Origin of the sequence: Bradyrhizobium roseum (assembly GCF_030413175.1) — a bacterium.
GTDB lineage: Bacteria > Pseudomonadota > Alphaproteobacteria > Rhizobiales > Xanthobacteraceae > Bradyrhizobium > Bradyrhizobium roseum.
In genome coordinates, this window is record NZ_CP129212.1 from 6595001 (window position 1) to 6708319 (window position 113319).

Genomic DNA, 113319 nt, shown 5'->3' on the forward strand with positions numbered 1-113319 from the left:
TGATTGGCCTTTCACCCCTAACCACAAGTCATCGGAGTCTTTTTCAACAGACACCCGTTCGGTCCTCCAGTGAGTGTTACCTCACCTTCAACCTGCTCATGGCTAGATCACTAGGTTTCGGGTCTAATACAACGAACTTGGCGCCCTATTCAGACTCGCTTTCGCTGCGCATACGCCTATCGGCTTAAGCTTGCTCGTTAAATTAAGTCGCTGGCCCATAATACAAAAGGTACGACGTCACCCAGAACGTATCTTGGGCTCCGTCTGTTTGTAGGTGTCCGGTTTCAGGTCTATTTCACTCCCCTCGTCGGGGTGCTTTTCACCTTTCCCTCACGGTACTGGTTCACTATCGGTCGCTGAGGAGTACTTAGGCTTGGAGGGTGGTCCCCCCATGTTCAGACAGGATTACACGTGTCCCGCCTTACTCGTGGATACATCATCGCATTACCCGTACGGGGCTATCACCCTCTAAGGCCCTGCTTTCCTGACAGGTTCCGGTTGTCTTTGATGTATCACTGGCCTGGTCCGCGTTCGCTCGCCACTACTAACGGAGTCTCTGTTGATGTCCTTTCCTCCAGGTACTTAGATGTTTCAGTTCCCTGGGTTCGCTTAAAACCTCCTATTTTATTCGGAAGTCTCATACCTTCACTTGATAACTGGAAATCCAAAACCTCGCGGCTTGGTCTCAAACATTGCTGTTCAAACCCCAAGATACGAGATCTTGGAGTTCCAGCTATCGAAGGTGGGTTTCCCCATTCGGAAATCCGTGGATCAAAGCTTCTTCGCAGCTCCCCACGGCTTATCGCAGCGTAGCACGTCCTTCATCGCCTCTCAGCGCCAAGGCATCCACCGAACACCCTTAAGGCACTTGATTGCTCTCATTATCAATGTCCACACACTCGGCAGAATGTTGTCTGCGCAATTGCCGGTTAAGGCACGCACCCTCGATGAATGCTATGCGCAGCCGGACAATGATTAGAAAGACCAGCTTGCTTCGTAAGATCGGCCCGATAGCGAGGCGGTCAAGCTTCGCTACAAAGATCATTTACAACTCACTCACCTCACTCATCTTGCGATGAGCGGCGATGAACGAGCGCCGAAATGATCTGGAGATTAGGAATGAGATTCCGCAAATTGCTTTGCAGATCCCAAACTCGGATCGATCTCCTCTATACGATGTCAGATATCACGCACGCCACTGTCCATCCGGACAGTGCGTGCGAAGTGATGTTTCGCGGACGATTTGAAAGCGCTTTGTTAGCAGGCCACTTTGCCGATCTTCAATTCCATCTGGTGGAGCCAGACGGGATCGAACCGACGACCTCATGCTTGCAAAGCACGCGCTCTCCCAGCTGAGCTATGGCCCCGTACCAGAAGACGAATGCTTACGTCGGTCATGAGACGTGAGGCGCTCGATCAAAGTGGTGGGCCTGGGAAGACTTGAACTTCCGACCTCACGCTTATCAAGCGCGCGCTCTAACCAACTGAGCTACAAGCCCCTAACACGAGGGGCTGCAATGGCGCGCAACCGGCTCACACCAGATGCATCGCACAAGCGCTAAGCCCCTGGCGCGTGTTCGTCCGCGAAGAAAGAGAAACGTAGACGGCGAAATCCCGCCAATGCAGCTCAACAATCCTGACGATCGTTGGCCACTGATGTTTCTAAAACGGCTCGATAGAAGCGAACTTCTGAAGAACCATCCTTAGAAAGGAGGTGATCCAGCCGCAGGTTCCCCTACGGCTACCTTGTTACGACTTCACCCCAGTCGCTGACCCTACCGTGGCCGGCTGCCTCCCTTGCGGGTTAGCGCACCGTCTTCAGGTAAAACCAACTCCCATGGTGTGACGGGCGGTGTGTACAAGGCCCGGGAACGTATTCACCGTGGCATGCTGATCCACGATTACTAGCGATTCCAACTTCATGGGCTCGAGTTGCAGAGCCCAATCCGAACTGAGACGGCTTTTTGAGATTTGCGAAGGGTTGCCCCTTAGCGTCCCATTGTCACCGCCATTGTAGCACGTGTGTAGCCCAGCCCGTAAGGGCCATGAGGACTTGACGTCATCCCCACCTTCCTCGCGGCTTATCACCGGCAGTCTCCTTAGAGTGCTCAACTAAATGGTAGCAACTAAGGACGGGGGTTGCGCTCGTTGCGGGACTTAACCCAACATCTCACGACACGAGCTGACGACAGCCATGCAGCACCTGTCTCCGGTCCAGCCGAACTGAAGAACTCCATCTCTGGAGTCCGCGACCGGGATGTCAAGGGCTGGTAAGGTTCTGCGCGTTGCGTCGAATTAAACCACATGCTCCACCGCTTGTGCGGGCCCCCGTCAATTCCTTTGAGTTTTAATCTTGCGACCGTACTCCCCAGGCGGAATGCTTAAAGCGTTAGCTGCGCCACTAGTGAGTAAACCCACTAACGGCTGGCATTCATCGTTTACGGCGTGGACTACCAGGGTATCTAATCCTGTTTGCTCCCCACGCTTTCGTGCCTCAGCGTCAGTATCGGGCCAGTGAGCCGCCTTCGCCACTGGTGTTCTTGCGAATATCTACGAATTTCACCTCTACACTCGCAGTTCCACTCACCTCTCCCGAACTCAAGATCTTCAGTATCAAAGGCAGTTCTGGAGTTGAGCTCCAGGATTTCACCCCTGACTTAAAGACCCGCCTACGCACCCTTTACGCCCAGTGATTCCGAGCAACGCTAGCCCCCTTCGTATTACCGCGGCTGCTGGCACGAAGTTAGCCGGGGCTTATTCTTGCGGTACCGTCATTATCTTCCCGCACAAAAGAGCTTTACAACCCTAGGGCCTTCATCACTCACGCGGCATGGCTGGATCAGGCTTGCGCCCATTGTCCAATATTCCCCACTGCTGCCTCCCGTAGGAGTTTGGGCCGTGTCTCAGTCCCAATGTGGCTGATCATCCTCTCAGACCAGCTACTGATCGTCGCCTTGGTGAGCCGTTACCTCACCAACTAGCTAATCAGACGCGGGCCGATCTTTCGGCGATAAATCTTTCCCCGTAAGGGCTTATCCGGTATTAGCACAAGTTTCCCTGTGTTGTTCCGAACCAAAAGGTACGTTCCCACGCGTTACTCACCCGTCTGCCGCTGACGTATTGCTACGCCCGCTCGACTTGCATGTGTTAAGCCTGCCGCCAGCGTTCGCTCTGAGCCAGGATCAAACTCTCAAGTTGGACTTGAAACTTTAAACCGGCTGATCACAACGTTTTGACGAGGTCCCACCATTTATATCGCCGACGATTCACATCGCTGACGACGATGGTGTAACCTATGTAAAACGTGTACCGCCGAAGTCTTTCGTCCGACCCCGAACGTTGAAAACCGAAGCTTTCAAGTATTCGAGATCACGCAAGGACTCCGCCGTCCACGTTTCTCTTTCTTCATCTTCACTTGTCAAACAGCCCGGGATCACTTGGATCCCACCCTTCCACTTCTGGAAGGTTCCCGCAGACCTCATCCGACGACAAATAACAACCGATTGCTACCGGCTGTTAAGTCACTCATCGTAATGAGGAGCTTACGGGGCGCGAAAAGATGCGTTGGCCTCAGGGGCCAATGCATCGCCGCGCTCAGTGGCCGGGTTATAGGCCCGCCCCATCGGAGTTGTCAACGCCCATCGTCAAGAAATTGTCGTATCGCTCGCAAGTTTTTTCAGACGCCAAGAAGTCCCTATGTTTCGGGCCTTTGGCCGCACTTGAGCCACATTCCTGCGACGTTCTGACTATAAGTCTTGCGTGAATCGCCGGTGCCAGGGGGGCTGCCGGCATAGATTTTACGATCCGGGACAGGCGATCTCGATAACCCGTCGCCTTCCCATGCGGCCAGGAAACTTCGATCGATCTGCGCACCATTGACGTTCGAGACTCTGGTCGGCCTTCTTCTGGCCTCTGATCTCCCGAATTCTCATGCGTGCGACAATACCCTCTCCGGGACCGTTCCCAGAAAGGAACGATAACGTGGTGTTTGGGTCGAACGAGGGTCTTGTCGGATGTTGATGGAAGTTGGGGGGACACAGGGTTGAGCCAGAAGGCGCCACGTGGAAACGGCTATGGACGCGAGACCGGGATCATCGATCTCGGTAACGAGCCGCCGCTTTCCGTCGATGGCTCCGAGGCTGCGGTGATCGATCGCCGCCGTGTCTCCGTGCAATGGTTCAGCGGCACCATCCTGACCGGTCTGTGCGGCGCGGCTCTCATCGGCGGCGCCGTTTTTGCGTCACTCGACGGCGAAATGACCTTTGCCAAGGTGCCGGAACGGGTCGAAGGCGCCCTGCGCGGGGCGTTCGGCGCCAACGATCGCACCGCGACCCTGCACAAGAGCGACCGCCTGCCGCCGCCCAGTGAAGCCTCGGGCTCGCGCAACGTGGTGAAGGTCTCGACCGTGACCCGCGTCGGCAACCGTGACGTGATGCGGGTTCGGCCCTTCGTCCGCATTTCCGGCAATCTGTCGATGACGACGAGCGATCTCAGCTCGAAGATCCCTCCCTTCAACGCCCAGCGCATGCTGACCGACGTCGGCACCACGACGCAGGCCGCTTCCGAGGACCCGAACAACCCCGAGGCCGTCGAACCCGACGCCGAGGTTTCATTCGTGACCAAAGACCTCGCGACCGTGCTGCCGAAGGCGAAACTTGCCGCCGTGGTCGCACTCGACGAGGTCCTGATGCGGGTGCGCGACGCCGCCAACTGGCGCGGTTCCGGCGGCGTCCGCTACACCTCGCTTGCCAATGCCGCGGCGGATGCCAGCGGCGTCCAGTCCGACCTCAAGCTCGCCTACGCTGTCGAAGGCAATGTTTCCGATCCCTATGCCGGCTTCGAGACCCGCGTGGTGCCGGAAAACGTCACCCTGCTGCCGAAGACCAAGGATCAGATCACTGGCGGCAACCCGTCCGGCGAACGGGTTCACACCGTGAGGAAAGGTGACACGATTACGTCCATTCTGCGCGACCTCGGCGCGACGCCCGATGAGGCCAGGGCGGTCGCACTGACGCTCGGCCCCCGCGGCCGTGACGGCGGCCTGAAGGAAGGCCAGAAGGTCCGCATCCTGATGGTGATCTCGGGGCCCGGCCCCACCGCCCACCCGCAGCCCTATCGCGTGATCGTCGCCAACGAAACCATCGTTGAAGCCGTGGCCGCGCTGTCCGACGTCGGCAAATATGTCGCCGTCGACGTGCAGAGCATGAACACCGTCGCCGAGACCACCACCGGCAAGGACGACGATGATGACGATGAGGATGACGGCAGCGGCGTCCGGCTCTACCAGAGCATCTACGAGACCGCGATGCGCAACAAGGTGCCGCCGGCGGTGATCGAGGACATGGTCCGGATCTATTCCTACGATGTCGACTTTCAGCGCAAGGTGCAGCCGGGCGACTCCTTCGACGTCTACTTCGCCGGTGAGGACGAAGGCACCGGGAACAACGAAAAGACCGAGGTGCTGTATGCCGCTCTGACGGTCGGCGGCGAGACCAAAAAGTACTATCGCTTCCAGACTCCGGACGATTCCGTCGTCGACTTCTACGATGAGACCGGCAAGAGCGCGAAGAAGTTCCTGGTGCGCAAGCCCGTCAACAGCGCCATCATGCGTTCCGGCTTCGGCGGCCGCCGCCATCCGATCCTGGGTTATGCCAAGATGCACACCGGCGTGGACTGGGCGACCCCCTACGGCACGCCGATTTTCGCCTCCGGCAACGGCGTGGTCGAAAAGGTCGGCTGGGAAGGCGGCTACGGCAAATATGTCCGCCTGAAACACAATAACGGCTACGAGACCGCCTACGGCCATATGTCCGCCTTCGCCAAGGGGATGGAAGTCGGCAAGCGCGTCCGCCAGGGCCAGGTGATCGGTTTCGTCGGCTCGACGGGCATGTCGACCGGGGCCCACGTCCACTATGAAATCCTGGTCAACGGCCGCTTCGTCGACCCGATGCGCGTCAAGCTGCCCCGCGGTCGCTCGCTCGAGGGCGCGATGATGGCGGGTTTTGAAAAAGAGCGGGATCGTCTCGATACCCAGATGAACAACCGCGGCACCGCCCGTGTTTCGGAGGCGACCGGCGCTACGAGCCAGACGCGGCAGGTGAGCCGCTGATAGGCGGGGCGCTGAGTCCTTAACCCATCGACGATATCGGACACGGCGTCTCGCGCCGCATGTCGCACATCAGCCGATCAAAGCCTGCGCGATCCTGAAGCGCTTGACGACCTGACCCGGCTTGTCCCTGGGCCTCTCCACAGAGCGTACGAACACGTCTACTGCCGTATGGAGATCGGCGGCGTTCTTGAAGGAAGGAAACCTGTTGGCTTCCGCGATGATCAGTTGAGTGTTGAAGGCCGGGTCCATCAACCGTTCCACGCTGTGCCTACCTCCGACGCCCACGATGCGGTTAAGCTGGAACAGTCCCACGCTATCCTCGCCGCGTGTGTTGTGCGCCTTGGGATTGAGGTTGGACTCGCCGATGGCATTCGCAAGCGCCGCAATCTGCTGGTTTCGCCCATAGCCGGCGGCAGCGAAAGCTTTCAAAATGAGACCGGCAAACTGCCTGTTTTCGGGCGCGACATTTGGCGGCAACCTGATGCCGTCGATCGCGACGGCTCCAGCTGCGGCAGGCTGATCGAGCCATCGTACCCCTGCGATCTGGCTGGCCGGGAATGGTGTCCGGCCCACCTTCTTGCTCTGGTTGCCGCCAAGCAAAAAAACTTTCTTTTTGTCCGGAGAGAACTCGAGAAAGAAGCCGACATGTCCGGTGCCGCCGGTTGTCCCAGGCATCGGCGAAAGAACGACGACGGCTCCACGCGGGATGGTACCCTGCAATGGAAAATCGGCTCCCCATTTTTTCCAGCTGATCGCCGCCGCCGCTTGCTTCGGAACACTCGCCTGGACGATCGGGTTGTCACACCGCTTCATGCAATGCGCGGCGAAGGCGCCGCACCATGCCGGAGGTGGGTTGGTGTTGGGGTTGCCACCGAAATCCGTGTCCGCGAAATACGTGCTGATTACAGCATTGTGCGTACCTTCCTTGACGCCCTCAGCTTGGGCTTGCTCTGCAATGGCCATCCAAGGCGCGCCGCCGGCAGTCACTTCCGGAACCATTTCCGGCCGGTGCTTTTCAATTCTGGCCAATGCGGCGACAAGGAGCTTTCGAAGCGTATCTTCGGCGATGTCGACAACCGACGTCAGCGTGTTCGGATTGGCCTCTGTGCCGAAGAATACCGTCGGCAAACCGGAGAGCTTCTCCCGCGCCTTGAACAACGCTGACAGTTCGTCAGCTGTCATGACGCTCCTGAGAACTTCCTTGATCGAGGTTTCCGGTGGGGTACCACCGCCTTGCGCGTCGAGGATGGCGAGCGCCGCGGCCGGGCTGTTCGTCAGATGCGCAAAGAACATGTCGAGGAAGCTTGGAACGAATGGGTCCGCCGCCGTAGCCTTTCCCGCGTCGAGGCGAATCTTGCTCATCGCCTTTCCGTGGGCGTGCTGGCGAAAGGCCGCACCCGGGATCTGGAGCAGCGGATGGTTGCGGTCGCTGGCGCGGGCATCGCTCGCAAGCGTACCGCCCTTTTCCGCATAATCCTGCCATTCGGCAACAGTGACCTGGAGCGGGCCGATACCGTCGGAGCCAGGAACATTCTTTCCAAGATTCCGGATATCTGTCTCGTAGAGCGCCCGCGCGATCAGGAAGTCGGCCGAAACCACCCAGGGCTGGATTGACGTCGGGGGCGGCGCGCCCTCTGCGGGTTTCGTCTCATCGTTGAAGAGCAGTTGGACGTTGACGCACTCCTGAACAAAGGCCGCAACGTTGACCGGCGGTCGGTTCGCATCATCGGTCCGGTCCTCACAATCCGACTTGAGGACCCATCCCTTCAGCGCCTCGTCGTCCGGAGCTCCGAGCGCAAAAAACAGAAACGCGTCAGAAGCACGAATGGGATCGCCAAGTTCGCGATTTGCGAAGAGCAAATCCTTGGAAACCGACTCGGCGGTAGGTTCCGACCGCAAATCGGTCATCACCCCATGTTTTACGAAGAAGGCCATTTGGTGCTCCTAGATCTAGCAAGCCGGTATGGCGCCTGGAGGTCCGCCTGGAGCCGCCGGCGTTTCCGAAGCCGCCCGTCGGCGCGCATAAAGCCCGAGCTCCCGCATCAGGTCCGGCGTAACCTGCGTATTCATGCTGTCCGGCAGCTTGCTCAGCTTGCCTACAAAGCAATTACGCCGCACGAGCGCTATTTTGTTTCGCGAATCGCTGAGGGTTGCGGACGCCGGAAGTTCACCATTCAGCGGCGCTTTGTTCAGCAGAGTTACTAGGAGTGCAACATCCGAACCTGTCGCGAAGGTCCTGCGCTCGAAGGCATTTAAGGTCCCGGTTGGGCACGGGGTCAAAGCTGCAATTGCTCTGCGCTCCCTGTCACTGCCGATCTTGCCGTCAAGCTTCGAATTCTGAGTGTCGGTCTGCTCCCAAATGTTCAGGAGAGCCTTGGTGACTCCGGTGATCTGGGTCAATTCGCTCTGTGGCGCGCAGAGGCCGACCAGAATGTTGTCGATGACTTCAGGCGTGTAGGTCAGCTTGTTACCTGGGTATCCTTCAATAATGGTCTCGGCTCCAGGCACGAGCTTTATGTTTTCAGCAGGCGGAGGCTTTCTTTCGACAAATCTATCACGCGGCGTGAACGGCGCGGCAATCGTGGGAAGCACGGGACCGGCGCCGGGTGCGACCCCGGTCTGCTTGAACACGGTCACCGTCGAATTGATGTTCGCCGCAATCGTCATCGGTATGCAGATCGACAGATAGCTGCGCAGCGCGTGAATGACTGCCGGCTTGTTGTCGATCGACGAGGAAAACCCGATCAAGTCTCGGCGAAAGGCATGGCGGTTGCCTACCACAACAGTCTGTACCGTCGTATGATCGACCTGCAGCAGCAGCGAATGGAAGTTTTTCACTGTGTCATTGGCCAAGCCAAAGGCCGCCGATATCGCCGCCAAACCTACCGCGCTGACACCCGAGATGTTTGGATTGGTCAGCGCATCTACTGCGAAACGGACAGCACCAATCTCTGCAAGGACGGCTGCGTTCTCACGCCTTTTCGCGTCAAGCCATGCCAGATACGAATCGCAGCGGGCGTCGATATCGTTCAAGCCTGCTTGAACGATAATCGGCCAGTAATTGGCCGGAACGACTTGCTGCGCACAGCTCGGCACATCAGGACCAACATAAGAGCTCGCTTGGCGGCAAAGGTGATCCAGATAGATATTCTGGAGTTCGACGGCTGAGGCCGTGTCCGCTGTATAGAGTTGAGTACCAACTCCATCACGAAAATAGACCCTATCGTTCGGATCGCACCCGCCCACCAGCAGCGCCAACGCCATACAACCTGTCACGATACCCGCACGCATCGCACGCTCCCCCATCTCCCGCACAAATCCCTTGCAGTTCGCAAGCGAGAGCGTCGCGGAAAATGCAAAGGAAGCTGCGGCGCGGCGCGCGACGGCAATCGGCCCATCGTGACCGGAACGCACGAACTCGCGGCCCCGCGGCGCTCGCGGCAACTGGCTGTTGTTGTTTGGCTGATCGGCTCCGCGCACGCGAAATCCCTCAATGCTCTTGTTTCGACGGTTCAGGCTCCAAACGCTCCTGCACGTCATGATCGCCGGCGGCTGCATTCAAATTGGAAGCGACGATCGCAAAGGCACCCTGCACATCGTCGACCACGTCGCGCCGGCGGGTGTTGATGTTGCGGACCAGGACCCGCCAACGCGCGTGTTCGCTGGCATCGGCGCTTTCACGCCAGAAGCGCAGAATGAAAACCTGATCGAGTAATGGTCGTTGTGAGTCCATGCGACGACGATCGCATGGCCTGAACTCGGGACGATCTTGCGATCGTGCGGGAATTGTCGCCGTTTGCTCACGGCCGGTCCACGATCTGCTACCCGGCGGATCGGCTGCGGATCACGGCAAAGTCACGGCGTGTCCTGGAAAGCCACGGGCATCGCGCTGCCGGGGCCTTGTCGAGGGCGTGAGTGCGGGGTTTGCCGGATAACGCCGTCGTCCGAGGCCGGGACGGATAGATTAGCGCCTAAACTGCAAAAATATGCTTCTCGTCGCGGCCGATCAGGCGCGCGCGCAGATGCTGGGGGTTTTCGGCATTGTGCAGGTCCCGGATCTCATCGATGATCGCCCGTGTCGCCGGAAGCGGCGAAATGCCGAGTTCCTTCCGGATCAGGCCGATCCAATGATCGTAATACCGGATGGCATCGATTCGTCTTTCATCGAGCGCCAGCAGGGTCAGCAGGTGCCGAACCAGCTCTTCACGGTAGGGATCGAAGCGCAGCGCATGACGGGCGAGCCGGATCGCATCGTGGTAGTAGCCACAAAGCCCGAGATGACGAACCATGATCATGGCCGACTGGATGAAAAGGGAGTGCAACCGCTCGCGTTCTTCCAAAATCCATTCGGCATCTTCGCCGTCCAGAAACGGCCCCTCGTACCGGTAGAGAACCGCGAGGACTTCCTTCATTCTCGATGGTTCCAGAGAGGCTTCGGGCCCACTGAGCGCGGTCCGCGCGGCGTGAAGCAACGCCCAGGTGTCGACGTCGAGCCACGGCGTCCTCTGGAGGATGGTCTCCGGGCCAACGGTCCTCAAACTGTGGCCCTCCTGGTATTCGGGAGCGGACGCAAGCAGTTTCCGCAACCGCCAGACCGCGGAGTTCATGGCTCGGCGTCCCCGTTCGGTATCGAGCTCCGGCCAGAACAAGTCGATGAGCCGCTCACGACGATGCGGACGATCCGGAAAGGTGAAGAGGAATCCGGCCAATCGCCGCCCGGCTGGACCGAGATCCGACCATATCTGTTCGCTGTTACTGGTAACGCGACTGGCGCCGAACAAGCTAACGCTCAACACGGCCAACTCCTCCCCGCGTGAACACAACTAAAGAGCACACCTGGAAATGTCGTTCTGGCTTTCAGCCATTCCAGTTCAAAACTGCAGCCTCAAATTGAAAAATAGATTCTCAAGAAGGCGCGCGAGACCGGGGCTCTTCAACAAATATAGCCTAACGTTGGCCCATACCAAGTCACGCGTGGAACGCACTCTTAATTCCGGTCAGTGATTTTGGCGATCAGGGTCGAAGTTGTTCAAGAGGATTCTTACACTCAGGGCGAGATGACGCCATGCGTGCGTCTTTTCAACAACACCCTTCCTCCGTGCTGTGACGTCACACACATTGGGATTCTGGTATCGAGGGATGGCTTCCCTTCGGAGATCAGCGCATTTCCATTCTCACCACTTCCCCTTTTTCGTTGGCTGCGCGGAAGGAATGGGAGCTGACTGTTTAAGTTGAATGGCAAACCCTCGATGGAGGAAATGTCATGGCGAGCCTGTCAGGCTTCGAACGCATGACCCAGAATGGCTCCGTGAAGGCGACCGGCGTCGTCGACTGAGCGGGACGACGACGAGAGCCACCACGTCGGAATTTTCGCCGGGCCTTCCCTGGTACAAAGTGAGATGCCCCGACGCGCGGGTCGGAACATCTCTTTGAGACCGACAGGTCAGTTCAGCTTACGCTTCGGCACCGGCGCTTCGAACTGCGCGATCTCGGCGGTCTGCGGCGCCTGGCCGTTGAAGGTCAGCACGTTGCCTTCGCTCGAGATCACGACGCGGTCGCCGTCGGCGATCTCGCCGGCCAGGATCATCTCGGCCAGCGGGTCCTGCACGCTGCGCTGGATTACCCGTTTCAGGGGGCGTGCGCCGTAGGCCGGATCCCAGCCCTTGGCCGCCAGCCAGTCGCGGGCCGCCGCATCCAGCGTCAGCGTGATCTTGCGATCCTCCAGCAGCTTCTGCAGCCGCAGGAACTGGATCTCGACGATCCGGCCCATCTCGCTCTTCTGCAGGCGGTGGAACAGGATGATCTCGTCGACGCGGTTGAGGAATTCGGGGCGGAAATGCGCCCGCACCATCCCCATCACCTGCTCGCGCACTTCAGACGTATCCTCGCCTTCCGGCTGGTTCACGAGGAATTCCGAACCGAGGTTCGAGGTCATGATGATCAGCGTGTTGCGGAAGTCAACGGTGCGGCCCTGGCCGTCGGTCAGGCGGCCGTCGTCGAGCACCTGCAGCAGCACGTTGAAGACGTCCGGATGCGCCTTCTCGATCTCGTCGAACAGCACGACTTGATAAGGCCGGCGCCGCACCGCTTCGGTGAGCGCCCCGCCCTCGTCATAGCCGACATAGCCGGGAGGCGCGCCGATCAGCCGCGATACCGAGTGCTTCTCCATGTATTCGGACATGTCGAGGCGGACCATCGCGGTCTCGTCGTTGAACAGGTATTCCGCCAGCGCCTTTGTCAGCTCGGTCTTGCCGACACCGGTCGGTCCCAAGAACATGAAGGAGCCCATCGGGCGGTGCGGGTCCTGCAGGCCGGCGCGCGAACGGCGCACCGCGGTCGCCACCGCGCGGACGGCTTCGGCCTGGCCGACCACGCGGCGGCCGAGCTGGTTCTCCATCTTGAGGAGCTTGTCCTTTTCGCCCTCCAGCATCTTGTCGACGGGCACGCCGGTCCAGCGCGACACCACCTGCGCGATGTGGTTGGCGGTCACCGCCTCCTCCATCATCTCGCCGGCGCTTTCGTTGGCCTCGATGGTTTCCAGCCGCTTCTCCAGTTCCGGGATCTGGCCATAGGCCAGTTCGCCCGCGCGCTGGAATTCACCGCGGCGTTGCGCGTTCGCCAGTTCGATGCGCAACGCATCGAGCTCGCTTTTCAGCTTCTGGGCATCGGAGAGCTTGTTCTTCTCCGCACTCCAGCGCGACGTCAGCGCCGCCGACTTTTCCTCGAGGTCGGCCAGTTCCTTTTCCAGCGCCTGCAGGCGGCTCTTGGAACCAATGTCGGTTTCCTTCTTCAGCGCCTCCTGCTCGATCTTCAGGCGGATGATCTCGCGGTCCATCAGATCGAGTTCTTCAGGCTTGGAATCGACCTGCATCTTCAGCCGCGCCGACGCCTCGTCCATCAGGTCGATCGCCTTGTCGGGCAGGAAGCGGTCGGTGATGTAGCGGTTCGACAGCGTGGTCGCGGCGACCAGCGCGGAATCGGTGATGCGCACGCCGTGGTGCTGCTCGTATTTGTCCTTCAGCCCGCGCAGGATCGAGATCGTATCCTCGACCGTCGGCTCGGAGACGAACACCGGCTGGAAGCGCCGCGCCAATGCCGCGTCCTTTTCGACATGCTTGCGGTATTCGTCGAGCGTGGTGGCGCCGATGCAGTGCAGCTCGCCGCGCGCCAATGCGGGCTTCAAGAGGTTGGACGCGTCCATCGCGCCGTCGGCCTTGCCAGCGCCGACCAACGTGTGCATCTCGTCGATGAACAGGATGATCGAGCCTTCGGCCCCGGTGACTTCCTGCAGCACCGCCTTCAGCCGCTCCTCGAACTCGCCACGGTATTTGGCGCCCGCAATCAGCGCGCCCATGTCGAGCGAGAGCAGCTTCTTGTCCTTCAGGCCTTCCGGCACGTCGCCATTGAGGATGCGCAGCGCCAAGCCCTCGACGATGGCGGTCTTGCCGACGCCGGGCTCGCCGATCAGCACCGGATTGTTCTTGGTGCGGCGGGAAAGCACCTGGATGGTGCGGCGGATTTCCTCGTCGCGGCCGATCACGGGATCGAGCTTGCCGTCGCGCGCGGCCTGGGTCAGGTCGCGGGCATATTTCTTCAGCGCATCATAGGCGTTTTCCGCCGTGGCGCTGTCGGCCGTGCGGCCCTTGCGCAGCGCTTCGACCGCCGAATTGAGGTTTTGTGGCGTGACGCCGCCCTTGGCCAGAATGTCGCCGGCCGCACTGTTCTTCTCGAGCGAGAGTCCGAGCAGCAGCCGCTCTACCGTGACAAAGCTGTCGCCGGCCTTTTCGGCGGCCTTTTCCGCGGCGTCGAAGGCGCGCGCCATATCTGGGGCGAGATAAATCTGCCCGGCGCCGCTTCCCGAAACCTTTGGCAGTTTGTTGAGCGCCTCCTCGGTGGCCTTGAGGATGGCGCGGGAGTTGCCGCCGGCGCGGTCGATCAGGCCGCCGGCCAATCCCTCGCTGTCATCCAGCAGAACCTTGAGGACATGCAGCGACGAAAACTGCTGATGCCCGTCGCGCACGGCAAGCGATTGCGCTGACTGGATGAACCCGCGCGCCCGCTCGGTGTATTTTTCAATATTCATATCGTTGCTTCCCTCGGCCTGCCGTCCTCACCCCTGAGGCATGATTACGGCATCTTCATTGGGGTATCCGCGGGCCGCATTGATATTTCTCAATCGGCCGCGGCTCGTCGCCCTGTTTTCAGGCTTGACGCAGATGTGGGCATCACGCGACAAAACGGAAGAGGTCCGCTCACAAATTCGAGAGCGATGGCGCGGGCGGCAGGAATCCCTTAATAAACCGCATGGACACGACCTCCTCCGCCCGGATCGCCGGGATCTACCGCTACCCCGTCAAAGGCCTGACCCCGGAACAGCTCGGCCGCGCCGAGCTCAAACCCGGCCAGACGCTGCTGGCCGACCGCCGTTACGCCATCGAAAACGGCCCTTCGGGCTTCGACCCGGCCCAGCCGAAATGGCTGCCAAAGCCGAACTTCCTGATGCTGATGCGGGACGAGTGGCTGGCCGGCCTGCACACCCGGTTCGACGATGCGACCAACGTCCTTTCGATCAACCACAACGGCCGGGTGGTGGCCGAGGGCAACCTCGCAACCCCCGAGGGCCGGCGGACGATTGAAGAGTTCTTTGCTTCAACCTATCCGGACCTGATCAGGGGTCCGCCACAAGTGCTGGAAAGCCCCGGCCACAGTTTTTCGGATGTCGCCCGCAAGGTCGTCTCCATCATCAATCTCGCCAGCGTCCGCGCCGTCGAGACGATGGTGGGCGCGAGGGTCCATCCGCTGCGCTTTCGCGCCAACCTCTATGTCGAGGGCTGGCCCGCCTGGCACGAATTCGAACTCATCGACCGCATGCTGGCAATCGGCAATGTAAGGCTGAAGGTCGTGAAGCGCATCGTCCGCTGCGCCGCCGTCAATGTCGATCCCGACACCGCCCAGCGCGACCTTGCCATCCCCCAGGCGCTGCAGCGCCGGCTCGGCCACGCCGATTGCGGGATCTACGCCGAGGTGGTCGAAGGCGGCAGCATTGCTACGGACGATACGATCGCGGTGGAGCAGCCGACGTTGCTTTAGTTCGCCTCGCGGCGAAGCACAGTCACTGCCGACGGCACGTGCATCAGCATCACGTCCGAGCATTTTGAGTTGACAACGCGCGTTGGCGCGCCATCATTACGACCGGGTCGATACACCCGCCGCCTGCGCCCTTCGGGGATGGTGAACGTGTCACTCTCGCTCCACGCCCTCGCCATTGGCGAACGGGTCGGCAACGCAGGCACCGATCTTCTCCGTTCGCCGATCAAGAGGTGCTCTCATGCGCGATTTCCGCGATGCGAAAACCATGGCGCATTCCCTGCGCGATGCCCTGAAGGTCAAGGCTATGGAGATCACCCATAGCGAATCCCTTGAACTGATCGCAAAGACGTTCGGCTACGACAACTGGAACATCCTGTCCGTCAAGATCGATACGGCGACCGACCCGGCGCAGCCGCAATCCAGCGTGATGGCCGACCGCGCGGCTCCGGCGCCGCAAGCAGTCCTCCATTGTTCCTTCTGCGGCAAAAGCCAGCATGAAGTGAAGTCGCTGGTGGCCGGCCCGCACGTCTTCATCTGCGACGAATGCATCGATGTGTGCAGCGATATCATCGACGAGCAACTGCTCCGGCTCGTCGAGGGCGATGAAGCGAGCGCCAGGGCCATGTCCAATGAACGGCTGTCGCATTACGTCGAACACGCCATGAAGGGAGCAGAACGCCATCGTCTCGCTTTGCGGGGAATCGAACGTATGCTTGCGCTTCGACGCAGCGGTGCGCCGCTCGACGACGTTCTGGCATCACCCGGCATGACCCAATTGGAGAACAAGACCACCGATGAACTGCTGGCCATGCAAAAATATCCGCAAGACCAACTGAAGCGATACGAGCAGGCATTACGCACGGCAACGTCCGTGCTCAACGAACGGAAACAATAACCCGTCGAGAATCCAGTAATCGAACAGGGCCGGATGCCGCGCTATGTGCCGCATCCGGACCGAATCTCAGATTCCAAGCGTGACAAATCCGACACAGACCTCGATCAGGCCAACGAACGTAAATCATCCCAGCATTTCAGGATGTTTTCGTCGCACGGGAAAAACGGCTTCTTCGGAACGCGCGACATTTGCATGCGCCGGCCGCACGAAACATCTTCACGCTGCCGAGAGCTGTGGACGGGCCTGAGCATGCCGCCCGCCGCACTCAGCGCGATGGCGCGGTTCCGGTTCATCCGCGCCGTGTTCGTGGCGCTTACCCACATGGCGCGCCGTCGCCGATCGAACAGCAGCAACCGGCGCCATTCTTTCACTCGATCTTCTACGGCGGCGACGTGTTCTTCTCCGGCCACAACGGCATACCGTTTCTCGCCACGCTGGCGTTCTGGCATATCCCGCAATGGCGGACGTTCCATCTGGCGCTGACCACTTTTTTCGGTCCGGTCGTGCTACTCGGCCACTATCACTACGCGATCGACGTGCCGGCCGCGCTGTTCATCACCCATGGCGTTTTTCAGGTGTCGTGCTGTCTGTTCGCCCGCGATGACACGCTGTTTCGCTGGTAGTAATTTGAAACCTGCAGGGCCAAGGCAGGCAAACCAAAAGAGGTTGGTGCGCGCGGTGCTGCGCCTCGTCGGGGACGAACCGGCAACAGGCGGCGCATCGAAACCCGACATCAACCATCCCACCGATTAGCGTCTCCGTAGAATCCCTGACTGCCTCGCGATCAAATCGTCCTCTTCGTTAACGGCGGCGAAGAAGCGCAAATCGCGGTTCAGCGTGGATTCGACCGCTCATGGCATGGATAAATTCGTATCGCGGTTCCGTTCAATGCGATCGGACAACGTCGACACGGCGCATCGGCCGTCGACTGCAATCCTGCTTTAGATTTCGTTCATCTTAATCGTTAGAGCACGATTCAAATTTTCCACTCATGCTCGCCGCCGCATGGACGTTCTCACGTCGGTCACATTTCAAACCAGACGCGCGTCAAGTCGGAATCATTGGTATGGCCATCGTTGGCGCGACGCACCGTTCCCGGGATTGTTGTGAAGAAGCAGGCAAGCGGTCGCCTACCGCCGGCCCGCGATCGCCTGTTCCGAGATTTCTGACCGTCTGCGTCATCCTGTGCGCGCTGTCGTTTGCCGGCTGCGCACGCCATCCGGCGCAGCGTGAACTCGGTCCGGCCGTGCACGAAAACAAGGCGCCTCCCGCTCGCGCTACCCCGCGCCCCCGCCGGCTTCCTGAAATCGTACGATACGTCCAACCGACAATCCGGCGGCCGGACCCGGCGCTGCTGGCGCCACAGCCTGCCCCCGATTGCGAGTTCAAGCGATCCGACCTCAAGACCGTCGATCCGGATGAATGGAAGCGATTGAAGGTCGAATACGAACGACAATGTTTTCAGGACGCGGAGAAGGCCGCGCGCGAGCGCCTCATGCTGCTACAGACATCGAGCCTCTGCGAGATCGAGCCGGCTCAACGCAGCAAGTCGGCTCCCTCGCATTCGAAGTAACATAGCAAACCAAGTATTAATTCGAATTCCCGCCCGCGCATTGGCTATTTGCATACGACCACGACGCGCATCTCGGGAACTTCATGTAATACTGGTTGATGGACACCCATCAAGACTTGTGTTTTCTAGATGGAACGGGCCAGCAAAGGCCCTCGATTTAGTCCTTGTTTTGCCATTCTACCACAATTGTATGCATTATAGCTTTTCTTGAGTGTGTTTTACGCGAAAGCGTTCGTTTTGGACTGTTGATCTTATGCGCCAGTGCGGGGGGACTGGCGGGAAGTATCGGTATTGTAGTGGGCTGCCATGAAGACGCTCTACGATCTGCTCGAGGCACTTCCGGACGACGATGCCGACGGCCTGAGGGCCGCGTTCCGCAAGGCAGCCAAGGCGAACCATCCTGATTTCAATCCCGGTAACCCGGAAGCATCGGAACGATTCAGGCGTATCATTCGCGCCAACGCGATCCTGAGCGATCAACAGCAGCGCGCCGAGTATGACCGACTGCTCGAACTCGCGAAGAAACAGCAAGCCTCCCCGCCCCCACCCAAGCGCCGCTCCCTTTTAGGCACGTTCCGCCGGTTGGCCGCAGACGCCACCACAAGCGCAATCGTCTCCGTCGTGCTGATCGGGGGCTACTTCGCCTACCGCTCCGCCGAAAGATTGCCGCTCGCGTCGGCGCAGGCGGTCGAAATCGCCAGAATTGAACCGACGCAGACCGTCGCCGTCGCGCCCGCCGAAGCCGCCGACGCATCCAACCAGACCGAAGAACGCACCAGGCCTCAAAGCGTCGAAGCGAACAACTCTGAGCAGGACGTCAACCAGCAGGTGGCCAGCAAGTCGGCAAAGCCGGAGGCTCCCGCGTTGGTTACCGATGGCGCCGCCTCCGCCAACGCCTTTACGTCCCCGCCCGGCGACAATGGGACCAAAGACATCGCGTTTTATCGCGAACGCGGCATGCGGGCCTATCGCAGCGGGGAACTCTATCTGGCGCTGGCGAATTTCGGCGTCGCGATCGACCTCGACCCCGGCTCGCCGGAGTCCTACATCGATCGCGGTATTGTCTTCCATCGCCTGGGCGACCTGAAGCGCGCGCTGTCCGATATCGCCGAGGCCAAGCGCCTCGATGATCTGAATCGAAAGCAGTACGCCCCGCAGGTCGGCGCACCCTGACGCAGGCCTTGTTACACAAGCCTGCGTAGCGAATACCGGCTACTGACGTACAAGCCATCGATCCGGCCAGGCCTAACCTCTCCCGTCGATGTTCGGACGGGAAGAGGCTCTGTCGAGCCGTCTCAGCTCGTCGGCATGACGTAGGCGTAGATCCTGCCGCGCGACACCGGGGCTTCCCGGACGCGATTGCCGTTGTTGCCGGAGATCATGATCGGATTTCCGGAGGCGTCGATGCCGGTAATGATGCCGACATGGCCGCCGCGCCGGCCGCGCGTCATTACCGCGATGGCGCCGACCTGCGGGCCGGAAACGCGCTGGCCGTATTTGGCAAATGAACTCGCCATGTCCGAGCCGGTGCCGCGATAACCGGATTGCTGCAGGACCATGTTCGCAAACCGCGCGCACCATAGCCTTCCGCGTCCCGTCGGGTTGCCGCCGAGATATTTGCGCGCTTCCGCAACCACATTCGATGAGGAGAAGCCGGAGGCCGTCGCGCCGCCGGACGGCGTCACGGTCGCGTCGGGCCCGACGCTGGCGTTGGCATTGGCGAGGCCGCGCGCCTGCATTTGCGCGACCCCATGCTCCCAGCGAGAGGCTTCCGCACTATGGCGGAGCCGGGCACGGCGACTACGTTCGACGCGCGGCGTCGCGGCAGTGTTGGACGCTACGAACCCGCCGGGCGCCGTCATCCCGGGGCCCTCCACCATGTAGCTCGGGTTGGTCTCGGCGAAACCGCCAGCCTGCATCTGCTGCGCGCCACGCTTCCAACGCGACATCCGCACTGCGTGGCGATGGTCACGATGGGCGTGATGGTGCTTGACGTGATGGCCAGTGTGATAGGCCCGGGCGTACCGCCCTGAGTTATGATGAGGCCGTGCCGAAGCCGGAGAGACAAATACGACGATGGACGCCGAACACAGTGCCAGTGCGATGAAACGAAGCGACCGGCGAAACGCAAACAACTGATGCATTCTTGATCCTCTGTAGCACCCCCGCAATTCCCCTGTGCGTTCGCGTACCAACGAACGCGGGGCGCCGTTTTGCGTCCGGCTGTGACCGGAGCAAGATTTCATGTGGCGACGCGACAGCGATGTCGGGGTGATTCCGCGGCCTTTAAGTGGCGAAAATAAAGCAGGACGGCCGTATTGCGGCCCCGAAAATTAACTGCAAGTTTGTGCCCCGGGCGCGCAAGGATGTTGCGTGAAAACAAGAAAATGGGAAGGAATCGGAAATGCCGCATGCCGTCGCCAGGGATAGCGTTCGACTGCACTATGAGGAGGCGGGCAGCGGCACCCCGATCATCTTCCTGCACGAGTTCGCGGCCGACCACACCAACTGGGAGCCGCAGATGCGCTATTTTTCGCGCGGCCACCGCTGCATCGCCTATTCGGCGCGCGGCTATACGCCGTCCGACGTGCCGCCCGACGCCGGCGTCTACACCTACAAACATTTCTATAGCGACGCGCTCGCCGTGCTCGACCATCTCGGCATTGCCAAGGCGCACTTGGTTGGCCTGTCGATGGGCTCCTATTCGTCGCTCCAGATCGGCCTCAACGCCCCGGAGCGGGCGCTGTCGATGACGCTGGCCGCCGTCGGCTCCGGATCTGACCTGGAAAACCTCGACGCCTTCCGCGCGCAATGCCGCGCCAATGCCGAGCAGTATGAGACGATCGGCTCATTTGAAGTCGCGAAGCTGACGCGCGAGGCGCCAAGCCGCATTCCGTTCCTGCTGAAGGATCCGCGCGGTCATGCCGATTTCTACGCTGCGCTGGCGCGGCATGACGCAAAAGGCTCGGCCAACACCATGCGCGGCTTCCAGGGCGGACGCCCGTCGATCTACACCATGACGGACGCGATACGGAAGGTGCCGACACCGGCACTGATCCTGTGCGGCGACGAGGACGACAATTGCGTCGGGCCGAGCCTGTTCCTGAAGCAGCACCTGCCGGCGGCGGGTCTGTCGTTCTTCCCGAAGTCCGGCCACGTGCTCAACCTGGAAGAGCCGGCGCTGTTCAACGGGATGGTCGAGCGCTTCATCGCGCTGGTCGAGGCCGGACGATGGCCGGTGCGCGATCCGAGGTCGTTGGTGAAGGCGGCGGTCTAAGTATCAGTTGACCGGTGCGCGGAACACAGCCCGGTAGTTCGCCGGGCTGGTGCCGAGCCGCTGCCGGAAATGATGCCGCATGGCGTCGGCAGAGCCGAAACCGGTCTCGGTCGCGACGCGTTCGATCGGAATCCGCGTGGCTTCCAGCAATTCGCGCGCCTTCGCGACGCGCGTCTGCACCACCCATTCACCGGGCGACATTCCCGTGGCATCCTCAAAACGACGGATGAAGGTGCGCCGGCTCATCCGTGCCTTGGCAGCGAGGCTCGCAATCGTCAGGTCGCGGTCGAGATGGCGCTGCGCCCAGTCGAATACGGAGGCGAGCGCGTCGCCTTCGACCGGCGGGACCGGCTGACGGATGTATTGCGCCTGCCCTCCTTCGCGATGCGGCGCAATGACCAGCCGCCGCGCCACCCGGTTGGCGATATCAGTGCCATGATCGCTGCGCACGATATGCAGACAGAGGTCTAGCCCCGCCGCGCGGCCGGCCGCCGTCATGACGTCGCCATCATCGACATAGAGCACGTTGGCATCGACCTCCACCCGCGGATAGCGGCGTGACAACTCAGTGGTAAGCGCCCAGTGCGTGGTGGCGCGCCTTCCGTCGAGCAGGCCGGCGGCGGCGAGGATAAAGGCGCCCGCGCAGATCGAAGCCACGCGCGCGCCGCGCCGGTGCGCCCGCCGCAGCGCGTCGAGCAGCGCGGGCGAGGCTTCGACGATATCGCGCGATCCCGGCACGATGATGGTATCGGCGCCGGCCAATACGCTCAAGCCGCCGTCGGCGATCACCTTGAGGCCGTTGTTGGCCGTCAGCGGACGTCCCGGCCGCTCCGAGCACACCACGACGCGATACCAGTCCGTACCCAACCTCGACAGACCGAACACCTCCAGCGTCAGGCCGAGTTCGAAGGTGCTGACGCCGTCATAGGCCACCACCGCTACGACGCGTGGGCCGTCTTCCCTGCGGGATTTGGAGCGACCTGAGCGGACCGACGGACCCGGCTGCGTCTTGCTTGGCATGATCTTCACGTTATACGGCATTCGTGCCACTGGCAATATCGCGTCGCGCGGTTCACGTTCGTCCCGTTCAAGGAGACGAGCATGACTTTTCTGGTGGCAACCTGCGAATTCCCCGACCGGGCCGATCAGGCCGACGCGATGTGGCAGCGCCTTGCAGCCGAGTTCGGAAGCTCTCCGGTCGATCTGCTGGTCCTGCCCGAACTCGCCGGCGTCGACAGTTTCTGGACCAGCCCCACCTTCGATGAAGCGGTCTGGCGTCAGGCCCTCGCGACACATGCGAAGCTTGAGGAGCACCTGCGGCCTATTCGTGCGAAGCGCATCGTGGGAACGCGCGCCATTGCTGAAGGCGAAAAGCGATGGAACGAGACGTATCTGTGGACGCCGGAGCGCGGTCTGGTCCGCGGCCGGGCCAAGGCGCTGTTGCCGCAGCAGGAGGGCGGCTGGGAAGAAACCTGGTTCGACCGAGGTTTGCGCTATCCAGAAGCCGTGCGCGATGGCGAGTTCTGCTTCAGCGAAATGGTGTGCACCGAACTCATGGTGAGCACCGCCGCACGCGGTCTGGGACAATCGGGCGTACAGGTGATCGCCGCGCCGCGCGCGACCGGGGGCCTCCCGCGCTGGGAAATCGCCTCGCGCATGGCGGCCATCGCGTCAGGCGCGTTCGTGGTGACGGCCAACCGCCATGGCGGAGGACTTGCGGGCGGCAGCTGGATCGTCGGGCCCGACGGCGACATCCTCTCGCGCACCAACGTCGGTACCCCGATCGTCAGTTGCGAGATCGATCTCGCTTTGGTCGCCGCCGCGCGACTCACCTATCCGCGCAATGTGAGGGATTGAGAAGTCCGAGCGGTCGCTTCCGATGGTCGGACGGCGCCGAACGAGGGGGCAGCACGATGAAACTACGGCTGATGCGCAACGCGACTCTGAAGCTGGAGATCCAGGGCCGGATCGTCCTGATCGATCCGTTCTTTGCTCCGAAAGGATCGCGGCCGTCCTTCACCGGGCGCGCGCCCAACCCGCTGGTCGAACTGCCGGCAACCCCGGAAGAAATCCTCGACGGCGTCGAGCTTGTCGTGGTCTCGCATCTGCATGCCGATCATTTCGATCCGGTGGCGCAATCCCTGGTGCCAAAATATCTTCCGCTGATCTGCCGGCCGGGCGACGAGCACCAGATCCGGTCGTACGGGTTCAACGACGTCATGGCACTCGCCAAAGCCATCGATTGGAACGGCATTCGCCTCCAGCGCCGCGAGGGCAGTCATGGGCTGGGACCAGTCGTGCAGAAAATGGGACCGGTGATGGGGTTCAGCATCGCGGCAAAGGGCGAGCCGACGGTCTACTGGGCCGGCGACACCGTGCTCTACCCGCCGGTCGAAACCACCATCAGGGACACCAGGCCCGAGATCATCATCATTCACGCCTGCGGGGCGCGATGGGACGGCGATCTGATCGTGATGGACGCGGCGGAAGCCGTCGCGACCTGCCGGCTGGCGCCTGACGCCACCGTGATCGCGACCCACATGGAATCGCTCGACCATGCCACCGTTTCCCGCGGCGAACTGCGGCGGCATGCGACAGCGCAGGGCATCTCGCCGGAGCAACTTTTGATACCGCAGGACGGAGAGACACTGCAGTTGATATCGCGGCGCGATTGACTGTCATTCCGGGACGCGCGCAGCGCGAACCCGGAATCCAACGGGCGGCAAGTTGAGTGGATAGATGGATTCCGGGTTCGATGCTGCGCATCGCCCCGAAATGACGCCTGCGCGTTACTTTCCCACACCGCCCCGGCTGAGCAGGAATACGCCCTGCTCGCCGAACATATTCCACACCCACCATGGCAGCGTCAGCGGCACCGGACGGCCGTAGAGATCGAGTGCGACCGCACGCTCCATCTTGACGTTGATCTCGTCGCAAAGCTGCACGAAATCCTTGATCGTGCAGAAATGGATGTTTGGCGTGTCGTACCAGGTGGCCGGCAGATTTTCGGTGCGCGGCATGTGCCCGCCGACCAGCAATTGCAACCGCATCTTCCAGAAGCCGAAATTTGGAAACGACACGATGGCGCGCCGGCCGATGCGCAGCAGGTTTTCCAGCACGACCTTCGGCTGCCGCGTCGCCTGGAGCGTCTGCGAGAGGATCACGTAGTCGAAGGCGTCGTCCGGATAGTTGACGAGGTCAGTGTCGGCGTCGCCCTGCACCACCGCCAGCCCCCTGGCGACGCCGCGATTGACGCCTTCGCGCGAGATCTCGATGCCGCGACCGTCGATGCCGCGGCTTTCCAGCAATTGCAGCAGTTCGCCATCGCCGCAGCCGACGTCGAGCACTTTTGAGCCGGCCGGGATCATTTCGGCGACCAGCAGATGATCGGTGCGATACTTGCCCGTGCGGTCGGGCGCGATGCCACCGAGCGGCAAGGCCTGTTCCTGAAACGCCATCTCAACCACCTTTACTGGTATCAAGACCGCGCGCCTTGTCCGCGGATTGCAGGAAGGCGCGGGCGATGTCGAAGAACTCCGGCACGTCGAGCAGGAAGGCGTCGTGGCCGCGATCGGTCTCGATCTCGGCAAAAGATACACGCGCGCTGGAGGCGTTCAGCGCATGCACCAGCGCCCGCGATTCCGACGTCGGAAACAGCCAGTCCGAGGTGAACGACACCACGCAGAAGCGGGTCTTGATGCCGCGGAACGCCTGCGCCAGCACGCCGTCATGATCGGCGGCGATATCGAAATAGTCCATCGCGCGGGTCAGGTAGAGATAGCTGTTGGCATCGAAGCGCTCGACAAAGGATGAGCCCTGATAACGCAGATAGCTTTCGACCTGAAAATCCGCGTCGAACGAGAACGTCGGCAGGTCGCGGTCCTGCATCCGGCGGCCGAACTTGCGATGCAGCGCGGCGTCGGAGAGATAGGTGATATGCCCGGCCATCCGCGCCACCGCCAGGCCGCGATGCGGGTGGGTGTTGAGTTCGAAATAGCGGCCGTGATGCCAGTCCGGGTCGGCCATCACCGCCTGCCGGCCGAGTTCGTGAAACGCGATGTTCTGCGCCGAGTGGCGCGTCGAACAGGCGACCGGCAGCGCCGAGAACACGCGCTCCGGATAGGCGGCGGTCCATTGCAGCACCTGCATGCCGCCCATCGAGCCACCGATCACGCACAGCAATGTCTTGATCTCGAGCCGGTCCAGCAGCATGGCCTGCGCACGAACCATGTCGGGGATGGTAATGACCGGGAAATCCAGCCCCCAGGCCTTGCCGGTGGCGGGATTGGTCGAAGCCGGGCCGGTCGAGCCCATGCAGCCGCCGATCACGTTCGAGCAGACGATAAAATACTTGTCGGTATCGAGCGGCCGGCCCGGGCCAACCATGATTTCCCACCAGCCGGCCTTGCCGGTCAAAGGATGCACGTTGGCAACGTGCTGATCCAGCGTCAACGCGTGGCAGATCAGGATCGCGTTGGAGCGGTCGGCGTTCAGTTCGCCGTAGGTCTGATAGGCGATCTGGAACGGCGCGAGATCGATGCCGCAATCGAGCTTCAGCGGCTGATCGTTGCCAAACTTCGCTACCGTCGAGGTCGGATGATCGGCCTCGTGGGCGCGGTCCTCGCTATGAATCGACGGACTGGATATCGACGTCACGTTGGTCATTTCGGCACCGACCTCCTTGCGGAGGCCCCACGGACAGAATCAGGCCATAAAAAACCCGGCCTGAACAAAGGTTCGGCCGGGATCAACTCTGTCCCCGGCCTGTTTAGCGAGTTGTTTAACGTGGCTGCAAGCCGGCCGGCTCAAATGACCACGGAATGGCTTAAAATTAGCCTCAAGCGGGCTTTTCGTCAAGGCAGGGGCGTGGTTAACCGGCACGGTCGACACCTCATGGCGAGGAGGCGCTTGCACCGTCCCGAGCCATGGGGGAGAGATGTGGATCCCGACCGCCGAGTGCAACATGTCCAACCTCCCCCCGGCCCCGCCTTCCCTGCAGGAACTGCGCAAGGAAATCGATGCGATCGACGAGCAGGTCCATCGCCTGCTGATGGCGCGCGGCGACATCATCGACCGGCTGATCCGGGTGAAGCAGACCCAGGAAGTGGGCTCCGCGTTCCGTCCGGCACGCGAGGCCAGCATGATGCGCGAGCTCGTCAAGCGCCATCGCGGCATCCTGCCGCTCGACACCATCGAGAGCATCTGGCGCGTCATTATCTCGACGTTCACTTACGTGCAGGCGCCGTTCGCGGTGCATGCCGACGTCTCGGTCGGCGAATCCGCGATGCGGGATTCGGCGCGGTTTCACTTTGGCTTCGTCGTGCCGTATGTCGGCCATTTCAGCGCGCAGGCTGCCGTGGAGGCCGCGGCGAAATCGAAGGGCGATCTGGCGCTGGTCTCGGCGATCTCCAGCCGTACACCGTGGTGGCTTGCGCTGGAAGCGGACGGCGCGCCGAAGATCATCGCGCGCCTGCCGTTCCTTGAACGCGCCGATCATCCGGCCGCGCTCCCCGTGTTCGTGATCTCGCGCGTGGCCGACGACGCCATGGTGACGGAAGTGCAGACCTGGAGCGTGCGAGTGTCGGGCTGGAACGCCGACATCGCCCGCGCGGTTGCACCGCTCGCCGAAATCGTCGCGGTCCCCGATACCGCTTTCGACGGCGCGGCGCTGCTGGTGTCGGATGCCGGTACCGGCTTCGAGAAGATCAAGCTGGCTCTGATCCAGGCCGGCGCCTCGGTACGCTCGTCGGCCCTCGTCGGCGGCCACGCAACGCGCTATACGGTGCCCCCGAACGGGTCGGCAAAGTCCTAACGGCCACCCCCGACATTCCGGAGTTGAAGATGAACCGCCCCGTGCCGAATCCCGGCATCCTCGATATTGCGCCCTACACACCCGGCAAGACGCCGGTGCCGGAGCCGGGCCGCAAGGTGTTCAAACTGTCGGCCAACGAGACCCCGTTCGGGCCGTCGCCGAAGGCCAAGGATGTCTACCTGCAGGCGGCGGCGCATCTCGAAGACTATCCGGAAGGAACCTCAAGGGTGCTGCGCGAAGCGATCGGCCGCGCCTATGGGCTCGATCCCAACCGCATCATCTGCGGCGCCGGCTCGGATGAAATCCTCAACCTCTTGGCGCACACCTATCTGAAGCAGGGCGACGAGGCGATCTCCACCGCGCACGGCTTTCTGGTGTACCCGATCGCCACGATGGCGAACGGCGCCAAGAACGTCGTCGCACCCGAAACCAACTTCACCGCCGACATCGACGCCATCCTCGCGCGGGTGACGCCGCGTACCAAACTGGTGTGGCTGGCCAACCCGAACAACCCGACCGGCACCTACGTGCCGTTCGACGAGGTCAAGCGGCTGCGCGCGGGCCTGCCGGCGCATGTCCTGCTGGTGCTCGACGCCGCCTATTCCGATTACGTGTCGCGCAACGATTACGAGCTCGGGCTGGAACTGGTGGCGACCACGGAAAACACCGTGATGACGCACACCTTCTCCAAGATCCACGGGCTGGCGGCGTTGCGCATTGGCTGGATGTTCGGCCCCGCCAATATCGTCGACGCGGTCAACCGGATTCGCGGGCCGTTCAACGTTTCGACGCCGGCGATGCTGGCGGCGGTGGCGGCGATCGAGGACACCGCGCATATCCAGATGTCGAAGGCGTTCACCGAAGAGTGGCGCAACTGGCTGACCGAAGAGATCACCAAACTCGGGCTGAAGGTGACGCCGAGCGTGGCGAACTTCGTGCTGATCCACTTTCCCGAAAAGGGCAAGACCTCCGCGGAAGCGGATGCATTCCTCACCAAACGCGGGCTGGTGCTGCGCGCGCTGAACAATTACGGCCTGCCCCATTCGCTGCGCATGACGATCGGCACCGAGGAGGCCAACCGCCTCGTCGTCGAAGCCTTGCGCGACTTCATGGCGGCCAAATGAGTACGACGCCGATCTTCCGGCGCGTCGCGCTGATCGGCTTCGGCCTGATCGGCGGCTCGATCGCGCGCGCTGCGCGGGCGCAGGGGCTCGCCAGTGAAATCGTCACCACCGCCCGCTCGGAGAAGACCCGTGCGCGTGTCGTCGAACTCGGCATCGTCGACCAGGTGCTTGCGACCAACGCGGAAGCCGTAGAGGACGCCGATCTCGTGATCCTCTGCATCCCGGTCGGCGCCTGCGGGCCGGTCGCGCAGGAGATCGCGCCGCATCTCAAGCGAGACGCGATCGTCTCCGACGTCGGCTCGGTCAAGGGCGCGATCGTCCGCGAGATGGCGCCGCATCTGCCTGATGGCGTTCATTTCGTCCCGGCCCATCCGGTCGCCGGCACCGAGCATTCCGGTCCCGATTCCGGCTTCGCTGAACTCTTCATCGGCCGCTGGTGCATTCTCACGCCGCCCGACGGCACCGATCCGATGGCGATCGAAGCGCTGCGTGCGTTCTGGGCCGGCATGGGCGCCAGGGTCGAGACCATGACGCCCGATCACCACGATTTGGTGCTGGCGATCACCAGCCATCTGCCGCATCTGATCGCCTACACCATCGTCGGCACAGCGGACGAACTGGCGCAGGTGACGTCGTCGGAAGTGATCAAGTTTTCCGCCGGCGGCTTTCGCGACTTCACCCGCATCGCGGCCTCCGATCCCACGATGTGGCGCGACGTGTTCCTCAACAACAAGGAGGCCGTGCTGGAAATGCTCGGCACCTTCAACGAGGATCTCTCAAAACTCACCCGCGCGATCCGCCGCAATGACGGCGAGGCGCTGTTCGAGCACTTCTCCCGCACCCGCGCCATCCGCCGCGGCATCGTCGAGATCGGCCAGGATTCGGCCGCGCCCGATTTCGGCCGGCCGCATCCGCCGCTGGCGAAGAAGTAGCTGCGAGCCAGGTCCGCATCTTCATGCGGTGACGCATCGCCGTGCATGACGCCTCACGGGGCGCGGCGCGTTGCCCGATCAAGCGGCGGCCGCAGCGATCCGATGCCGAGATCGCCGGCCGCAACACAAAACATCGAAAACAACCTCATGCACAGTAGCTAACGCGATGGATTCACTGAGTTTTTCCAGAACCGCAGGATAGGCTCAAAACAGCGGCGGCACCTGCCCCACCTTCACCGGCCCCAAGAACACTGCGCCATCGGCGAAGCGCAGCGGGAAGGCCCGGGCCTTCTTGCCCTCCAGTTCGGCTTCCTTGCCGAGCGCATTGATGCCCGCGGCGGCGGCGGTGCCGGCGTTCTGCTTGACGACCTTGCCGAGCCCGGGGATCGCCCGGTCGAGCGCGCCGAAAAGGTTGTTGAGGTCCTGCGTCTTGACGCCCGGCGCCACGCGATCCAGCGTGGCCTGCGGCACGCCCTCCTCCAGCATCTTCTCGATGCCGAGCGCCGGGATCACCTTCTCAATTCCCGCCACCGTCATCTGCAACTCCCCGTCGATCCGGCCCTGCGCGTTGAGGCTCAGCGTACCCGCGGCCACCGAGATCAGATCGCCCTGCTGAAGACGCGAGCGCACGATCTCGACATGGCCGCCCGCCGCCTGAATTTCCCGAAAGCGTTCCGGCCAAGGCTTTGGCCTGAAATCCTTCAAGCCGGTCAGCCGGGTTTGCACGTCTATGTCAAACGGCGCAGCCAGCAGCGGGTGAAATTCCTGCACGCTGCCGGCCACGATCTGCAGCACGGTTTCGATGACAGGGTTGTCCCGCGCCGAGCCTTCGGCGATGCGGCCGTGCAGTTCGAGATGGCCGGCCTTCGCAAGCGGCGTCGCGACCGGTCCGTTGACGCGGTCGATCGACGGATTGTCGAATACGATGGAAGCGCGCTGGGGAATATCGGGCAGTCCGCTGACGCTGCTGCGGCCCACGGTCCAATTCACCTTCATCGACGGCGGCTGGCCACGATCGGAGATCGTCGCCGGCGCCTTGAATTCGGCGATCAACAATTTCGGCTGGTAGATTTGTGCAATCACCAGGATTTCGCTGAGCCGCGCGGTGAACAGCGCCTTCGCATCCGCCGTCTGCGAGAACAGCGACACACTGGCATCGCTGCAGCTGACTTCGAAGCGGAACGGGAAACCCGCCACCTCGCGCTTGCCGCAGGCATAGACCCGCCCGGCCTTGGCCTCCTGCGCCGCCCAAGCATCGGCGCGGACGCCGACCTCGGACGCGGCATAGAACCAGAACGCGCTCCATGCCACGGCGGCGACGACGACGAGGGCGGGCAGGATGAAGAGGCGCCACAGCGGACGCCGGCGTGGCGCGGGAATCATGTCAGGCATGCGGCGTCCTTTGGCTTTGGATTTTGTCGAATATAAGCATCTGCCCCCGCAACAAAAGGCATTGATTTCACTTCGCTTTCTGGTAGCGCTGCGGGGATGTCCGCGATTACGCTGAATGACAAGGATTTCCCGGCAGGCGACCTCTGGGTGTTCGGCTACGGCTCCCTGATGTGGCGCCCCGGCTTCGACTTCATCGAACGGGTTCCGGCCCGGCTGATTGGCGAACATCGCGCGCTCTGCGTCTATTCCTTTGTCCATCGCGGTACGCCGGAGAAGCCGGGCCTGGTGCTCGGGCTCGACCGCGGCGGCGCCTGCCGCGGCATCGCGTTCCGCGTCGCGGAGAAAAACGCCGCGGCGACCGTCGCGTATTTGCGCGAACGCGAACAGGTCACGTCGGTGTATCGCGAAGTTAAACGATCGGTGTGGCTGGAGAACGATGCACGCCAGCGCGTCAGCGCGCTGGTCTATGTGGTCGACCGCGGCCACGTGCAATATGCCGGCCGGCTCTCGCTCGCCGACCAGCTGCGCCACGTGCTGCAGGGCCACGGCCAGTCCGGCATCAACCGCGACTATGTGCTGGCGACGGTGAAAGCGATCGAGGCAGAAGGCTTTCGCGACCAGCCCTTGCACCGGCTGGCCATGATGCTGCACGACCAGCATCGCCCGGCCCTTCCCGCCGAGAACAGCGACCGTTAAGCTTGGCACAGCGCCGCAAAATATCGATCTGACGGCGCGCGTGAATCGAGGGAGAGCGGCAATGGACCTGAAGGGCGCGGTAGCACTGGTGACGGGCGGCAATGGCGGGCTGGGACAGCGTATCTGCCATGCGCTGGCGCAGGAGGGCGTCCATGTGGCTGTGATGTACGCGCGCAGCCGCGAGCAGGCCGAGGGCGTCGCCGGCGAACTGAAGTCGCGTTATCAAATCAACGCAAAGGCTTTTCCCTGCGACATCGCCGACGGCCCGGCCGTGGACCGGCTGATCGGCGAGGTGACAAAGGCCTTCGGCCGTCTCGATATTCTGGTCAATGACGCCGCCTACAATCAGTCGATCCCGTTCAACGATCTCGACAGTCTGACGCTTGAAGTCTGGGACAAGATCATGGCCGTCAACCTGACGGGACCGATGCGCCTGACCAAGGCGGTAGCCCCGGTCATGAAGGCCCAGGGACAGGGACGCATCGTCAACATCGCTTCGGTCGCAGGGCTCAGCCCGACCGGCTCCTCCATCGCCTATGCCGTGTCGAAGGCGGGGCTGATTCATCTGACGCGCTGCATGGCGGTGGCGCTGGCGCCCGAGACGCTCGTCAACTGCGTGGCGCCGGGCCTGCTGGACGGCACCCGCGCGACGGCCAATCTCAAGTCCGAGCAGATCGAGCGCGCCGCATCGAGCTCGCTCCTGAAGAAACCCGCCGACAAGGACGACTGCGCCGACATGGTGGTCGCGATGTGCCGCACCGAAACCATGACAGGCCAGACCGTCGTGATCGACGCCGGACGCGTCTTCCACTGATGCCCGGGGTCCTTGACAAGTTGTGCGTTGAGGTTTGATGGATGGTCGTCTGGTCTCCTTTCAGGTTCAACTGCGGGCAAGAGATATCAAATCGATTCGTCATCGCACCGCTGACGACCGATGCCTCCCATGAAGACGGAACGGCGGCCGACGACGAACTCGCATTCGTCCGGCGGCGTTCCGCCAGCGGATTCGGCGCCACGATTTCGTCCGCCGCCTACATCGCCCAAGATGGGCGCTCCTGGCAGGGCATCGGCGCAGCCCATGACGGGCACCTGTCCAGCCTGCAACGGCTCGCCGAAGCCATGCGCGCGGCGGGGGGTCTTGCCATTCTCCAGATCTATGACGGCGGCCGCATCGCAAGGCCCGACCTGATCGGCGAACACACCCTGCGTGCGCCGTCCGCCGTGGCATCGTTGCGTCCCGGCGCGAAGACGCCAAGGGCGATGACGGCCGATGAGGTCGAAGGTTTGATTGCGAGTTTTCGACAGGCGGCTTCTCTTGCCCGCAAAGCCGGCTTCGACGGCGTCGAGGTTCACGGCGCCAACCACTACGCGGTTCACCAGTTCTTCTCGCCCAGGGCCAATCACCGCACCGACAAGTGGGGAGGCACGCTTGCAAAGCGCATGAGCTTTCCTCTCGCGGTCGCAGCGGCCGTTCGCGACGCGCTCGGTCCGAAGCTGATCGCGGGGTTCCGCGTCACGCCGTTCGAGGCGGAGCCGGATGGCTATACGCTTGAAGACAGCAAACTGCTTTGCGGTGAGCTTGCGAAACTCAATCTCGACTACATTTCGGTCTCGCTCGACGACTACCGCAACAGCCGGCCCCAGGGAGAGGCGCGCGTCTATCATGGTCCGGTCGCGAAGATCGATGTCCCGACGGAGAACCCGATCACGGCATTCGCCCGCATCGCGGCAGGCCGCAGCGCGGTGCTGGCCAGCGGCGGGATCAAGACGCGCCTCGATGCCGAGGGCGCGATCGAGCTGGGAGCCGATCTGGTTGCGGTGGGACGCGCCGTGGTGGTCGATCCGGAGTGGCTTGCCAAGGTCAGAAGCAAGCACGAAGCATCGATCCTTGCCGGACTTCCGAGGGATGAGCGAGAGATCGCGGGGGCCTTGAGCATTCCGCCGCGCATGGTCGACTATCTGTTGAGCCGGCCGGGCTGGATTCCGCGGCTCTAGATCCGGCAAACGCCAAACATGTTGCTCGATCGAGCGCTGTCAGAGCCAGTCATAGTGCTTGAAGCGCGAGTACAGTACGCCGCAACTGAGGATGATGAGGCCGAGCACCAGATAGTAGCCGTACTGCCATTTTAACTCCGGCATGTGTTCGAAGTTCATGCCGTAAATTCCCGCGATCGCGGTCGGAACGGCCAGTATGGCGGCCCACGCCGCCAGCTTGCGGGTTATCGCAGTCTGCTGCGCCTGGCCCGCCATCATGCTGGCCTCGAAGACGAAAGCCAGGATCTGTCGCAGCGATTCGATATCTTCCTCTGCCCGTTTGGCATGATCCAGAACGTCACGAAAGAGCGGCTTCATCTCCTTGTCCAGCCCGATCAGGTCGGCATGCTCCAGCCGTTTGCAGACGTCGACCACCGGCCCGATTGCGCGGCGCAGGCTCAGCAGATCGCGCCGCAGCCGGTACAGGCGATCGAACTCGCGGGGTACACGCGCTTTCTGCAGCACCTCCTCTTCGAGCGCATCCACTTCGGCCTGGACGCATTCGATGACGGGGCCATAATTGTCGACGATGAAGTCGAGGATGGCATAGAGAATGTAATCTTCGCCCTGAGAGAGCGAGGCCGGACAGGATTCGCAACGGGCCCGCACAGCCTGGTACGAGGTCGACGCGCCGTGCCGGACCGACACGACATAGCCTTTTCCGACAAAAATATGGGTCTCGCCGAACGCAATCTGGTTGCCCACGATCTGCGCCGTGCGCGCGACCACAAACAATGCATCGCCATACTGTTCGACCTTCGGATGCTGATGTGCCTTGGAAGCATCCTCAATGGCGAGAGGATGCAGATCGAGCTGGGCGGCAACACGCTCAAGCAGCGCCTTGCCAGGCTCGTGCAACCCGATCCAGACGACATGTTTTGGTTTCTTGGACCACTCCCCCGCGTCCTCAATCGAAGTGTCCGAGATGCGCCGCCCATGGGCGTATACGCTCGCGGCCACCACACCCGGATCATTCTCGGAAGCGCGTTCGGGCGGTGAAGTATCGTCGAGAGGACGTAGGCGAGCCCGTTGCCGCAAGGCTGTCACTCCCAGAAATCGATGGCCGTCTGGTCAACCTTATACCACGGACCTGGTTCCCGTGTCGCAACCATCATCGCGCGGTCTTTCGTTCGCGCAGACGATCGAGCGCCAGACCGAACAGGCTGGCGACCACGCCGGCGTGCCTGTCCGGCGCCGGCGGCCGCTCATCCGGATCGAACGCAACGCCGATGACAACCCCCTCGCCTTCACAGATACGGACCGGCCAGAAATCGAACCGGGACGCCGGATGGGGATAGACGCCGCCGCGCAGGGTCGCCCCCGTGGCGAGTGACGACTGTGCGGCTTCGAACTCGGCTTCTACAGGCCCGATGCCCGTCGTTTGCGTGAGGCATACCAGTTGGCCTTGCCTGACCGCCAGCACGACGGCCGGCGCGCGAAACAGCGAAGCGAGCGCCCGGGAAGTGATCGAGGCCATCGAAGCTTCGTCTTTTGCCGCGACGACGTCCCGGCTGTAATTCTCGAGGACCGTCGCCTGCTTCTGCAATAACGCCGCGTCTTCTGCCCGGCGGCATGAGGTGAACGATACGCCGCTGACGATGATTCCGACCACGAACAGCAACGCGATGGCCCAGACATTCGAGGCGTCGTCCACGGCCAGCGAGTAGCGCGGCTCCGTGAGAAAGAAATTGAAGGCCAGTGCGCCAAGCACCGCCGAACAGAGCGACGGGCCGAGGCCGGAACTGACACCCGCGACGATCACCGGGATCACGAACACCAGAGACAGGTTGGGGATGTTGATCTTGCTGTCGACGGCAATGGCTGCGACCGTCGCGAGCGCCGTCATCGCGATCACAGCGATGTAGCTCACCCAGCGCGGCGCCAGAGGGTCGGCTCCCGTTACCTCGACGACACCGGGCTGCCGATTCGATTCGACGTTGGTCATATCAAAGCTCCCGCTTGAATTTCACGGGAGAGTTCGGCCTTACTGCATATGAAAGCGATACGGTGCGGCTATCGGAGATATAGGAAATTCATAAAGGCCGATGCCTGATCCCGTTTCGCTGCGTGATTACCGGAACAGCCAGCCGGTGGGGGAAGCCTCGACAGCCGCCGTCAGCCGGCGGCCTTGGCGCCATCGCGAAGATAGCTTTCCTCTGTGAACAGGGGACAACTCTCATATCCGGCGGAGCGCTTCTCGATTTCAAAGCCGCGCCATCCGCCAATTGCGGCAAGCAGGGTTGCCGGCGTGCCGAGCGCAACCAAGCCAAGCAAAATGTATTCGGCAAAAAGCGCGAACGAGCAGATGATAGCGATGCCCAAAAGGTAGCTGCCCGGACGGGTCTTGGCATCAGCCACCAAAGCGCGGAAACCATCTCGGGCAGCACCGACGGTTAATCCGCAATCTCGGAATGCCTTGAAAAGCATTTTGATGCGATTGAGAAACATCAAGGCAATCGCGATCAGCGCGCAAACTGCGGCGAGGACCGTCATGCAAGCTCCGATGACCATGATCGCCGAAAGCATTTTTACCTGGCTCGATACTATCGTTATGAAAACGGCAAATTCGCTGGCCTTGAATTGTGCTCTTTCCCTGTGCATGCCAAGGGGGCGCGGCGCTGAACTTTTCGTTAACACTACTTGACCGGCCGGCTTCAGGTTCGGCCGATCCGTCGAGCGGCCCTTAGCCGATTAGCGCCGATCCCATTTTGATGTCGGTTATGAGCGGTAAGCCCGACATTCGGCGGCGATACGTTCACCGCCGCTTGTGACCCGGAGCCGACCAGATTTCGAGCGGCTCTCAGCCGTCGCAAGAACGGTCTGGGCCGAAACCTTTCTCACCACTGGCGCGAAGCGGCGGGCTCGCTTAAAGCGGGCTCGAAGACCAAATCATCATTGCCGAGGTCGAAGGTGTCAGACATCAAGCAAGCCACTGAACTCGAAGCTATCCGCCGAAAGCTAATTCCATTGACAGCGTACCGTCAGCTTCTCAACGGCCCCGAGCACGTGTCGGATTGGCTGGTGGTCGATCAGTCGATGATCGACACGTTCGCCGATGCCACCTACGATCACCAGTTTATTCACACCGACCGCCAACGAGCCGAGAGCGAAACGCCCTTTGGAGGAACCATTGCACACGGATTTCTCACACTATCGCTCCTATCGGCGCTCGCTTTCGATGCGATGCCAGGCGTCGAGCGGATACGAATGGGTGTCAACTACGGGTTCGAGCGGGTTCGTTTCCTCAGCCCGGTTAAATCCGGAGCGCGGGTCCGAGGTAAATTCCGTCTGATTGGATTGACCGAGCGCGCGGTGTCAATCCAATCAGCGTGGGACACGGTGGTAGAGGTTGAAGGTCTCATCAAGCCAGCTATCGAAGCCCACTGGATCACTTTGGCGCTGATTGATCCAGACGGACCGCCGGCGCAGTCCCTTTGAAAGGTCCGGTTATGGCCTTAAGCAAGCACGGTCGATCCGCCCGAGCGATGTCAACTTACAGGATCAAAGCCGACCTCAGCCCGGACACAGCCCCCGTATTTTTGAATCTCAGTCTCAGTTCGCCTGCGCGGTCGCCGGCCGGCGCGGCGGCGGGGTGGTCGGGTCGGAGGTTTCCGGCATCACCTCGATGCCGATGTCGGCCAGCCGGACGCGGACCTCGACGGCGACATACTTGGCGTATTCCGACAGCAGCAGGCGCAGCGTCGTGCCGCTGGTCCACCATGGCTCCTCACGCCAGCGGTCGCCGACCACCGCAAAAGGGATCAGCGTCACATCCGGCATCGCGTGGGACAGTTCCACGATCGCCCGCGGCATGTGGTAGTTCGACGTGACCACGATCAGCGACCTGAAGCCGCGCTCGCGGGCCCAGCGCCGGGTCTCCGAGGCGTTGCTGCGGGTGTTGACAGCGGAACGATCGAGATCGACGCAGCAGCCGAGCAGCGACTGGTTGTCGGGCAGCGAACGCGAAATGTCGCTGACGGCATTGGTCGGATGCACGCCGGAAATCAGCAGCCGCTTGCCGTAGCCGCCGGCCAGCAATTGCATCGCGTCCGACACCCGCGACGAGCCGCCGGTCAGCACCACGATCCCGTCGGCGTTGCGCGCCGGCTTGATCTCAACGCCGCGCAGTTGCGAGAGAAAGCCGATGAAGCCCACGGCAGCGCAGACGAACAGGATCGCCATGGTGCCGACGACGGCCACGCGCAGCCAACCGCGCGGCCGCGCGGCCCGCGTCTTCGGCGTGCTGTCATCGTGCGGTAGACTCATGTTGGTCCGGCGACCCTCTTTCCGATTTCGAAAACGCTTCGACTCAATTTTAGAAGTTTTTCACGCGAAGTGGAGTCCCACTCCCGTGTGGCGTCCGTGACCTGCTTCACGGCAAGGCACCACCCGTCGCTCAATCGATGTCGTCCAGCGTGGCGAACAGCGTCCGTCGCGAGGCCCAGGCGGTGATGGCGGCGATCGCCACGGCCTGCACGGCGAGCGCCAGATAGCCCGAGGGCGGCAACGAAAACGTTCCCAACAGCGCGGCGAACTGATCGCCGACCGGGGTGCCCGAGAACCAGGCGGCGGTCGATTCGGAGAAGCCGAAAAACAGCATCGCGGCGCCGCCGCCGATCACGCCGCCCTCCAGCCCGAGCCGAAGGAAGTGCCGCAGAAAGTGATTGGCGATGTAGCGGTCGCCGGCGCCGACGAAGTGCAGCACCTCGACGATCGGCCGGTTCGCCGCCATCGCGCCGCGGGTCGCAAACGACACCGAGATGATGGTCGCCGCGATCACCAGGATGAGGATGCCGATGCCGGCGAATACCGTCGCCCCGGTCATCGAGCGCATGCGCTCGATCCAGGCGCGATGATCGTCGACGCTGGCCGACGGCGCCACCTGCGTCACCGCCTTGCGTAAGCCGGCGAGATCGAGCGTCGTGCCGGGCTGCACCCGCGCGACGATGACGCGCGGCACCGGCAGCTGCTCGATCGACAACCCACTGCCCAGCCACGGCTCCAGCAACTTCGCCGATTCATCCTTGCTGAAAGGCTTGACCTGGACGATGCCGGGTTGTGCCCGCATCGCCTCTGCGGCGGCGTTGACGTCGCGATCGAGATCGCGGCCGGCCTGCGGGCGCACCTGCATGGTGATTTCGCTGGCGACTTCCGACTGCCATTCCGCGGCGGAGGCGCTGACCAGCAGCACGGTGCCGGTGGTGATGGAGGCGAGGAACGTCATGATGGCGACGACCGCCACCAGCGCGCGGCCGGAGATCGACGCCCGCGGCACGATCGGCGACATGTTGCGGGCGCGCGCCGGCACCTGCGGCCGCTCGGTCCCGAGGTCCACCAGCGGCCCGTGCTCGTCACCCATCCTACTCATAGATGTGCAGCCGTCCCTGATGCAGCACCATCCGCCGCGCCTCGTACTGGTCCATCAGCGTGATGTCGTGGGTCGCGATGATGACGGCGGTGCCGAGCCGGTTCAGTTCGATGAACAGCCGCAGCAGGCGGCGGCCGAGCGTCGGATCGACGCTGCCGGTCGGCTCGTCCGCCAGCAGCAATTGCGGTCGCGAGATCACCGCGCGCGCGATCGCCGCGCGCTGCTTCTCACCGCCCGACAGGATCGGCGGCAGCGCATCCATGCGCTCGCCGAGGCCGACCCATTTCAACAGGTCGATCACCTCGCGGCGATAGCTGGATTCCTCGCGGCCCATCACACGGAACGGCAGCGCGACGTTCTCATAGGTCGTCATATGGTCGAGCAGGCGAAAATCCTGCAGCACGATGCCGATCTTCTGGCGCATGTTCGCGATCTGGTCCTTGCTGAGCAGCGAGACATCCTGGCCGAAAATATTGACGAGGCCGCGCGTCGGCCTGATCGACAGGAACAGCAGCCGGAGCAGCGAGGTCTTGCCGGCGCCCGACGGGCCGGTGAGGAACTGGAAGGAGTGCGCCGGAATCAGGAAGGTAAGGTCGCGCAGAATCTCCGGGCCGAGCCCGTACCGCAAACCGACATTTTCGAACCGAACCAAGCTCAGCTCCGCTCGACTTGAGCCGCGGCCAAAAACCCCGGACGGGAACCCGAATCCGGGCTTTGGGCGCGTGGCGCGCCGGTTTGGGAACCAGCCGGGCAAAACGGTTTTGCGACGGTTATGGTTTCCGGTTCGTTAACGGTCGGCATTGTAGCATTCCGGCAAAGACACGTTAGAGACGGGCTCCATGCATATCATTTGCCCTCATTGTACAACATCTTACGCCATCAATCCGGCTACCCTGGGCGCCGCCGGACGCACCGTCCGCTGCTCGCGCTGCAAGGAAACCTGGCTGGCGCGGCCCGAAGACGCGATCGAAATGGCGGAAGCCATGCCGGCCGCCCTGCCAGATGCCACGCAAGCGGCCCCGGCCGCAAACGACGCCGCGGACGAATGGGAGGCTTTGGCGCGCGCGGAAGAGGGCCAGGATACCCCTGTGGTCGACAGCCCCTCGATTTCGGCCGGCATGCCGGCGGAAGGCGAAGGCTCGCAAGCCAGCAGCGAGGGCGACTGGCCAACGGCCGCCCGGCAGGATGCGGACCATCAAGAGGAAATCCCGATCGCCGGCCGCCGCCAGCGGCTGTCTGGTCTTCTCCGGCTGCCATCGCTGCCCCGCATCCCCTTCATGCCGTCCGTCGGCCTGCCCACCGCCTGCACCGCAATGGGCGCGCTGATCCTGGCGCTGCTGATCTGGCGCGCAGAAATGGTGCGGCTGCTGCCGCAGACCGCGACGTTCTACAAGATGGTCGGGCTGGAAGTGAACCTGCGCGGGCTGGCGTTCAAGAACATCAAGATCACCAACGAGACCGTCGACGGCAAGCCGGTCCTGGTCATCGAAGGCACCATCGTCGGTGAGAGCCGAAAACCGGTCGAATTGCCGCGGCTGCGTTTTTCCGTGCGCGACGCGCAGGGCGCGGAGATTTACGCCTGGAACGCGGTGCTGGAGCAGCCGGTGCTCAATCCCGGCGAGCGCGCCTATTTCAAGTCGCGGCTGGCTTCGCCGCCGGCTGAAGGTCGTAATATTGACGTACGCTTTTTCAACAAGCGGGATCTGGGCGGCCACGCCTGAACCACAGACCCGTTCCGCCGGGGCAAGAGAGAAGACCGCATGCCGCGCGTGCTGATTGCCGATGACGAGGAATCGATGCGCGTGCTGGTGGCACGCGCCATCGCCATGGACGGTCACGATACCGTCACCGCCGAGGACGGCGCCGAAGCGCTCGACATCCTGACCCGCGAAAAAGGCGCCTTCGACCTGCTGCTGACCGACATCCAGATGCCGGTCATGGACGGCATCGCACTGGCGCTGGCGGCGGCGCGCGATTTCCCCAAGTTGAAGATCCTTCTGATGACGGGCTATGCCGCCCAGCGCGAACGTGCCTCCGGTCTCAATGCGATCGTGCACGACGTGGTAACGAAGCCGTTCTCGGTGCATGATATCCGCACGGCGGTGGCCGATGCGCTGGCGGCGGGGGCGAAGGGGTAAATCCCATCGATGGTCGTCGTCCTCCGCGAAAGCGGGGGACCCAGTACGCCGCGGCTTCTCGATCCGATCGCTGACGTCTCTGGAATACCGGGGAGCCCGGTCAAGCCGGGCGATGACAGCGCGGAGTGCGGGGCGAACCCTCAATAATCCTTCAGCAGCCGCTCGATGTAGTCGAGCTCGATCTGCGGACGGGCCGGATCGGCGAGGCGGCGGCGCAGTTCTTCGAGAATGCGGCGCACCCGCTGCACGTCGATCTCGCCGGGAATCTTCACCGTGTAGTCGTCGGTGAATTCGTTGTTGCGCATCGGCCGTCCGAGCGGGTCGGTGGAATTCTGCGCACCTTGCTGGCGGCCTCTGGGGTTGCCGGGGCCGTCGCCGGGCTGGTCGCCGTCGCCTTGCTGCATGGCTTCGGCGAGGCTCTGCGCACCCTTGCGCAGCGCTTCCAGCGCCCGACCTTGCGAGTCCACCGCGCCATCGGCATTGCCGTCGCCGAGCCGCCCGGTGGCGTCGCCCATGGCGTTATCGGCCTGATCGAGCCCGTCCTCGCCATCGCCGGGGTCGCCGCCCTGACCTTGCTGGCCCTGGCCCTGCTGGCCCCGTTCGCCGCGCTGGCCCTGCTGCCCCTGCTGCCCCTGTTGGCCGCGCTGGCCCGGCCCCATGCCACGCTTGGCAAGCTCTTCCTGCAGTTTCTTCAGCCGGTCGCGCAGGGCCTGCTGGTCCTGCTGCAGGTCGCCCATGTTCTGGTCGCCCGGCTGCTTGCCGCGCTGTCGGTCGCGCCGGGAATCCTGGCCCTGCTTGTAGGTCTTGTCGCGCAACTGCTGCTGCTTGCGGATCATATCGCCGAGTTCGTTCAGCGCCTGCTCCATGTCGTCGCCGCCCTGGCCGGGCTGCGCCATCTGCAGGTTTTCCAGCATCTGCTGCAGCTGTTCCAGCAACTGCTTGGCGGCTTCCTTGTCGCCGGAGCGCGACATCCGCTCCATTCGGTCCAGCATGCTCTTGAGATCCTGCTGGCTCAGCATCTTGGTGTTGGGATCGAGCGGGCGGGAGAGCTGCTGCGGATTGTTTTTCAGCTGCTCGGCGAGCTGGCGCAGAAAATTGTCCAGCGCGGCGCGCAGATTTTCGGTGAGCTTCTTGATCTCCTCGTCGGTGGCGCCGCGTTCCAGCGCCTGCTTGAGCGCTTCCTGCGCCGCGCGCAGCGCCTTGTCGACGTCGGAAATATTGCCGTCCTCGATGGTGACGGCGAGCGCCCACAGGCTGGCGACGACCTCGCGCAGCCCGTCGTCGGAGCTGCTGGCATCGAGTTCGCGCACGACGCTGTACAGGGCTGGCTCGAGCGACCACACGGTGGCGATCAGCACGCGCCTGGCTTCGTCTTTGCGGACTGCCTCGATCTGTCGAGCTATGCTGTGGAGACCAAGATAGTGACCCGTCTCCGGCGTGAACAATTCCGGCGCGATCATCAGCGCATCGAGCGCAGCATAAACCTGCAAAATCTGGTTGGCGTCGAGCGCCAGCACGCGGCGCTGCTCGATCAGGGCGCGCGCCAGCGGCTTGGTGAACAGCCGCTCCGGCAGCCGCATGTTGAAGGGCTCGCTCCTGCCTTCGTTGCCGGCCTCGTCCTTGGCCGTGAGCGTCAGCGTGACGTCGGCGCCGGCATAGGGATCCTCGCTGAGGTCTTTTACGGTCTGGCCAACGCCGTTGCGGGTGCGCGCATTCGGCAGCACCAGCGGAAACTGCGGCGGCTCGAACAGCGGCCGTGCCGCGGCCTTGCCCGCTTCCTGGCTATCCTTGTTGGCGTTCTTCGTTTCCTTGTTCGTCTCGTTGGCCGCATCCGCATTGCGCGCGATGAATTGCGCGCGCGCTTCGGTGACGCCGTAATCGTCCTCGAGCTTGTAGGACATCTGCAGCGAGCCGCGGGCCTGGCGTTCAGGATCCTTGGCGAGCGAGACGGTGGGCGCGCGGTCGGGCGTGGCGGCGAAGCGCCACAGCGGCTGGCCGGCCGGCGCACGGACATGCGCGGTGCCGTCGCTCGCGATCTTGAAATGCCGTTCGTTGGTGCCCTTCGGCGCCTGCTCGCTCGGCGCCACTTCAGTTACGCCGCCGCCGACTGCGACGTCGATGGTGCCGCCGCTGGAGCGCACCAGCAGCGTGCTGCCCGCGGGCACCGACAGCGGCGCGCCGCTGTCGGGCGAAGCCGCATCGCGATTGGCGGACAGGATCACCGGCGGCTTGCCGGTATAGACCGGCGGCGTCACCCAGGCATCGACCCGGACGTTGGCCGGCGCCAGCACGCCGTTCCAGTCGAACGCCGCGGCAATCCGCAGGCTGCGCTCGTCGCCCGCGGCAAAATAGGCCGCCACCAGCATCACCATGACCAGCGCGCGCAGCGCCCAGGGATCGTGGATCGGCAACCGCGGCGACGGCAGGCCGGCGCGGATCCGCTTGATCGAGGCCAGCGTGCGCTCGCGCTGCTCGCGCCACAGCGCCTGCGCGATCGGGTCCTGGGTCGACAGTGTGTCGGTCAGCGCGGTGGCGGGGCGGTGGCGAATGCCGGTGCCGCGGTCGAGCCGGCTCAACGCCTCTTCGCGGGTTGGCCAGCGAAATCGTGCGAATGGATAGAGAGCGGCCATCGCCGCGAGGGCAAACAGGCCGATGCCGATTGCGCGCCCAGAGAACGGCAGTGCCAGCCACAACCCGGCCCACGACGCCACCAGAAACAGCCCGACGACGCTCAAAACCCGCGCCAGGCCGGGCCAGACGCGCTCCCACGCGATCGCATATTGCGCCCGCTGCAGCGCCTGCGTCAGTTGAAGCCGCGCGACAGCATCCGGTCCGCGCGCGGGCTGTGAGGGGTCAGGTGAGGCGCCGCTCAATAAACTCTCCGGGTTGATGAGAGATCAGCCTAGCACAGCGGCGGCAATGAGGCACCCGCTTGAAGCGGGTTCCCACACCCGGAATTACGCATAACACGAAGGCGTGACTGCCGGGCCGCCAGCCCGTAACGTCCGCACCGAACCGTAAATCTACAGGGAACGCGACAGACGTCGCGCAAGGAAACAAAACCATGGAAATCGGATTTATCGGCCTCGGAAAGATGGGCTTCCCGATGGCGCGTCGCCTGATCGAGGCCAAGCATGAACTGACGGTGTTCGATACGCGCAAAGAAGCCGTCGACCAGTTGGTCGCGCTCGGGGCGCAGGCGGCTTCCTCACCAAAGGACATCGCCGACCGTTGCGAGACCGTGCTGGCGAGTCTGCCCTCGCTGCAGGCCTCGCTCGACGTTGCGACGGGTGCGGGCGGCGTGATCGAGGGCAAGAAGGTCAAACGCTTCGTCGACCTCTCCACCGTCGGCTCACAGATGGCGGTGAAGATTCACGGCCTGCTGGCGGCGAAGAACATCGTGCAGATCGACAGCCCGGTGAGCGGCGGCGTCGGCGGCGCCGAGAAGGGCACGCTGGCCGTGATGGTCTCCGGCCCGCGCGCCGAATGCGAAACGGTGAAACCCGCGCTCGACGTGATCGGAAAAGTGTTCTTCATCGGCGAAAAACCAGGTGCCGCGCAGACCATGAAGCTCGCCAACAATTTCCTGTCGGCCACCGCCATGGTGGCGACGTCGGAAGCGGTGGTGATGGGCGTCAAGGCGGGGCTCGATCCGGCCGTGATGATCGACGTCATCAACGCCGGTTCCGGCCTCAACACGGCGAGCCGCGACAAGTTTCCGCGCGCGGTGCTGCCGCGCAGTTTTGATTTCGGCTTTGCCACGGGGTTGATGGTCAAGGACGTGCGGCTGGCGCTGGAAGAGATGAAATCGCTGGGGCTGTCGATGGAAGTCGCCGAGGCGGTCGGGCGGTTGTGGGAAGTCATCATCCGTGACGAGGGCGCCGATTCGGACTTCACCGCAGCGATCAAGCCGATCGAAAAGGCGGCGGGCGTCGTGGTCGGCGGCGTGAAGGGCGGTCACGCGGCAAAGTAGCCGACACGGCCGACGCGGCGCAGTTCCAGGTTGGCAAGTCCGGCCGAACGGCGTTACGTTGCACACGGGCCTGAGGGGCGGTGACCCGATCGTTCAGTTGGAAGTGCATGACGTCGCGTGGCGTGGTTCCCGAGTACCGGCAGAAGCGGCTGCGGGCTGCATCGCTCGCGGTTGCAGCGCTCGCCGCGCTGGTCGCGGCGGGCAGCGATGCCCGCGCCCGGGGCGGCCAGAAAGACCGCCCGATCGAATCCATCCAGTCGCGCAATGCCGGCGAGCCGATCATGGCCGTGGTCTCGCTGCGCAGCCAGCGGATCACCGTCTACGACGCCAAAGGATGGATTTTGCGGGCGCCGGTGTCGAGCGGCTCGAAGGGACGCGAGACGCCCGCCGGCATTTTCAGCGTCATTCAGAAGGTCGAGGAGCACTACTCGAACCTGTATGACGACGCCTTCATGCCGCATATGCAGCGCATCACCTGGTCGGGGATCGCGCTGCATGGCGGTGTGCTGCCCGGGCGCCCGGCGTCCCATGGCTGCATCCGCCTGCCGTTTGATTTCGCCGCGCAATTGTTCGATGTGACCAGGATGGGCATTCGGATCATCGTCGCGCCGGACGATGTGGCGCCGGTGGAGATCACCCATCCGCTGCTGTTCCAGCCGAAGCCCGGCGCCGAGGCGCTTGCCGCCGCCCGCGCGACGGAAGCGCAGGAGGCGACGCGGAAGGCCGCCGAGGCACGAACGGCCGCCGCGGCAGCCCAGCGAGAGGCCACACAGGCCAAGGCGCCGGTTCGCGCGGCGGAAAACCTCAAGCGCCGGGCCGAGGTCAAACTGGCGTCGGTCGAGGGCAAGCTGGACTCCGGCATGTCGACGGAAGAAAAGCAGCAGGCGGAGGACGCCAAGGCGCAGGCGGTCGCCAAAGTCGCCGAGCTGCAGTTGCAACGGGACGCCGCGAATGCGGACCTGCAATTGCGAATCGATGCCGCCGCGTCCGCGCGTGACGCAGCCACCGCGGCGGAAACGGCGCGGCTCGCGGCGGCCGATGCGGCCCGCCAGCTCGCAAGCGAACTGCAGCCGGTGTCGGTGCTGATCAGCCGCAAGACGCAGCAGCTTTACGTCCGCCAGGCCTTCAAGCCTGTCCTCAAAAGCCCGGTAACGATCGCAGACCCCGATCGCCCCATCGGCACGCATGTCTTCACCGCCGCCGAGCGCACCGACGACGCCAAATTGCGCTGGAACGTCGCCTCGCTACGCGGCGGCAGCGGCAACGCATCTCAGGCGCCGAAGGACACGGAGAGCGCCAAGGCCGCGCTCGACCGCATCACCATTCCGCAGGACGTGCTCAACAGCATCGCCGGCACCGTGCCGCGCGCCTCGCTGATCGTCACCGACGAGCCGCCGAGTTCGGAAATCGGCAAGGGAACGGAGTTCGTGGTGATCCTGAGCGGCGAACCGCAGGGCGGCATCAAGAAGCGGCCACGCAGCCATCGTTATCCGCGCACGTTCTGGCATCAGCCGTTCGGAAGTCCGTTCGGCTGGTGAGCTCCGCCCGTCACGCAGCACCGGTCCCGATAAACGGCCGGCTGCGCAGGATGGCTGGATGTGTCACCCCATAGGGCGGGTAGCGATGATAGAACCAGCGCTTCACGCCCTCGGCGATCGCCAGATAACAGACCACCATTGCACAAAGCGCCGCCAAAAACGCCGGCGGCAGCGGGACGAAGCCGAACCAGCGGCCGATCGCGGTATAGGGCAGCGCGATTGCAACGCCCACGACGGCCAAAGAGGTTGCCACGAGCACGGGATTGGGCCGGCTGCGCAAAGGGTTGCCGTTGGTGCGGATCACAAAAATGACGAGCACCTGGGTCGCGAGCGACTCCATGAACCAGCCCGTCTGGAATAATTTTTCCGACGCATTGAACACCCACAACAACAAGCCGAACGTCAGGAAGTCGAAGATCGAGCTCACCGAACCGAGCACGAGCATGAAATTGCGGATGAACCTGATATCCCAATGGCGGGGCTGCGCCAGCAGTTCATCGTCGACCTCATCCATCGGGATCGGAACCTCGGACAGGTCATAGAGAAAGTTATTGAGAAGTACCTGTATCGGCAGCATCGGCAGGAAAGGCAGCATCAGGGAGGCGCCGGCCATCGAGAACATGTTGCCGAAGTTCGAACTGGTGCCCATCATGACATACTTCATGATATTGCCGAAGGTGCGGCGGCCTTCGCGGACGCCGCGTTCGACCACGGCCAGATCATGATCGAGCAGGATGATATCCGCCGCGTCCTTGGCGATGTCGACCGCGCCGTCCACCGACATGCCGACATCGGCCGTGTGCAGCGAGGGCGCGTCGTTGATGCCGTCGCCGAGATACCCTACCACGTGACCGCGACGCTTCAGCGCCAGAATGATCCGGTTCTTTTGCGAGGGCGTGACCCGGCAAAACAGATTGGTGGTCTCGATGCGCGCGCTCAATGCGTCTTCGCTCAGCGAGGACAGCTCCGTCCCCGTAAGCAATCCCTCGATCGGAATTCCAAGCTCACCGCAAACGTACTGGGTGACGCGCTCATTGTCGCCCGTGAGAATCTTGATGCCGATACCGCTGCGCTTCAACGCTGCGATCGCGGCGCCCGCGCCGGGCTTCGGCGGATCCAGAAATGCGGCGTAGCCGGCGAACACAAAATCCTTTTCGTCGCCTACCGCAACATGGCTCTGCGTCGCAGGCTCTTCGCGCCAGGCGATGCCAAGCACGCGAAAGCCTTCTTCGCCCAGCGCCTGGAATTGCGCGGTCGCCCGCGCCATGGCCGCGGCGTCCAACTGGTGAATGTCGCTTTCGCCGGCAAGTTCATGGTGGCTCGACAGTTTCAGGACGTCTTCCGGGGCACCCTTGACCACGAGAATCCTGCGGCCCGCGCGTTCGATCAAGACCGAAACACGGCGACGTTCGAAATCGAACGGGACTTCATCGATCTTGGTCCATTCAGAAGCCGCATGCGGCGCGTGTTCGAGAATGGCAGTGTCGAGCGGGCTGCGCAGGCCACTCTCGAAGTGACTGTTGAGCCAGGCGAGCTCGAGCACGCGCTCGCTTTCAGTGCCCGCCAGAGTGATATGGCGGATGAGCGCGATCCTCGCCTCGGTAAGCGTACCGGTCTTGTCGGTGCACAGCACGTCCATGCTGCCGAGGTCGTGGATCGCGCCAAGGCGCTTCACGATCACTTTTTGCCGGGCCATGCGTAACGCGCCGCGCGCCAGCGTGACCGATACGATCATCGGCAACAATTCGGGCGTCAGGCCGACGGCGAGCGCAATGGCGAAGAGGAAGCTCTCCAGCAGCGGGCGGTGGGACAGCGTGTTCACCAGCAGAACGAACAGGACAAGCAGGATGGTAAGACGCACGATCAGGATGCCGAACTCGTAAACGCCCTTCTCCAGCGCCGCGGGAGGCGATGTATGACGCAGCGTGGTGCTGATTTCGCCGAGTTGCGTCCTGTTTCCGGTCGCGCAAAGCAGAAGCCTGGCGGAGCCGCTGACGACCGAGGTCCCCATAAAGGCGGCGTTGGCAGCCTGCGCGACGTTGACGTCGGCGACACCATCGGGCACGGCGCGCTTCTCGACCGGATAGGACTCGCCGGTCAGCAGACCTTCGTTGACGAAGAAATCGCGGGCCTCAATGACCCTGCCGTCGGCCGGCACCAGGTCTCCGGCGGCAAGCACGACAACGTCGCCGGGGACGAGTTGATCGGCGCGGACGGTGATCTCGCGGCCATCGCGCAGAGCCTGCTCATGCAGCGCCACCGATATCCTGAGCTGATCCGCGGCCTGCTCTGCCCGGTACTCCTGCACGCTGTCGAGCATGACACTGAACAGCACCATGATCGCAATGATGACCAGGCTGGCGATGTCGCCGGTAAAGGCCGAGACGGTGGCCGCAGCGAGCAGTATCAGCACCAGCGGATTGCGGAAGCGACTCAAAATCTTGCGCAGCAATGAGAAGCGGCGCCGGCTCTCCAGCCTGTTGGCGCCATAGCGCTGCAGGCGTGCCGCCGCTTCGACAGAGCTCAACCCGCTGAGACCGACGCCAAGCTGCTGCGTGAGCTCGGCCAGCGGCGCTTGCCAAAAGGTTGCGGCGGGGTCTGGCATTCCGGTCAATCGTTCGCTCCTGCCGGACCAACCATCGTCCGTAGCGTAAGCAACGGAGATGAGCGCCGCGATCCGCTGCCGTCCCCGCCGCCCCCTCTTTCGACATCGCGGCCTCTACTGCTATGATGATCGCCGGAGGGGAGCATGAAGCGCCGCGGGTTGATTCGTATTCTCGGCCGTATCGCTTCGGGATTTTGGTCCCGCCGCGGCATCGTTATCGTCGTTGCGGCCGCGATGGTGTTGATGCCGATCAAAGTCAGCCACGCCGGCTGGCTGTCCGACCTTTTCAAGGGTTCCTCAAAGCAGGGCAAATCGTCCAGACAGGGCAAGCCGGTAAAGCACGCCGCGTCCCGCAAACCGGCCGCGGCGGCGAAACAGACCGTCCCGGCAAGGCGCCAGAACGTGAAACTCGCCGCCCTGGGTCCGATCCATTTGAGCCCTGCCGCCTTACCGGCTGCCACCCGGTGCGACCCCGCCAAATTCCGCATCGTTCTGGATGTCGGACATACCGCCGAATCCGAAGGCGCGATCAGCGCGCGCAACGTCTCCGAATTTTCCTACAATCTTCGTCTCGCGAGGCGGATCGAGGAGAAGCTGAAGGCGGAAGGCTTTGCCGAGACCAAATTGCTCCTGACCGAAGGCAAGGCCAGGCGCAGCCTCGTCAGGCGCGTCGCCGCCGCCAACGATTTGCGCGCGGACCTGCTGCTCTCGATCCATCATGACTCCGTGCCCAACAAATTCCTCGAGGAGTGGGAGTTCGAGGGCAAGAAGAGCCGCTACAGCGACCGCTTCAGCGGCTATTCCGTGTTCGTCTCCCGCAGCAATCCGGATTTCAGGACCAGCCTCTCGTTTGCCGAACTGATCGGCAGGGAAATGAAGGCGCAGGGCCTCGACTATGCCGCGCAATATTCCCAACCGATCATGGGCCGCCATCAGCGCGAGCTCCTGAACAAGGAGACCGGGGTCTACCGCTACGACGAACTCATCGTGCTCAGAAAGACCCGGATGGCGGCCGTGCTGCTGGAAGCGGGCTCGATCATCAATCGGGACGAAGAACTGCAGATGGGTTCGCCCGAGCGGCGGGACATCATCAGCAGCGGCGTAGCTTCGGCTATGAAGACATATTGCGAGCCGCGATGGGCGATGCTCGGTCCGATCTGAGGCCTGCCGACTTCAGCCCTTCCCCTGCTTCCTGACCTCGTCGAATTTGGCGAGCGCGCGTTCGAACTTTTCGTTGAACAGCCACATCGCATCGAGGATTTCGCGGAAGGTCGCGGAGGTTTTGGCCCTGTCGGCCTGTCCGAAGGTGAACATGCTGTTGTTGCGCAGATAGAACATGATCTTGGGGTCGGAAACCCGGTAACCCGCCAGGTCGCGCGAGGCCATCGCCGACCGGGTCGGGCTCGGGACGATCTGAATCAGTTCGAACAGCTTCATCTGGTCGATCGGATCCGGCAGCGTTTTCACGATGGCCGGCACCTGCGGAAAGATATCCGCGTGCGCGTTCATCAGGCCGTTCCGCACGGCAATCCAGTGGTTGTAGCGGCGGTCGATATTGCCGGCCCGCGCCTCTTCCCTGTCGTCGCGGGCGATCAGCGCGGGATCGAAGGCTGCAATGGACTTCCTGATCGCGGCCCATTTCCGTTGTCCGTTCCGGTCTTCTGGCACGCCGGTCTGCAGACTGCCCTTGTACTTGTTGGAGCGCGCATTGCCGATGTTCTGGTTGCCGTTGGTCTCGGCAAAGAACAGCCCGAGGCTGATGCGGCCGGCCGCCTCGGCACTGGCGGCATCGAGGCCCTTGGCACGCGCGATGGCGGTACCGAGATCGACGATGTCCTTGAACGGCGTGTCCGAATTCTGTGCGTTGGCCGGTGGCGCCTGCATCACGTCGAACAGTCGCCGGTACTCGTCGAGCAGCGGCTCGTTGTCGGCACTGAAATAGGCCGGAGGGATGCCGTATTTGTTGGGGCCGCCAATCTTCGACGGAAGCGCGTCGGTGAGGTCCTTGTAGGCGCTGATCATGTTGTTGCGGGCGCGGTACAGCGCCTGCCCCGGCAGGTTGGGCAGACCCTGTTTCGAATCGATCTGCGCCCGTCGCTGGCGCAGCACCTGCTCGAACTGCGCTCGTGCATTGTTGAAGGTGTCGAGCGTGTCGGATTGCTTTCTCGTCAGCGGCTCGGCGGCGGCAGACGAAGCGCACAGGAGCCCAATGGCAAAAGCACGGAGCATGGCAATACGGTTTCTTGCGCGCACGTCAGCGGTCCCCGCATATGGCTTCATCGAAATGCATACCCATGCTAGGCAACGGGCGGCAGTTCCTTGACGAGCACGCGCATATTCTCGCTGTAGTCGATGGGCGCTACGACGAGATGGACGCCGCCCTCGCTGAAGGCGGCCTCCAGCATGGTCGACAGTTCCGAGGCATTGCCGACGCGGGCGCCCCTGGCGCCGTACGACTTCGCATAGGCCACGAAATCGGGATTGCCGAACTCGAGGCCGAAATCCGCAAACGCATCGACTTCCTGCTTCCAGCGGATCATGCCGTAGGCGCGATCCTCGAGCACTAGCACGACGAGATTCAGCTTGAGCCGCACCGCCGTTTCCAGCTCCTGCGAATTCATCATGAAACCGCCGTCGCCGCAGACGGCGAGCACGCGCCGGTCGGGATGGATCAGCGCCGCGGCGATCGCCGACGGCAAACCCGCCCCCATGGTCGCGAGCGCGTTGTCGAGCAGCAGTGTGTTGGCGACGCTGGTGCGGTAGTTGCGCGCGAACCAGATCTTGTACATGCCGTTGTCGAGGGCGACGATGCCGTCGGGCGGGATGACTGCGCGGACGTCGTGCACGATGCGTTGCGGCGTCAGCGGAAACCGGTCCTCCGTCGACCGCTCGGCGAGGCGGGCAAGGATGCCTTCGCGCAAGCCGAGCAATGCCTGACCATGGGAGAGCTTGCCTTCGAGGCGATCGGCGAGCGCGGCAAGGCCTGCCCCGACGTCGCCGACGATTTCGGCTTGCGGGAAGTAGACCTGCTCCACCGTTGCGGGCGTCGCGCCGACATGAATCACCTGCAGCCCGTCATGGCCCATCAGGAATGGCGGCTTCTCGACGGTGTCATGGCCGATCGAAATAATCAGATCAGCCTGATCGATCGCCTCGTGAACCCAATCCCGCTCCGACAGCGCGGCCGTGCCCATATAGAGATTGGAGCCGGCGTTGACCGCGCCCTTCCCCATCTGGGTGTTGAAGAACGGAATTCCGCATCGCCGCACGAACGCCGACAGCGGCTCCGCGAGGCGCGGACGGCTCGCCGCAGCACCCAGCATGACGAGCGGCCGTTGGGCTGCCATGATCATGGCGGCAGCGCGATCGATCGCCGCCGCCGGCGCAACGGGAAGCTCGACGATATGCGGGGGAACCATATCGGCCGCGGCGTCATCGGCTGCGATATCCTCGGGCAGTTCAAGATGGACCGGACCGGGCCGCTCCTGCTGGGCGACCCGGAAGGCGTCGCGCACCTCTGTCGGAATGCTCTGCGCGGCGACGATCTGCGTCGCCATCTTGGTGAGCGGCCGCATCGTCGCGACGATGTCGACGATCTGGAAGCGCGCCTGGCGGCTGCTGCGGATCGCCTTCTGTCCCGTGATCATGACCATCGGCATCGCGCCCAGATGGGCGTAGGCCGCAGCCGTCGTCAGATTGAGCGCGCCCGGACCGAGCGTCGTCAGGCAGACGCCCGCACGCCCGGTGAGCCGCCCGTAGGTGGCGGCCATGAAGCCGGCCGCCTGTTCGTGTCGCGTCAGCACCAGCTTGATCTTCGAGCGCCGCAGCGAGTCCAGCACGTCCAGATTCTCCTCGCCGGGAATGGCGAAGATGTATTCGACGCCCTCGTTCTCGAGGGCGGCTACCAGCAGATCAGAGGCTTTGGTCACGCGGCGCTGCCGCGTGCTGCAACTTTCTCGGCGCGATGCGGCAATACCCAATCCGGACGGATGAAATGGCAGGTATATCCGTCAGGATATTTTTCGAGATAATCCTGATGCTCGGGCTCGGCCTCCCAGAACGGACCGGCGGGCGCCACCTCGGTGACGACCTTGCCCGGCCACAGGCCGGAAGCATCGACATCGGCGATGGTGTCTTCCGCGGTCCGCTTCTGCGCGTCGCTGGTATAGAAGATCGCCGAGCGGTAGCTCGCGCCGCGGTCGTTTCCCTGCCGGTTCAGCGTCGACGGATCGTGGATCTGGAAGAAGAACTCCAGCAGCTTGCGGTAGCTGATCACGTTCGGATCGAAGATGATCTCGATGCCTTCGGCGTGATTGCCGTGGTTGCGATAGGTGGCGTTCGGCACCTCGCCGCCGGTGTAGCCGACCCGGGTCGAAATCACGCCAGGATAGCGGCGCAGCAGATCCTGCACGCCCCAGAAGCAGCCGCCGGCAAGGACTGCGCGTTCCGTCGAAACTGTCATGGCTGTTCTCCCTGGTTTCGCTGCGGACATCGGGTTCCGCGCTCTGTCAGGGGTATAATGTGGGCGAACGATGCAAAAGCGCAATGAACGTCTGGGTTACTGCCGACGGCCGTGACGCATCGACATGCGCCGATCGGTCACAGCCAGGGCGCGGGCTTGTCCATCGCGATCAGGTCCTCGACCTCGATGCGGGGGCGCACCACGGCGTATCGATCGTCCTTGACCAGGACTTCCGGCACCAGCGCACGCGTGTTGTAGAAGCCGGACTGCACCGCGCCGTACGCGCCTGCCGTCATGATCGCGATGAGATCACCGGCCTTGGGCTCGGGCAGGCTGCGGTCGAGCGCGAGATAGTCGCCGGTCTCGCAGACAGGGCCGACCACGTCGGCCGTGATGGTGCGCGTGCCCTTGGCCGGCTCGCGGACGGGCAGGATGTCGTGGTGGGCTTCGTACAGCGTGGGACGGATCAAATCGTTCATCGCAGCGTCGATGATGACGAAGTTCTTGGCCTCGCCGGGTTTCACATAGATGACGCGGGACACCAGGATGCCGGCGTTGCCGACGATCATCCGCCCGGGCTCGAACATCAGCGTGCAACCGAGATTATGCGTCACCCGCTTGACCATCGCGGCATAAGCCGACGGCAACGGCGGCGCTTCGCGGTCGGCGTGATAGGGGATGCCGAGCCCGCCGCCAAAATCGATATGATCGATGGTGTGGCCGTCGGCGCGCAGCGTCTGCACGAAGTCGGACAGGATCCGGAACGCGGTCTCCATCTTGGAGAGGTCGGTGATCTGGCTGCCGATATGCATGTCGGTACCGGTCACCTCGATGCCCGGCAGCTTTGCCGCGCGGGCATAGACCTCGCGCGCCCGCGCGATCGGAATGCCGAACTTGTTCTCGGACTTGCCGGTGGCGATCTTGGCGTGCGTGCCGGCATCGACGTCGGGATTGACCCGCACCGAAATCCGCGCCGTCTTGCCGGCCTCGACCGCGAGCTTCGACAGCAATTCCAGTTCGGGCTCTGACTCGACGTTGATGCAGAGGATGTCCGCCGCCAGCGCCGCGCGCAGCTCGGTTTCGGTCTTGCCGACGCCGGAAAACAGGATCTTGTTGGGTGGAATGCCGGCCGCCAGCGCGCGCTTCAATTCACCACCCGACACCACGTCGGCGCCGGCGCCGAGCTTGGCCAGCGTGCGCAGCACCGACTGGTTCGAGTTCGCCTTCATGGCGTAGCAGACCAGCGTCTTCTCGCCGGCAAAGGCCTCGCTGAAGACGCGGTAGTGGCGCTCCAGCGTCGCCGTCGAATAGCAATAGAACGGCGTGCCGACGGCATCCGCCAGTTCGGACAGGTTGACGGCTTCGGCGTGCAGCACGCCGTCGCGATAGTCGAAATGATTCATGGCGCAGCGCCTATAGCGTTTTCAAGCGAAGTGGGCACCGGTTCGCGTCAAGAAAACGCGTCAAGACAAAAAGCTTCAGTCGAGCAACGGGTCGAGGACGAATTTCTTCTTGCCGCCCTTCGGCGCGACGGGGCTGCCATCGGATCCGTAGGTCGAGTTGAACACGCCCGGCTGCGCCGCGCGCTCGGCCTCGCTATCCGTCGACGTGGCCTGGGCCTGCGGCGCGGCCGCGGTCGGCGGCAGATCGAGCCCGGCCTTGCGTCCGCAGCCTCCGAGCGCGAGCGCGGTCACGCTCAGCAGAATAATGGCCCATCCAGACGATGACGGGCGGTAGTTACTGATCACGACAGATTCCCCAATGCGCGGCGCACCATACAAAGATTGCCCGGGTCTGGCGAGTGCCGAAGGGCAACGCAAACCCACGAAATCGCGGCGAAAATTTCCCTTCAGCCCGATTTTTGCTCTTTTTCGAGCCGTTTCAGCCAGGCTTTGGCCTGCGACAGCACGTTTTTCGGTGCGGTGCCGCCATAGCTGGTCCGGCTCTTGACGGAGGCCTCGACCGACAGGACGCGCAGGGCGTCGGCCGTGATCTTCGGCTCCACCTCCTGCATCGCCGTGAGCGGCAGTTCGTGCAGCGCCACGCCCTGCTTCGAGGCGAGGCCGACGATTCGCCCGGTGACGTGGTGGGCGTCGCGGAACGGCATTTTCAGGGTCCGCACCAGCCAGTCGGCCAGGTCGGTGGCGGTGGCGTAGCCCTCGCCGGCCGCGGCCTTCATCCTGCCCTCGTCGGGGACGAGATCGAGCACCATGCCGGTCATGGCGCGGATCGCCAGCGACAGCGCGGAAAACGCCTCCATCGCGCCCTGCTTATCCTCCTGCATGTCCTTCTGGTAGGCGAGCGGCAGCCCCTTCATCACGATCAGGAGACCATTGAGCGCGCCGATTACCCGGCCGGTCTTGGCGCGCACCAGTTCGGCCGCGTCGGGGTTGCGCTTCTGCGGCATGATCGAGGAGCCGGTGGTGAATTTATCGGAGAGCCGCACCAGGCCCACCAGCGGCGAGGTCCAGATCACGATCTCCTCGGCGAAGCGCGACATGTGGATGGCTGCGATCGACGCCGCCGACAGCGTCTCCAGCACGAAGTCGCGGTCCGATACCGCATCGAGCGAATTGGCCATCGGCCGCTCGAAGCCGAGCGCCTTGGCGGTGGCGTGGCGATCGATCGGGAACGAGGTCCCCGCCAGCGCGGCGGCGCCGAGCGGTGATTCGTTCAGCCGCTTGCGCGCATCGGCAAACCGGCCGCGGTCGCGCGCGGCCATCTCGACATAGGCCAGCAGATGATGCCCGAACGTCACGGGCTGGGCGGTCTGCAGATGGGTGAAGCCCGGCATCACCGTCGCGGCGTGTTCCAGCGCGCGGGACGCCAGCGCGTGCTGGAAGGCGGCCAGCGCCGCGTCGGTCTCGTCGATCGTGTCGCGAACATACAGGCGGAAATCGGTCGCGACCTGGTCGTTGCGGGAGCGCGCGGTGTGCAGCCGGCCGGCGGCGGGGCCGATCAGTTCGGTGAGCCGGCTCTCGACGTTCATATGGATGTCTTCGAGCGCGCGCTTGAAGTCGAAGGCGCCCTTGCCGATTTCTGACAAAATCGTGTCTAGACCCTTGCCGATATTTTTCGCATCAGCGGCGGTGATAATGCCCTGTTCGGCCAGCATGGCCGCGTGGGCCTTGGACGCGGCGATGTCCTGCGCGTAGAGGTGCCGGTCGACGTCGATCGAGACGTTGATTTCCTCCATGATCGCATCGGGACGTTCGGTGAACCGGCCGCCCCACATCTTGTTGCTCATGACTTCTCAGGCCTTAATTCTCAGGTTCTTGCCATCTATATCGTCGAATTCGTACGAAACGTCCTGCCGGTCCCGGACGTAACTCGACCGTAGTCTTGAGCCCTGCATAGCCGTATCTGATACAGGATGACAAACGATATGCCCGAAACGCCCCCTGCCCGCCCGGCCGCACCCCGCCGGATCCCGCTTGCCGTCGGTGCGGTGGTGGCCGCGGGCGTCATCGGAGCGGGCGCGTTCTACGGGGTAGGCGGCTTCAAACGCAGCGCCGGCGGCGATCCCACCTGCGGCAAGGCGGTCGAACTGGCCCGCAAGATCGCGCCGCTGGCGCATGGCGAGGTGGCTGCGCTGACCATGGCGACAGCCCCCCTGCGGCTGCCCGACCTCGCCTTCGAGGATGCCGACGGCAAGCCCCGAAAACTGTCGGACTGGCGCGGCAAGACGGTGCTGGTCAACCTGTGGGCCACTTGGTGCGTCCCCTGTCGCAAGGAGATGCCGGCGCTCGACAATCTGCAGGCCAAGCTCGGCGGCAAGGATTTCGAGGTGGTCGCCGTCAACATCGACACCCGCGACCCCGAAAAGCCGAAAAACTTCCTGAAAGAGGCCAATTTGACCCGGCTCGGCTACTTTGCCGATTCAAAAGCCAAGGTTTTTCAAGATCTTAAGGGCATCGGCAAGGCGCTGGGCATGCCGACCTCGGTGCTGGTCGACGGCCAGGGCTGCGAGATCGCCAATTTGGCCGGTCCGGCCGAATGGGCGAGCGACGACGCGATCAAGCTGATCAAGGCCGCCATGGAGCCGGCAAAGGCGGGCTTTTAGGCCCACGACTGCCAAACCTCAGCCTGAGGAGGCGCAATAGCGCCGTCTCGAAGGATGAATGGCACTGGCCGGGCCGCATGGTTCGAGACGCGCGAAGACGCGCTCCTCACCATGAGGGTCTAATTTGGGGGTGTTTCAGGCCGCGATATTGAGGTTGCCGCCGACGCCGGGGGCGAGATTGGCGGTACCCAAGAGGGTCTGGACGGCGGCCCTTTCGGCCTCCGCGTTCTGCTTGATGAAGGAAGCCTGGATCTGCCCCTGCGCGCCAGACGCCTGCATCGCCAGCATGCTCGAAACAATCGCCATCGTGTCCATACTCAGCACTCCTCACACTTGGAGAACACTCTATCCCGGCAGAGGTTAACGAATGCTGGAGATCGGGATGACGCGAGACAGAAACCCAAGCCGTCATACGCGGGCTTGACCCGCGTATCCATCAAACTTCGTAAAGAGAGCGTCTCTCAACGGGATGAATTGCCGGGTCGAGCCGGCAATGACAGGTATCAGCGCGTCGGGACCGGCTTGTCGCCGCGGTAGTCGTAGAAGCCGCGCTGCGTCTTGCGGCCGAGCCAGCCTGCCTCGACATATTTCACCAGCAGCGGGCACGGCCGGTACTTCGAATCCGCCAGCCCCTCGTGCAGCACCTGCATGATCGAGAGGCAGGTATCGAGCCCGATGAAATCGGCGAGTTCCAGCGGCCCCATCGGGTGATGCGCGCCGAGCTTCATGGCGGCGTCAATCGCCTCGACGTTTCCGACACCCTCATAGAGGGTGTAGATCGCCTCGTTGATCATCGGCAGCAGGATGCGGTTGACGATGAAGGCCGGGAAATCCTCCGACACCGCGATCTGCTTGCCGAGCCTGGCGACGAATTCCTTCGATGTCTCGAAGGTGGAATCGTCGGTGGCGATGCCGCGGATCAGTTCGACCAGCTCCATCGCCGGTACCGGATTCATGAAATGAATGCCGATGAATCGCTCGGGACGATCGGTCGAGGCGGCGAGCCGCGTGATCGAGATTGAGGACGAGTTGGTGGCGACGATCGCCTCCGGCTTCAGCGAGGCGCAGAGTTCGTGAAAAATCTTGCGCTTGACCTCTTCCTTTTCGACAGCGGTCTCGATCACGATGTCGCAATCCGCCAGACCTTCCAGCGTCTCGGTGGAAGATATCCGGGCCAGCGCGTTCTTGCGCACGTCTTCGGAAATGGTCTGCTTGGAAACCTGCCGCGACAGATGGCCGTTGATGGTCGCCATCGCCGATTTCAGCCGCTCGTCGGAGAGATCGTTGAGCACGACGTCGAGACCGGCGAGCGCAGCCACCTGCGCGATGCCGTGGCCCATCTGGCCCGAGCCGATCACGCCGACCTTCTTGATTGTCACCGCCATCTTGTCATCCACCGGAACGGCGCGCACACCGCGCCTGTTCATCTTTCGAACATCAAATACGATACGACCGGAATCGAGGTTTCAGCTTTAATGTATGGCACGTTTTGCCCGCGCCAAGCCGCAAAACCTCGCGGAAACCGTTCTTAACGTAAACACCGGCCGGACGTTCAGCGTCCGGCCGGCGATCAATCTTACTTGCCGAGCTTGGCCAGTGCGTCCGTCAGTTCAGGAACCGCCTGATAGAGGTCCGCCACCAGCCCGTAATCGGCCACCTGGAAGATCGGCGCGTCTTCATCCTTGTTGATCGCAACGATCACCTTGGAATCTTTCATGCCGGCGAGATGCTGGATCGCGCCGGAGATACCGATTGCCACATATAGTTCGGGTGCAACCACCTTGCCGGTCTGGCCGACCTGCCAGTCGTTGGGCGCATAGCCGGCATCGACCGCGGCGCGCGAGGCGCCGACGCCGGCGCCGAGCTTGTCGGCCAGCGGCTCGATGTATTTGGCAAAGTTCTCGCGGCTCTGCATGGCGCGGCCGCCGGAGACGATAATCTTCGCCGACGTCAGTTCCGGACGGTCGCTTTTTGCCACTTCCTCACCGACGAAGCTGGATAGGCCCGGATCGGCCGCAGCGGTGGCGTTCTCCACCGTCGCGCTGCCGCCCTCGCCGGCCGCGGCGAAGGTCGAGGTCCGCACCGTGATGACCTTCTTGGCGTCCTTTGATCTCACCGTCTGGATCGCGTTGCCGGCATAGATCGGCCGCTCGAAGGTGTCGGGCGAAACCACCTTGATGATCTCGGACACCTGCATCACGTCGAGCAGCGCCGCGACGCGCGGCATCACGTTCTTGAAGCGCGAGGTCGCGGGCGCGACGAAGACGTCATAGTTGCCGGCCAGCGAGACGATCAGCGCCGCCAGAGGCTCGGCGAGATCGTGGGCATAGAGGTCGCCCTCGGCGACCAGCACTTTCGTAACCCCGGCGAGTTTCGCAGCAGCTTCGGCTGCGGCCTTGGTGCCCTGCCCGCCACCGGCGACCAGCACATGGATGTCGCCGCCGATCTGCGTTGCGGCCGTCAGGGCCTTGTTGGTCGAGTCCTTGAGGGTCTCGTGCTCGTGTTCGGCAATCAGCAATGTTGTCATCAGAGAACCCCGGCTTCGGTCTTCAGCTTGGAGACGAGTTCAGCGACGTCCTTGACCTTGACGCCACCCTTGCGGCCCGGAGGTTCCGCGGTCTTGAGCACTTCGAGATGCGGCGTCAGATCAACGCTGTAATCCGCCGCGCTCTTGTCGGCGATCGGCTTCTTCTTCGCCTTCATGATGTTCGGCAGCGACGCGTAGCGCGGCTCGTTCAGCCGCAGGTCGGTGGTGACGATCGCCGGTCCCTTCAGTTTCACGGTCTGCAGGCCGCCGTCGACTTCACGCGTCACCTTGAAATCGGAACCCTCGACTTCGAGCTTGGACGCAAAGGTCGCCTGCGACCATCCAAGCAGCGCGGCCAGCATCTGGCCGGTCTGATTGGAATCATCGTCGATCGCCTGCTTGCCGAGAATGACCAGACCCGGCTTCTCCTCGTCGACGATGGCCTTCAGGATCTTGGCGACCGCCAGCGGCTCCACGTTGCCGTCGGCCTTGACGAGGATGCCGCGGTCGGCGCCCATTGCAAGGCCGGTCCGGATCGTCTCCGAGGCCTGCGCCGGGCCGATCGACACCACCACCACCTCGGTCGCCTTGCCGGCTTCCTTCAGACGCAGCGCTTCCTCGACGGCGATTTCGTCGAACGGGTTCATTGACATCTTGACGTTGGCCAGTTCGACGCCGGTTCCGTCGCTCTTGACGCGGACCTTGACGTTGTAATCGACCACCCGCTTTACCGGCACAAGAACCTTCATCGATCCTCTTTCGCTTGAATTCTGGGGTTAATGGCTTGCAATTAGCTAGCTATCGGCTTGGGCGCGGAACCTAATGGCCCCGCTATCGGCGGTCAACGCGCGAAAGCCAAAAAACGGCCTCCCGAACGAGAGTACCTTAACGGTTCTGCCCCGGTACCCACAACACGTCCCCGGCCCCCTTATCGTTGAGGTAGCGGCTGGCGACGAACAGGAAATCTGACAGGCGGTTCATGTATTGAATGGCGGCCCCGCTGACCGGCTCCTCGGGGTTGACGGCGAGTTCCACCATGATCCGTTCCGCCCTGCGGCATATGGTGCGGGCGAGGTGCAGGTATGCGGCGCCGGGAGTGCCGCCGGGCAGGACGAACGAGGTCAGCGGCGCCAGCGGCTCGTTCAGGCTATCGATATCGCGCTCGAGCCGTTCGACCTGGCTTGCCAGCATCCGCAACCGCTCGGCCTTGCCGTCGCGCTGGGGCACCGCGAGGTCGGCGCCGAGATCGAACAGATCGTTCTGGATCCGTGCCAGCATCGCATCGATTTCGCGCGCCCCGGCCAGATGCAGCCGCACCACACCGATGGCTGCGTTAGTCTCGTCGACCGTGCCGTAGGCCGAGATGCGCAGATCGTATTTCGGACGGCGTTCGCCGCTGCCGAGCGACGTCGTGCCGTCGTCGCCGGTCTTGGTGTAGATGCGGTTGAGTACGACCATTGGCGTCCCTTTATCTTGCCCTATTTGCCCATCACCCAGACCGTGAACATCACGATCACGACGACGATGAATTGCAGCAGCACCCGAAGCCGCATCAGGTTCTGCGAGCGGCTCGGCGAACCGCCCCGCATCATGTTGATGAGGCCGAGCAACAGGACGATGGCCACCGCTGCAACACCGATGGGAAGTACGATCGAACTCAGAATGGATGCCATCGGCGCTACATAACACCGGCAAGCGCCAACTTCCACACGTTCAAACCCACTTGCACATCCCGCGCGCAACCAATCGACGATCTGGCCCTTAATCCGGTAATATCCGATTCAGGCCCGGATTCCCGGACCAGCCGCCATACCCGGTCGAGGTGAGATGTGAGGTTCGTTCGCTACGTCTATCTCGTCGCGATGGAGGCGTTCTACACCTTCCTGGCCGATGACGGATGGGCGATCGCCAGCCATATCGCGCTGTCGACGCTGATGGCGCTGTTCCCGTTCCTGATCGTGCTGACGTCGCTGGCCGGCTTTTTCGGCTCCAAGGAACTCGCCGACCAGGCCGCGCAGCTGCTGCTGGAGATCTGGCCACAACAGGTGGCGGACGCGCTGTCCAGCGAAATCCACGACGTGCTGACCACGACACGCGGCGACATCCTGACCGTCGGCGCAGTGCTCGCGGTCTATTTCGCCTCCAACGGCGTCGAGGCGCTGCGGGTCGCGCTCAACCGCGCCTATTCGGTGGTCGAACCGCGGGCGTGGTACTGGCTGCGGCTGGAATCGATCGGCTATACGCTGGTCGCCGCGGTCACCTCGCTGCTGATGTCGTTCCTGATCGTGCTGGGGCCGCTGATCCTGGAGACCGCGCGGAGGCACATTCCATTCTTCGTCGAGAGCAACGAGGGGGTGCTGTTTTTCGCCCGCTACGGCATCACGATCACGGCGATGATCGTGGCGCTGTTCGTGTTGCATGCCTGGCTGCCCTGCGGAAGGCGGAGATTCCTGCAGATCGTTCCGGGCATCGTCTTCACGATGGTGGCCTCGCTGATCTCAGGCATCGTGTTCGGCCAGTATCTGGCGCGCTTCGCCAGCAACTACGTGACGATGTATGCGGGGCTTGCCTCGGTGATTATCGCGCTGGTGTTTCTGTATTTCATCGCCGCGATCTTCGTCTACGGCGGCGAACTGAACGCCGCCATCATGAAGTCGCAGTCGCCGAAGGCGAAGTCGCCTCATGCAGCGCCGTCGCCAAAGCGCGCGGAGACACAGGTTTGACCAGAAAGGTGTCGGCGCCGGCGGCGCGCGATGCCGCCTCGTCCTCGCTGCGGCCGGATATGCCGATGATCGGAATCCGCCCGAGCGGCGGCTGAAGCGCGCGAATTCGGCTGATCGCTTCGATGCCACCGATCCCCGGCAGCACCATGTCCATCAGCACGGCGTCGTATGTGCCATGCGCGAGCCGCGCGGGCGCCGCCTCGCCCTGGCCGATGAACTCGGCCTGGTGACCGAGTTCGGTCAGGATCGCATTGAGCACGACGCGGCCGAACGGGTTGTCTTCGACGCTGAGCAGACGCAATGGCCGCACTGAACCGGGAGATTCGTCGATATCGGTGCCGGGCGGCGCCATCGGCGCGTCCTTTGACGCCGCCATCACCACGTTGAAGGTGAAAGTGGTTCCGCCGCCACGGCGTTGCGACACGGTGACGTCGCCGCCCATGGCGCGGGCCAGTTGCCTGACCGACGACAATCCGAGGCCGGCGCCGCCGAAGCGCGATGCGACGGAGACATTGGCCTGCGAGAACGGCCGGAACAGGCGCTTGACTTCACTGAGCTTGACGCCGATCCCGCTGTCGGAAACCTCGAAGGCCACGGCGACCTTGCCTTTCGGGCTGCGCAGCACCGTGACCTGGAGGGCGACGTCGCCCTGTTCGGTGAATTTCACGGCATTGTCGATCAGGTTCTCCACCGCGGCGCGCAGGCGGACGGGATCGCCGATCGCAAACGCCGGCAGCTTGTCGGAGATGACAACGGAGGATTGCAGGCCCTTGGCGGCTGCCCGGCCGGTCAGCGAATCGCCGGCATTGCGGGCCAGCGTTCGCAGGTCGAAGAAATCCTGCCGCACCGCGAGCCCGGGGCCGCCGCTCCGCGCCGCGTCGACAAACAGCGTCGCAAGGCTGGCCAGATGTTCCGCGCCCGCCTTGATGGTGTCGACCCAGCGTCGTTCGCGCTCGTCGAGATCGGACGTCGCAAGCAGATTGCTGATCGCCAGGATTCCGGTGAGCGGCGTACGGACCTCGTGCGCAAAAACCGCCAACGCAGCCTCGACCATACTGGAGCCGGTGGCCGCGGATTTGCGGACAGCGCGCACGCTTGCGGCGGCGCTGGATATACGCTTTTTCACGCGCCGCTTCTTTGCTGCCCCTGTGGTGCGCCGGGAGCGCCGTTTGGCCGCCATGGTCCCCCTTCCTGTACCATCAATAGCATGACACGCGATGGCAGCCGATGTCACGGAGACGTTTTCAACAACCCCCAGTAGTAGTACGGGAGCCGTCGGGCAATCCGACAAGACGGCGAACCTCGGCAGCCGTGACACCTTGCCGACGCAATTCGCGCAAGGCCGTCGCTTGCGTCGACTTTGAGAGCTTATGCCCTGACGCATCCTCGATCAGCCGGTGATGCCGATAGACCGGTCGTGGGATACCAAGCAACTGCTGCAACAGCCGATGCACGCTGGTCGACCAGAACAGGTCGCGGCCCCGCACCACGTGGGTCACGCTCTGCAAGGCGTCGTCGATCACGACGGACAAATGATAGCTGGTCGGCGTCTCCTTGCGCGCCAGGATAACGTCGCCCCAAGCTTGCGGCGATGCATTCACGAACCCGTGTTCGCCGCCGGGCCCCGCGCCTTCCTCGCGCCAGGCCAAGTCTGTCGTGCGCGCGAGCGCCGCCTCGATGTCGAGCCGCAACGCGTAAGGGGCGCCTTGCGCGATCAACTGTTGCCGCTGCTCGAGCGACAGCGATTTCGCCACGCCCGGATAGAGCGGCGCTCCGTCCGGATCGCGCGGCCATGGCGCGACAGCCTCGCGCTCCGCGACCAGGCGGGTGATTTCCGCGCGGCTTTCAAAGCTCGGATAGATCAGGCCTTGCGCCGACAATCCCTCGACCGCCTCGCGGTAGCGCGCAAAATGTTCCGATTGCCGGCGCACCGGCGTTTCCCAGGAGATTCCGAGCCAGGCGAGGTCTTCGTAGATCGCAGCCTCGAATTCGGGCCGGCATCTCGTGACGTCGATGTCCTCGATCCGCAGCAGGAACCGGCCTCCTTGCTGACTTGCCAGGTCGAAGTTCAGCAACGCCGAATAGGCGTGGCCGAGATGGAGGTAGCCGTTCGGACTCGGCGCGAAGCGAAAAACGGGCGGCGGCATGAGATAGGACCGTCATGCCCGGGCTTGACCCGGGCATCCATCTAACTGACCAAGGGCTCTGTTACGATAGGAGATGAATGCGCGGGTCAAGCCCGCGCATGACAACCTGGTGAGCCGATATTTCCAATGACCATCCACCTCAGCAGCCAGTCCGATCTCGACGACGCCATCCACGCGCTGGTCAAGCAAGACACCCGGCTGAAGCCGATTTTCGAGCGGACGGGCATGCCGGCGCTGCGGCAGCGCGAGCCGGGCTTTGCCGGGCTGGCGGCCATCGTCACCGGACAGCAGCTCTCGACCGCGAGCGCCTCGGCGATCTGGGGGCGCCTCACCGCGGCGTTCGACCCGTTCGATCATGAGGTCATCCGCAAAACCCGCGCGGATCGCCTTGGCCGGCTCGGCCTTTCGGCCGCAAAAATCAAGACGCTGAAAAACATCGCGCGCGAACTGGCCGCCGAGCGGCTGAACCTCGACGTGCTGGCCGAAGAGGACGCCGACGCCGCGCATAACACACTAACGGCGCTGCACGGCATCGGCCCGTGGACGGCCGACGTCTATCTGCTGTTCTGCCTCGGCCATGGCGACGCCTGGCCAGCCGGCGATATCGCGATCCAGGAAGCGATCAAGGTCGGCCTTGGCCTGCCGGCGCGCCCGACGATCAAGCAAATGGCGCCACTCGCCGAGCCGTGGCGACCGCTGCGCGGCGCCGCGGCGCATCTGTGGTGGAGCTATTATCACGTGCTGAAGGGGCGCGCGGGCGTGCTGGCGGATAAGATCAGCCCCGCAGCCGCAGCCGGTCCTCGCGCGCGGAAGCCGTGACGAAATCGATCACCGCGCGCACCGCGGGGAGGTCGACCAGGTCGGGATGCGCCAGCAGCCAGAGGTCGGCCACGCTGGCAAGTTTTTGCGGCGCGACGCGGACGAGATCCGGATAGGCCGTTGCGACAAAGCAGGACAGCGTCGAGATGCCGAGGCCCGCGCGCGCCGCGGCGAGCATGTCGCCCTGCGAGGAGCAGCGCATCACCGTCGCGCCCTGCCGCGTGATCGCATCGCTCCAGCGTGCCAGCCGCTCGTTCGACAGCCGGTCGGCGAAGCCGATCACGCTGTGGCCTTTCCATTCGTCCCGCCGTTCGGGGAGCCTGTGCCGCGCGGCGTAATCCCGCGAGGCGTAGAAGCCGGTGCCGAGCCGGCCGATCTTGCGGCCGATCAGATTCTCCTCGCCGCTGTCCACCGGGCGCAGCACGACATCGGCCTCGCGCCGGCGCACGCTGGCCGGATAGGGATGGGTGATGATCTCGAGCTGGATATGATCGTGCCCGCGCAGGAACGGACCGAGTTTCGGCATCAGCCAGTGCGAGGCGAGCGTCGAGCCGATCGACAGCTTGACGATGCCGCGCGCCTGCGCGCCGGTCGCCGACACCGCCGCCTCCGCCCGCAGCGCCGCCGCAGCCATCGCATCGACGTGTTCGCGAAACTTGCGGCCCTGCGCGGTCAGCGAAAGACCCTCGGTGGAGCGGGCGAACAGGGGAACACCGAGCTGGGTTTCCAGCTCGGCGATCTTGCGGCCGACCGTCGGGTGGCTGGAGCGCAAACGACGCGCCGCGGCGGCGAAGCTGCCGGTCTCGGCGACGGCGACGAAGCTCTTGCACAGGTCCCAGTCCATCCTCACCCTGTTTATTTCTGACAAATCATCTGTTCAATATTGAACGGCCAGGGTGCGCCGTCCACCCCTATAATGGCTACCAACAAGCGCAGGCCAGCGGCTCCGCCGGGCTGAAGCGCCCAAGCCAACATCAATGGATGCGCGCCTGGCCTGACCCGCCTGCGCGATAGAGGAGGAAGACAATGCCGCTGCCCGCTTCGCTTGCCAATTCGCTCGAACTTCCCGTCGTCGGCTCGCCGCTATTCATCGTGTCCGGGCCCGAACTCGTGATCGCCCAGTGCAAGGCCGGCATCGTCGGCTCGTTCCCGGCGCTGAACGCGCGTCCCGTCGAAAAGCTCGACGAATGGCTGAGCAGAATCGAAAACGAGCTCGGCGAGTACAAGGCGCTGCATCCGGAGAAGAAGGTCGCGCCCTATGCGGTCAACCAGATCTGCCACGCTTCCAACGACCGGCTGATGAAGGACATGGAAATCTGCGTCAAGCACAAGGTGCCGGTCATCATCACCTCGCTGCGGCCGCCGGTCGAGGTGGTCGAGGCCGCGCATTCCTATGGCGGCGTGGTGTTTCACGACGTCATCAACGTCAAGCACGCGCGCAAGGCGGCCGAGAACGGCGTCGACGGTCTCATTCTGGTGTGCGCCGGCGCCGGCGGCCATGCCGGCACGCTGTCGCCGTTCGCGCTGCTGCGCGAGGTCAAGCAGTGGTTCAAGGGCACCGTGCTCTTGTCCGGCGCGATCTCCGACGGCTGGGGCATCGCGTCCGCGCTCGCGCTCGGCGCCGACATGGCCTACATGGGCACGCGCTTCATCGCGACCGCGGAAGCCAACGCTGATCCGGCCTACAAGGCGGCGCTGGTCGCGCACGCCGCCAACGATATCGTTTACTCCAACCTGTTCACCGGCGTGCACGGCAACTATCTCGGCCCCTCGATCGCAGCCGCCGGGCTCGATCCCGCCAACCTGCCGGAAAGCGACAAGTCGAAGATGAATTTCGGCTCCGGCGGCAACATGAAGTCGAAGGCATGGCGCGACATCTGGGGCTCCGGCCAGGGCATCGGCCAGATATCGGATGCACCGCCGGTCGCCGAACTGGTCGAGCGGCTGAAGGCCGAGTTTACCGACGCCAGCAGCGATTTTCTAAGGCGGGCGCGCGCCTGACCGGCGCGACCTACATCGACGACAAACAAATATAAAACAGAGGGATAGGAAAATGAGGCTGTCGCGACCCATATTGACGATCGCATGCGCGCTGCTGGGAAGTGCCGCGGCTGTCGCCGACGACACCAAGGAAATCCGCATCGGGCAGACGCTGCCCTACAGCGGCCCGGCTTCCGGCTTCGGCATCATCGGCCGGGCACAGGAAGCCTATTTCGAGAAGATCAACACCGAGGGCGGCATCAACGGCCGCAAGATCAAGTTCATCAGCCTCGACGACGCCTATTCGCCGCCCAAGACCGTCGAGCAGACCCGCAAGCTAGTCGAGCAGGACGAGGTTCTCCTGACGTTCAACTCGCTCGGAACCGCCACCAACAACGCCGTGCATCGCTATCTCAACAGCAAGAAGGTGCCGCAGCTGTTCGTGCTCAGCGGCGCGACCAAATGGGCCGACCCGAAGAATGCGCCGTGGACCATGCCGGGCATGGCGACCTACCAGTCCGAGGGCGTGATCTACGCCAAGCACATCCTGCAGACCAAGCCTGACGCAAAAATCGCCATTCTCGCCCAGAACGACGATTTCGGCCGCGACTATGTCGCCGGCTTCAAGCGCGGGCTTGGCGACAAGGCCGCCAGCATGATCGTGTCGGAAGCCAGCTACGAGACATCAGCGCCGACCATCAGTTCGCAACTCGCGACTCTAAAGGCGTCCGGCGCCAACGTCATGTTCGGCGTCGTGCTCGGCAAGTTCACGTCGCAGATGATCAAGGGCGTCGCGGAGATCAACTGGAAGCCGGACATGCTGTTCGTGCCGACCTCCGCCTCCTCGATCTCGTTCCTCGAGCCGGCCGGCCTCGACAATGCGGTTGGCCTGATCTCGTCCAGCAACCAGAAGGACACGCTGGATGCGCAATGGGCCAACGATGAAGGCGTGAAGGAATACTTTGCGTTCATGAAGCAGCATATGCCCAACGCCGACCTCTCCAATTCGAACTACGCGGCCGGCTTTCAATATGCGACGCTGATGGTGAAGGTGCTGAAGGCCTGCAACGGCGACTTCAGCCGGGCCAACATCATGAAGCAGGCGGCGTCGCTCAAGGAAGTGCCGCTGCCGCTGTTGCTGCCGGGCATCACGGTATCGACCGATTCCGAGGATTACCTGCCGTTCCAGCAGTTGCGGCTGCGCCGCTTCGACGGCAAGAGCTGGGTGGCCTTCGGCGAGATTTTGGACGATCGCTAGGGCTACTCTGAAAGAAGAGAGTCGGGAGGACGAAGTGACATCGATCATCAGCGGCGAGCGCCGGATCAGCTACCCTGAGATCCACGCCCGCATCGCGCGGGCGGCAACGGGGTTCAAGTCGCTCGGCCTCGGCGGCGGCACGCCCGTCGGCATGATGCTGCGCAATGATTTTGCGTTCTTCGAAGTCTCTGCCGGCGCGGCGGCGCTGGGCAGCCCGGTGGTGCCAATCAACTGGCACCTGAAGGCCGAGGAAGTCGCCTACATCCTGGCCGACAGCGGCGCCAAGATCCTGGTCTGCCATGCCGACCTGTTGCCGCAGATCAGCGACGGCCTGCCCGCCGACGTGCGGCTCTTGGTGGTGACGACGCCGCCGGAGATCGCGGCGGCGTTCGGCGTCGCGCCTGCACTGACGGCGGTCCCCGACGGCATGACGAATTGGGACGTCTGGCGCGACACGCATGCGCCGTCGCAGGAAGCACCGATCGGCAGCGCGCCGATGTTCTACACCTCAGGCACCACAGGCCTGCCCAAGGGCGTGCGCCGCAAGCCGATGCGTCCCGAACAGGCCGCGGCTGCGGCGCGGGTCGGCGGCATCGCCTATGGCGTCAAGCCGAACGAGGACCAGGTCATCCTGATGAACGGACCGATGTACCATTCGGCGCCGAACTCCTACGGCATGCTGGCGTTCCGCAGCGGCTGCACCATCGTGCTGGAGCCGCGCTTCGACCCCGAGGACATGCTGCAGCTGATCGAACGCCATCGCATCACCCACCAGCACATGGTGCCGACGATGTTCGTCCGCCTGCTGCGGCTGCCGGATGACGTCAAGCGCCGTTACGATTTGTCGTCGCTGCGCTTCATCGTGCATGGCGCGGCGCCCTGCCCGCCGCAGGTCAAGCGCGCCATGATCGCGTGGTGGGGGCCGGTCATCAACGAATATTTCGGCTCGACCGAAACCGGCATCCCGGTGTGGCATTCCGCCGAGGAGGCGCTGGCGAAACCCGGCACCGTCGGCCGCGCCATCGAGGGCGGCATCGTGAAAATCTTCCGCCCCGACGGGTCGCTGTGCGAGGTCGACGAGCCCGGGGAAATCTTCATGCGGCAGGTTTCCGTTCCGGACTTCGACTATCACGGCAAGGCCGAGGCCCGCGCCGAGGCCGGCCGTGACGGCCTCGTCAGCGTCGGCGACGTCGGCTACCTCGACAAGGACGGCTATCTGTTCCTGTGCGACCGCAAGCGCGACATGGTGATCTCGGGCGGCGTCAACATCTATCCGGCGGAAATCGAGAACGCGCTGATCGGCATGGACGGCGTGCGCGACTGCGCGGTGTTCGGCGTGCCCGACGACGAATTCGGCGAGCGGCTGTTCGCCTGCATCGAACCGGAAGCGGATGCGGCGCTGTCGGCAGGGGCGGTGCAGGACTTTCTGCGCGGCAAGCTGGCCAATTTCAAGGTGCCAAAGGACATCCAGTTCCTGGACGCGATGCCGCGCGAGGCCACCGGCAAGATCTTCAAGCGCAAGCTGCGCGATCTGTATGCGGAAGGGAAGCTGCGGGCGATGGCGTGAGCGACAAAATTCTGCACCCGCCGCGTCATTGCGAGCGAAGCGAAGCAATCCAACTCTCCGCGCGGGGGTAGATGGATTGCTTCGTCGCTACGCTTGCTTGCGCAAACGCTTCGCGTTTGTCGCAGGCAATGACGGCGGGGCGGACGAAGCGCGAACATTCGCGCTAACGGAATAGGCGGCATCCCATTCCCGCCCTTTCGGCGACCTCCCGAATAGGTATAGGCTTTTGCCGAGGAACTGCTGCGAAGACGGCGGTCGAAGGGAAACGCGCATGCTCGACAGGACGGACGACATTTCGGTGGCCGCCGACAATTGGCTTGGCCGGTTCGAAGAGGCGCTGGGGAAGCCGGACGACGGCGCGCTGAAGGATCTATTCCATCCCGACAGCTACTGGCGCGACGTGCTGGCGCTGAGCTGGAACATCCAGACGCTCAACGGCAGAGACGCCATCATAGAGGCGCTGCCGCAGCTGGCGCGCAGCATGGCGCCGAGCGGTTTTGCTGTGGACCCCGACCGGGCCGCGCCGCGCAAGGTGATGCGCGCGGGCACCGATGCGACCGAAGCGATCTTCAAGTTCGAGACCAACGTCGGGCGCGGCAGCGGCATCATCCGGCTGATTCCTGACGAAGCCGATGGCAACGGCCTGAAAGCCTGGACGCTGCTGACCGAACTTGGCGAACTGAAAGGGTTTGAGGAACAGCTCGGCGTCAACCGGCCGCGCGGCAGCGCCTATTCGCGAGATTTCCGCGGGCCGAACTGGCTCGATCTCCGCAACGCTTCCGCAGGCTATGCCGACCGCGATCCGACTGTGCTCGTGATCGGCGGCGGCCAGTCCGGGCTTTCGATCGCCGCGCGGCTGAAACAACTGAACGTCGATACGTTGATCGTCGATCGCGAAAAGCGGATCGGCGACAATTGGCGCAAGCGTTATCACGCGCTGACGCTGCATAACCAGGTGCAGGTCAATCACCTGCCCTACATGCTGTTCCCGCCGAACTGGCCGACCTACATCCCCAAGGACAAGCTCGCCAACTGGTTCGAAGCCTATGTCGAGGCCATGGAGTTGAACTTCTGGACCGAGACCGAGTTCGAGGGCGGCAGCTACGACGAGAAGGAGGGGCGCTGGACGGTGACGCTGCGTCGCGCCGACGGCACGAAACGCACGATGCATCCGCGCCATGTCGTGCTGGCGACCGGCGTCAGCGGCATTCCGAGCGTGCCCGAGATCGCCGGGCTGAAGGATTTTTCTGGCAAGGTGATGCATTCCAGCGCGTATGACGACGGCGAGAACTGGAAGGGCAAGCGCGCCATCGTGATCGGCACCGGCAACAGTGGCCACGACATCGCACAGGATCTGCATTCCAGCGGCGCCGGCGTTACCATGTTCCAGCGCTCGTCCACGCTGGTGGTCAGCATCGAGCCGTCGGCGCAACTGGTCTACGCGCCCTACAACGAGGGCACGCTCGAGGACAACGACCTGATCGCGACCTCGATGCCGCTGCAGCTGGCGCGCAAGAGCCATCGGCTGACCGGCGAGAAATCGAAGGCGCTGGACCAGGAATTGCTCGACGGCCTGGCGCGCGCCGGCTTCAAGCTCGATTACGGCGAGGACAACACCGGCTGGCAGTTCAAATACCTCACCCGCGGCGGCGGTTATTATTTCAACGTCGGCTGCTCCGATCTCATCATCAAGGGCGCGATCGCGCTCCGACAATTCGCCGATCTCGACATGTTCACGGCCGATGGCGCGAAGATGAAGGACGGCGAGGTCATCGCCGCCGACCTCGTCGTGCTCGCAACCGGCTACAAGAAGCAGGAAGAGCTGGTGCGAAAGCTGTTCGGCGAAGCGGTCGAGAAGCGCGTCGGCACCATCTGGGGTTTTGGCGAGGAACAGGAACTGCGCAACATGTACACCCGCACCGGCCAGCCCGGCCTCTGGCTGATCGCCGGCGGCCTCGCGCAATGCCGGATCGGCTCGAAACACCTCGCGCTGCAGATCAAGGCGATCGAGGAAGGATTGCTGGCGCGCAATGTCGGCCCGCAAGCGGCGATGGCCTAATCAACAGTATCATCGGGAGACACACATGCCTGCTATTCTCGGCTCGGGCGAGCACCGTTACCGCGTCGTCGAAAACTGGGCGAAACTGCCCGACGGCTGGAGCCTGACCGACGCCGCTTCCGTCGCGGTCGACAGCAAGGACCGCATCTACGTCTTCAACCGCGGCGACCACCCGATGGTGGTGCTGGATCGCGAGGGCAATTTCCTGAAGAGCTGGGGCGAAGGCCTGTTCAGCCGCGCGCACGGCCTGCACATCGACGCCGACGACAATCTGTACTGCACCGACGATGGCGACCACACCGTGCGCAAGTGCACCACCGACGGCAAGGTGCTGCTGACGATCGGCATCCCGAACAAGCCCGCGCCGTTCATGAGCGGCGAGCCGTTCCACCGCTGCACCCACACCGCGCTGTCGCCGAAGGGCGAGATCTATGTTTCCGACGGCTACGGCAATGCCTGCGTCCACAAATACTCGCCGGACGGCAAGCTCTTGAAAACCTGGGGTGAGCCCGGCACCGATCCCGGCCAGTTCAACATCGTGCACAATATTGCCACCGATGCCGACGGCTGGGTCTATGTCGCCGACCGCGAGAACCACCGCGTGCAGGTATTCGACGGCAACGGCAAATACGAGACGCAGTGGAACAATTTGCACCGGCCCTGCGCGCTGTGCCGCTGCGGCGGCAAGCAGGCGACCTTCATCATCGGCGAACTCGGCCCGGGCCTCGCGGTCAACCGCAAGGTGCCCAATCTCGGCCCGCGGCTCTCGATCGTCGATTCCAAGGGCAACCGCATCGCCCGGCTCGGCGGCGAGAACGGCCCGGGGCTGGAGGCCGGCAAATTCCTTGCACCGCACGGCATCGCGATGGATTCGAAGGGCGACATCTATGTCGGCGAGGTCGGCGTCACCGACTGGAAGACCAGCTTCCCGGACACGCCGATGCCGCAGGAAGTTCGGGTGAGCCGCTGCCTGCAGAAGCTGGAGAAGATCTAGCAGGCGCCAAGCAGCGAATCATCGACCGCAACTACCATCACGACCGATTGAACGTGAAATCCTGCCCTGTAAGGGCCACGGAACCGACCGATTCTCCGGGGCCCACGGGCTGCCGACTTGCGGGATAAGCCCCGGAATGCTCTTCACAATCCCGTCACGCTGCCTGTAGTATGCAGGGTACATGCTGCTTCGCAGCTAACATGGGGGTCAGGAGCGTTACTTGAACGCACATGTCTCGCAGGGCGGTTGGCCGGTGCTGGTGCTGAACGCGGATTTCCGGCCGCTGAGTTATTACCCGCTGTCTCTCTGGTCGTGGCAGGACGCGATCAAGGCGGTGTTCCTCGATCGCGTCAACATCGTCGAGCACTACGACCGCGCGGTGCACAGCCCGAGCTTCGAAATCCAGCTTCCAAGCGTGGTGTCGCTGAAGTCTTTCGTCAAACCGACCACGCACCCCGCCTTCACCCGCTTCAACGTCTTCCTGCGCGACCGCTTCGTCTGCCAATACTGCCACGCGCATGACGACCTCACCTTCGATCACATCATCCCGCGCAGCAAGGGCGGCCAGACCACCTGGGAAAACGTCGTCGCGGCCTGCTCGCCGTGCAACCTGCGCAAGGGCAATCTGACGCCGCAACAGGCCAAGATGTTCCCGCGGCAGGCGCCGTTCGCTCCGACGGTGCACCAGCTGCATCGCAACGGGCGGCTGTTTCCCCCGAACTATCTGCATGACAGCTGGCTGGATTATCTTTATTGGGATACCGAGCTCGATCCGTAGAGCGCTAGAAGGAATGTAGCCCGCATGAGCGTTTGCGACATGCGGGATGCCGCGGGCACCGGTCCCGCATATCGCAAGAGCTCATGCGGGCTACAGAGGCGACGGACCGTAGGACGTTCGTGCGACCTGCTGCGCAGCCGCCACCTCCCTATTTTCCCGCGTTAACGAGCGGCTATGACAGACGCCAGAACCGATGCAAGCGGGCAAGGACCGCCCGCTGAGAATGCACGGCCCCATCCCCCACAGCTGATCCGATCGCTAACGCTGACCCACGCCGTTCTCTACGGACTCGGCGTGACGATCGGCGCCGGAATCTACGTGCTCGTCGGGGCCGCGGCCGGACGCAGCGGCATGCACGCGCCGCTGGCGTTTGTCGCCGCAGCGATCGTGATGGGAATGACCGCGGCGTCGTTTGCCGAACTGGGCACCAGGATGCCGGTCGCAGCCAGCGAAGCCGCCTACATCCAGGCCGCGTTCAATCGGAAATGGCTCAGCGGCGCAGTGGGACTGCTCGTGGTCGGCGCCGCCGCCATTTCCGGAGCGACCATCACCGTGGGGAGTGCGGGATATCTCGGCGTATTTATTCCGCTTCCAGCGCCCTGGATCATCACCGCCGTCGTGCTGACGATGGGCGCCATCGCATGCCTTTCCGCGGTGCAATCCATCAGCTTCGCGGGGCTGATGACGGTGGTCGAAATCGGCGGGCTGCTCCTGATCGTCGCAGCCGCCCTGTTCGACAGTGGCCCCCTGGTCTCGCGACTGCCGGAACTCTGGCCGGCCATCGACGATCGGTCGGCCTGGAGCGGCGTCGCGCAAACCACGCTGCTTGCCGTCTTCGCCTTTATCGGATTCGAGCATCTGGTGAACATTTCCGAGGAGATGAGGAATCCGCGGCACACGCTGCCCTGGGCGCTGTTCATCACGCTTGCGGTCACCGCGCTGCTCTACGCCGTCGTGGCCTGGATCGCGGTAATCGCCGTGCCACCGGCGGAGCTGGCCAGATCGCCGGCCCCGCTTGCGCTGGTGTTTCAGCGGCTGACCGGATTGCCCCTGGAGGTGTTGAGCGCGATCGCCATCGTCGCCACCGTCAACGGCATCATCGTCCATATGATCATGATCGGTCGCGTGGTCTATGGCCTCGCCGGACAGGGAAATCTTCCTGCGTTCCTCGCGACGGTCAATCGCCGGAACGGCGCTCCGGTCATCGCGACCAGCATCGGGATCGCGGCCATCCTGATCCTGGCGCTCGGCGTCCCGCTGACGGGACTGGCCGAATGGACGTCGCGGCTGACGCTCGGCATCTTTGCGTTCGTCAATGTCGCGCTCATCCGCATCAAGGTCATGGAGAAGACACCCGCATCGGGCGCGTTGCTCGTGCCGATGTGGGTTCCCGCAGCGGGATTGGCGACCAGCACCTTGTTGATCCTTGTCGACCTCCACGCCTAGCTCCGCCGGCCCGCGTCATTTTCTGCTCAGTCCGAGTATTCCTGCCGAATGCATCCTGAGATAGTCTAGATCATCAATCGAATTGCCCGATGACGCCCCCCGAGGTCCCCCCAATGTCTTTCCGCAAGGACAATGACGACTTCGAAGCCTGGCTGGCCGAGCACTGCGACGTCGTCGAAGAGGATATCCACTACAAGCACCGTCAGATGAAGGAGAGCGCGTTCATCTTCCTGCGCGCGACGTATTTTCGCTGGGCCCGGAAGATCGGAAAATGGTGCCCCGAGCTGATGGATGCGCCGCAGGTGCTGGCCGTCGGCGACCTGCATGCGGAGAATTTCGGAACGTGGCGCGACGAGGACGGCCGGCTGGTCTGGGGCGTCAACGATTTCGACGAAGCCGCCGTGATGCCCTACATCCTCGACCTGGTTCGCCTCGCCACCAGCATCCGGCTTGCCGACGAACTCGAAGCCGGCCACCAGGCGGTGGCCAGAGACCTGCTGGATGGTTACGACGAAGGCCTTTACACGCCGCAGCCGGCGCTCCTGTTCGAAGGAGAAACCTGGCTGCGTGACTATGCCGAGCCGGACAAGGACGAACCGGAATAATTCTGGCGCAACGTCTCGAACTACGCAGAAGCCACGCCGCCGGCTGAGGCGGCGAAAGGCCTGATCCAGCATCTTCCTGACGACGTCGAGAAAGCGAGCGTCAAGTTCAGCCAATTGTTCAAGAAGGGTATGGGCAGCCTCGGACGGCCTCGTTATGCGGCGGTCGCCTATTGGCGTGGGGGCCGGGTGTTGCGCGAGGCAAAGGCGCTGGTGCCGTCGGCATGGAACTGGGCCCACGGCACCAGGTACGACAGGTCGAACTTCGAAAAGCTGGCCGATGGGCCTTACCGCGCCCCGGATCCGTTTCTGCGCGTGCACGGCAAATATGTCTTCCGCCGCATCGGCGCGGATGCCCAAAAGATCGAACTCGGAAACAGCCCCGGCAAGAAGCTGGGGCGCAAGCTGGTGAGGGCGATGGGGTTCGATCTGGCATCGATCCATGCAGCCGATGCGCGCGGCAAGCGCGCGATCGTGGCCGACCTGAAAAAGCGGCCGGACGGCTGGCTGCACGCGGCCGCCAAAACCGCCGCCGCCGCGGTCGAGCGAGATTTCGAGGAATGGCGGAGCTGATACTCCCTCGACGCCACGCTCATCTTCGGCCAAAACACTTCTGCAAACAACAACGGCATCAAAGCCGGATTGCGGAGGATAGATATGCTCATACCGATCGGCGACGTCCCGCGCTGGTATGCTGAACGCAGACCACCCGATACGATCGCGCTCAGCCACGGCGCCGACACGCTGACCTGGGAGCAGCTCGAACGCAACGCCAACCGCCGCGCCCGCGCGTTCGCCGCCAAAGGCGTCAAGCCCGGCGACTTCGTCGCGATCGGGCTTCCCAACAGCAACCTGTTTTTCGAGACGACGTTCGCGGTGTGGAAATGCGGCGCGACGCCGACGTCGCTGACGTGGCGGCTGCCCCGCGGCGAGGCCGCCGCGGTGCTCGACATCCTCAAGCCGTCGCTGGTGGTCGGCGGCCAGCCGGACTGGAATGCGCCGAATGCGCTGCCGGCCGATTTCGTGCCGGAAGGTTTTTCAGACGAGCCGATCAACAACCCGGTGGCGCGCTACTGGAAGGCGATGACATCGGGCGGCTCGACAGGACGGCCAAAGGTGATCCTCGATCACCGGCCCGCCGTGATCGATACCGCAGGTCCCGCGGCGCTCGGCATGCCGCTCGGCGCTTCCCTGCTCAATCCCGGGCCGCTCTACCACAACGCGCCCTTCATCGTTTCGCACACCGCGCTGTTCCATGGCGGGCGTGTCACCGGCCTCGTCAGATTCGACGCCGAGGAATGCCTGCGCCTGATCGAGGCCAGCCGGGTGCAGTGGGTCAATTTCGTGCCCACCATGATGCACCGGATCTGGGCGCTGCCTGACGCGGTGCGCAACCGCTACGACCTGTCGAGTCTTCAAATCGTGTTTCACATGGCGGCGCCGATGCCGCCCTGGCTGAAGGAAAAATGGATCGAGTGGCTGGGCCCCGAGCGCATCTTTGAACTCTATGGCGGCACCGAAGCGCAGGGCGCCACCATCATATCGGGCGTCGAATGGCTCGAACACCGCGGCTCGGTCGGCAAGATCGGCGATACCTCGCGCCTGCGCATCATCGGCGCAGACGGTAACGAGGTCCCGACCGGCGAGACCGGTGAAATCTATTTCCTGCCCAATGACGGGGCCGGCTCGACCTATCACTATCTCGGCGCGGAGCCGAAACGCCGCGCCGACGGCTGGGAATCGCTCGGCGACATCGGAAGGCTGGATGCGGACGGCTATCTCTATCTCGGCGACCGCCTCGCCGACATGATTTTGCGCGGCGGCGCGAACATCTACCCGGCGGAGGTCGAGGCCGCGGTGACGGAGCATCCAGAAGTGCGCTCCTGCGTCGTCGTCGGTCTGCCCGATCCGGAATTCGGACAGCGCGTGCACGCCATTCTCGAACTCGATCCCAGCACCGACGTGCAAGCCGTCGCCGACGGCATGGCCGCCTTCCTCGCCGATCGGCTCAGCCGCTACAAACATCCGGAAAGTTTCGAGACCGTGAGCGTCGGCCTGCGCGACGATTCCGGAAAAGTCCGCCGCACCCTGCTGCGCGACGAACGCGCCGGCTGGCTGAAAGAAAACCGCGATTTCCGGATTATCCCCTCCCGGTCACGGGCCAGCGCGGAATGACCAAAAAATAGCAGCCGATCCGAAAAGGCCGCGGAACACTTGTGAATCTATCCCGTTATGGGTCGCGCTGCGGCCCATTTTAGGGGACACTTTCAACACGGCCGTTTGCATCATAGATTGTCAGGAAATTCATGAGCGCGCCTGCTCCAGGGCGCGCGGGCTCGCCAGGAGACCCTTCGATGCCGTCTTTGACCGAATGGAAAGTGCCGTCCGCAAACCAGCCGCGTGCGGGCGACTACGCGTTCGACCTCGACAAGGTGCTGTCGTCGGTGGTCGGGCTGCATTCGATCATTCCGGCGGATGCCCACAGCGCCGAGACGCTCGGCACCGAGCGCGCCGGCAATGGCGTCGTGATCGATGACGGGCTGGTGCTGACGATCGGTTATCTCATCACCGAAGCCGAGACCGTCTGGCTGCATCGCGGCGACGGCCGTGTCGTGGAAGGCCACGCGCTCGGCTTCGATTTCGAATCCGGCTTCGGCCTTGTGCAGGCGCTTGGTGACCTCGATCTCGCGGCGTTGCCGCTCGGCTCCTCCGCCGCGGCCCAGGTCGGCGATCGCGTGGTGGTCGGCGGCGCCGGCGGGCGGACGCGCTCGGTCGCCAGCCAGATCGCGGCCAAGCAGGAGTTTGCCGGCTATTGGGAATATCTGCTGGAAGAGGCGATCTTCACGCACCCCGCGCATCCCAATTGGGGTGGCGCAGGACTGATCTCGAACCGCGGCGAACTGATCGGCATCGGCTCGCTGCAGCTCGAACGCGAGCGCGCGGGCAAGGCCGAGCACGTCAACATGATCGTGCCGATCGACCTCTTGAAACCCGTGCTCGACGACATCCGGAAATTCGGCCGCGTCAACAAGCCGGCGCGGCCGTGGCTCGGCATGTACACCACTGAAATCGACAACCGCCTCGTGGTGGTCGGCATCGCCAGCAAGGGACCGGCCGCGCGTGCCGAACTGAAGACCGGCGACGTCATCCTGGCGCTCAACGGCGACAAGGTCACCAGCCAGACTGACTTCTACCGAGGACTATGGTCGCTCGGCACCGCAGGCGTCGACGTGCCGCTCACCGTCCACCACGAGGGCGTCACCTTCGACGTGGTGCTGAGCTCGACCGACCGCGCCAAGCTGTTGAAGGCGCCGCGGCTTCACTGAGCCGCGTCGCCGCTTCGTTGAGCAGGCCCGATTGAAAGTAGAGTACGCCCGATGAGTGAGGCCGTGGTGGACGACATCGTGGCGGTGCTGCCGCCGCTGCTGCAGTCGCTGGAATCGCTCGGCTTCATCGCGCGCTATTTGAACCCGCCGGATTTCGACCGCGTGATGCAGACGGCAGGCACGCCGGACCAGGACTTGCGCGCCATCCTGCCGCGGCTTTCGCAATGGCCGGCGGATTTCGATCACATCCGGACGCCGCTTCAGACCGCTAGCGACGCCGTGCTCGCCGCGTTCGAGGGCTTGCGCGTCGTGCAAAACGGCCGCGGCGATTTCGTCAGCCTGTTTCGCGCGCTGCGCTACGTCCCCCGCGCGCTGGAGGCGCTCTATACGCTGTCGGCAAGATTGCCGCCGGTCAACCAGTTCTTCGTCGATCCTGCCCTTCACGAAGACGCCGATCTCGCCGCGCGGCTGGCAGCGCCAGCCAATGAGAACACCGGCGTATTCCACAATCGCAACGAACCCGGCAGCCGCGGCGGCTTCTCGCTTTATGTGCCGGAATACTACACGCCCGAGCGCGCCTGGCCGCTGGTGATGGCGCTGCACGGCGGCAGCGGCAACGGCCGCGGCTTCCTCTGGAGCTGGCTGCGCGACGCCCGCAGCCGCGGCGCGATCCTGGTGGCGCCGACCGCCACAGGCAGCACCTGGGCCTTGATGGGTGACGACACCGATACGCCGAACCTGATCAATATCCTGGAAGCGGTGCGGGCACGCTGGAATGTCGATCCGGCAAAAATGCTGCTGACTGGCATGAGCGACGGCGGCACCTTCTGCTACGTGACGGGTTTCGACAGCGCGTCGCCGTTTACGCATCTGGCACCAGTCGCGGCGACGTTCCATCCGCTGATGGTGGAAATGGCCGATGCCGACCGCATGCGCGGCCTGCCCGTTCATATCGTCCATGGCCAGCTCGACTGGATGTTCCCGGTGCAGGTGGCGCGACAGACCAGCCATGCGCTGTCGGCGGCCGGCGCCAAGGTGACCTATCGGGAACTCGACGACCTCAGCCACACCTATCCGCGCGAGATGAACGCGGAAATCCTGCAGTGGCTCACGGCGGAACCAAGCGGACCCGCTTGACACAATCCCGTCCGAATTTATCTCTACGCGGTAAGTGACTTAGCAAACAACGTGGGGGCGTTGATCAGAACGGTTCATTGAACCGCGACAGGATACGTCATGCCCTCCAATACCAGCCTTGCCGCTCCGGCGACCACCGCGCGCGCCTCCAATTCGATGCTGCTTTCGAAGGGCATCGCACGCCTGGAAGCCACGCTGAAGCTGACGACTGCGATCCTCGCGCTCGCCGCCGGCGTCTACACCTATCTCGGCGTCCGCGAATTGCTCAACGGCAGCCCGACCACGGTGTTCTTCGCCGCCGTGATCTATTCGGTCGCCGTGACGGTCGGCATCTATGCCTTCTGGGTGTTCCTGATGCAGTTCATGCCGCATGTGGTCGACCGCACCGGGCGCGCGCTGATGTTCGGCTGCATGCTGCTGGGATCGCTGATGATCGTCGCGATGTCGTCATGGCTCAATGCTTCGGCGCTGGCGGGAGCAGCCGCGATCCAGCAGCATCTCGCGATCACCGTGCAGAACTACACCCGCGATCTCGACACCGCCAACAGCAACGCCGTCGCGGCGCAGGCGCTGCTGCCGGATATCCAGCTGGCTTCGTCGCGATTTTCCAGGCTGGCCGACGCCGAGCGCGCCGGTTCCCTCACCGGCACCGCCGGATCCGGCACGGTCGTCCAGCTACTGACGCAAATGTCCGGGCAACTCGACAGCCTCGGTCAGGAGGTGCAGGCATCGGGCAAGCGCGTCTCGGCCTTGTTCGAACAGGGCGGCAAGCATCTGGCAAAGATGCGCGAGCTGATCTCCGACCGTGGGCCGATCTCGACGCGCAGCGACGCCTTTGCTACGGAATCGCTGGCGCTCAGCGGCGTGATCACCAATCTGCAGCAAACCTCGGTGGCTCCCGCCGTCAAGCGTGCCGCGACGTCGTTGTCGTCGGGCTTCATCGCGCCGGCCGCGGGTGGCCGTACCACCGACCTCGCCGACCGGCAAAGCGCTGTTGTCGGTAAGGTCGAGAACTCGATCACGGCGCAGGCCGCTTCGCTTGCCGAAGCCGCCGACAAGATCCTGGCATTGCCGCGCGTCGAGCCCGTTCGATTCCAGGCCATGTCGCCCGCCGAAGCCGTGCTGCGTTACGCCGGCGATTTCATTCCGAGCTGGGCCGGCGCGATCTCGATCGACCTGATGCCGGCCGTGCTGGTGCTGATCCTGTGCGTGGTGCACGCCGCGATCCGGCGCGAGGGATTGCCTGCCTTCAGTGCATCCGACATGACGGCGGGCGAACTCGTTGCCGCCTTGCAGATGGCGCGCGAGGTCGAAGACGCTCGTCGTGTGCCGCCAGCCGAGGCCGTCGAGGGTCCTGCGGACGCGCCGGCGGCCGAAACTGCGAGCGCACCCGATGAGAACGTCACGCCGTTGTCCTCTGCACGGCTCACCAAATAGGTCGCGTCATGCAGCTGTCGGCGGCAATTCAAGATCGCGTTCACGCTTTTCTCGGCGGCAATCCAGATGAGGCCGTTTTGCGCTGGATCTTTCGCAGCGCCGTCATGGTCACCGCCGTCGCGCTGGCGGCCGACCTGGCCGGCATGAACGGATGGATCGGCAGGCCCGATCCGGCGGCCGAGGTCCGGCGTGATACGCCTTCACCCGACCTGCCGAGCCTGCTGCCACAGGTCCCGCTTCCCGCGATCCCGGATGGCGATAAGCGCCTGACGCCGCGGCCGCAGGCGGACGGCTTGATGGCCAAACCGATGACTTTCGAACTGGTGGGCGGCGGCCGACTGATGGCCACCGGCACCATCACGCCGGGAATTTCCGAAGCATTCGCGGCCGAGATCGCCAAGCGCGGCGACTACATCAAGACGGTGGTGCTGAACTCCCCGGGCGGATCGGTGACCGACGCGCTGGCGATGGGGCGACTGATCCGCGACAAGAATTTCGCCACCGAGATCGAGTCCGGAAAGTACTGCGCCTCCTCCTGCCCACTGGTGTTTGCCGGCGGCGTGGAGCGCCGCGTCGGCGACAAGGCGATCCTCGGCGTCCATCAGGTAGCGGCCGTCGGCCATGCGGGCGCCGTGCCCCGCGACGAGATGAATGTCGCGCAAAACATCTCGGCGCGGTGCCAGCGCCATCTCGGCGACATGGGCATCAACCTGCAGGTCTGGGTGCATGCGATGGAGACGCCGCACGACAAGCTGTTCGTGTTCAAGCCGGAAGAGTTGAAATCGCTGAATCTGGTGACGACGGCGGCCGTTCCTCCTGCAGCCGCCCCTCGCCCGGTGCCAGGCAAGGTGCGGTCGTAGGCAGCGGAACCAACGTTCTGACACCGCGTTATCAGGCGCAACGGAGGGATTACCATGCAGACGTTTGTCGGAATGATCTTGGGTGCGCTGCTGCTGGTCGGCGGCGTTTATGTCTATGATTCCATGCAGACGTCGAGCGTCGCGAACGGCCAGGTCGCGCAGGCCAACCGCACGATCGTCAACTGGGACGTCGCGGCCGCCGACTGGAACAAGCTGAAGAACCGCGCCCAGAACGACTGGGTCAAGATTTCGTCGCAGTAATTCGATCGATAGAAGCCGAGAGCTGACGCCGCCGTGTTTCACGGCGGCGTTTTTGCTGCCCGTCAATTGCTCTTTTTCGCCTTGCGCGCGTCGGCGATCGCCATTTCGAATTGCGCCATGGTCAGGATTCCAGGCACGCGGAACTTGCCGACGATGAAGGACGGCGTTCCCTTGAATCCGAACGCCACAGCCTGTTCGTGGTTGCGGGCAAGGATGGCGTCGATTGCCTTGGCGTTGGTGGTGGCGTCGCGGTTCAGCCGATCCATGTCGATGCCCGCGCCGGCCAGCAATTCGCGGACGCGCGGTTCGGTCAGTTTCGAGCTGACGCCGATCATCACATCATGCGCGGCCATGTACTTGTTTTGATACTTCGCCGCCAGCGCCATCCGCGCCCCGAACTTCGAGACGTCGCCGAGAATCGGCCAGTCCTTCAGCACCCGGCGAACCTTGCCGTCGTTCTGCACCACCTGCTGGATCTCGGGTGCGATCTTGCGGCAATACGGGCAATTGTAGTCGAACCATTCGACGATGTCGATATCGCCATCGGGATTGCCGGTCGCGGGCACGTCGGGATCGCGCAGCACCAGCGCTTCGTTGAGCACGTCGTCGCTGCGCTGCGCGAACGCCGGCCGCGATGCCGCGCCGAGCAGCGTGACGCCGCCGAGCAGGCCGAGCGTCTTGCGCCGTGTGTATCCCGGATCAGTTCCGGCCGCGTGGTTCGGTCGCTTCATCTGGATCTCGCGAAAAGACTGCATCCCTGTCTACGCCAGGAACAAGGATATGTTACGCGCCAGCATATAGAGCGCCACCGCAATAATGACCACGGCGAACACGATATTGAGCGCGCCGCGACGCGCCGCCAGGTGCCGCGCCGATAGCGTGCCGGCCAATCCGCCGGCAATACCGCCCGCCACGAACAGTCCCGCCAGCGCCCACGACACCAGCCCGGACCACGCGTAGCTCGCGGCCGTCGTCATGCCGAACGCGGTGACCGCGACCAGCGAAGAAGAGACCGCGTTCATGATCGGCATGCCGGTCGCCAGCATCAGCGCCGGGACGATCAGGAAGCCGCCGCCGATGCCGAAAAAGCCTGATATCGTTCCGGTCGCGAGGCCGAGGCCGACGATCGCCGGCATGTTCGACATCGAGACTTTCACGTCAGGCAGACCGACGTGCGCCCGCGTCTTCAGCATCAGCAGCGCGATGACGATCATGACCAGCGCAAACAGCGCCAGCAGCTTTTGGCCGTCGACCATCTTGCCGAGAATCGAGCCGCCGAAAGCGCCGGCCATGCCGCTGGCGGCAAAGATCAGCGCGCAGGACCAGATCACGGTACCGCCGCGCGCATGGTTGGACAGGTTGATCGCGGCGTTCGCAGCCACCGCGATCGCGCTGGTGCCGATCGCCATATGAGGCTCGGGCACGCCGACGACATAGACCATCAGAGGCACCGCGAGGATCGAGCCGCCACCGCCGACCAGGCCGAGCGAAAACCCGACCAGCGCCCCCGACGCCAGCCCCAGCACGCCTTGCGTGGTCGATATGATCAAGTGGAAAGACTCAGCTGCACGGTGGCAGTATAGAAGAATCTTTCATACTTCGCCACACCGGCAGCATGAATATTCGCCGGATCTGGTTCACGTCGGCATGGATATGCTGCCCTTCATCCCGGACGGCAGAGCCATCAACGTACCGCTCATGGTCGCGATCAGCGTTTCGACGCCGTCATGCACCGCATAGGCGCGGGCCTCGCACACCGTGAGTGTACGGCCGGGTTTTATAACCGTGGCGCGGAAGGCGAACCGCTGGCCGCGCGCGGGCGCCAGCAGGTTGGTCTTGAATTCGACGGTGAGAATTCCGGTCGACGCCGGCATCAGCGTGAACGCAGCGATGCCACAGGCATTGTCGAGGCCCGCGCTGATGATCCCGGCATGGATGAAGCCATGCTGCTGGGTGAATTCGGCGGAATAGTCCATCGCCAGATCGACCTCGCCCGGCTCCATCCGCGCGATCGAAATGCCGAGCATCTTCATCGCCCGCTGCTGCTCGAAGGTGTGAATCGCGATCGCACGGAAATCCGGGTTCTTGGGCTCGAAGCGCGACATGGTTCACGCCATCGCCGGATCGAGTTGCTTTTCAGCCGCGCTACGGATCGCGGGCGCGAACGGCACGGATTTCCGCGTCTGCCGGTCCATGTGGACGCCGACGAATTCGCAGGTCGCGGCGGTCTCGCTGGTTTCGCCGTTGCGCATCTCGTGTACGAAACGGATCGACCTGTCGCGGATTTCCAAGCGCCGGCTCCTGACCTCGACGATGTCCCCGGCCAATAGCTCGCGCTTGTAGGCGATGGTCATGTGCCCGACGTGATCGCACTGCCACGGATAGACCGTGCCGCGATAGGTCGCGTCCGTCCGCATCGTTCGCTCCCGCCTTTTTAATTTTGATACGGTAGCGTATCATACCTTGCCCGGGCTAGCAATACGGTGCCGTATCAATACGCGCCGGGGCCGGACCATGACCGATACCAAGACAGCCGCCAGAGCAGACGCGCGAACCCGCGAGGTGCGCAGCGAGAGCTGGATCGAGGCGGGGCTGGAGGAGATTGCGCGCACCGGCGTCGAAGGCGTGCGGGTGGAGGTGCTGGCGAAAAGCCTCGGCGTCACCAAGGGGGGCTTCTACCGCCGCTTCCGCGACCGTGCGGCGCTGCTGGAGGCCATGCTGAAGACCTGGAGCGAGGGGCGCATTGCCGCGATCCAACGACACGCCAGCCTCGACGGCGCTTCCGCGCGCGAACGGCTGCAGGCACTGATCGCGCTTTATTCCGAACGGATGAATACCGCAGGCATGGCAGTCGAGCTGGCGATCCGGCAGTGGGCGCGCTCCGACGAGCTCGCTGCCAACGCGGTGGCGAGCGTCGACGTCGCACGGCTGAAGAATGTCGGCCTGCTCTACCGGGCCACCGGCCTGCCGGCGGAGGAAGCCGACGCGCAGGCGTTCCTTTTCTACTGCTTCGTGTTCGGCCAGAGCCTGCTGTTCCTCGAGCGCGGCCCGCGCAAACGCGCGCAGCTGGTGGCGAAATCCGCCGAAACATTGCTCCGCGATTTGTAGGCGCGGCCGAATCCTCCGGCCGCGCCCGCTTCGGTTGCAGCTCAGGCCGCGCCCTTCAGCTTCTTGGCGCATTCGCTGTAATAGCCGCCGCCCTTCTGGATCCACTTCATGCCGCCATTGCCGTTGGAGGCCTTGTTGGCGTTGTACTGGTCGAGGCAGGTGTGCATCCGCGCCTTGCCGGCGGTCTCCTTGGAATATTTGGCATCGACGGCGTGCGGATAGACCGCGGGACCTGACGGCGCGGCCGGCGCCGCAGCTTCCTTTGCCGTTTCCTTGCTGGCTTCCTTATTCGAGTCCTTCTTGGCGGCTTCCTTCGCCTCCGTGGCGGGGGCGGCGGTTGCGGCCGTCGCATCGGCGCCGCATTGGGCTTTCCGGAAGTCGTTCCACTTCTGGTCGCCGAGCGTGCCGGCAGTTTTGGCAGCCTGGTATTTGGCGCTGCATTCCTGCGCGGTCAGGGCGTTGGCCGGCGAGGTAATCGCCAGCGCCGCCAATCCTGACAGCGCAATCGCGCCCAGTATTTTTGTTTGAATCGTCATCCCTGGTCTCCATGGAGAAGTCATCTGCGCCTTCCATTCTAGCGCAACCTCAGCTTGCGGCAACGCACCGAGCCACCCGGCCGGTAAAATTTTTATGCTGACGGGATGCGCGATCTGCCTCCACATTCAGCGTCGGTTCAGCCGACGCGGCGTGAGATTTGTGCAGGCATTGTGCAGGTCTCTTCCTTGCATTGCTGCAATCGCGTGGCGCATTTGTCCCTCGCGCACGGATTTGCCATAAGGCGGCGTGAGCCTGATCCCCACTTCGATGTCCGCCGCCATTGCCGACCGTGCCACGATTCTCGGGACGCTCGAGACGCTTGTCATCGGGACTGCCGGCGGCCTGCTGTTTATGTGGCTCAATTTGCCGGGCGGGCTGATTTCCGGTGCGATGGCCACCGTGGGCATCGCCGCACTCTCGGGGCGGCCCGTCACCATGCCGCCGATCCTGACGCAGACCGTGCTGGTACTGCTCGGCATCATGCTGGGATCGCTGGTGTCGCGGCAACTGATCCAGCACATGAGCGCCTATCCCCTGACCATCGGGCTGCTGGCGCTGGCGACATTCTGCTCGACCTTCAGCTCCAGCATCTACCTGCAGCGCGTGCACGGCTGGGACAAGACCTCGGCGCTGCTGGCCGGCAGCCCCGGCGCACTGTCGCAGATCACCATGCTGGCCGCCGAGAAGGGCGCCGATGTCGCCGCAATCGCCGTGGTGCAGACCATGCGGGTGATCATCCTGACCGCGGCGCTGCCGCTTGTGGTGGCGTCGACCGGCATTGCGTCCTCGCCGCCAACGGCGGTGATCAGCCTGATCGCATCGCCGGTCGAGCTCGCCGTGCTGGCGGCTGCGGGGGTTTTCGCTGCGCTGCTGCTTCGGCTGGCCAAATTTCCGGCGAGCTGGATGTTCGGCGCGATGATCGCCTCCGCCGTGCTGCACGGCACCGACGTGATCGAAGGCGGCCTGCCGCCGTGGATGCGCAACGTGGCGCTGGTCGGCATCGGCGCCGTGATCGGCACCCGGTTTGCGCGGATCAGCAGGTCGACGCTGGTCAGCCACCTCAACGCCGGACTGGGCTCGTTCGCGGTCGCCATATCCATCTCGGCCATCTTCGTCACGATCATCGTGCTATCCACCAACGTCCGCTTCGCCGACGTCGTGGTGGCGTTCGCACCGGGCGCGATGGACGCCATGCTGGCGCTGGCACTCACACTGCACATCGATCCGATTTTCGTCGGCGCCCATCATCTGTCGCGCTTCGTATTCGTCTCGATCACGACACCGGGGATCGTGCATCTGTTCGGACGGCCGCAAGAGGATGTCGACGATTGAGGTGATGGACGCGGCCCGCGACCTACGCGCTCCGCTTCGTCGCCACGATGCCCCACAGGACCATCATCGCCATCAGAAGCGAGATCAGCACGTTGTAGCCGGCGAGTGAGAGGCCGAGGAAACGCCACTGCACCTCGTCGCAACGGATCACCTTGACCGTGTCCAGGCGCTGCAGCAGCGTGCCGGCGCTGCCGAGATCGACCACCGGCCCGGAGCAATCGGTCGGCCCCGGCCAGAACTTCCATTCAACGCCGGCGTGATAACCGCCGAGCCAGGCATTGGCGAGCGCGGCCAGCAGCAGCACGGCAAACCCCGCCAGCAGCAGCGGCCTCGGCGCCCCCCGCACGGCGGCAAAGGCCACCGCGAGCGCGAGCGGCACGGCCAGATAATAGGCATAGCGCTGTTCGAGGCAGAGCGGACAGGGCCGAATGTCCAGCACGAGCTGAAAGAACCAGGCGCCCGCGAGCGTGGCGGCGGCGACCACCGCAATAGCCAGCGCCGCAGCGGCCGCGGGATCGGCCGAAAAGCGGGTCGGGGGGGAATGGGCGGCGGCTGACGTCACGGATAGTCTCCGGAGCACAATTCATGCTCAAGCAGGCACCCGCCTCCTATCCCGCCGCCGCGTGCGTGTCGAGCCGCGGAACAATCACATCCGCGCGGGTTGACCCGCGCAGGCCGCCCGCTATATTCCGCCCGCTTCGCCGCACCGGGCACCCGCCCCGCGACCGAAGGCCCCTGTGGCGGAACTGGTAGACGCGCTCGACTCAAAATCGAGTTCCGCAAGGAGTGCTGGTTCGATTCCGGCCAGGGGCACCAACCAGGCTGTTCAAGCCCGTTCGAAATCGTCCGCAACCGTCCGCGTAGTGCTTAGGCGTACCTTGCCGTTCGTCAGCGATCCACCGACCCGTTTGTAAGACCGGTCCGAGTAACCTCAGCTGCGCATCCATGCTGAATGCGGTTGAAAATCTGGACAAGGGCCGTGCCCCCTCGCCCTAAGCGTTGGCGCGGGAATGGGCGTATTGTCCGCGGTATCGGCACCAAGGTCCGGGTGCTGTGCCCTCTTGCCCGCTTCCCGGTTGTTTCTTGAAAAACTACGGCGGAATTCTGAAAGACGCTGGCTCGATACCCGGTGCACAATCCGCGTCATCAACGCTGATAGCGATCCGTCGGATCAAGCGACAGCGCCATGGTCCCAATTCGCAAGCTGGAGAAGACAACGTGCCGGATCTGTTCAGTCCCTTCACGCTCAAAGACATCACGCTGCGCAATCGCATTGTGATGTCGCCGATGACTATGTACAACTCGGTCGACGGCAAGCTCGATGATTATCACGTCAGCTATCTTGGCGCCCGCGCCGCGGGCGGTTTCGCGCTGGTGTTCGGCGAACAGATGGCAATCACCCCTGACGGACGCACCACGACCTCCTGCGCCGGGATCTGGAGCGACGACCAGATCGAGGGCCACGCCCGGGTCTGCGCCATTATCGAGCGCATGGGCGGCATACCGGCGATTCAGCTCGGCCATACCGGCCGCAAGGGCAGCGAACTGCCGCCGCACAAGGGCGTCAATGCAGAAGGCACGTGGAAGCAATTGCCGCCGGATCACCGCGATGGCTGGACCTGCCGGGCGCCCTCGGCGATCCCCTATGGCGGCGGCGGCCATATCTATCCGGTGCATGAACTATCGGTCGCCGAGATCAAGGAGCTGCATCAGGCCTATGCCGACGCCGCCCGCCGCGCGCTTGCAGCCGGCTACAAATGGCTGGAGATGCATTATGCCCATGGCTATCTCGGCGCCAGCTTCTTTTCACCTTTAGCCAACCAGCGCACCGATCAATACGGCGGCAGCGTAGAAAATCGCGCCCGCTTTCACGTCGAAGCGCTCGATGCGGTGCGCGCGGTGTGGCCGGAACACTATCCGCTGACCATGCGGCTCGGCTGCGACGATCTGAACCCCAAAGGCACCCAGTTCGAGGATGCCATCACCGCAGTCAAGATGATGAAAGACCACGGCCTTGATCTCGCCGATCTGTCACTCGGTTTCAACACCGACGAAATGTCCAACCCGCCTTTCAACGATGTCGGCTTCATGGTGTCGCGCGCCAACCGGGTGCGGCGCGAGGTCGGCATCCCCGTTGCGGCGAGCTGGAATCTCGGCGTGCCGCAGAATGCCGACGAGGTGATCCGCCAGGAACTGGTCGACCTCGTGTTCCTCGGCCGCCCGGCGCTGTCCAATCCGCACTGGCCGATCTGGGCGGCGCGCGAACTGGCCCATCCCGACCCGTTCCATCTGGTGCAAGACGACTGGGCCTGGTGGCTGCGCAATTTCCGCGGCCATGGCCCGAGCATCGGCTGGCCGGAAGCCAATGTGGCTCCCGACATGGCGGAACGGCCGATGGCGGCGGAATAGGCGCTGTCGGATTGGAGCGCGGTCTCGGCGGATTGAAGCCCAAGGCGTGATCCGCCATTTACCGGCGAAAAACAGCAGTGGCGGCTTGAGCCTTCGGCTTCAAACCGCCCTGCGAGTTTTCAGTAGATCAGTGTTGTTCCCGTATGAAACGTAAGGAAGAACCAGGCAATCATGGCGCCGCTGGCCGCAATCAGGGAGTGATGAATGCGCGACCATCGGCTGTCGACGCCATTCTGCCAGAACTGCTGACTTGGCCGCAGGCGGACCAGGAAGGGGAGCGACCGACGCTCGCTCAGCGCGACAGCGTGGTAGACAGTTCTGCGGTCGCGGAATGTCAAATCGGGGCGGCTACCCTGTCAGTGCGGTCTGCTCCGCGGATAGTGCCGAAACGACCGGAATGCTCGCGCCGGCGCGCGTACTTCGGCGTGTATCATAAAACTCGAGCACGCGCTTTGCCGTTCGGGTTTCGAGTCGCTCGAAGCTTTCGCGCGCGCGATCCAGGTCCTTGCCGGACATCCTGCGGTCCGCGGCCTCGATCAGCAGAATAAGTTTGGCCGTTGCCCAGGAACAACCGGCGGCTTTTGCGAGAACCAGCGCGACGCCGGGATTCTCATGGAGCACCGCCCGTTCGACCATCTCGATGGGACAGCCTGCAAGAATCGACAACGCCATCACCATCTGCTCGAAGTTTTGCGCGCGAGCCGCCGCGTGGACATTGGTTTCCCTGAGCTGGTGCGACCGTGTGAGCAGCTTGACCTTTCGCCTCGCCTTGGCATGACCAACCGAACGATCACGAACCTGCAGGTTGATATCGTCGACCACACCCGTCACCGCGTCCTGCACGGCATCGGCAAATTGAGGATTTGCCGAGACGATCTTGCTGCATACGGAAGCGGAGGCTGTTTCGAGCAATTTCAGGAACTGATGCCGCGGAATATCATGCCGCACTCCGACGCGGAGCGCGAGCTCGGCGTCCGCGGCAGAGCGCGCGACGAGTTCGCAAAAACTGTCGTCTGAAATTCGGGCGCCGGAATTCCCGGCGACGGCATGGACGACCCTGGGCTCTCCGCGGTGGATCAATATTTCGGTGATGGGTTCGCTGATCGTTTGACGTTGGGCGATCGCGTAAAGATGACCCTGGCTCTGGATTCCGGCGCTGACGGCAAGATCGGCCTCGCTGAGGACCATCGACTGACTGAGAACCGGAGCGGCCACAGCGATGGCTTCGTCGAAAGCAAATGCGCGAACCAGCGCCGCCGGTGCATCCGGACTGGTCGCAAGATGGCGGGCGAGCTTGATTCGGGTCTTCAGTTCAATCACGGCAACGAGCGTTTTGAACACTTCGCCGAATAGTTCGATCTGTTGCTCGGAGTAATGGCTGGACCCGGCCGCGAACAGATCGGAAATGCGCGTCAGCGCCCTTAGCTGCTTCTTGATCGACCCGGAGGTCGTATGGTCCTGAATTTCGTTGATCAACGTGTGAAACGTCGTGACAGCGGCAGTTTCGTCGCGCATTTTCCCGCTCAGCGTGGAAGGTTAAGAGAGTGATAACCGCATGCTACCAGCGACACGTGAAAATACCGGACTCCCGTTGCATCAGAGATAAATCAATATTGCTCCACTTTTTCCAGCATATTTCCTCTGGCAACAAGGCATTCCGCTCCGACCGCCTGACACATGGCCGAACAGCCCGTTAAACTTGTGTTTGCCCTGATGCCGATGCCCTCGCTGCCACCAACATCAGCAACGCCTTCTGCCGCGATACAAAGGGCGACCCATGCGCCCCGCCCTCACGTCTCACGGTACCAGCTCGCAATCTGCCACAGATCGTTGTCCCAGCCCGAGATATGCGCGGTCAGTTTGCCGCCGAGGGCGGCGACGCGGGTGCGGGAGATGATCGGCTGGATGTAATGATCCGACACGACGAGGTCGTTGAGCTTGATGAACAGCGCGGCGCGCTTGACCGCGTCGAGCTCCTGCTCGACCTGTTTGTAGATCTCGTCATATTCCTTGTTTTGCCAGCGCGAGACGTTGCGGCCCTGCCATTTGTTGTCCTTGTTAGCCACCTGCCACGACACATATTGGTTCATGAAGAACTGCGGGTCGGCCTGCGGCATCGTGGTGTTGTACATCTGCGCATCGCAATAGAAATGCGGGTAGGTATCGGGATTGGCGGGGTCGGAGGAAAAGAACACCGAACCCACCACCGACTTCAGTTCGACATCGATGCCCGCCTTCTGGCACGCCTGCTTGACGATCGCCTGGGTCTTCTGCCGGGGCGCGTTGATCGAGGTCTGGAATACGAACTTCAGCGGCTTGCCGTCCTTGGTGCGAATGCCGTCGCCGCCCTTCTTCCAGCCCGCGGCCTCGAGGATCTGGTTCGCTTTCTCGATGTTGAATTCGAATTTGGTGTTCTTCGAGCGGAATTTTTCCGGGTTGTTGAGAAAGTTCGCTGTCGCCAGCGCCGTGCGGCCATAGATGAACTTCTCGATCGACACGCGATCGATGAGTAGATTGATTGCCTGGCGCACCGCCGGATCGCTGAACAGCGGGTGTTTGGTCTTGATGCTGGCGCGCTCTCCGTCGACCTCGACGGCGGGATCGGTCGAGTTGAGCTGCATGAATTCGACATTGCCCGACGGCGTGATGTTGATCCTGCCCTTGCCGAGGGCTTCCATCTTCAGCAGGAGCTCGTCCTCGACCTGCATATTCCAGGCATAATCGTATTCGCCGGACTGCAGCACCGCGCGCGCCGCGGACACCGCGTCGCCGCCGCCCTTGACCTCCACCTCGTCGAAATGCGGCCGGTTGGCCACGTGGTAGTTCGGATTGATCTTGGCGCGGAGCATGTCGCCCGGCTTGAAGTCCACAAACATATAGGGGCCGGTGCCGACCGGCTTCAGATTGGCCGGCGCCTCGCGCGATTTGGCGCCGACATAATCCTTGAACAGGTGTTTTGGGATGATCATGCCGAAATTGCCGACAAAGGCATCGGCCCAGAACGGCGTCGGCTTGGCAAATTTGAGATGCACCGTGAAGTCGTCGATCTTCTCGACCACGATGTCCCGGTAATTGGCGATGGAGACGGCCGCGGTCTCCGGCGTCCTGGCATATTCCCAGTTGAAGACGACATCGTCCGCCGTAAACGGCATGCCGTCGTGCCATTTGACGCCGCGCTTCAGCTTCCAGATCACCGAGCGGCCGTCCTCGGCCAATCCGCCATTTTGCTTGCTCGGAACTTCGGCGGCGAGGATCGGCACCAGATTGCCGTCGCCATCCCATCCCGCCAGCGGCTCGTAAAAGATCCGGGCGCCCTCCTGGTCCTTGGTGCCGACGGCGAAATGCGGATTGAGCAGCGTCACGGCCTGCCAGTACATCAGCTTCAAAACGCCGCCGCCGCCGGCCTTGGTCGGCTTGTAGGTCAGCGCGGGCGCGGCCATCGCGATGCCGGACTGGCTCAGCATCATCCCGGCGATCGGTGCTGACAGGCCTACCGAAATCATTCGTTGAACGAAGTCGCGCCGCGACAGCTGGCCGGTCTTGACGTCTGCAATCAGGTCGCGAAGTTGCTGCTCTTCCATGGCACCGGCTCCACTAACTGTGTCATCGCGCTGGCGTGCTGCAAATGGATCAGGTCAGCACGGACCTGTCAAAGCAGGATCCGGGCCATCCGGTCTTGCCGAACCCGACTGAGGCAAGGTGACGCGGCGTTGGCCCGCGGGATAACGGTGGCAGGGCCTCCGGACTTGCGCGTCACGCCATCGCGGACGTTCTACGCGCCCGACTCAACCGTCCCCGCGACAGGCCTCTCTCCGCCGATCGCGCGGTCCAGCGCATCGATCAGTATCTGGATCTCGATGAACTTGTTGCGGGCCCGTTCGGCCTTGTCGCGGTCAAAGGGCGCGGCCAGCACCTTCGCATGCATATCCCTGTCCTCGAGCATGCGCGCACGGGCTTTATTCAGCGTATCAAGTCGCTCGCTCATTTTGAGGTTCTTTCACCGGAGGAATCAGCGCCACGCTGCCGACGCGAGCGTCATGCGTACAACGATCCGACCGCAGGCGCCATCGATCAATGGCGACCGCGATCACCTGCAATTGAGTGCATGGGCACGGCAGTTCCCGCGGCCGTCGTCTTGACCACAGCCGCCTTTGTTACGACCATTGACGATATCTCCATTGCGGTTCGGGAGCTCTCATGTCTTCGACATCCGGTATGCCGCGTCTCAACAGGAGAGCTTTTGTTGCCGCCGCTGCCGGCGCGGCAGTCTGCGCACCGGCACTGGCCCAGCACTCGGGCCATGGCACGCCCTTGCCCGAAGCAACACCCGCAGCCGACCCGTTCGTCCGGCTTCAGGGCGGCACGCCGCATCACCTGACGGCCGAGCAGATCGAGCAGCGGAAGGTCGACAGCCCGGCGCCCAAGGGCCCGCAGGGACGCTGGGCGCCGAAGGCGGCGCTACCCCTGCCGCGCAGCGAGATGGCATGGGCCACCGCGTGGGCGGGACGCATGCATATCGTCGGCGGCTATGGCGAGGGGCGCGTCGACCGCGCCTATCACCATGTCTACGATCCCAAGGACGACCGCTGGTTCAACGCCGCGCCCTTGCCGCGCGGTGCCAACCATGTCGCAGTCGTGGCCGATGCAGGACGGGTCTATGCGCTCGGCGGCTTCATCGAGCAGAACCGCAATCCGGATCCGAATGCGTACTTCTATGATGTCGCAACCGACAAGTGGACGGTCATTGCGCCGTTGCCGCGCTCGCGCGGCGCGGCCGCGGCCGTCGCGCTGGACGGCAAGATCCATCTGATCGGCGGCGCCGGCGCGCCGACCAACGAACGCGCCAGCGTTGGCTGGCACGAGGTCTACGATCCGCAAACCGACAAATGGGAAATCCGAAAAGCGCTTCCCGCCGCGCGCGACCACGCCGGCGCGGTCGTCCATAACGGCATCATCCATATCATCGGCGGCCGGTTCAATACCTTCGAATACAACACCGATCTTCACCACGTGTACCTGCCCGCATCTGATACGTGGAAAGAGCGCGCGCCGCTGCCGACGCCGCGCTCGGGCCACGGCCTCGTGCTCTACCGCGACCGCTTGTTCGCGATGGGCGGCGAATACGGTGTGGCTGACAAGGGCCAGATCACGCAGGGCGTCGTTTTCGGGCAGATGGAAAGTTACGATCTGCAGACCAACACCTGGCAGTCCCATGCGCCGATGACCACGCCGCGTCACGCGGTGGGCGCGACCACCATCGGCGACGCCATCTACGTCGCCGGCGGCGGCGCTGTGACGGGCGGCTCGGTGCAGTCGTCGGTGCACGAGGCATTCACGCTGGCCACGTGACGCCGCCAAAAGCCGCACTCAAAAAAAGAAGCCCGCGGTGCTCGCGGGCTCCTTCGCTTGATCCGATGGGCTGTTACCAGCCGCGATAGCCGCCGCTACCGAAGCTGAAAGTCACGCCGGGGCCACCACGGTAGTAGCGGGGTCCGCCGTAATAGCCGTGCGAACGCGGCGCATAGCCATAGCTGTTATAGTAGGGCCGATGGTGACGATGGCCCCAGTGGCGATGGTGGTGATGGCCGCGCCAATGGCCATGGCGGTGCCGCGAGCTGATGTCGGTCGGGACCTGCTTGGCAGCCACGGGCGCTTTCGCCTTCACGGAATGATCGGCAGCGTTGGCCGCGGAACTTCCGATCAGCGCCGACGCACCGATCGCCAGGATGATTGCTAGCTTCTTCATGATCGCACTCCAGTTAACGTGTAGATGCTAATCGCCGGGCTGGCGGCACGTTCCGGTGTGCGACATTAAGCTCCGCTTTGCTGCGTTAACGGATGTTCACGAACATGAATGGCGGAGCGTCAAATGAAGGAACGGCGGGGTCGAAAACAAAAACATCGAAAACAACCCCATGCAAAGTAGAAATGGGCCACCGCTCGCGGCCCGCTATTGCACGGGCCCAAACGTGATGGCGACCGTATCGGCCGCCACGGCGCTGAGCTGCAGCACGACCGGGCTCGCATCGAGATCCAGCCGCACGCTCTTGCGCACGCCCGGACAATCGCTGCGGCCGGTGCTGCCGACCGAGCGGGCGTAGCGGCCGTTCTGGATCACATCGATCCAGGCGTCGTCGGACAGGGTGATCTGGTAGATGCCGGGTTTCGCCAACGCCGGCAGACGCACCATGCCGCCGTGCCATTGCTCCGTTCGCGGCTTCCGCTCGGGCGGCATTTCGAACGCGGCCTGCCCACCCGGCTGCAGTCGGATGACCAGCGCGCTTGCAGGCAGCGCCGTCAGCGTCTCGCCCGCGGCCGCCGTCGCCTTGTCGGCCGTCGCAAACGCCGCGCGCTCGCGGGCGAGCGACCAGGCGAATTTCTCGCAGCCATCGTCGGCAGCGGCTGCCGGCCCGGACAGGGCGAACAGCGCAAGGGCGATGAGCGGCGAACGAAGCATCGAACTCTCCTATTGCGGCAGAACGGGCGCGGCAAAACCGTATTTTGCCAGCGTCCGCTGGCCTTCCGCCGAGAGAATGAACATGCCGAATTGATACGCCGCGACCGACGCGTCGTTCATCACGGTCAGGCCGTAATCGGCGCCGACCGCGAGCGCGTCCGGCAGTTGCACGATCTGTTGCGCCGGGTTCTCCCGCTGGGCGGCCAGCGCGCTGGTGCAGTAGGTCAGGAAGATATCGGCGGCACCCTGCGCGATGAGCTCGCCATAGATCGAGCGGCCCTGCGGCGCGGGCGGGCTGGTGGGCCCGCCGGCGAGCTGCAGCGCCTTCTTCTCGAGCGCGGCCGAGCTGCCTGCCCTGAGAGTCTCGGCCTTGCGAAACACCTCCCAGGCGTAATCACCTGATGGGTCGGCTTTCGGCGTCGAGGTGCCGAGCTTCGTTTGGGGGTCGAGCATGCGATCGAGCAATGCGGCCGGCGTGAGCTCGAAACCGGGCCGCGCCAATGCGCACAGCCGGTTGCGCGCGAACAGCACGACAGGGCCGCTGCGCTTGCCTGCGGCCAGCGCCTGCGGATGCTCCATATTGGCGGAGGCAAACACCTCCGCCTTCGCACCGCCGGCGATCTCGTCCTTCAACAGGCCGGATGCGCCGAATTTCGCCTGCACCTTGCCGCCGCCTGCGGCCTCGAACGATTTTGCCACATCCGACAGCGCGGCACGCAGGCTGCCGGCGGCGTGCAGCAAAACCGTTTCCTCTGCCGTCGCAGGCGCCATCATCATCGTGAGAGCCGCGAGAGCTACCGAAAGCCGCATCGCCATCACGCGCCGGAATCGTTGGCGTTGGGATAGAACAGCTGCTCGCCGTTGATCTTGTAATCGGCGATGGCCTTCTGACCCTCCGCCGACACCAGCCAGTCGATGAATTGCTGGCCGAGATCCTTCTTCACGCTCGGATGCTTTTCCGGATTCACCAGCATGACGCCGTACTGGTTGAACAGGCGCTTGTCGCCTTCGACGGAAATCAGGAGATCGCCGCGATTCTTGAACGACAGCCAGGTGCCGCGATCGGCGAGCACATAGGCATTCGAAGCCGAGGCGGTGTTGAGCGCGGCGCCCATGCCCTGCCCGATCTCCTTGTACCAGGGTCCCTTGTCCTTGGCGATGTCGACGCCGGCGACCTTCCAGAGATTGATCTCGGCCTGGTGCGTGCCGGACTTGTCGCCGCGCGAAATGAAGTCGGCGTTCTTGGCCTTGATCGCGCCGAGGGCGGCCACGATGTCCTTTGAGCCCTTGATGCCGGCCGGATCGGCCTTCGGGCCGACCAGGACGAAGTCGTTGTACATCACGGGATAGCGCTTGACGCCAAAGCCTTCCGACAGAAACTTTTCTTCCGCAGGTTTGGCGTGAACGAACACGACGTCGGCGTCGCCGCGGCGCGCGGTATCGAGCGCTTGTCCTGTGCCCTGCGCCACCACCTTCACGTCGATTCCCGTTTTGACCTTGAACATCGGCAGGATGTGACCGAACAGGCCGGAATCCTGCGTCGAGGTGGTCGAGGCCACCACGATCGATTTGTCCTGCGCCGACGCATGGCCGGTGAATACGAAAGTGGCGGTCGCCGCAATCAGCAAACGGCGCGTGAGCATGTTCATGGGTGTTTTCCCCTCCATCAAACCAGTAGTTCACCCGCGAGGAACGTTCTGGCCTCCGCGGTTTGCGGCGCATCGAAGAACGCGGCGGCTACGCCGGTTTCCACGATGCGGCCGCGGTGAAGCATGACGACCTCGCCGGCAAGCCTGCGGGCTTCGCCGAGATCGTGGGTCGCCATCACCACCTTGATGTTGCGCTGGCTGACGGCGCGGATAATGTCTTCCACCGCCTTGGTGGCGGTGGGGTCAAGACTCGCGGTCGGCTCGTCCAGAAACAGCACGGCCGGATCGCGCGCCAGCGCCCGCGCCAACGCCAGCCGCTGCTGCTCACCCCCGGACAATTTGCGCGCGGCGCGATCCGCGAGATGACCGAGGCCGACCAGTTCGAGCAACTCACCGGTGCGGCGCGCATGCGCTGCGCGCGCGATGCCGGCGGCGCGTAGCGCAAAGCGGATATTGGCGGCGGCGCTGCGGCGAAGCATCGCCGGGCGCTGAAACACGATCGCGCGTTTCAGCGGCGGAATGTTTTCGAGCCCGCCCCAGGTAATGCGTCCGCGTGAGGGCGCCAGCAGCCCCATCGCCACACGCAGCAGCGTGGACTTTCCCGAGCCGTTAGGGCCGATCAGCACGGTCGGCGCGCCGGGCGCCAGCGTGAGCGCGATATCGTCAAGGATCGTGACGGAGCCTGCCGTCACCGTGACGCCATCGAATTCAATCGGCAGTTCGCTGGCAGGCGCGCGCATGGTCATCCCGCCATTCGTTCGCCGGCGCGACGCGCGGTCCAGGCCAGCGCGTTGACGGCGATCACGATCGCGATCAGTACGAGGCCGAGGCCGACCGCCAGCGGCAGGTCGCCCTTGGAGGTTTCCAGCGCGATCGCCGTCGTCATGGTACGGGTGAAGCCTTCGATGTTGCCGCCGACGATGATGATGGCGCCGACCTCCGCCGCCGCACGCCCGAAGCCGGCCAGCAGCGCGGTGACCAGGCTGAAGCGCGCATCCCAGATCAGCGCCGCGACACGGCCGAGGGGACCGAGATTCATCGCGGTGAGTTCGTCGCGGTATTCGAGCCAAAGATCCTCGACGGTCTGCCGCGTCAGCGCGGCGATGATCGGGGTGACCAGCACGGTCTGTGCGATGATCATCGCGCCTGGCGTGAACAACAGGCCGAACGCGCCGAGCGGCCCGGAGCGCGACAGCGCCAGATAGACGGCCAAGCCGACGACCACCGGCGGCAGGCCCATCAGGGCGTTGAGCAGGACGATGACGCCCTGACGCCCAGGGAATTTCGTCAGCGCGATCAGCGCACCGAGGGGAATGCCGATCAGCGCCGCCAGCATGACGGCGGACAGGCTCACATAGAGCGACAGCCGCACGATCGCGAACAGCGCGGGATCGCCGCTGAGCACGAGTTGAAGGGCGGTGGCGTCGGTCGGCATCTACAAATTCCGTTGGGCAGCCATCTTGCGCAGATAGCACCTTTATGGTCAATTTTCAGAAACACTGCAGTCAGGTGCATATTAATGCCTATGCGGGAACTGCTGACGACCGACGAGGCGGCCGACTATCTTCGGCTTTCGGAACGCAAGCTCTACGAGCTGGTGGCGGACCGCGCCGTGCCCTGCAGCAAGGTCACCGGACGCTGGCTGTTTTCGCGCGCCGCCCTCGACCGCTGGGTTTCCGCCGGGCTGATCGCGCCCGCTGGCCTGACGCAGGTTTCCGCGCCGCCGATCGTCGGCGGCAGTCATGATCCGCTGCTGGAATGGGCGCTACGCGAAAGCCATTCCGGCCTCGCCAGCCTGCCCGAGGGCAGCGAGGAAGGCCTGCGGCGGCTGACCCGGGGTGAGGTGATGATCGCGGCCATTCATCTGCATCGGCTGGACGGCGACGACGAAGCCGCCAATCCCGAAGCGGTTGCCAACGCGGCGGGATTGCACGATGGCGTGGTCATTGCGTTTGCGCGGCGCGAGCAAGGCATCGTGGTTGCATCAGGCAATCCGCTTGATCTGAGCGACATGGCCTCGATCGCGAGCTCCCGCGCGCGGATGGCGCAGCGCCCGGCCGGCGCCGGCGCGCAATTGCTGCTGCTCGCGCTGTTGGCGCGCGCCGGCATCGCGCCGGACGATCTGAAGCTGGCAAAGCCGGCCTTCCCGACCGGCCCCGACATCGCCCAGGCGATCCGCTCTGGTCGCATCGATTGCGGGATCGCGACGCGAAGCGTGGCAAAATCAGCCGGGCTCGATTTCCTGCCGCTGGCCTGGGAGCGCTTTGACCTCGTGATGCGGCAGCGCGACTATTTCATGAAGGGACCGCAGGCGCTGTTCGGCTTCATGCGATGTGCAGGATTTCCCGAGCGAGCGGGCGAGCTCGGCGGCTATGATGTCAGCGATGCCGGCGCGGTGCGGCTGGTGAATTGAAATCACCGCCGCCCCGCCAGCCACGCCGTAAATCCCGCCTCGCCGAGCCGCTTCATCACATTTTCCAGATGCGCACGGTCCCGCGTTTCGATCACGACTTCGAGCAACGTGCCCTTGGCAGGCAGGTCGGAAAACGTGCGCTGGTGCGAGACTTCGATGATGTTGGCGCCGGCTTCGGCCAACAGCGCCGAGACCGCCGCCAATTGCCCCGGGCGATCGACGATGTCGATGGCGATCTGCGTCAGCCGTCCCTCGCGCGCGAGTTCGCGGGTCAGCACCGAAGCGATCAGCCGCGTGTCGATGTTGCCGCCGGTCAGCACCAGGCCGACGTTTCGTCCGGCAAAGCGTTCCGGCGCGGCCAGCACCGCCGCGAGGCCCGCAGCACCAGCGCCCTCGACCACGGTCTTTTCGATCGCGATCAGCATCGCCACCGCGCGCTCGATCTGGTCTTCGGTCACGAGCACGATGTCATCCACGAGACGGCGGATGATCTCGGTGGTGATGGCGCCGGGCGCCTTCACCGCGATGCCTTCGGCCAGCGTGTCGCCGCGCATCGGCAGGCCCTCGCCCTTGATGGCGTTGTACATCGAGGGATAGAGCTGCGCCTGCACGCCGATGATCCGCAATTCCGGATTCAGCGCCTTGGCCGCAACCGCGATGCCGGAAATGAGACCGCCGCCGCCGATCGGGACGACGAGCATTTCGAGCTGCGGCGCGGCGGCGATCATTTCGAGCGCGATGGTGCCCTGCCCCGCGATGATCAGGGGATCGTCATAGGGATGGACCATGACGAGGCTCTCGGCTTTGCCATGCATACGCGCAAACCCGGCGGCCTCCTCCAGCGTCTTGCCGGAAATGACCGTCTGGGCGCCGTGTCGCCTGGTGTTCTCGATCTTTACCATCGGCGTGCCCTCGGGCATCACGATGGTCGCGGGGATGCCGAGCCGGTTCGCGTGATAGGCCAAGCCCTGCGCATGATTGCCGGCCGACATCGCGACGACGCCGCGCCGCCGTTCCTCCGGCGTCAGCGCCAGCAAGCGGTTGAGCGCGCCGCGCTCCTTGAAAGAGGACGTGAACTGCAGGTTCTCGAATTTGAGCCAGAGCTGGCAGCCGCAGATCTCGCTCAGCGTCCGGCTCCGGTCACATTCGGTGACGATGACCGAACCGGCGATGGCGGCGGCGGCCGCGGTGACGTCATCGGGCGTGACGGCAAGGCGCCGTTCTGATGACTGCGTGTCCGGCGGGAGATTTGGGGGGAGCTTCGACATTTGAGAGCCTCGTTGCGAGGCAATCGTATAAGCCTTTTCCACCGCGCGTTCTCCCTTGAATTGCGCAGAAGCTTCGCCCCATGAACATGGGTGTCGTAAAATGCAACTATGGCGTTACACTTAGGCCAGGTTCGCAGGGGATGGCGGCCGGAGTTTTTCAGATGAATTCATTGGGCGACGGATCGCCGGCGGAAGCCATTACGGTCGTGCTGGTCGAGGACGACGCGCCGACGCTGTGGCGGCTGCAGGATGCCTTGAGCAAGGCCGGATACCAGGTGAAAGCCGCGGGCACCCTCGCGGAAGCCCGGGCCTGTCTTGCGCAGGGCGCGCCGCGCGTACTGCTGACCGACCTGCAACTGCCCGACGGCCACGGCGTCGACCTGATCCGCGAAACGCGGCAGCGCTTTCCCGATACCGAGATCATGGTGATCTCGATCCTCGGCGACGAGGAAAGCGTGATCTCGGCGATCACCGTCGGCGCGACCGGCTATCTGCTGAAGGACGCGTTCCCGACCGACATCGCCGCCACCGTGCGCGACCTCGTCGCCGGCCATTCGCCGATCTCGGCCTCGATCGCGCGCTTCATCGTGCGGCGGACCCAGAACACGCCCGAGCCGCCGCCGGGCCCCGCCCTCAACACCGCCAAGCTGACGCCGCGCGAGATCGACATTCTCTGGGGCATCGCCAAGGGTTTCAGCTACGCCGAGATCGCCAGCCATCTCGGCCTGTCGCGCCAGACCGTGCCCGGGCACATCAAGAACATCTATCGCAAGCTGGAAGTGCATACCCGCGGCGAAGCGGTGTTCGAGGCGGTCCAGCAAGGCCTGATCCGGTTGTGAACGGTCGCGGCGGGGACGCGACGGCGGAACAACGCCCGGCCCGCGAATGGCGGCCGCTGCGGACGTCGCGCCTCGTCCAGTATCTGTTGCTGCAGGCGGCGATCGCCGGCCTCTGCGTGCTGGCGCTGCTGCAGTCGCTCCCCGGACCTCCCGCGCAATATCAGGTCACGGCGTTCAATCTCACCGAGGCCGGCGCCGAACGCGCGGTGACGCTGCCGTATTTCTCGTCGCTTCGGAATGCGATGGCCGATCCGCCGCGCTTCAGCGGAAAATTCGTTCGTCCCGCCGAGGAGGCTGGACACGCCTGGTCGGTGTTCCTGCCGCGCTTCACCAACGGCGTCGAGGTCACCGTCAACGGCGTCGCGGTCCTCGATAGCCGGCGCGATCCCGCCGCCAACCGGCCGGATCGCAATGCGCCCGCGATCGCCGTGATTCCGCCGTCGCTGCTGCACGACGGCGACAACGCGATATCGATCCGGCTGTTCATCTGGGGGCCGGTGACCGGATTTCTCGATCGCATCTCGGTCGGCCCCGACGAATTGCTGCGCCCGAGCTATAATCTGCGGACGCTGATCTTCGTCACCCTGCCGGTGGTGTTCTCGTCCTGGCAGGCGATTCTCGCCGTCATTCTCGGCATCATGTGGGTGATGCGGCGCCATGAGCCGGCCTATGGCGTGCTGGCCGCCGCCATGGCCGTCGGCGTCGCGCAGGCTTTTCTGCAGACACCGATGGGCGACGTGACGCCGTTATCCCGGCTCAACGTCGTCCTGATCGCCTCCGCGCCGATCGAATGCGCGCTGGTGCTGACGTTTGCGCTGTTGTTCTCGGGCATGAAATGGCCGCGCTACGGCTGGATCCTGTTCCTCCCCGGCGGGCTGCTCGCGCTGGCCGGCCTGTTGGGAAACCAGGCGCTGGTGCGCGGGCTGTTTCTGGTTCTCGCCGTTCCGATGGTCGGCGTATCGCTGGTCCTGATGGCCGTCATCACCGCCCGTTCGGCGCTGAAACGGCAGAACGTCGCGAGCTTTCTGCTCGGCTGCGCGGTGACGATCATGCTGACGTGCTGGATCGCCGACATGCTCGCGGTATTCCAGGTGGTGCCGAACCGCATCTTCGTCTCGCGGCTGTCCTATTCGGCGATGCTGGTGGCGATCGGCGCCGGGCTGACCTGGCGGTTTGCCCGCGCGCTGAACGAGGTCGACAGTTTTGCCGGCCGTCTCGTCGCGCAGGTGCGCGTGACCGAGGAAAAGCTGAAGGCCAGTTTTGTCCGCGAGGAAGAGCGCGCCCGCGCCGCGGCGCTGGCTCGGGAACGCACGCGGCTGATGCGCGACCTGCATGACGGGCTCGGCGGCCAGCTCGTCAGCATCGTGGCCCTGAGTGAACGCGGCAATGGCGGCGAAGGTATCGCCGACGCGGCGCGCGCGGCGCTGAAGGACCTGCGGCTCGTCATCGATTCCATGGACGACATCGGCGGCGACCTGATGCTGTCGCTCGGCTCGTGGCGCGAGCGCGCCCTGGCGCAGCTGCGCCCGCACGGCATCGCGCTGGACTGGCGCGCGGGTACGGCGCAGGGCCTGCCGGTGCATCCCGAATTGCGGCCGTGGCACGTCATCCAGATCGTGCGGCTGCTCGATGAAGCCGTGACCAATGCCGTCAAGCACGCCGATGCCAAACGTATCACGGTGAGGATCGAGACGCTGGCGGGCGCCGATGGAATGGAGCGCGGCTGCATCACCGTCGAGGACGACGGCAGGGGGTTTGAGGTCACGCCGGAGGGTACGGCGGCCGGTTCGATCAAGGCGGCGCGCGGCTTGCGCAACATGCGAAGCCGCGCAGCACGCTGCGGCGCGGAGCTGGAATTGAGTTCCTGCCTCCGAGGGGACGTTCAAGGCACACAGGTGAGGCTGACCTTGCCGCACCGCTTTCCCGACAGCGACGGCGCTGCGGGATAGTCGTTGATCTCGCTCAGCGACGGCCGACGCGATTGACCGGACCACCGCGGTTCATCGGCGTGCCGGCACGAACGCCGACACCGGGAGCCCCGACACCGACGGCACCGACGCCAACGGCCGGCGTGGCAACAGCGGCCGCCGCGACCGGCGTCGGCCGCGCCACGCAGCCCTTCGGCACGCCGACGGTCTTGCAGTACACCACGGCGGCCTGCGCCGATCCCACACCGCCGACGGCGATGGCCGCAAGCACCAGACCAGCGCTCAGCAAAATTGCCTTCTTCAACATCTCGCATCTCTCCCGAATTGGGCGTGCAGCTCCTTGCGATGTGCCGATCGGTCACCGCAGCCGACGCGAGACGTACATGATCGATTGAAGGGTTCGGCAACATCCCATGAAAATGGTGCGCGCAGGCACGCGCCGCTTCTGCACGCATTGATTGCAGGTCGATTCTTCGCCGCCATGAACATGGCATGGACCCCAAGCGTAACCTCGACGAGTTTTCGCGCGCTTCAGCCCTCATGCTTCCTTCGAAAGGTTATCCATGACGAAAACGATTCGCATTCCGGCCGCTGCGTTAATCCTGTCGCTTGCGGCAAGCTCGCTGGCTTACGCGCAGTCCGGCCCATCGCTGCAGGAGCAGATGGCCTGTCGCTCGGATGCCGGAAAACTCTGCTCCGAACACGTCGGCAAGCCGCCGCAGATGAACGCGTGCCTGAAGGCGAACAAGGAGAAACTGTCGGACAGCTGCCGCAAGGTGGTGGAATCACGCGGCGGTTAAGCTACCGGAAGCGCCGAACAAGATTGTCGGGCGCGATGACGCCTTAAACATCAACGCGCTCGCGGGACGCCACATCCAACCCGGACGGAAATCAGTTGCCGCGATCGAACAGCCTGATGCGAGGCATCTCGACTCGCGCCGGTTCCGCGAACATCTCTCGCGGCTCGTCTTCTTCACGGATCCTGATTCGCCGTGGCTCGGTTACTTCACGGACCCGCTCTTCGACTGCCTCAAGTTCCTCATCGCGGGGCTGAACTCTGCGCCGCTCGGCCCAGGCCTGACGCCGCTCGGCGCGACGCTTTTCCGCTTCGGCGCGCCTGAGGTCGAGGTCGCGGGCTTTCGCAAAGGCCTCGCGTGACGGCGCGGCTTTTTCGCCGGCCTGTTCGACCGACTTCGATTCGATCGGTTTTACGGATTGCGTCGCGGGCTGCGCAGGCTGCACGGCCACGATATCGGTTGTCGGCTTGTCTTCGGCACGGGTGATAGTTTTAGAAGACGCGACTGCGTTATCGGCCGGCACGGCCACCTGCGTTTGCGGCTGCGTTTCCCGAGCGGGCGCGGCGGCAGAGTTCGACGCGACCGGTGGCGGCACCGGCTGTGCTGGCGCCGCCGCAACCGAAATCGGCTCGGCCGACATCCTGCGTTCCAGCTTGGAAACCCCTGAGGGCGAGTTGGCAATGTTGGCGGCGAGATAGCCGCCGCCGAGACCGGCGGTGATCGCGACGATCACGGTTCCCACGCCTGCAAAATACGCCGTTGATGTCCGCATGTTTCGGCTCCCATCATCCACGCGGCCAACGCGTGGCATGGGCCGATGTTCCGGCGCGGTTGGGTGAGGAAAACCGGAACCGACGGCGCTGCGTTTGCAGCGCCGGATGCTCAGATCATCGAAGCGACTTTTTCCAGGCCGATGATGCGCGCGAGCGAACGGACTTCGTTCTTCTGGTCTTCCCGCAGTTGGAACAGCAGCGGCATCGCCGCCGACTTCAACTGCTGGACTTCCGCCGAGTCGGGATCGATCGGCATGCCCGCGGCATTCGGGTTGGCCTGACGGCCGGCGTGGATCTTCCGGGCGACGGCGCGCAACGCGGTTTCGACCGCCGGCCAGTAGGATTCCTGCGAGGCGGACAGTTTCAGCCGGTCCTTGATTCCGGCGATCTGCACGTCGCTCAGCAGGGCGTAGTTCTTCTGCGGTTGCGGCTTGGCGACGACGGGTTTGGGCTTTTGCGACGCTGTGGCCGGCGCCGTCGGCGTGGGAGGAACCACTTCCTTCGGCAGCCCGATATCGGCGGGCGCAACCGAGGCATAGGCCTGGCGCAGCGGCTCGCTCAAGGCGGCGGTTGTCTGCGGCGGCTCATAGGCGGCGAGCGCGTAACTGACGACGGCCAGCCGGTCCTTCTTGGCTTCCTTGTTCGACACCGGCGGCTTTGCAGCAGCCGCGGCCTGCTCGGACGGAGCAGGTACAATATCCCGGCCGATAACGGCGGTGGCGGCAGCGCCAACCACGAGAAAGCCGAGCAGCGCAACAATCGTCACTGTTTTGGTCAAAAAGGTCTCCATTCCCGCCGACGTTTGGCCCTTTTGCCCAGAACTGAACGACAATTGAGGCGTTACGATGCCATTCGGGCCGCAACACCATCAAAAATCGGGGGAAATCGCCCCGAAACGAGCCCGAATCAGGCCGCCGCGGCCAATTCGTAGGCTTCCTGGATATCGGCAACGATATCGGAGGCTTCCCACAGCTGGTCGGGTTCGATCGCCTGCAGGGTGACGGTCCAGTTGTTCGTGCGGTTGCGCGGCATGCTGACGACGTCGAATTCGATGCCGCGGCACAGCGGATGCCGGTCGAGCGCGAACATCACCCGCCGCCGGATTTCCTCAAGGGTGGCGGGGGATTTGCCAAAATACCGCTCCAGATCCATGTCGAGCCCCTTCCAGATTTGCCCGGCCGACCATGGCGGCCAGCCATCCTCTGGGGCTATTGTTGAGCCTGATATGGTTAACAGTGCGTTAAGCTCGTATCGGCACGGGCCGGGAAGGCGAGCGGCGGAGCGGAACAGCCGGCATGGCTGAGATATCTCAGGCGGCAACGGCCGCCACCGGGCCGTTGGTCCGCAGACCCCTGGCGGCGACCATCGCGGTTTCAGCGGTCACGCTGGCGGTAACGACCTTCGAGCTGGCGATGGCGGATTGGCCGTCCGGCTTTGTCCTGCTCGCGGCGGTGCCGCTGCTGGCGCTGGCGTTCTTCTGCTGTCTCGTATGGTCCGCCACGCTGTTGCTGAAAATCCGCTCTGACGGCGCGAGCTTCGCCCTCCCCTTCCTGATCTGCGCCGCGACGCTCGCCATCCTCGCCTACGCCCCGCTGCATCAGATCGCGCTTCAGCAGAACTTTCGGTGGCACCGGCAAGACCGCGAGCGGATCGTGGCGCAGGTCGAAGCCGGCGAACTGAAGCCCAACGTCGCCTACAACAAGAACCTGATCGCCCTTGGCGACCGCGAGCCCAACGTTTCCGCGCAAGGTAATGACATCGTCGTCGATGAGACCGACGAAGGCACCTATGTGCTGTTCCTAACCTCGCGCGGCCTAAAGCATTATTTCACCGGCTTCCTGCGCGTGCCGCCGGGCGGCGATCCCAAAAAGTTCTTCGAGTTCGAGGACAGGCCTCCGAGCCAGCTCGTCCGCTACGACAAGGATTGGTATTTCGTGGCGAATTAGCCTTTGCAGCCGTCAGGCAAGGCTCGATCGAAGCGCATGTGCCGTAATCCGGTCTTCATACGCGTGCCAGCCATCCGCCTTGCTGAACGCCAGCACATCACCCATCAGATTCTTGACCTCGAGAACGCCTTCGGGCTCCTCAGCCAGTATTTTCGCGTAGACCAGCGTCGATCGAAGAGTTTCGTGCGACCAATTCTTGATCAGGAGTTTTGATTTGCCTCCGCGCATCTTCATTTCGATGTAGGGGCTGGGCGTGCGCGCGATATCCAGGACCTGGAGGTCGCGTACGATGGATGCGAACCGTTGCGTCGGCCAAGCCGCACTCAGTTCGCATGCATAGCAGGGGAAAACGTGGACGACGCGAATGTCATCTGGCCAGCCGGGGTCGGACCAGCCTTGCATGAGGCGGCGCTCCGCCCCGGACAGGTAACCGAGCAGGTCAAATCCGGATACGGAGCGCGGCAAGAGGCCGCAATCGCCGGGAAGGCCGCTACCACGCATTTGCGCATCGATCGCGATCAGGAAAGGGTCGACCACCGTACTGACGAGTTCGCGAACGGGACCGGACAGTTTCACGCCAAAACAGATCACCTCGTCGGCCTGATGGTAAAGGGCGTGCACGGTCGAAATCGCGGTTGCACGGGAGGCAGTTCGCCAGCCAGCCCGCGCATATGGCATTGCATCGGCAATGTATTCCATCACATCGATCTCCAAAAAACAGCGCGCGCAGCTACCGCAGGTCGATCCGCGCCGACGCCAGACGATATTCGTCACGGGTTCGCTGCGCCAGCTCGTCCACCGACAGTACCGCATCCACCCCCGAGACCGAATGCCCCGCGCTCCAGATGTCCTTCCAGCGTTTTGGACGGTTCTCGCGCGCGCCGATGTCGATGTCCTTGCCGATGTCGATCGCGCCGCGCTGCGGCAGATTATCCGGGTCAAGACCGGCCGCCTCGATCGATGGGCGCAGCATGTTGGTCTGCAACCCCGTAAACGCGGTCGTCAGCAGGATATCGTCGGCACTGCTGGTCACCAGCAGTTCCTTGTATCTGGGATCCGCCATGCTCTCGCGCGTGGCGATGAACTTTGTGCCCATATAGGCGAGATCGCAGCCGAGCGCCTCGGCCGCGCGCAGCGCGTGGCCGTCGGCGATGCCGCCCGCCAGCACCAATGATCCATCGAAGAACGCGCGCACCGCGCGCACGAACACGAAGGGATTGAGCCAGCCGGTCTGGCCGCCCGCGCCGGCCGTCAGCAGCACAAGTCCGTCGGCGCCGGCGGCAACGGCACGCTCGGCGTGGCGGATCGAGGCGACGTCGGCAAACACCAGCGCACCGGCATCATGCAACGGCCCGATCACCGGGGCCGGCGAGCCCACCGAGGTAATCACCATTTCGGGCCGGTGCCGCAGCAGCACCGCCAGATCCTGCTCCAGCCGCGCATTGGAGCGATGCACGATCAGGTTGGCGCAGACCGGTGCTGACGGTTTGCCGCTTGCATCCGCGTGCGCCTTCAGTCTGATATCGATGTCCGTCAGCCATTCGTCGAGTTGTTCGGGACTGCGGCAGTTCACCGTCGGGAACGAACCGATCACGCCGTTACGGCATGCGGCTACCACGAGGTCTGCGCCCGAGACGAGAAACATCGGCGCCGCGATCAGCGGCAGACTGAGCCGGTCGCGAAAGCGCGTTTGCAGGTCGATCGTTGGCAAAGTGTCACTTCCCGGGCTAGACGCTATGGTGCAGAACATTGGCACGGACGAAGGCCAATTACAAAACAAGCGGGAGAGAAAGAATGAGCCATCCGCTCTACGCGTTTCCGACGGCATGCGAGCAGACGTTGCGGGCGCTGGCGCGCTATCCGGAGCGGACGGCCTTCAGTTGGCCGGGTGGTTCGATCACCTATCGCGGCGCAACCGGGATGATCGGGCGGATGCAAGCCGTCTTCATGCAATTCGGTTTCGAGCCCGGCACCCGCGTCGCGTTTCTCACCGCCAACCGCGCCGATACCTGGTGTGCCGGCGTCGCCGCGCAATTGTCGCGGCTGGCGATCACCTGGCTGCATCCGCTGGGTTCGCTGGACGACCAGGTGTTTCAACTGGAGGATTCCGAAGCGCAGTTGCTGGTGGTCGACGGCGTGACGTTCCGCGATCGCGGCGGCGAGCTCGCCGCCAGGGCATCGGGCCTGAAAACGGTGTTCACGCTCGGCCCGGCGGACTACGGCGCCGATCTGCTGCAGGCGATCGAGGCCGCCGGCAGCGCCACCGCGTGCAACTTCGCCGGCCCCGACGATATTGCGACGCTCAACTATACCGGCGGCACCACCGGCAAATCCAAGGGCGCGCTGCGCCATCACCGCCAGGCCAGCGGTTTCACCAGCGCGATCCTCGCCGATTTCGAAATTCCGCAGACGCCGAGCTATCTGACGGTGGCGCCGATCAGCCATGTCGCCGGCACAAAGGTGCTGCCGACGCTGATGCGCGGCGGCACCGTCCACATGCTGAAGGGTTTTGATCCCGAGGCGGTATTCAAGACCATCGAGCGCGAGCGCATCAATTTCACGCTGTTCGTGCCCACCATGATCTATGTGATGCTGGACCACCCCGCACTCGACAAGACCGACCTCTCCTCGCTCGAACTGCTGCTGTACGGCGCTTCCGCGATGTCACCGAGCCGGCTGGTCGAAGGCATCGAGCGGATCGGACCCGTGTTCTCGCAGCTTTACGGCCAGACCGAATGCTATCCGGTGTCGGTGCTGCGCAAGAAAGACCACGATCCCAAGACCCCGGAGCTGTTCTTGTCCTGCGGCTTCCCGATCGCCGCCTGTCAGGTCAGGATTCTGGACAATGACGACCAGGAGGTCGCCACCGGCGAGGCCGGCGAGATCTGCGTGCGGGCCGGTCACGTGATGGCCGAGTACTGGAAACGGCCGGACATCACCGCGGAGACGCTCAGGAGCGGCTGGCTGCACACCGGCGACATCGCACGCAAGGACGAGCGCGGCTACATGTTCATCCTCGATCGCAAGAAGGACATGATCGTCTCCGGCGGCTTCAACATCTTTCCGCGCGAGGTGGAGGATGTGCTGTCGCAGCACGCCGATGTGGCGATGGTCGCCGTGGTCGGCGTGCCCGACGACAAATGGGGCGAGGCCGTCACCGCCGTGGTCGTGGCGCGCGAGGGCGCCAAGCCCGATGCAGATGAACTGATCAACCTGGTGAAAGCGAAAAAAGGCTCGGCGCATGCGCCCAAGCACATCAAGTTCGTCACTGAACTGCCGATGACCGGTGTCGGCAAGGTCGACAAGAAGGTGCTGAAGGCCAGCTTCTGGACCGGCCGCGACCGGATGGTGGGCTAACGGAAACCGATCATGCCAGCAATTGATCGAGCTGATCGCGCAACTGGTCCTGATGATAGGGCTTTGCCAGGCGCGGCAGGTCGAGTTGCGCCCCGTCAGGCAACTCGGCATAGCCAGTGGCCAGCAGCACCGGTAGTTTAGGGCGCACCTTGCGCGACGCCGCGGCCAGTTCCAGCCCGGTCATGCCGGGCATCATATGGTCCGTGACCATCAGGTCGAGCGGCTGCTCGCTCTTGAGAATGTCCAGCGCATGCTGGCCGCAGTCGGCGCCGATCACTTGATGGCCGAGATCTTCCAGCATTTCCGTGGTCGACATCGCAATCAGCGGGTCGTCGTCGACAAACAGGATGACCGCCTTGCGTTTGAGCTTTTCCGCCGGCAGCACCGGGCTTTCGGCTACCGGCGCAACGGTGGCGATCGGCAGCACCAGCGTTGCGCTGGTGCCTTTCCCGACGGCACTCGTCATTTGGAGCGCGCCGCCAAGCTGCACCGCGAGCCCGTGCACCATGGATAGTCCAAGCCCGGTGCCCTTGCCGACCTGCTTTGTCGAGAAGAACGGCTCGATCGCCCGCTTCAGTATTTCCGGTGACATGCCGCTCCCGGTATCGGCGACCGAGAGCTTGAGATAGCGGCCCGGCCCCAGCGCCACCTCGCCCGTCGTCTGATATTCTGCCACGGAGATATAGATCCTGCCGCCATCGGGCATCGCGTCACGGGCGTTGATGGCGAGATTGAGAATCGCCAGCTCGAGCTGGTTGGCATCGATCCGCGCCGGAGGCAGGCCCCGGGGAATATCGAGGCGCAATTCGGCACGGGGGCCGAGGGAGCGTTGAAGCAGGTCGACCATCCCCTCGATCAAGGCGCGCAGGTCGACCGACACCGCGCGCAAGTCCTGCTGGCGGGCGAAGGCCAGCAACCGTTGCGTCAGCGATGCACCGCGCTCAGCGCCCTGGATCGCGCCGTCAACCAGCCGGTGCAGGCGCGGATCGTCTGGGATTCGCTTGCGCAGCAGGTCGAGGTTTCCCATCACCGCCATCAGCAGGTTGTTGAAATCGTGCGCGACGCCGCCGGTGAGCTGGCCGATGGTTTCCATCTTCTGGGCCTGGCGCAATTGTTCCTGCGCCTTCTCGCGCGCGGTCACCGCCTTGATCAGGTCGGCGGTTCGCTGCTCGACGCGCTGCTCCAGCGTCGAGGTCAACTCTGCCAGCGCGGTGCGTTCGGCGGCGAGTTGGGCGAGCAGATTCTCCCGCTCGATTTCGGCGGTCTTGCGCGCGGTGATGTCGGAGCAAACGCCGACCAACGACTTTAGGCTGCCGTCGGGGCGATACACCGGCCGGCCGCGCACGTCGACCCAGTGCAGCGAACCGTCGGGCCAGATATTGCGGTATTCGATGTTGTAATCGCCCCCCTGTTCGAGGGTGCGCGTGATGCTTGCCTCGCGTCTTGCGCGATCGTCGGGATGGATCGCGCGCACCAGGTCCTGATATGTGAACGGGCCCTCCAC

Annotated in this window: 104 protein-coding genes, 3 tRNA genes, 2 rRNA genes, 2 pseudogenes and 1 riboswitch (2 of these 112 only partly in view); of the genes and pseudogenes, 51 read left to right on the top strand and 60 right to left on the bottom strand. The window is 63.7% G+C overall.

The window, feature by feature from the left end:
- The 4 genes from QUH67_RS31225 to QUH67_RS31240 all read right to left on the bottom strand — a co-directional run.
- Positions 1-874 (bottom strand): 23S ribosomal RNA (locus QUH67_RS31225); it reaches 1972 nt to the left of the window's first position.
- Positions 875-1291: 417 nt separating this feature from the next.
- A tRNA-Ala gene (locus tag QUH67_RS31230) sits at positions 1292-1367 on the bottom strand.
- A 55-nt stretch (positions 1368-1422) separates the two neighbouring features.
- Positions 1423-1499 (bottom strand) — tRNA-Ile (locus QUH67_RS31235).
- A gap of 208 nt (positions 1500-1707) precedes the next feature.
- Positions 1708-3198 (bottom strand): 16S ribosomal RNA (locus tag QUH67_RS31240).
- The 16S and 23S rRNA genes sit together here with 2 tRNA genes alongside, the layout of an rRNA operon.
- 844 nt (positions 3199-4042) lie before the next feature.
- Between QUH67_RS31240 and QUH67_RS31245 the strand changes: the two genes are divergently transcribed.
- Positions 4043-6109: a M23 family metallopeptidase gene (locus tag QUH67_RS31245; protein WP_300943459.1), complete on the top strand. Its 2067-nt coding sequence runs from the start codon at positions 4043-4045 to the stop codon at positions 6107-6109.
- A 69-nt stretch (positions 6110-6178) separates the two neighbouring features.
- Here the strand turns inward: QUH67_RS31245 and QUH67_RS31250 are convergent, their stop codons facing one another.
- From QUH67_RS31250 to clpB, 5 genes are all read right to left on the bottom strand, one after another.
- Positions 6179-8044 carry a hypothetical protein gene (locus QUH67_RS31250; RefSeq protein ID WP_300943461.1) on the bottom strand — a complete coding sequence of 622 codons (1866 nt, stop codon included), beginning with the start codon at positions 8042-8044 and terminating at the stop codon, positions 6179-6181.
- Between the two features lie 15 nt (positions 8045-8059).
- Complete coding sequence (locus QUH67_RS31255; RefSeq protein ID WP_300943463.1) at positions 8060-9589, bottom strand: hypothetical protein; 1530 nt, start codon at positions 9587-9589, stop codon at positions 8060-8062.
- Positions 9590-9599: 10 nt separating this feature from the next.
- On the bottom strand, positions 9600-9842 hold the full coding sequence (locus QUH67_RS31260; protein ID WP_300943465.1) for a hypothetical protein: 243 nt from the start codon (positions 9840-9842) through the stop codon (positions 9600-9602).
- A 238-nt stretch (positions 9843-10080) separates the two neighbouring features.
- Entirely contained in the window at positions 10081-10905 is an 825-nt protein-coding gene (locus QUH67_RS31265) for an AfsR/SARP family transcriptional regulator (protein WP_300943467.1), read from the bottom strand.
- Positions 10906-11552: 647 nt separating this feature from the next.
- A complete protein-coding gene (clpB, locus tag QUH67_RS31270) occupies positions 11553-14192 on the bottom strand; it encodes an ATP-dependent chaperone ClpB (protein WP_300943469.1) in 2640 nt (879 codons plus the stop codon).
- A 221-nt stretch (positions 14193-14413) separates the two neighbouring features.
- Here clpB and QUH67_RS31275 point away from each other — a divergent pair, with 221 nt between their 5' ends.
- From QUH67_RS31275 to QUH67_RS31295, 6 genes and pseudogenes are all read left to right on the top strand, one after another.
- Complete coding sequence (locus QUH67_RS31275; protein WP_300943471.1) at positions 14414-15199, top strand: MOSC domain-containing protein; 786 nt, start codon at positions 14414-14416, stop codon at positions 15197-15199.
- A gap of 238 nt (positions 15200-15437) precedes the next feature.
- Positions 15438-15602, top strand: a pseudogene (locus QUH67_RS35060) (glyoxalase superfamily protein); the annotation flags it as partial.
- A 24-nt stretch (positions 15603-15626) separates the two neighbouring features.
- Positions 15627-15779: pseudogene (locus QUH67_RS35065) on the top strand (ClpX C4-type zinc finger protein); the annotation flags it as partial.
- A gap of 548 nt (positions 15780-16327) precedes the next feature.
- Positions 16328-16717, top strand: coding sequence for a phosphatase PAP2-related protein (locus QUH67_RS31285; RefSeq protein ID WP_300943475.1), 390 nt, complete (start codon positions 16328-16330; stop codon positions 16715-16717).
- Positions 16718-17085: 368 nt separating this feature from the next.
- On the top strand, positions 17086-17667 hold the full coding sequence (locus QUH67_RS31290; RefSeq protein ID WP_300943477.1) for a hypothetical protein: 582 nt from the start codon (positions 17086-17088) through the stop codon (positions 17665-17667).
- Positions 17668-17973: 306 nt separating this feature from the next.
- Positions 17974-18840 carry a J domain-containing protein gene (locus tag QUH67_RS31295; RefSeq protein WP_300943479.1) on the top strand — a complete coding sequence of 289 codons (867 nt, stop codon included), beginning with the start codon at positions 17974-17976 and terminating at the stop codon, positions 18838-18840.
- A 122-nt stretch (positions 18841-18962) separates the two neighbouring features.
- Here the strand turns inward: QUH67_RS31295 and QUH67_RS31300 are convergent, their stop codons facing one another.
- Positions 18963-19811, bottom strand: a complete 849-nt coding sequence (locus QUH67_RS31300; protein WP_300943481.1) for a TIGR02594 family protein — start codon at positions 19809-19811, stop codon at positions 18963-18965.
- Between the two features lie 260 nt (positions 19812-20071).
- On the opposite strand from QUH67_RS31300, the gene QUH67_RS31305 reads away from it, so the two are divergent.
- Entirely contained in the window at positions 20072-20944 is an 873-nt protein-coding gene (locus QUH67_RS31305) for an alpha/beta fold hydrolase (RefSeq protein WP_300943483.1), read from the top strand.
- A gap of 3 nt (positions 20945-20947) precedes the next feature.
- Here the strand turns inward: QUH67_RS31305 and ftrA are convergent, their stop codons facing one another.
- Positions 20948-21964, bottom strand: coding sequence for a transcriptional regulator FtrA (ftrA, locus tag QUH67_RS31310; protein ID WP_300943485.1), 1017 nt, complete (start codon positions 21962-21964; stop codon positions 20948-20950).
- Positions 21965-22045: 81 nt separating this feature from the next.
- Between ftrA and QUH67_RS31315 the strand changes: the two genes are divergently transcribed.
- Together QUH67_RS31315 and QUH67_RS31320 are read left to right on the top strand one after the other, a co-directional pair.
- Positions 22046-22801: a carbon-nitrogen hydrolase family protein gene (locus QUH67_RS31315; RefSeq protein WP_300943487.1), complete on the top strand. Its 756-nt coding sequence runs from the start codon at positions 22046-22048 to the stop codon at positions 22799-22801.
- Between the two features lie 56 nt (positions 22802-22857).
- Positions 22858-23619, top strand: a complete 762-nt coding sequence (locus QUH67_RS31320) for an MBL fold metallo-hydrolase (protein ID WP_300943489.1) — start codon at positions 22858-22860, stop codon at positions 23617-23619.
- 114 nt (positions 23620-23733) lie between these two features.
- On the opposite strand, the gene metW is transcribed toward QUH67_RS31320, so the two are convergent.
- Together metW and metX are read right to left on the bottom strand one after the other, a co-directional pair.
- A complete protein-coding gene (metW, locus tag QUH67_RS31325) occupies positions 23734-24402 on the bottom strand; it encodes a methionine biosynthesis protein MetW (RefSeq protein WP_300943491.1) in 669 nt (222 codons plus the stop codon).
- Between the two features lies 1 nt (position 24403).
- The gene (gene metX / locus QUH67_RS31330; protein WP_300943493.1) at positions 24404-25609 is read right to left on the bottom strand and encodes a homoserine O-acetyltransferase MetX; all 1206 of its coding nucleotides are present in this window, start codon (positions 25607-25609) and stop codon (positions 24404-24406) included.
- An 82-nt stretch (positions 25610-25691) separates the two neighbouring features.
- Positions 25692-25771, bottom strand: a riboswitch (SAM riboswitch).
- Positions 25772-25907: 136 nt separating this feature from the next.
- Here metX and QUH67_RS31335 point away from each other — a divergent pair.
- The 3 genes from QUH67_RS31335 to QUH67_RS31345 are packed head-to-tail and all read left to right on the top strand — an operon-like array spanning position 25908 to position 28812.
- Positions 25908-26756, top strand: coding sequence for a chorismate mutase (locus QUH67_RS31335; RefSeq protein WP_300943495.1), 849 nt, complete (start codon positions 25908-25910; stop codon positions 26754-26756).
- A 29-nt stretch (positions 26757-26785) separates the two neighbouring features.
- The gene (gene hisC / locus QUH67_RS31340) at positions 26786-27880 is read left to right on the top strand and encodes a histidinol-phosphate transaminase (protein WP_300943497.1); all 1095 of its coding nucleotides are present in this window, start codon (positions 26786-26788) and stop codon (positions 27878-27880) included.
- A complete protein-coding gene (locus QUH67_RS31345) occupies positions 27877-28812 on the top strand; it encodes a prephenate/arogenate dehydrogenase family protein (RefSeq protein ID WP_300943499.1) in 936 nt (311 codons plus the stop codon). Before hisC ends, QUH67_RS31345 begins: the two co-directional genes overlap by 4 nt.
- 204 nt (positions 28813-29016) lie before the next feature.
- On the opposite strand, the gene QUH67_RS31350 is transcribed toward QUH67_RS31345, so the two are convergent.
- Complete coding sequence (locus QUH67_RS31350) at positions 29017-30204, bottom strand: DUF2125 domain-containing protein (protein ID WP_300943501.1); 1188 nt, start codon at positions 30202-30204, stop codon at positions 29017-29019.
- Between the two features lie 96 nt (positions 30205-30300).
- Here QUH67_RS31350 and QUH67_RS31355 point away from each other — a divergent pair, with 96 nt between their 5' ends.
- The 3 genes from QUH67_RS31355 to QUH67_RS31365 all read left to right on the top strand — a co-directional run bounded on the left by QUH67_RS31355 (position 30301) and on the right by QUH67_RS31365 (position 32895).
- Positions 30301-30900 carry a gamma-glutamylcyclotransferase gene (locus QUH67_RS31355; protein ID WP_300943503.1) on the top strand — a complete coding sequence of 200 codons (600 nt, stop codon included), beginning with the start codon at positions 30301-30303 and terminating at the stop codon, positions 30898-30900.
- A 61-nt stretch (positions 30901-30961) separates the two neighbouring features.
- Positions 30962-31714, top strand: coding sequence for an SDR family NAD(P)-dependent oxidoreductase (locus QUH67_RS31360; RefSeq protein WP_300943505.1), 753 nt, complete (start codon positions 30962-30964; stop codon positions 31712-31714).
- Between the two features lie 41 nt (positions 31715-31755).
- On the top strand, positions 31756-32895 hold the full coding sequence (locus QUH67_RS31365) for an oxidoreductase (RefSeq protein WP_300943507.1): 1140 nt from the start codon (positions 31756-31758) through the stop codon (positions 32893-32895).
- Positions 32896-32934: 39 nt separating this feature from the next.
- Here QUH67_RS31365 and corA read toward each other — a convergent pair whose 3' ends face one another.
- The 3 genes from corA to QUH67_RS31380 all read right to left on the bottom strand — a co-directional run bounded on the left by corA (position 32935) and on the right by QUH67_RS31380 (position 35427).
- Entirely contained in the window at positions 32935-33972 is a 1038-nt protein-coding gene (gene corA / locus QUH67_RS31370) for a magnesium/cobalt transporter CorA (protein WP_407080370.1), read from the bottom strand.
- Between the two features lie 73 nt (positions 33973-34045).
- Positions 34046-34879: a DUF4118 domain-containing protein gene (locus QUH67_RS31375; protein ID WP_300943509.1), complete on the bottom strand. Its 834-nt coding sequence runs from the start codon at positions 34877-34879 to the stop codon at positions 34046-34048.
- A gap of 170 nt (positions 34880-35049) precedes the next feature.
- Positions 35050-35427 carry a hypothetical protein gene (locus QUH67_RS31380; RefSeq protein WP_300943511.1) on the bottom strand — a complete coding sequence of 126 codons (378 nt, stop codon included), beginning with the start codon at positions 35425-35427 and terminating at the stop codon, positions 35050-35052.
- 417 nt (positions 35428-35844) lie between these two features.
- Here QUH67_RS31380 and QUH67_RS31385 point away from each other — a divergent pair, with 417 nt between their 5' ends.
- Positions 35845-36372 (top strand): MaoC family dehydratase, encoded by a 528-nt coding sequence (locus tag QUH67_RS31385; protein WP_407080371.1) that lies wholly within the window; start codon positions 35845-35847, stop codon positions 36370-36372.
- 114 nt (positions 36373-36486) lie between these two features.
- Here QUH67_RS31385 and QUH67_RS31390 read toward each other — a convergent pair whose 3' ends face one another.
- From QUH67_RS31390 to ftsE, 3 genes are all read right to left on the bottom strand, one after another.
- Positions 36487-37200, bottom strand: coding sequence for a YdcF family protein (locus tag QUH67_RS31390; protein ID WP_300943513.1), 714 nt, complete (start codon positions 37198-37200; stop codon positions 36487-36489).
- 130 nt (positions 37201-37330) lie between these two features.
- A complete protein-coding gene (locus QUH67_RS31395) occupies positions 37331-38302 on the bottom strand; it encodes a cell division protein FtsX (RefSeq protein WP_300943515.1) in 972 nt (323 codons plus the stop codon).
- Positions 38295-38954, bottom strand: coding sequence for a cell division ATP-binding protein FtsE (gene ftsE / locus QUH67_RS31400; protein WP_300943517.1), 660 nt, complete (start codon positions 38952-38954; stop codon positions 38295-38297). Before ftsE ends, QUH67_RS31395 begins: the two co-directional genes overlap by 8 nt.
- A gap of 187 nt (positions 38955-39141) precedes the next feature.
- Here ftsE and QUH67_RS31405 point away from each other — a divergent pair, with 187 nt between their 5' ends.
- Together QUH67_RS31405 and QUH67_RS31410 are read left to right on the top strand one after the other, a co-directional pair.
- Positions 39142-40023: an MJ0042-type zinc finger domain-containing protein gene (locus QUH67_RS31405; RefSeq protein WP_300943519.1), complete on the top strand. Its 882-nt coding sequence runs from the start codon at positions 39142-39144 to the stop codon at positions 40021-40023.
- A gap of 39 nt (positions 40024-40062) precedes the next feature.
- Positions 40063-40440, top strand: a complete 378-nt coding sequence (locus QUH67_RS31410; RefSeq protein WP_300943521.1) for a response regulator — start codon at positions 40063-40065, stop codon at positions 40438-40440.
- Between the two features lie 140 nt (positions 40441-40580).
- Here QUH67_RS31410 and QUH67_RS31415 read toward each other — a convergent pair whose 3' ends face one another.
- Positions 40581-43313 carry a TIGR02302 family protein gene (locus QUH67_RS31415; RefSeq protein WP_300943523.1) on the bottom strand — a complete coding sequence of 911 codons (2733 nt, stop codon included), beginning with the start codon at positions 43311-43313 and terminating at the stop codon, positions 40581-40583.
- A gap of 191 nt (positions 43314-43504) precedes the next feature.
- On the opposite strand from QUH67_RS31415, the gene QUH67_RS31420 reads away from it, so the two are divergent.
- Positions 43505-44413: an NAD(P)-dependent oxidoreductase gene (locus QUH67_RS31420; RefSeq protein ID WP_300943525.1), complete on the top strand. Its 909-nt coding sequence runs from the start codon at positions 43505-43507 to the stop codon at positions 44411-44413.
- Between the two features lie 107 nt (positions 44414-44520).
- Positions 44521-45951, top strand: a complete 1431-nt coding sequence (locus tag QUH67_RS31425) for a L,D-transpeptidase family protein (protein ID WP_300943527.1) — start codon at positions 44521-44523, stop codon at positions 45949-45951.
- A 10-nt stretch (positions 45952-45961) separates the two neighbouring features.
- Here the strand turns inward: QUH67_RS31425 and mgtA are convergent, their stop codons facing one another.
- Positions 45962-48556, bottom strand: a complete 2595-nt coding sequence (mgtA, locus tag QUH67_RS31430) for a magnesium-translocating P-type ATPase (protein WP_300948237.1) — start codon at positions 48554-48556, stop codon at positions 45962-45964.
- Positions 48557-48700: 144 nt separating this feature from the next.
- Between mgtA and QUH67_RS31435 the strand changes: the two genes are divergently transcribed.
- Entirely contained in the window at positions 48701-49717 is a 1017-nt protein-coding gene (locus tag QUH67_RS31435) for an N-acetylmuramoyl-L-alanine amidase family protein (RefSeq protein WP_320416112.1), read from the top strand.
- Positions 49718-49729: 12 nt separating this feature from the next.
- Here the strand turns inward: QUH67_RS31435 and QUH67_RS31440 are convergent, their stop codons facing one another.
- From QUH67_RS31440 to argH, 6 genes are all read right to left on the bottom strand, one after another.
- On the bottom strand, positions 49730-50785 hold the full coding sequence (locus QUH67_RS31440; protein ID WP_300943529.1) for a hypothetical protein: 1056 nt from the start codon (positions 50783-50785) through the stop codon (positions 49730-49732).
- Between the two features lie 68 nt (positions 50786-50853).
- Positions 50854-52485, bottom strand: coding sequence for an acetolactate synthase large subunit (locus QUH67_RS31445; protein WP_300943531.1), 1632 nt, complete (start codon positions 52483-52485; stop codon positions 50854-50856).
- Positions 52482-53018 carry a peptide-methionine (S)-S-oxide reductase MsrA gene (gene msrA, locus QUH67_RS31450; protein ID WP_300943533.1) on the bottom strand — a complete coding sequence of 179 codons (537 nt, stop codon included), beginning with the start codon at positions 53016-53018 and terminating at the stop codon, positions 52482-52484. Before msrA ends, QUH67_RS31445 begins: the two co-directional genes overlap by 4 nt.
- Before the next feature lie 137 nt (positions 53019-53155).
- Positions 53156-54421 carry a diaminopimelate decarboxylase gene (gene lysA / locus QUH67_RS31455; RefSeq protein ID WP_300943535.1) on the bottom strand — a complete coding sequence of 422 codons (1266 nt, stop codon included), beginning with the start codon at positions 54419-54421 and terminating at the stop codon, positions 53156-53158.
- A 75-nt stretch (positions 54422-54496) separates the two neighbouring features.
- Entirely contained in the window at positions 54497-54766 is a 270-nt protein-coding gene (gene lptM / locus QUH67_RS31460) for an LPS translocon maturation chaperone LptM (protein WP_300943537.1), read from the bottom strand.
- 101 nt (positions 54767-54867) lie between these two features.
- On the bottom strand, positions 54868-56265 hold the full coding sequence (argH, locus tag QUH67_RS31465) for an argininosuccinate lyase (RefSeq protein WP_300943539.1): 1398 nt from the start codon (positions 56263-56265) through the stop codon (positions 54868-54870).
- A 138-nt stretch (positions 56266-56403) separates the two neighbouring features.
- On the opposite strand from argH, the gene tlpA reads away from it, so the two are divergent.
- The gene (tlpA, locus tag QUH67_RS31470; RefSeq protein ID WP_300943541.1) at positions 56404-57081 is read left to right on the top strand and encodes a thiol:disulfide interchange protein TlpA; all 678 of its coding nucleotides are present in this window, start codon (positions 56404-56406) and stop codon (positions 57079-57081) included.
- 135 nt (positions 57082-57216) lie between these two features.
- Here tlpA and QUH67_RS31475 read toward each other — a convergent pair whose 3' ends face one another.
- The 6 genes from QUH67_RS31475 to QUH67_RS31500 all read right to left on the bottom strand — a co-directional run bounded on the left by QUH67_RS31475 (position 57217) and on the right by QUH67_RS31500 (position 61281).
- Entirely contained in the window at positions 57217-57396 is a 180-nt protein-coding gene (locus QUH67_RS31475; RefSeq protein WP_300943543.1) for a hypothetical protein, read from the bottom strand.
- 188 nt (positions 57397-57584) lie between these two features.
- Positions 57585-58466 carry a 3-hydroxybutyryl-CoA dehydrogenase gene (locus QUH67_RS31480; RefSeq protein WP_300943545.1) on the bottom strand — a complete coding sequence of 294 codons (882 nt, stop codon included), beginning with the start codon at positions 58464-58466 and terminating at the stop codon, positions 57585-57587.
- A 191-nt stretch (positions 58467-58657) separates the two neighbouring features.
- Complete coding sequence (locus tag QUH67_RS31485; protein ID WP_300943547.1) at positions 58658-59608, bottom strand: electron transfer flavoprotein subunit alpha/FixB family protein; 951 nt, start codon at positions 59606-59608, stop codon at positions 58658-58660.
- Positions 59608-60357 (bottom strand): electron transfer flavoprotein subunit beta/FixA family protein, encoded by a 750-nt coding sequence (locus tag QUH67_RS31490; RefSeq protein ID WP_300943549.1) that lies wholly within the window; start codon positions 60355-60357, stop codon positions 59608-59610. Before QUH67_RS31490 ends, QUH67_RS31485 begins: the two co-directional genes overlap by 1 nt.
- Before the next feature lie 136 nt (positions 60358-60493).
- The gene (locus tag QUH67_RS31495) at positions 60494-61066 is read right to left on the bottom strand and encodes a cob(I)yrinic acid a,c-diamide adenosyltransferase (RefSeq protein ID WP_300943551.1); all 573 of its coding nucleotides are present in this window, start codon (positions 61064-61066) and stop codon (positions 60494-60496) included.
- Between the two features lie 20 nt (positions 61067-61086).
- A complete protein-coding gene (locus tag QUH67_RS31500; RefSeq protein WP_300943553.1) occupies positions 61087-61281 on the bottom strand; it encodes a twin transmembrane helix small protein in 195 nt (64 codons plus the stop codon).
- A 189-nt stretch (positions 61282-61470) separates the two neighbouring features.
- On the opposite strand from QUH67_RS31500, the gene QUH67_RS31505 reads away from it, so the two are divergent.
- Positions 61471-62331, top strand: coding sequence for a YihY/virulence factor BrkB family protein (locus tag QUH67_RS31505; RefSeq protein ID WP_407080490.1), 861 nt, complete (start codon positions 61471-61473; stop codon positions 62329-62331).
- Here QUH67_RS31505 and QUH67_RS31510 read toward each other — a convergent pair.
- Positions 62255-63511: an ATP-binding protein gene (locus QUH67_RS31510; protein WP_407080372.1), complete on the bottom strand. Its 1257-nt coding sequence runs from the start codon at positions 63509-63511 to the stop codon at positions 62255-62257. The two genes, QUH67_RS31505 and QUH67_RS31510, sit on opposite strands and share 77 nt — an antisense overlap.
- Positions 63512-63575: 64 nt before the next feature.
- Positions 63576-64478 carry a tRNA glutamyl-Q(34) synthetase GluQRS gene (gene gluQRS / locus QUH67_RS31515; protein WP_300943557.1) on the bottom strand — a complete coding sequence of 301 codons (903 nt, stop codon included), beginning with the start codon at positions 64476-64478 and terminating at the stop codon, positions 63576-63578.
- 126 nt (positions 64479-64604) lie between these two features.
- Here gluQRS and QUH67_RS31520 point away from each other — a divergent pair, with 126 nt between their 5' ends.
- Entirely contained in the window at positions 64605-65297 is a 693-nt protein-coding gene (locus QUH67_RS31520) for a DNA-3-methyladenine glycosylase family protein (protein WP_300943559.1), read from the top strand.
- Here QUH67_RS31520 and QUH67_RS31525 read toward each other — a convergent pair.
- Positions 65254-66141 (bottom strand): LysR family transcriptional regulator, encoded by an 888-nt coding sequence (locus QUH67_RS31525; protein ID WP_300943561.1) that lies wholly within the window; start codon positions 66139-66141, stop codon positions 65254-65256. The two genes, QUH67_RS31520 and QUH67_RS31525, sit on opposite strands and share 44 nt — an antisense overlap.
- A gap of 182 nt (positions 66142-66323) precedes the next feature.
- On the opposite strand from QUH67_RS31525, the gene QUH67_RS31530 reads away from it, so the two are divergent.
- From QUH67_RS31530 to QUH67_RS31600, 15 genes are all read left to right on the top strand, one after another.
- Entirely contained in the window at positions 66324-67298 is a 975-nt protein-coding gene (locus QUH67_RS31530) for an NAD(P)H-dependent flavin oxidoreductase (RefSeq protein ID WP_300943563.1), read from the top strand.
- Positions 67299-67350: 52 nt separating this feature from the next.
- Complete coding sequence (locus tag QUH67_RS31535; RefSeq protein ID WP_300943565.1) at positions 67351-68535, top strand: ABC transporter substrate-binding protein; 1185 nt, start codon at positions 67351-67353, stop codon at positions 68533-68535.
- Between the two features lie 34 nt (positions 68536-68569).
- Entirely contained in the window at positions 68570-70102 is a 1533-nt protein-coding gene (locus tag QUH67_RS31540; protein WP_300943567.1) for an acyl-CoA synthetase, read from the top strand.
- 271 nt (positions 70103-70373) lie between these two features.
- Positions 70374-72161, top strand: a complete 1788-nt coding sequence (locus tag QUH67_RS31545; RefSeq protein ID WP_300943569.1) for an NAD(P)/FAD-dependent oxidoreductase — start codon at positions 70374-70376, stop codon at positions 72159-72161.
- Positions 72162-72186: 25 nt separating this feature from the next.
- The gene (locus QUH67_RS31550) at positions 72187-73155 is read left to right on the top strand and encodes a peptidyl-alpha-hydroxyglycine alpha-amidating lyase family protein (protein WP_300943571.1); all 969 of its coding nucleotides are present in this window, start codon (positions 72187-72189) and stop codon (positions 73153-73155) included.
- A gap of 220 nt (positions 73156-73375) precedes the next feature.
- Positions 73376-73933: an HNH endonuclease gene (locus QUH67_RS31555; protein ID WP_300943573.1), complete on the top strand. Its 558-nt coding sequence runs from the start codon at positions 73376-73378 to the stop codon at positions 73931-73933.
- Between the two features lie 174 nt (positions 73934-74107).
- Positions 74108-75379 carry an APC family permease gene (locus QUH67_RS31560; protein ID WP_300943575.1) on the top strand — a complete coding sequence of 424 codons (1272 nt, stop codon included), beginning with the start codon at positions 74108-74110 and terminating at the stop codon, positions 75377-75379.
- A 113-nt stretch (positions 75380-75492) separates the two neighbouring features.
- A complete protein-coding gene (locus QUH67_RS31565) occupies positions 75493-75984 on the top strand; it encodes a DUF2252 family protein (protein WP_300943577.1) in 492 nt (163 codons plus the stop codon).
- Between the two features lie 114 nt (positions 75985-76098).
- A complete protein-coding gene (locus tag QUH67_RS31570) occupies positions 76099-76554 on the top strand; it encodes a DUF2252 family protein (protein WP_300943579.1) in 456 nt (151 codons plus the stop codon).
- Positions 76555-76638: 84 nt separating this feature from the next.
- Positions 76639-78156 (top strand): AMP-binding protein, encoded by a 1518-nt coding sequence (locus tag QUH67_RS31575; protein ID WP_300943581.1) that lies wholly within the window; start codon positions 76639-76641, stop codon positions 78154-78156.
- A 179-nt stretch (positions 78157-78335) separates the two neighbouring features.
- A complete protein-coding gene (locus tag QUH67_RS31580) occupies positions 78336-79307 on the top strand; it encodes a S1C family serine protease (RefSeq protein WP_300943583.1) in 972 nt (323 codons plus the stop codon).
- A gap of 51 nt (positions 79308-79358) precedes the next feature.
- A complete protein-coding gene (locus QUH67_RS31585; RefSeq protein ID WP_300943585.1) occupies positions 79359-80444 on the top strand; it encodes a carboxylesterase family protein in 1086 nt (361 codons plus the stop codon).
- 99 nt (positions 80445-80543) lie between these two features.
- Positions 80544-81881, top strand: a complete 1338-nt coding sequence (locus tag QUH67_RS31590; protein ID WP_300943587.1) for a hypothetical protein — start codon at positions 80544-80546, stop codon at positions 81879-81881.
- An 8-nt stretch (positions 81882-81889) separates the two neighbouring features.
- The gene (locus QUH67_RS31595) at positions 81890-82741 is read left to right on the top strand and encodes a COG3904 family protein (protein ID WP_300943589.1); all 852 of its coding nucleotides are present in this window, start codon (positions 81890-81892) and stop codon (positions 82739-82741) included.
- A gap of 54 nt (positions 82742-82795) precedes the next feature.
- Positions 82796-83002 (top strand): hypothetical protein, encoded by a 207-nt coding sequence (locus tag QUH67_RS31600; RefSeq protein WP_300943591.1) that lies wholly within the window; start codon positions 82796-82798, stop codon positions 83000-83002.
- 62 nt (positions 83003-83064) lie between these two features.
- Here the strand turns inward: QUH67_RS31600 and QUH67_RS31605 are convergent, their stop codons facing one another.
- The 4 genes from QUH67_RS31605 to QUH67_RS31620 form a co-directional block, all read right to left on the bottom strand.
- On the bottom strand, positions 83065-83733 hold the full coding sequence (locus QUH67_RS31605) for a DsbA family protein (protein ID WP_300943593.1): 669 nt from the start codon (positions 83731-83733) through the stop codon (positions 83065-83067).
- A 30-nt stretch (positions 83734-83763) separates the two neighbouring features.
- A complete protein-coding gene (locus QUH67_RS31610) occupies positions 83764-84549 on the bottom strand; it encodes a sulfite exporter TauE/SafE family protein (protein ID WP_300948241.1) in 786 nt (261 codons plus the stop codon).
- Between the two features lie 90 nt (positions 84550-84639).
- Positions 84640-85107, bottom strand: coding sequence for a PaaI family thioesterase (locus tag QUH67_RS31615; RefSeq protein ID WP_300943595.1), 468 nt, complete (start codon positions 85105-85107; stop codon positions 84640-84642).
- 3 nt (positions 85108-85110) lie between these two features.
- Positions 85111-85419 carry an acyl-CoA thioesterase gene (locus QUH67_RS31620; RefSeq protein ID WP_300943597.1) on the bottom strand — a complete coding sequence of 103 codons (309 nt, stop codon included), beginning with the start codon at positions 85417-85419 and terminating at the stop codon, positions 85111-85113.
- A gap of 97 nt (positions 85420-85516) precedes the next feature.
- Between QUH67_RS31620 and QUH67_RS31625 the strand changes: the two genes are divergently transcribed.
- Positions 85517-86110 (top strand): TetR/AcrR family transcriptional regulator, encoded by a 594-nt coding sequence (locus tag QUH67_RS31625; protein ID WP_300943599.1) that lies wholly within the window; start codon positions 85517-85519, stop codon positions 86108-86110.
- Positions 86111-86151: 41 nt separating this feature from the next.
- On the opposite strand, the gene QUH67_RS31630 is transcribed toward QUH67_RS31625, so the two are convergent.
- Positions 86152-86646: a hypothetical protein gene (locus QUH67_RS31630; RefSeq protein WP_300943601.1), complete on the bottom strand. Its 495-nt coding sequence runs from the start codon at positions 86644-86646 to the stop codon at positions 86152-86154.
- 268 nt (positions 86647-86914) lie between these two features.
- Here QUH67_RS31630 and QUH67_RS31635 point away from each other — a divergent pair, with 268 nt between their 5' ends.
- On the top strand, positions 86915-87979 hold the full coding sequence (locus QUH67_RS31635; protein WP_300948242.1) for an AbrB family transcriptional regulator: 1065 nt from the start codon (positions 86915-86917) through the stop codon (positions 87977-87979).
- A 22-nt stretch (positions 87980-88001) separates the two neighbouring features.
- Here the strand turns inward: QUH67_RS31635 and QUH67_RS31640 are convergent, their stop codons facing one another.
- Entirely contained in the window at positions 88002-88541 is a 540-nt protein-coding gene (locus QUH67_RS31640) for a disulfide bond formation protein B (RefSeq protein WP_300943603.1), read from the bottom strand.
- A 169-nt stretch (positions 88542-88710) separates the two neighbouring features.
- Here QUH67_RS31640 and QUH67_RS31645 point away from each other — a divergent pair.
- Positions 88711-88795, top strand: a tRNA-Leu gene (locus tag QUH67_RS31645).
- A 402-nt stretch (positions 88796-89197) separates the two neighbouring features.
- Positions 89198-90388, top strand: a complete 1191-nt coding sequence (locus QUH67_RS31650; protein WP_300943605.1) for an oxidoreductase — start codon at positions 89198-89200, stop codon at positions 90386-90388.
- Between the two features lie 348 nt (positions 90389-90736).
- Here the strand turns inward: QUH67_RS31650 and QUH67_RS31655 are convergent, their stop codons facing one another.
- From QUH67_RS31655 to QUH67_RS31665, 3 genes are all read right to left on the bottom strand, one after another.
- Positions 90737-91864, bottom strand: coding sequence for a DUF2336 domain-containing protein (locus tag QUH67_RS31655; RefSeq protein WP_300943607.1), 1128 nt, complete (start codon positions 91862-91864; stop codon positions 90737-90739).
- Between the two features lie 314 nt (positions 91865-92178).
- Positions 92179-93969: a peptide ABC transporter substrate-binding protein gene (locus QUH67_RS31660; RefSeq protein WP_300943609.1), complete on the bottom strand. Its 1791-nt coding sequence runs from the start codon at positions 93967-93969 to the stop codon at positions 92179-92181.
- A gap of 191 nt (positions 93970-94160) precedes the next feature.
- Entirely contained in the window at positions 94161-94373 is a 213-nt protein-coding gene (locus QUH67_RS31665) for a hypothetical protein (protein ID WP_300943611.1), read from the bottom strand.
- A 212-nt stretch (positions 94374-94585) separates the two neighbouring features.
- Here QUH67_RS31665 and QUH67_RS31670 point away from each other — a divergent pair, with 212 nt between their 5' ends.
- Complete coding sequence (locus tag QUH67_RS31670; RefSeq protein WP_300943613.1) at positions 94586-95737, top strand: Kelch repeat-containing protein; 1152 nt, start codon at positions 94586-94588, stop codon at positions 95735-95737.
- Positions 95738-95810: 73 nt separating this feature from the next.
- Here the strand turns inward: QUH67_RS31670 and QUH67_RS31675 are convergent, their stop codons facing one another.
- From QUH67_RS31675 to QUH67_RS31700, 6 genes are all read right to left on the bottom strand, one after another.
- Positions 95811-96134: a hypothetical protein gene (locus QUH67_RS31675; RefSeq protein ID WP_300943615.1), complete on the bottom strand. Its 324-nt coding sequence runs from the start codon at positions 96132-96134 to the stop codon at positions 95811-95813.
- A 204-nt stretch (positions 96135-96338) separates the two neighbouring features.
- Entirely contained in the window at positions 96339-96845 is a 507-nt protein-coding gene (locus QUH67_RS31680; protein WP_300943617.1) for a hypothetical protein, read from the bottom strand.
- Between the two features lie 9 nt (positions 96846-96854).
- Positions 96855-97661 (bottom strand): molybdate ABC transporter substrate-binding protein, encoded by an 807-nt coding sequence (locus tag QUH67_RS31685; protein ID WP_300943619.1) that lies wholly within the window; start codon positions 97659-97661, stop codon positions 96855-96857.
- Positions 97661-98488, bottom strand: a complete 828-nt coding sequence (locus QUH67_RS31690) for a substrate-binding domain-containing protein (RefSeq protein WP_300948243.1) — start codon at positions 98486-98488, stop codon at positions 97661-97663. The genes QUH67_RS31685 and QUH67_RS31690 overlap by 1 nt, the downstream gene beginning before the upstream one ends.
- Before the next feature lie 23 nt (positions 98489-98511).
- Positions 98512-99234, bottom strand: coding sequence for an ATP-binding cassette domain-containing protein (locus QUH67_RS31695; RefSeq protein WP_407080491.1), 723 nt, complete (start codon positions 99232-99234; stop codon positions 98512-98514).
- Between the two features lie 2 nt (positions 99235-99236).
- Entirely contained in the window at positions 99237-99929 is a 693-nt protein-coding gene (locus QUH67_RS31700; protein ID WP_300943623.1) for an ABC transporter permease, read from the bottom strand.
- An 84-nt stretch (positions 99930-100013) separates the two neighbouring features.
- Here QUH67_RS31700 and QUH67_RS31705 point away from each other — a divergent pair, with 84 nt between their 5' ends.
- Positions 100014-100907, top strand: a complete 894-nt coding sequence (locus tag QUH67_RS31705; RefSeq protein WP_300943625.1) for a helix-turn-helix transcriptional regulator — start codon at positions 100014-100016, stop codon at positions 100905-100907.
- 2 nt (positions 100908-100909) lie between these two features.
- Here QUH67_RS31705 and QUH67_RS31710 read toward each other — a convergent pair whose 3' ends face one another.
- Entirely contained in the window at positions 100910-102175 is a 1266-nt protein-coding gene (locus QUH67_RS31710) for a threonine ammonia-lyase (protein WP_300943627.1), read from the bottom strand.
- A gap of 161 nt (positions 102176-102336) precedes the next feature.
- On the opposite strand from QUH67_RS31710, the gene QUH67_RS31715 reads away from it, so the two are divergent.
- Both QUH67_RS31715 and QUH67_RS31720 read left to right on the top strand, forming a co-directional pair.
- The gene (locus QUH67_RS31715; RefSeq protein WP_300943628.1) at positions 102337-103014 is read left to right on the top strand and encodes a response regulator; all 678 of its coding nucleotides are present in this window, start codon (positions 102337-102339) and stop codon (positions 103012-103014) included.
- Complete coding sequence (locus QUH67_RS31720) at positions 103011-104963, top strand: sensor histidine kinase (RefSeq protein WP_300943629.1); 1953 nt, start codon at positions 103011-103013, stop codon at positions 104961-104963. The genes QUH67_RS31715 and QUH67_RS31720 overlap by 4 nt, the downstream gene beginning before the upstream one ends.
- A 13-nt stretch (positions 104964-104976) precedes the next feature.
- On the opposite strand, the gene QUH67_RS31725 is transcribed toward QUH67_RS31720, so the two are convergent.
- Positions 104977-105249, bottom strand: coding sequence for a hypothetical protein (locus tag QUH67_RS31725; RefSeq protein ID WP_300943630.1), 273 nt, complete (start codon positions 105247-105249; stop codon positions 104977-104979).
- Positions 105250-105505: 256 nt separating this feature from the next.
- On the opposite strand from QUH67_RS31725, the gene QUH67_RS31730 reads away from it, so the two are divergent.
- Positions 105506-105742, top strand: a complete 237-nt coding sequence (locus QUH67_RS31730) for a cysteine rich repeat-containing protein (protein WP_300943631.1) — start codon at positions 105506-105508, stop codon at positions 105740-105742.
- Positions 105743-105833: 91 nt separating this feature from the next.
- On the opposite strand, the gene QUH67_RS31735 is transcribed toward QUH67_RS31730, so the two are convergent.
- The 3 genes from QUH67_RS31735 to QUH67_RS31745 all read right to left on the bottom strand — a co-directional run bounded on the left by QUH67_RS31735 (position 105834) and on the right by QUH67_RS31745 (position 107664).
- On the bottom strand, positions 105834-106472 hold the full coding sequence (locus tag QUH67_RS31735) for a hypothetical protein (protein ID WP_300943632.1): 639 nt from the start codon (positions 106470-106472) through the stop codon (positions 105834-105836).
- Positions 106473-106621: 149 nt separating this feature from the next.
- Positions 106622-107290: a hypothetical protein gene (locus QUH67_RS31740; protein ID WP_300943633.1), complete on the bottom strand. Its 669-nt coding sequence runs from the start codon at positions 107288-107290 to the stop codon at positions 106622-106624.
- A 128-nt stretch (positions 107291-107418) separates the two neighbouring features.
- Complete coding sequence (locus QUH67_RS31745; RefSeq protein ID WP_300943634.1) at positions 107419-107664, bottom strand: hypothetical protein; 246 nt, start codon at positions 107662-107664, stop codon at positions 107419-107421.
- Between the two features lie 143 nt (positions 107665-107807).
- Between QUH67_RS31745 and QUH67_RS31750 the strand changes: the two genes are divergently transcribed.
- Positions 107808-108458 (top strand): hypothetical protein, encoded by a 651-nt coding sequence (locus QUH67_RS31750; protein ID WP_300943636.1) that lies wholly within the window; start codon positions 107808-107810, stop codon positions 108456-108458.
- Between the two features lie 12 nt (positions 108459-108470).
- Here the strand turns inward: QUH67_RS31750 and QUH67_RS31755 are convergent, their stop codons facing one another.
- Both QUH67_RS31755 and QUH67_RS31760 read right to left on the bottom strand, forming a co-directional pair.
- Positions 108471-109232, bottom strand: a complete 762-nt coding sequence (locus QUH67_RS31755) for a hypothetical protein (RefSeq protein WP_300948318.1) — start codon at positions 109230-109232, stop codon at positions 108471-108473.
- Positions 109189-110169, bottom strand: a complete 981-nt coding sequence (locus tag QUH67_RS31760; protein ID WP_300943637.1) for an NAD(P)H-dependent flavin oxidoreductase — start codon at positions 110167-110169, stop codon at positions 109189-109191. The genes QUH67_RS31755 and QUH67_RS31760 overlap by 44 nt, the downstream gene beginning before the upstream one ends.
- 83 nt (positions 110170-110252) lie before the next feature.
- Here QUH67_RS31760 and QUH67_RS31765 point away from each other — a divergent pair, with 83 nt between their 5' ends.
- Complete coding sequence (locus QUH67_RS31765) at positions 110253-111815, top strand: AMP-binding protein (protein ID WP_300943639.1); 1563 nt, start codon at positions 110253-110255, stop codon at positions 111813-111815.
- Between the two features lie 10 nt (positions 111816-111825).
- Here QUH67_RS31765 and QUH67_RS31770 read toward each other — a convergent pair whose 3' ends face one another.
- Positions 111826-113319 carry the 3' portion of an ATP-binding protein gene (locus tag QUH67_RS31770; RefSeq protein ID WP_300943640.1) on the bottom strand. 561 nt of this gene lie beyond the right edge of the window, so only the last 1494 of its 2055 coding nucleotides appear in the window; its start codon lies beyond the right edge, outside the window; it ends in the stop codon at positions 111826-111828.

Excerpts from the sequence above, each read along its gene's own strand:
- QUH67_RS31335 (WP_300943495.1), top strand. The coding sequence starts at position 25,908 with ATGTCCAACCTCCCCCCGGCCCCGCCTTCCCTGCAGGAACTGCGCAAG.
- QUH67_RS31590 (WP_300943587.1), top strand. The coding sequence starts at position 80,544 with ATGCCCTCCAATACCAGCCTTGCCGCTCCGGCGACCACCGCGCGCGCC.
- QUH67_RS31745 (WP_300943634.1), bottom strand. The coding sequence starts at position 107,664 with ATGGATCTGGAGCGGTATTTTGGCAAATCCCCCGCCACCCTTGAGGAA.
- ftrA (WP_300943485.1), bottom strand. The coding sequence starts at position 21,964 with ATGCCAAGCAAGACGCAGCCGGGTCCGTCGGTCCGCTCAGGTCGCTCC.
- argH (WP_300943539.1), bottom strand. The coding sequence starts at position 56,265 with ATGAGCAACAAGATGTGGGGCGGCCGGTTCACCGAACGTCCCGATGCG.
- QUH67_RS31520 (WP_300943559.1), top strand. The coding sequence starts at position 64,605 with ATGACCATCCACCTCAGCAGCCAGTCCGATCTCGACGACGCCATCCAC.
- QUH67_RS31425 (WP_300943527.1), top strand. The coding sequence starts at position 44,521 with ATGACGTCGCGTGGCGTGGTTCCCGAGTACCGGCAGAAGCGGCTGCGG.
- tlpA (WP_300943541.1), top strand. The coding sequence starts at position 56,404 with ATGCCCGAAACGCCCCCTGCCCGCCCGGCCGCACCCCGCCGGATCCCG.
- QUH67_RS31320 (WP_300943489.1), top strand. The coding sequence starts at position 22,858 with ATGAAACTACGGCTGATGCGCAACGCGACTCTGAAGCTGGAGATCCAG.
- QUH67_RS31605 (WP_300943593.1), bottom strand. The coding sequence starts at position 83,733 with ATGAAGCGACCGAACCACGCGGCCGGAACTGATCCGGGATACACACGG.
- QUH67_RS31435 (WP_320416112.1), top strand. The coding sequence starts at position 48,701 with ATGAAGCGCCGCGGGTTGATTCGTATTCTCGGCCGTATCGCTTCGGGA.
- QUH67_RS31505 (WP_407080490.1), top strand. The coding sequence starts at position 61,471 with ATGGAGGCGTTCTACACCTTCCTGGCCGATGACGGATGGGCGATCGCC.
- QUH67_RS31690 (WP_300948243.1), bottom strand. The coding sequence starts at position 98,488 with ATGCTCACGCGCCGTTTGCTGATTGCGGCGACCGCCACTTTCGTATTC.
- QUH67_RS31395 (WP_300943515.1), bottom strand. The coding sequence starts at position 38,302 with ATGAGTAGGATGGGTGACGAGCACGGGCCGCTGGTGGACCTCGGGACC.
- mgtA (WP_300948237.1), bottom strand. The coding sequence starts at position 48,556 with ATGCCAGACCCCGCCGCAACCTTTTGGCAAGCGCCGCTGGCCGAGCTC.
- lysA (WP_300943535.1), bottom strand. The coding sequence starts at position 54,421 with ATGAATCATTTCGACTATCGCGACGGCGTGCTGCACGCCGAAGCCGTC.
- QUH67_RS31500 (WP_300943553.1), bottom strand. The coding sequence starts at position 61,281 with ATGGCATCCATTCTGAGTTCGATCGTACTTCCCATCGGTGTTGCAGCG.
- hisC (WP_300943497.1), top strand. The coding sequence starts at position 26,786 with ATGAACCGCCCCGTGCCGAATCCCGGCATCCTCGATATTGCGCCCTAC.
- QUH67_RS31490 (WP_300943549.1), bottom strand. The coding sequence starts at position 60,357 with ATGAAGGTTCTTGTGCCGGTAAAGCGGGTGGTCGATTACAACGTCAAG.
- QUH67_RS31495 (WP_300943551.1), bottom strand. The coding sequence starts at position 61,066 with ATGGTCGTACTCAACCGCATCTACACCAAGACCGGCGACGACGGCACG.
- QUH67_RS31275 (WP_300943471.1), top strand. The coding sequence starts at position 14,414 with ATGGACACGACCTCCTCCGCCCGGATCGCCGGGATCTACCGCTACCCC.
- QUH67_RS31705 (WP_300943625.1), top strand. The coding sequence starts at position 100,014 with ATGCCTATGCGGGAACTGCTGACGACCGACGAGGCGGCCGACTATCTT.
- QUH67_RS31365 (WP_300943507.1), top strand. The coding sequence starts at position 31,756 with ATGGTCGTCTGGTCTCCTTTCAGGTTCAACTGCGGGCAAGAGATATCA.
- QUH67_RS31565 (WP_300943577.1), top strand. The coding sequence starts at position 75,493 with ATGTCTTTCCGCAAGGACAATGACGACTTCGAAGCCTGGCTGGCCGAG.
- QUH67_RS31715 (WP_300943628.1), top strand. The coding sequence starts at position 102,337 with ATGAATTCATTGGGCGACGGATCGCCGGCGGAAGCCATTACGGTCGTG.
- QUH67_RS31660 (WP_300943609.1), bottom strand. The coding sequence starts at position 93,969 with ATGGAAGAGCAGCAACTTCGCGACCTGATTGCAGACGTCAAGACCGGC.
- QUH67_RS31625 (WP_300943599.1), top strand. The coding sequence starts at position 85,517 with ATGACCGATACCAAGACAGCCGCCAGAGCAGACGCGCGAACCCGCGAG.
- QUH67_RS31250 (WP_300943461.1), bottom strand. The coding sequence starts at position 8,044 with ATGGCCTTCTTCGTAAAACATGGGGTGATGACCGATTTGCGGTCGGAA.
- QUH67_RS31525 (WP_300943561.1), bottom strand. The coding sequence starts at position 66,141 with ATGGACTGGGACCTGTGCAAGAGCTTCGTCGCCGTCGCCGAGACCGGC.
- QUH67_RS31305 (WP_300943483.1), top strand. The coding sequence starts at position 20,072 with ATGCCGCATGCCGTCGCCAGGGATAGCGTTCGACTGCACTATGAGGAG.
- QUH67_RS31410 (WP_300943521.1), top strand. The coding sequence starts at position 40,063 with ATGCCGCGCGTGCTGATTGCCGATGACGAGGAATCGATGCGCGTGCTG.
- QUH67_RS31695 (WP_407080491.1), bottom strand. The coding sequence starts at position 99,234 with ATGCGCGCGCCTGCCAGCGAACTGCCGATTGAATTCGATGGCGTCACG.
- clpB (WP_300943469.1), bottom strand. The coding sequence starts at position 14,192 with ATGAATATTGAAAAATACACCGAGCGGGCGCGCGGGTTCATCCAGTCA.
- QUH67_RS31260 (WP_300943465.1), bottom strand. The coding sequence starts at position 9,842 with ATGGACTCACAACGACCATTACTCGATCAGGTTTTCATTCTGCGCTTC.
- QUH67_RS31355 (WP_300943503.1), top strand. The coding sequence starts at position 30,301 with ATGTCCGCGATTACGCTGAATGACAAGGATTTCCCGGCAGGCGACCTC.
- QUH67_RS31580 (WP_300943583.1), top strand. The coding sequence starts at position 78,336 with ATGCCGTCTTTGACCGAATGGAAAGTGCCGTCCGCAAACCAGCCGCGT.
- QUH67_RS31420 (WP_300943525.1), top strand. The coding sequence starts at position 43,505 with ATGGAAATCGGATTTATCGGCCTCGGAAAGATGGGCTTCCCGATGGCG.
- QUH67_RS31345 (WP_300943499.1), top strand. The coding sequence starts at position 27,877 with ATGAGTACGACGCCGATCTTCCGGCGCGTCGCGCTGATCGGCTTCGGC.
- QUH67_RS31550 (WP_300943571.1), top strand. The coding sequence starts at position 72,187 with ATGCCTGCTATTCTCGGCTCGGGCGAGCACCGTTACCGCGTCGTCGAA.
- QUH67_RS31750 (WP_300943636.1), top strand. The coding sequence starts at position 107,808 with ATGGCTGAGATATCTCAGGCGGCAACGGCCGCCACCGGGCCGTTGGTC.
- QUH67_RS31560 (WP_300943575.1), top strand. The coding sequence starts at position 74,108 with ATGACAGACGCCAGAACCGATGCAAGCGGGCAAGGACCGCCCGCTGAG.
- QUH67_RS31390 (WP_300943513.1), bottom strand. The coding sequence starts at position 37,200 with ATGAGTCTACCGCACGATGACAGCACGCCGAAGACGCGGGCCGCGCGG.
- QUH67_RS31575 (WP_300943581.1), top strand. The coding sequence starts at position 76,639 with ATGCTCATACCGATCGGCGACGTCCCGCGCTGGTATGCTGAACGCAGA.
- QUH67_RS31350 (WP_300943501.1), bottom strand. The coding sequence starts at position 30,204 with ATGCCTGACATGATTCCCGCGCCACGCCGGCGTCCGCTGTGGCGCCTC.
- gluQRS (WP_300943557.1), bottom strand. The coding sequence starts at position 64,478 with ATGCCGCCGCCCGTTTTTCGCTTCGCGCCGAGTCCGAACGGCTACCTC.
- QUH67_RS31585 (WP_300943585.1), top strand. The coding sequence starts at position 79,359 with ATGAGTGAGGCCGTGGTGGACGACATCGTGGCGGTGCTGCCGCCGCTG.
- QUH67_RS31485 (WP_300943547.1), bottom strand. The coding sequence starts at position 59,608 with ATGACAACATTGCTGATTGCCGAACACGAGCACGAGACCCTCAAGGAC.
- QUH67_RS31295 (WP_300943479.1), top strand. The coding sequence starts at position 17,974 with ATGAAGACGCTCTACGATCTGCTCGAGGCACTTCCGGACGACGATGCC.
- msrA (WP_300943533.1), bottom strand. The coding sequence starts at position 53,018 with ATGACAGTTTCGACGGAACGCGCAGTCCTTGCCGGCGGCTGCTTCTGG.
- QUH67_RS31685 (WP_300943619.1), bottom strand. The coding sequence starts at position 97,661 with ATGGCGATGCGGCTTTCGGTAGCTCTCGCGGCTCTCACGATGATGATG.
- QUH67_RS31535 (WP_300943565.1), top strand. The coding sequence starts at position 67,351 with ATGAGGCTGTCGCGACCCATATTGACGATCGCATGCGCGCTGCTGGGA.
- QUH67_RS31635 (WP_300948242.1), top strand. The coding sequence starts at position 86,915 with ATGTCCGCCGCCATTGCCGACCGTGCCACGATTCTCGGGACGCTCGAG.
- QUH67_RS31475 (WP_300943543.1), bottom strand. The coding sequence starts at position 57,396 with ATGGACACGATGGCGATTGTTTCGAGCATGCTGGCGATGCAGGCGTCT.
- QUH67_RS31665 (WP_300943611.1), bottom strand. The coding sequence starts at position 94,373 with ATGAGCGAGCGACTTGATACGCTGAATAAAGCCCGTGCGCGCATGCTC.
- QUH67_RS31545 (WP_300943569.1), top strand. The coding sequence starts at position 70,374 with ATGCTCGACAGGACGGACGACATTTCGGTGGCCGCCGACAATTGGCTT.
- QUH67_RS31440 (WP_300943529.1), bottom strand. The coding sequence starts at position 50,785 with ATGCTCCGTGCTTTTGCCATTGGGCTCCTGTGCGCTTCGTCTGCCGCC.
- QUH67_RS31300 (WP_300943481.1), bottom strand. The coding sequence starts at position 19,811 with ATGCATCAGTTGTTTGCGTTTCGCCGGTCGCTTCGTTTCATCGCACTG.
- QUH67_RS31630 (WP_300943601.1), bottom strand. The coding sequence starts at position 86,646 with ATGACGATTCAAACAAAAATACTGGGCGCGATTGCGCTGTCAGGATTG.
- QUH67_RS31360 (WP_300943505.1), top strand. The coding sequence starts at position 30,962 with ATGGACCTGAAGGGCGCGGTAGCACTGGTGACGGGCGGCAATGGCGGG.
- QUH67_RS31405 (WP_300943519.1), top strand. The coding sequence starts at position 39,142 with ATGCATATCATTTGCCCTCATTGTACAACATCTTACGCCATCAATCCG.
- QUH67_RS31700 (WP_300943623.1), bottom strand. The coding sequence starts at position 99,929 with ATGCCGACCGACGCCACCGCCCTTCAACTCGTGCTCAGCGGCGATCCC.
- metW (WP_300943491.1), bottom strand. The coding sequence starts at position 24,402 with ATGGCGTTTCAGGAACAGGCCTTGCCGCTCGGTGGCATCGCGCCCGAC.
- metX (WP_300943493.1), bottom strand. The coding sequence starts at position 25,609 with ATGACCAACGTGACGTCGATATCCAGTCCGTCGATTCATAGCGAGGAC.
- QUH67_RS31375 (WP_300943509.1), bottom strand. The coding sequence starts at position 34,879 with ATGACCAACGTCGAATCGAATCGGCAGCCCGGTGTCGTCGAGGTAACG.
- QUH67_RS31480 (WP_300943545.1), bottom strand. The coding sequence starts at position 58,466 with ATGGCGGTGACAATCAAGAAGGTCGGCGTGATCGGCTCGGGCCAGATG.
- QUH67_RS31725 (WP_300943630.1), bottom strand. The coding sequence starts at position 105,249 with ATGTTGAAGAAGGCAATTTTGCTGAGCGCTGGTCTGGTGCTTGCGGCC.
- QUH67_RS31600 (WP_300943591.1), top strand. The coding sequence starts at position 82,796 with ATGCAGACGTTTGTCGGAATGATCTTGGGTGCGCTGCTGCTGGTCGGC.
- QUH67_RS31710 (WP_300943627.1), bottom strand. The coding sequence starts at position 102,175 with ATGTCGAAGCTCCCCCCAAATCTCCCGCCGGACACGCAGTCATCAGAA.
- QUH67_RS31765 (WP_300943639.1), top strand. The coding sequence starts at position 110,253 with ATGAGCCATCCGCTCTACGCGTTTCCGACGGCATGCGAGCAGACGTTG.
- QUH67_RS31680 (WP_300943617.1), bottom strand. The coding sequence starts at position 96,845 with ATGCTTCGTTCGCCGCTCATCGCCCTTGCGCTGTTCGCCCTGTCCGGG.
- QUH67_RS31730 (WP_300943631.1), top strand. The coding sequence starts at position 105,506 with ATGACGAAAACGATTCGCATTCCGGCCGCTGCGTTAATCCTGTCGCTT.
- QUH67_RS31510 (WP_407080372.1), bottom strand. The coding sequence starts at position 63,511 with ATGGCGGCCAAACGGCGCTCCCGGCGCACCACAGGGGCAGCAAAGAAG.
- QUH67_RS31380 (WP_300943511.1), bottom strand. The coding sequence starts at position 35,427 with ATGACGGTCCTCGCCGCAGTTTGCGCGCTGATCGCGATTGCCTTGATG.
- QUH67_RS31595 (WP_300943589.1), top strand. The coding sequence starts at position 81,890 with ATGCAGCTGTCGGCGGCAATTCAAGATCGCGTTCACGCTTTTCTCGGC.
- QUH67_RS31620 (WP_300943597.1), bottom strand. The coding sequence starts at position 85,419 with ATGCGGACGGACGCGACCTATCGCGGCACGGTCTATCCGTGGCAGTGC.
- QUH67_RS31530 (WP_300943563.1), top strand. The coding sequence starts at position 66,324 with ATGCCGCTGCCCGCTTCGCTTGCCAATTCGCTCGAACTTCCCGTCGTC.
- QUH67_RS31615 (WP_300943595.1), bottom strand. The coding sequence starts at position 85,107 with ATGTCGCGCTTCGAGCCCAAGAACCCGGATTTCCGTGCGATCGCGATT.
- QUH67_RS31670 (WP_300943613.1), top strand. The coding sequence starts at position 94,586 with ATGTCTTCGACATCCGGTATGCCGCGTCTCAACAGGAGAGCTTTTGTT.
- QUH67_RS31675 (WP_300943615.1), bottom strand. The coding sequence starts at position 96,134 with ATGAAGAAGCTAGCAATCATCCTGGCGATCGGTGCGTCGGCGCTGATC.
- QUH67_RS31315 (WP_300943487.1), top strand. The coding sequence starts at position 22,046 with ATGACTTTTCTGGTGGCAACCTGCGAATTCCCCGACCGGGCCGATCAG.
- QUH67_RS31290 (WP_300943477.1), top strand. The coding sequence starts at position 17,086 with ATGCTCGCCGCCGCATGGACGTTCTCACGTCGGTCACATTTCAAACCA.